General features: G+C 34.4%; 109 protein-coding genes, 3 tRNA genes and 1 pseudogene (1 of these 113 cut by a window edge). 53 read left to right on the top strand and 60 right to left on the bottom strand.

Annotated elements, in window-relative coordinates; all coding sequences use genetic code 11:
* Positions 1 to 222 precede the first annotated feature (222 nt).
* The gene (ftnA, locus tag CCY98_RS04765) at positions 223 to 714 is read right to left on the bottom strand and encodes a non-heme ferritin (protein ID WP_112057444.1); all 492 of its coding nucleotides are present in this window, start codon (positions 712 to 714) and stop codon (positions 223 to 225) included.
* Between the two features lie 236 nt (positions 715 to 950).
* Here ftnA and CCY98_RS04760 point away from each other — a divergent pair, with 236 nt between their 5' ends.
* From CCY98_RS04760 to CCY98_RS04750, 3 genes are all read left to right on the top strand, one after another.
* Positions 951 to 1,400, top strand: a complete 450-nt coding sequence (locus tag CCY98_RS04760) for a hypothetical protein (protein ID WP_112057443.1) — start codon at positions 951 to 953, stop codon at positions 1,398 to 1,400.
* Between the two features lie 69 nt (positions 1,401 to 1,469).
* A complete protein-coding gene (locus CCY98_RS04755) occupies positions 1,470 to 2,237 on the top strand; it encodes an agmatine deiminase family protein (protein ID WP_112057442.1) in 768 nt (255 codons plus the stop codon).
* Between the two features lie 15 nt (positions 2,238 to 2,252).
* Positions 2,253 to 2,720 carry a hypothetical protein gene (locus tag CCY98_RS04750; protein ID WP_112057441.1) on the top strand — a complete coding sequence of 156 codons (468 nt, stop codon included), beginning with the start codon at positions 2,253 to 2,255 and terminating at the stop codon, positions 2,718 to 2,720.
* A 303-nt stretch (positions 2,721 to 3,023) separates the two neighbouring features.
* On the opposite strand, the gene CCY98_RS04740 is transcribed toward CCY98_RS04750, so the two are convergent.
* The gene (locus CCY98_RS04740) at positions 3,024 to 3,248 is read right to left on the bottom strand and encodes a WYL domain-containing protein (RefSeq protein WP_112057439.1); all 225 of its coding nucleotides are present in this window, start codon (positions 3,246 to 3,248) and stop codon (positions 3,024 to 3,026) included.
* 798 nt (positions 3,249 to 4,046) lie between these two features.
* Here CCY98_RS04740 and CCY98_RS04735 point away from each other — a divergent pair.
* Positions 4,047 to 4,685 carry a Crp/Fnr family transcriptional regulator gene (locus CCY98_RS04735; protein WP_181566545.1) on the top strand — a complete coding sequence of 213 codons (639 nt, stop codon included), beginning with the start codon at positions 4,047 to 4,049 and terminating at the stop codon, positions 4,683 to 4,685.
* 2 nt (positions 4,686 to 4,687) lie between these two features.
* Here the strand turns inward: CCY98_RS04735 and CCY98_RS04730 are convergent, their stop codons facing one another.
* The 3 genes from CCY98_RS04730 to CCY98_RS04720 are packed head-to-tail and all read right to left on the bottom strand — an operon-like array spanning position 4,688 to position 6,859.
* Positions 4,688 to 5,992 (bottom strand): UDP-N-acetylmuramoyl-L-alanyl-D-glutamate--2,6-diaminopimelate ligase, encoded by a 1,305-nt coding sequence (locus tag CCY98_RS04730; protein WP_112057438.1) that lies wholly within the window; start codon positions 5,990 to 5,992, stop codon positions 4,688 to 4,690.
* A complete protein-coding gene (locus CCY98_RS04725; RefSeq protein ID WP_112057437.1) occupies positions 5,989 to 6,612 on the bottom strand; it encodes a hypothetical protein in 624 nt (207 codons plus the stop codon). Before CCY98_RS04725 ends, CCY98_RS04730 begins: the two co-directional genes overlap by 4 nt.
* Position 6,613: 1 nt before the next feature.
* Positions 6,614 to 6,859 carry a NifU family protein gene (locus CCY98_RS04720; protein ID WP_112057436.1) on the bottom strand — a complete coding sequence of 82 codons (246 nt, stop codon included), beginning with the start codon at positions 6,857 to 6,859 and terminating at the stop codon, positions 6,614 to 6,616.
* Positions 6,860 to 7,101: 242 nt separating this feature from the next.
* Between CCY98_RS04720 and CCY98_RS04715 the strand changes: the two genes are divergently transcribed.
* From CCY98_RS04715 to hemW, 5 genes are all read left to right on the top strand, one after another.
* Entirely contained in the window at positions 7,102 to 7,830 is a 729-nt protein-coding gene (locus tag CCY98_RS04715; RefSeq protein ID WP_112057435.1) for a fumarate reductase cytochrome b subunit, read from the top strand.
* Positions 7,831 to 7,840: 10 nt separating this feature from the next.
* Positions 7,841 to 9,814, top strand: a complete 1,974-nt coding sequence (locus tag CCY98_RS04710) for a fumarate reductase flavoprotein subunit (RefSeq protein WP_112057434.1) — start codon at positions 7,841 to 7,843, stop codon at positions 9,812 to 9,814.
* Positions 9,811 to 10,557: a fumarate reductase iron-sulfur subunit gene (locus tag CCY98_RS04705; protein WP_112057433.1), complete on the top strand. Its 747-nt coding sequence runs from the start codon at positions 9,811 to 9,813 to the stop codon at positions 10,555 to 10,557. Before CCY98_RS04710 ends, CCY98_RS04705 begins: the two co-directional genes overlap by 4 nt.
* A gap of 70 nt (positions 10,558 to 10,627) precedes the next feature.
* Positions 10,628 to 10,715: transfer RNA gene (locus CCY98_RS04700), tRNA-Ser, on the top strand.
* Positions 10,716 to 10,833: 118 nt separating this feature from the next.
* Complete coding sequence (hemW, locus tag CCY98_RS04695; protein WP_258438840.1) at positions 10,834 to 11,901, top strand: radical SAM family heme chaperone HemW; 1,068 nt, start codon at positions 10,834 to 10,836, stop codon at positions 11,899 to 11,901.
* On the opposite strand, the gene ribD is transcribed toward hemW, so the two are convergent.
* The 17 genes from ribD to CCY98_RS04610 all read right to left on the bottom strand — a co-directional run bounded on the left by ribD (position 11,881) and on the right by CCY98_RS04610 (position 27,897).
* Positions 11,881 to 12,921, bottom strand: coding sequence for a bifunctional diaminohydroxyphosphoribosylaminopyrimidine deaminase/5-amino-6-(5-phosphoribosylamino)uracil reductase RibD (gene ribD, locus CCY98_RS04690; RefSeq protein ID WP_112057431.1), 1,041 nt, complete (start codon positions 12,919 to 12,921; stop codon positions 11,881 to 11,883). The two genes, hemW and ribD, sit on opposite strands and share 21 nt — an antisense overlap.
* Positions 12,915 to 13,346, bottom strand: coding sequence for a ribosome maturation factor RimP (gene rimP, locus CCY98_RS04685; protein ID WP_112057430.1), 432 nt, complete (start codon positions 13,344 to 13,346; stop codon positions 12,915 to 12,917). The genes ribD and rimP overlap by 7 nt, the downstream gene beginning before the upstream one ends.
* On the bottom strand, positions 13,336 to 13,707 hold the full coding sequence (gene rbfA / locus CCY98_RS04680) for a 30S ribosome-binding factor RbfA (protein ID WP_112057429.1): 372 nt from the start codon (positions 13,705 to 13,707) through the stop codon (positions 13,336 to 13,338). Before rbfA ends, rimP begins: the two co-directional genes overlap by 11 nt.
* A 3-nt stretch (positions 13,708 to 13,710) precedes the next feature.
* Positions 13,711 to 16,368, bottom strand: a complete 2,658-nt coding sequence (gene infB, locus CCY98_RS04675) for a translation initiation factor IF-2 (RefSeq protein WP_112057428.1) — start codon at positions 16,366 to 16,368, stop codon at positions 13,711 to 13,713.
* Positions 16,368 to 16,607 (bottom strand): DUF448 domain-containing protein, encoded by a 240-nt coding sequence (locus tag CCY98_RS04670; RefSeq protein WP_112057427.1) that lies wholly within the window; start codon positions 16,605 to 16,607, stop codon positions 16,368 to 16,370. Before CCY98_RS04670 ends, infB begins: the two co-directional genes overlap by 1 nt.
* Positions 16,608 to 16,628: 21 nt before the next feature.
* Positions 16,629 to 17,522 carry a homoserine kinase gene (gene thrB, locus CCY98_RS04665; RefSeq protein ID WP_112057426.1) on the bottom strand — a complete coding sequence of 298 codons (894 nt, stop codon included), beginning with the start codon at positions 17,520 to 17,522 and terminating at the stop codon, positions 16,629 to 16,631.
* An 11-nt stretch (positions 17,523 to 17,533) separates the two neighbouring features.
* A complete protein-coding gene (locus CCY98_RS04660) occupies positions 17,534 to 18,076 on the bottom strand; it encodes a hypothetical protein (protein ID WP_112057425.1) in 543 nt (180 codons plus the stop codon).
* Positions 18,069 to 18,605, bottom strand: coding sequence for a hypothetical protein (locus CCY98_RS04655; RefSeq protein WP_112057424.1), 537 nt, complete (start codon positions 18,603 to 18,605; stop codon positions 18,069 to 18,071). Before CCY98_RS04655 ends, CCY98_RS04660 begins: the two co-directional genes overlap by 8 nt.
* A gap of 1 nt (position 18,606) precedes the next feature.
* Entirely contained in the window at positions 18,607 to 19,461 is an 855-nt protein-coding gene (gene mqnP / locus CCY98_RS04650) for a menaquinone biosynthesis prenyltransferase MqnP (protein WP_112057423.1), read from the bottom strand.
* On the bottom strand, positions 19,461 to 20,003 hold the full coding sequence (locus CCY98_RS04645) for a DUF502 domain-containing protein (protein WP_112057422.1): 543 nt from the start codon (positions 20,001 to 20,003) through the stop codon (positions 19,461 to 19,463). The genes mqnP and CCY98_RS04645 overlap by 1 nt, the downstream gene beginning before the upstream one ends.
* Before the next feature lie 238 nt (positions 20,004 to 20,241).
* The gene (locus tag CCY98_RS04640; protein WP_112057421.1) at positions 20,242 to 20,820 is read right to left on the bottom strand and encodes a tetratricopeptide repeat protein; all 579 of its coding nucleotides are present in this window, start codon (positions 20,818 to 20,820) and stop codon (positions 20,242 to 20,244) included.
* Positions 20,821 to 20,998: 178 nt separating this feature from the next.
* Positions 20,999 to 22,282: a ComEC/Rec2 family competence protein gene (locus CCY98_RS04635; protein WP_112057420.1), complete on the bottom strand. Its 1,284-nt coding sequence runs from the start codon at positions 22,280 to 22,282 to the stop codon at positions 20,999 to 21,001.
* Between the two features lie 13 nt (positions 22,283 to 22,295).
* Positions 22,296 to 23,120 (bottom strand): universal stress protein, encoded by an 825-nt coding sequence (locus CCY98_RS04630; RefSeq protein WP_112057419.1) that lies wholly within the window; start codon positions 23,118 to 23,120, stop codon positions 22,296 to 22,298.
* Positions 23,121 to 23,277: 157 nt separating this feature from the next.
* Complete coding sequence (gene mnmA / locus CCY98_RS04625) at positions 23,278 to 24,327, bottom strand: tRNA 2-thiouridine(34) synthase MnmA (protein ID WP_112057418.1); 1,050 nt, start codon at positions 24,325 to 24,327, stop codon at positions 23,278 to 23,280.
* A gap of 84 nt (positions 24,328 to 24,411) precedes the next feature.
* Entirely contained in the window at positions 24,412 to 24,633 is a 222-nt protein-coding gene (locus CCY98_RS04620; RefSeq protein WP_112057417.1) for a hypothetical protein, read from the bottom strand.
* Positions 24,633 to 25,865, bottom strand: a complete 1,233-nt coding sequence (locus CCY98_RS04615) for a malic enzyme-like NAD(P)-binding protein (protein WP_112057416.1) — start codon at positions 25,863 to 25,865, stop codon at positions 24,633 to 24,635. The genes CCY98_RS04620 and CCY98_RS04615 overlap by 1 nt, the downstream gene beginning before the upstream one ends.
* A gap of 91 nt (positions 25,866 to 25,956) precedes the next feature.
* Complete coding sequence (locus CCY98_RS04610; protein ID WP_112057415.1) at positions 25,957 to 27,897, bottom strand: hypothetical protein; 1,941 nt, start codon at positions 27,895 to 27,897, stop codon at positions 25,957 to 25,959.
* 123 nt (positions 27,898 to 28,020) lie between these two features.
* On the opposite strand from CCY98_RS04610, the gene ileS reads away from it, so the two are divergent.
* The 9 genes from ileS to CCY98_RS04570 all read left to right on the top strand — a co-directional run bounded on the left by ileS (position 28,021) and on the right by CCY98_RS04570 (position 36,616).
* Positions 28,021 to 30,804: an isoleucine--tRNA ligase gene (ileS, locus tag CCY98_RS04605; protein ID WP_112057414.1), complete on the top strand. Its 2,784-nt coding sequence runs from the start codon at positions 28,021 to 28,023 to the stop codon at positions 30,802 to 30,804.
* Entirely contained in the window at positions 30,804 to 30,929 is a 126-nt protein-coding gene (locus CCY98_RS08600) for a hypothetical protein (protein WP_258438814.1), read from the top strand. Before ileS ends, CCY98_RS08600 begins: the two co-directional genes overlap by 1 nt.
* 141 nt (positions 30,930 to 31,070) lie before the next feature.
* Positions 31,071 to 31,146: transfer RNA gene (locus CCY98_RS04600), tRNA-Phe, on the top strand.
* Between the two features lie 180 nt (positions 31,147 to 31,326).
* A complete protein-coding gene (locus CCY98_RS04595) occupies positions 31,327 to 31,641 on the top strand; it encodes a c-type cytochrome (RefSeq protein ID WP_112057413.1) in 315 nt (104 codons plus the stop codon).
* Positions 31,642 to 31,670: 29 nt separating this feature from the next.
* Positions 31,671 to 32,747 (top strand): alanine racemase, encoded by a 1,077-nt coding sequence (locus CCY98_RS04590; protein WP_112057412.1) that lies wholly within the window; start codon positions 31,671 to 31,673, stop codon positions 32,745 to 32,747.
* A gap of 66 nt (positions 32,748 to 32,813) precedes the next feature.
* Positions 32,814 to 33,851, top strand: a complete 1,038-nt coding sequence (locus CCY98_RS04585) for a D-alanine--D-alanine ligase (RefSeq protein WP_112057411.1) — start codon at positions 32,814 to 32,816, stop codon at positions 33,849 to 33,851.
* Positions 33,851 to 34,585, top strand: a complete 735-nt coding sequence (locus CCY98_RS04580; RefSeq protein WP_112057410.1) for an alpha/beta hydrolase — start codon at positions 33,851 to 33,853, stop codon at positions 34,583 to 34,585. Before CCY98_RS04585 ends, CCY98_RS04580 begins: the two co-directional genes overlap by 1 nt.
* Before the next feature lie 58 nt (positions 34,586 to 34,643).
* Positions 34,644 to 36,101, top strand: a complete 1,458-nt coding sequence (gene murF / locus CCY98_RS04575; RefSeq protein ID WP_181566544.1) for a UDP-N-acetylmuramoyl-tripeptide--D-alanyl-D-alanine ligase — start codon at positions 34,644 to 34,646, stop codon at positions 36,099 to 36,101.
* An 8-nt stretch (positions 36,102 to 36,109) separates the two neighbouring features.
* On the top strand, positions 36,110 to 36,616 hold the full coding sequence (locus tag CCY98_RS04570) for an HIT domain-containing protein (RefSeq protein WP_112057409.1): 507 nt from the start codon (positions 36,110 to 36,112) through the stop codon (positions 36,614 to 36,616).
* 3 nt (positions 36,617 to 36,619) lie between these two features.
* On the opposite strand, the gene CCY98_RS04565 is transcribed toward CCY98_RS04570, so the two are convergent.
* The 3 genes from CCY98_RS04565 to CCY98_RS04555 all read right to left on the bottom strand — a co-directional run bounded on the left by CCY98_RS04565 (position 36,620) and on the right by CCY98_RS04555 (position 39,156).
* Positions 36,620 to 37,003, bottom strand: coding sequence for a cyclophilin-like fold protein (locus CCY98_RS04565; RefSeq protein ID WP_258438790.1), 384 nt, complete (start codon positions 37,001 to 37,003; stop codon positions 36,620 to 36,622).
* Between the two features lie 83 nt (positions 37,004 to 37,086).
* Positions 37,087 to 38,139 (bottom strand): alpha/beta hydrolase, encoded by a 1,053-nt coding sequence (locus CCY98_RS04560; RefSeq protein WP_112057407.1) that lies wholly within the window; start codon positions 38,137 to 38,139, stop codon positions 37,087 to 37,089.
* A gap of 183 nt (positions 38,140 to 38,322) precedes the next feature.
* The gene (locus tag CCY98_RS04555) at positions 38,323 to 39,156 is read right to left on the bottom strand and encodes an aldo/keto reductase (protein WP_112057406.1); all 834 of its coding nucleotides are present in this window, start codon (positions 39,154 to 39,156) and stop codon (positions 38,323 to 38,325) included.
* A gap of 251 nt (positions 39,157 to 39,407) precedes the next feature.
* Here CCY98_RS04555 and CCY98_RS04550 point away from each other — a divergent pair, with 251 nt between their 5' ends.
* The gene (locus tag CCY98_RS04550; RefSeq protein ID WP_112057405.1) at positions 39,408 to 39,815 is read left to right on the top strand and encodes a DoxX family protein; all 408 of its coding nucleotides are present in this window, start codon (positions 39,408 to 39,410) and stop codon (positions 39,813 to 39,815) included.
* Between the two features lie 16 nt (positions 39,816 to 39,831).
* On the opposite strand, the gene CCY98_RS04545 is transcribed toward CCY98_RS04550, so the two are convergent.
* From CCY98_RS04545 to purB, 4 genes are read right to left on the bottom strand one after another with little or no spacing between them, the layout of a single operon-like run.
* Entirely contained in the window at positions 39,832 to 40,482 is a 651-nt protein-coding gene (locus tag CCY98_RS04545) for a DNA methyltransferase (RefSeq protein ID WP_112057404.1), read from the bottom strand.
* A gap of 10 nt (positions 40,483 to 40,492) precedes the next feature.
* Positions 40,493 to 41,335 carry a DNA methyltransferase gene (locus tag CCY98_RS04540; protein WP_112057403.1) on the bottom strand — a complete coding sequence of 281 codons (843 nt, stop codon included), beginning with the start codon at positions 41,333 to 41,335 and terminating at the stop codon, positions 40,493 to 40,495.
* 9 nt (positions 41,336 to 41,344) lie between these two features.
* Entirely contained in the window at positions 41,345 to 41,875 is a 531-nt protein-coding gene (locus CCY98_RS04535) for a PD-(D/E)XK nuclease superfamily protein (protein WP_112057402.1), read from the bottom strand.
* 19 nt (positions 41,876 to 41,894) lie between these two features.
* Complete coding sequence (purB, locus tag CCY98_RS04530) at positions 41,895 to 43,241, bottom strand: adenylosuccinate lyase (protein ID WP_112057401.1); 1,347 nt, start codon at positions 43,239 to 43,241, stop codon at positions 41,895 to 41,897.
* Positions 43,242 to 43,301: 60 nt separating this feature from the next.
* Here purB and CCY98_RS04525 point away from each other — a divergent pair, with 60 nt between their 5' ends.
* Entirely contained in the window at positions 43,302 to 44,261 is a 960-nt protein-coding gene (locus CCY98_RS04525; RefSeq protein WP_112057400.1) for an RluA family pseudouridine synthase, read from the top strand.
* Positions 44,262 to 44,344: 83 nt separating this feature from the next.
* Here the strand turns inward: CCY98_RS04525 and hemB are convergent, their stop codons facing one another.
* The 8 genes from hemB to CCY98_RS04480 form a co-directional block, all read right to left on the bottom strand.
* On the bottom strand, positions 44,345 to 45,310 hold the full coding sequence (hemB, locus tag CCY98_RS04520; protein WP_112057399.1) for a porphobilinogen synthase: 966 nt from the start codon (positions 45,308 to 45,310) through the stop codon (positions 44,345 to 44,347).
* 2 nt (positions 45,311 to 45,312) lie between these two features.
* Positions 45,313 to 46,554 (bottom strand): ArsS family sensor histidine kinase, encoded by a 1,242-nt coding sequence (locus tag CCY98_RS04515; RefSeq protein WP_112057398.1) that lies wholly within the window; start codon positions 46,552 to 46,554, stop codon positions 45,313 to 45,315.
* Positions 46,547 to 47,233 (bottom strand): response regulator transcription factor, encoded by a 687-nt coding sequence (locus tag CCY98_RS04510; protein ID WP_112057397.1) that lies wholly within the window; start codon positions 47,231 to 47,233, stop codon positions 46,547 to 46,549. The genes CCY98_RS04515 and CCY98_RS04510 overlap by 8 nt, the downstream gene beginning before the upstream one ends.
* 235 nt (positions 47,234 to 47,468) lie before the next feature.
* Positions 47,469 to 47,861 (bottom strand): hypothetical protein, encoded by a 393-nt coding sequence (locus CCY98_RS04500; RefSeq protein WP_112057395.1) that lies wholly within the window; start codon positions 47,859 to 47,861, stop codon positions 47,469 to 47,471.
* Positions 47,852 to 48,100 (bottom strand): hypothetical protein, encoded by a 249-nt coding sequence (locus tag CCY98_RS04495; RefSeq protein WP_181566543.1) that lies wholly within the window; start codon positions 48,098 to 48,100, stop codon positions 47,852 to 47,854. The genes CCY98_RS04500 and CCY98_RS04495 overlap by 10 nt, the downstream gene beginning before the upstream one ends.
* An 88-nt stretch (positions 48,101 to 48,188) precedes the next feature.
* Positions 48,189 to 49,676: a bifunctional indole-3-glycerol phosphate synthase/phosphoribosylanthranilate isomerase gene (locus tag CCY98_RS04490; protein ID WP_112057393.1), complete on the bottom strand. Its 1,488-nt coding sequence runs from the start codon at positions 49,674 to 49,676 to the stop codon at positions 48,189 to 48,191.
* 2 nt (positions 49,677 to 49,678) lie between these two features.
* Entirely contained in the window at positions 49,679 to 51,298 is a 1,620-nt protein-coding gene (locus CCY98_RS04485; RefSeq protein ID WP_112057392.1) for a bifunctional anthranilate synthase component II/anthranilate phosphoribosyltransferase, read from the bottom strand.
* A 48-nt stretch (positions 51,299 to 51,346) separates the two neighbouring features.
* Positions 51,347 to 52,819 carry a chorismate-binding protein gene (locus CCY98_RS04480; RefSeq protein ID WP_112057391.1) on the bottom strand — a complete coding sequence of 491 codons (1,473 nt, stop codon included), beginning with the start codon at positions 52,817 to 52,819 and terminating at the stop codon, positions 51,347 to 51,349.
* A 117-nt stretch (positions 52,820 to 52,936) separates the two neighbouring features.
* Here CCY98_RS04480 and trpB point away from each other — a divergent pair, with 117 nt between their 5' ends.
* Positions 52,937 to 54,205, top strand: a complete 1,269-nt coding sequence (gene trpB / locus CCY98_RS04475) for a tryptophan synthase subunit beta (RefSeq protein WP_112057390.1) — start codon at positions 52,937 to 52,939, stop codon at positions 54,203 to 54,205.
* 1 nt (position 54,206) lies between these two features.
* Positions 54,207 to 54,986 (top strand): tryptophan synthase subunit alpha, encoded by a 780-nt coding sequence (gene trpA / locus CCY98_RS04470; RefSeq protein ID WP_112057389.1) that lies wholly within the window; start codon positions 54,207 to 54,209, stop codon positions 54,984 to 54,986.
* 131 nt (positions 54,987 to 55,117) lie between these two features.
* Here the strand turns inward: trpA and CCY98_RS04465 are convergent, their stop codons facing one another.
* Complete coding sequence (locus CCY98_RS04465; RefSeq protein ID WP_112057388.1) at positions 55,118 to 56,614, bottom strand: flagellin B; 1,497 nt, start codon at positions 56,612 to 56,614, stop codon at positions 55,118 to 55,120.
* Between the two features lie 350 nt (positions 56,615 to 56,964).
* Between CCY98_RS04465 and CCY98_RS04460 the strand changes: the two genes are divergently transcribed.
* Both CCY98_RS04460 and CCY98_RS04455 read left to right on the top strand, forming a co-directional pair.
* Positions 56,965 to 58,374, top strand: a complete 1,410-nt coding sequence (locus CCY98_RS04460) for a DegQ family serine endoprotease (RefSeq protein WP_112057387.1) — start codon at positions 56,965 to 56,967, stop codon at positions 58,372 to 58,374.
* 122 nt (positions 58,375 to 58,496) lie between these two features.
* On the top strand, positions 58,497 to 59,405 hold the full coding sequence (locus CCY98_RS04455) for an AEC family transporter (RefSeq protein WP_112057386.1): 909 nt from the start codon (positions 58,497 to 58,499) through the stop codon (positions 59,403 to 59,405).
* Positions 59,406 to 59,465: 60 nt separating this feature from the next.
* Here the strand turns inward: CCY98_RS04455 and rplS are convergent, their stop codons facing one another.
* The 6 genes from rplS to ffh all read right to left on the bottom strand — a co-directional run bounded on the left by rplS (position 59,466) and on the right by ffh (position 62,972).
* The gene (gene rplS, locus CCY98_RS04450; RefSeq protein WP_006656494.1) at positions 59,466 to 59,822 is read right to left on the bottom strand and encodes a 50S ribosomal protein L19; all 357 of its coding nucleotides are present in this window, start codon (positions 59,820 to 59,822) and stop codon (positions 59,466 to 59,468) included.
* Positions 59,812 to 60,516, bottom strand: a complete 705-nt coding sequence (gene trmD / locus CCY98_RS04445; RefSeq protein WP_112057385.1) for a tRNA (guanosine(37)-N1)-methyltransferase TrmD — start codon at positions 60,514 to 60,516, stop codon at positions 59,812 to 59,814. The genes rplS and trmD overlap by 11 nt, the downstream gene beginning before the upstream one ends.
* Positions 60,516 to 61,067, bottom strand: a complete 552-nt coding sequence (gene rimM / locus CCY98_RS04440) for a ribosome maturation factor RimM (RefSeq protein ID WP_112057384.1) — start codon at positions 61,065 to 61,067, stop codon at positions 60,516 to 60,518. The genes trmD and rimM overlap by 1 nt, the downstream gene beginning before the upstream one ends.
* A complete protein-coding gene (locus tag CCY98_RS04435) occupies positions 61,067 to 61,306 on the bottom strand; it encodes a KH domain-containing protein (protein WP_112057383.1) in 240 nt (79 codons plus the stop codon). The genes rimM and CCY98_RS04435 overlap by 1 nt, the downstream gene beginning before the upstream one ends.
* Entirely contained in the window at positions 61,306 to 61,533 is a 228-nt protein-coding gene (gene rpsP / locus CCY98_RS04430; protein ID WP_006656972.1) for a 30S ribosomal protein S16, read from the bottom strand. Before rpsP ends, CCY98_RS04435 begins: the two co-directional genes overlap by 1 nt.
* Before the next feature lie 98 nt (positions 61,534 to 61,631).
* The gene (ffh, locus tag CCY98_RS04425; protein ID WP_112057382.1) at positions 61,632 to 62,972 is read right to left on the bottom strand and encodes a signal recognition particle protein; all 1,341 of its coding nucleotides are present in this window, start codon (positions 62,970 to 62,972) and stop codon (positions 61,632 to 61,634) included.
* A gap of 241 nt (positions 62,973 to 63,213) precedes the next feature.
* Between ffh and CCY98_RS04420 the strand changes: the two genes are divergently transcribed.
* The gene (locus tag CCY98_RS04420) at positions 63,214 to 63,621 is read left to right on the top strand and encodes a Fur family transcriptional regulator (protein WP_112057381.1); all 408 of its coding nucleotides are present in this window, start codon (positions 63,214 to 63,216) and stop codon (positions 63,619 to 63,621) included.
* Positions 63,622 to 63,697: 76 nt separating this feature from the next.
* Here CCY98_RS04420 and kcuS read toward each other — a convergent pair whose 3' ends face one another.
* The 6 genes from kcuS to msrA form a co-directional block, all read right to left on the bottom strand.
* Positions 63,698 to 63,898, bottom strand: coding sequence for a KCU-star family selenoprotein (gene kcuS, locus CCY98_RS04415; RefSeq protein WP_112057380.1), 201 nt, complete (start codon positions 63,896 to 63,898; stop codon positions 63,698 to 63,700).
* 73 nt (positions 63,899 to 63,971) lie between these two features.
* Positions 63,972 to 64,904 (bottom strand): phosphatase, encoded by a 933-nt coding sequence (locus CCY98_RS04410; protein WP_112057379.1) that lies wholly within the window; start codon positions 64,902 to 64,904, stop codon positions 63,972 to 63,974.
* On the bottom strand, positions 64,904 to 66,142 hold the full coding sequence (locus tag CCY98_RS04405; protein WP_112057378.1) for an ATP-binding protein: 1,239 nt from the start codon (positions 66,140 to 66,142) through the stop codon (positions 64,904 to 64,906). Before CCY98_RS04405 ends, CCY98_RS04410 begins: the two co-directional genes overlap by 1 nt.
* Positions 66,135 to 66,803: a response regulator transcription factor gene (locus CCY98_RS04400; RefSeq protein WP_112057377.1), complete on the bottom strand. Its 669-nt coding sequence runs from the start codon at positions 66,801 to 66,803 to the stop codon at positions 66,135 to 66,137. The genes CCY98_RS04405 and CCY98_RS04400 overlap by 8 nt, the downstream gene beginning before the upstream one ends.
* Positions 66,804 to 66,805: 2 nt before the next feature.
* Positions 66,806 to 67,165, bottom strand: a complete 360-nt coding sequence (locus CCY98_RS04395) for a hypothetical protein (protein WP_112057376.1) — start codon at positions 67,163 to 67,165, stop codon at positions 66,806 to 66,808.
* Positions 67,166 to 67,276: 111 nt separating this feature from the next.
* On the bottom strand, positions 67,277 to 67,780 hold the full coding sequence (gene msrA / locus CCY98_RS04390) for a peptide-methionine (S)-S-oxide reductase MsrA (RefSeq protein WP_112057375.1): 504 nt from the start codon (positions 67,778 to 67,780) through the stop codon (positions 67,277 to 67,279).
* A gap of 173 nt (positions 67,781 to 67,953) precedes the next feature.
* On the opposite strand from msrA, the gene CCY98_RS04385 reads away from it, so the two are divergent.
* From CCY98_RS04385 to CCY98_RS04330, 13 genes and pseudogenes are all read left to right on the top strand, one after another.
* Positions 67,954 to 70,527, top strand: coding sequence for an AAA family ATPase (locus tag CCY98_RS04385; RefSeq protein WP_112057374.1), 2,574 nt, complete (start codon positions 67,954 to 67,956; stop codon positions 70,525 to 70,527).
* 160 nt (positions 70,528 to 70,687) lie between these two features.
* A complete protein-coding gene (locus tag CCY98_RS04380) occupies positions 70,688 to 71,077 on the top strand; it encodes a cache domain-containing protein (protein WP_258438706.1) in 390 nt (129 codons plus the stop codon).
* Positions 71,055 to 71,246 carry a hypothetical protein gene (locus CCY98_RS08595; RefSeq protein ID WP_258438704.1) on the top strand — a complete coding sequence of 64 codons (192 nt, stop codon included), beginning with the start codon at positions 71,055 to 71,057 and terminating at the stop codon, positions 71,244 to 71,246. The genes CCY98_RS04380 and CCY98_RS08595 overlap by 23 nt, the downstream gene beginning before the upstream one ends.
* 24 nt (positions 71,247 to 71,270) lie before the next feature.
* Positions 71,271 to 72,293, top strand: a pseudogene (locus CCY98_RS04375) (methyl-accepting chemotaxis protein); the annotation flags it as partial.
* A 187-nt stretch (positions 72,294 to 72,480) separates the two neighbouring features.
* Positions 72,481 to 73,536, top strand: coding sequence for a quinone-dependent dihydroorotate dehydrogenase (locus CCY98_RS04370; protein ID WP_112057372.1), 1,056 nt, complete (start codon positions 72,481 to 72,483; stop codon positions 73,534 to 73,536).
* A gap of 47 nt (positions 73,537 to 73,583) precedes the next feature.
* On the top strand, positions 73,584 to 74,843 hold the full coding sequence (locus tag CCY98_RS04365) for a pitrilysin family protein (RefSeq protein ID WP_112057371.1): 1,260 nt from the start codon (positions 73,584 to 73,586) through the stop codon (positions 74,841 to 74,843).
* A gap of 7 nt (positions 74,844 to 74,850) precedes the next feature.
* Positions 74,851 to 75,765, top strand: coding sequence for a 4-hydroxy-tetrahydrodipicolinate synthase (dapA, locus tag CCY98_RS04360; RefSeq protein WP_112057370.1), 915 nt, complete (start codon positions 74,851 to 74,853; stop codon positions 75,763 to 75,765).
* The gene (locus tag CCY98_RS04355; RefSeq protein ID WP_112057369.1) at positions 75,762 to 76,544 is read left to right on the top strand and encodes an enoyl-ACP reductase; all 783 of its coding nucleotides are present in this window, start codon (positions 75,762 to 75,764) and stop codon (positions 76,542 to 76,544) included. Before dapA ends, CCY98_RS04355 begins: the two co-directional genes overlap by 4 nt.
* Positions 76,544 to 77,086: a CDP-diacylglycerol--glycerol-3-phosphate 3-phosphatidyltransferase gene (gene pgsA / locus CCY98_RS04350; protein ID WP_112057368.1), complete on the top strand. Its 543-nt coding sequence runs from the start codon at positions 76,544 to 76,546 to the stop codon at positions 77,084 to 77,086. The genes CCY98_RS04355 and pgsA overlap by 1 nt, the downstream gene beginning before the upstream one ends.
* Positions 77,087 to 77,089: 3 nt before the next feature.
* Complete coding sequence (gene rseP / locus CCY98_RS04345) at positions 77,090 to 78,160, top strand: RIP metalloprotease RseP (RefSeq protein ID WP_112057367.1); 1,071 nt, start codon at positions 77,090 to 77,092, stop codon at positions 78,158 to 78,160.
* A 9-nt stretch (positions 78,161 to 78,169) separates the two neighbouring features.
* Positions 78,170 to 78,841 carry a YggS family pyridoxal phosphate-dependent enzyme gene (locus CCY98_RS04340; RefSeq protein WP_112057366.1) on the top strand — a complete coding sequence of 224 codons (672 nt, stop codon included), beginning with the start codon at positions 78,170 to 78,172 and terminating at the stop codon, positions 78,839 to 78,841.
* 290 nt (positions 78,842 to 79,131) lie between these two features.
* Positions 79,132 to 81,228, top strand: coding sequence for an RNA degradosome polyphosphate kinase (locus CCY98_RS04335; RefSeq protein WP_112057365.1), 2,097 nt, complete (start codon positions 79,132 to 79,134; stop codon positions 81,226 to 81,228).
* Between the two features lie 9 nt (positions 81,229 to 81,237).
* Positions 81,238 to 82,488: a glutamate-5-semialdehyde dehydrogenase gene (locus CCY98_RS04330; RefSeq protein WP_112057364.1), complete on the top strand. Its 1,251-nt coding sequence runs from the start codon at positions 81,238 to 81,240 to the stop codon at positions 82,486 to 82,488.
* A gap of 4 nt (positions 82,489 to 82,492) precedes the next feature.
* Here CCY98_RS04330 and ispG read toward each other — a convergent pair whose 3' ends face one another.
* Both ispG and CCY98_RS04320 read right to left on the bottom strand, forming a co-directional pair.
* On the bottom strand, positions 82,493 to 83,572 hold the full coding sequence (ispG, locus tag CCY98_RS04325; protein ID WP_112057363.1) for a flavodoxin-dependent (E)-4-hydroxy-3-methylbut-2-enyl-diphosphate synthase: 1,080 nt from the start codon (positions 83,570 to 83,572) through the stop codon (positions 82,493 to 82,495).
* Between the two features lie 18 nt (positions 83,573 to 83,590).
* Positions 83,591 to 85,735, bottom strand: coding sequence for a WD40 repeat domain-containing protein (locus CCY98_RS04320; protein ID WP_112057362.1), 2,145 nt, complete (start codon positions 85,733 to 85,735; stop codon positions 83,591 to 83,593).
* A gap of 125 nt (positions 85,736 to 85,860) precedes the next feature.
* On the opposite strand from CCY98_RS04320, the gene CCY98_RS04315 reads away from it, so the two are divergent.
* Positions 85,861 to 85,936: transfer RNA gene (locus CCY98_RS04315), tRNA-Glu, on the top strand.
* A 1-nt stretch (position 85,937) separates the two neighbouring features.
* Here the strand turns inward: CCY98_RS04315 and pglC are convergent.
* Positions 85,938 to 86,543, bottom strand: coding sequence for an undecaprenyl phosphate N,N'-diacetylbacillosamine 1-phosphate transferase (gene pglC, locus CCY98_RS04310; RefSeq protein ID WP_112057361.1), 606 nt, complete (start codon positions 86,541 to 86,543; stop codon positions 85,938 to 85,940).
* Positions 86,524 to 87,675 (bottom strand): glycosyltransferase family 4 protein, encoded by a 1,152-nt coding sequence (locus CCY98_RS04305; RefSeq protein ID WP_112057360.1) that lies wholly within the window; start codon positions 87,673 to 87,675, stop codon positions 86,524 to 86,526. Before CCY98_RS04305 ends, pglC begins: the two co-directional genes overlap by 20 nt.
* Positions 87,676 to 87,784: 109 nt before the next feature.
* Here CCY98_RS04305 and CCY98_RS04300 point away from each other — a divergent pair, with 109 nt between their 5' ends.
* Together CCY98_RS04300 and CCY98_RS04295 are read left to right on the top strand one after the other, a co-directional pair.
* Entirely contained in the window at positions 87,785 to 88,261 is a 477-nt protein-coding gene (locus tag CCY98_RS04300; protein WP_112057359.1) for a hypothetical protein, read from the top strand.
* The gene (locus CCY98_RS04295) at positions 88,262 to 89,041 is read left to right on the top strand and encodes a histidinol-phosphatase (RefSeq protein ID WP_112057358.1); all 780 of its coding nucleotides are present in this window, start codon (positions 88,262 to 88,264) and stop codon (positions 89,039 to 89,041) included.
* A 37-nt stretch (positions 89,042 to 89,078) separates the two neighbouring features.
* Here CCY98_RS04295 and CCY98_RS04290 read toward each other — a convergent pair whose 3' ends face one another.
* Together CCY98_RS04290 and ribE are read right to left on the bottom strand one after the other, a co-directional pair.
* The gene (locus tag CCY98_RS04290) at positions 89,079 to 89,360 is read right to left on the bottom strand and encodes an EscU/YscU/HrcU family type III secretion system export apparatus switch protein (RefSeq protein ID WP_112057357.1); all 282 of its coding nucleotides are present in this window, start codon (positions 89,358 to 89,360) and stop codon (positions 89,079 to 89,081) included.
* Position 89,361: 1 nt separating this feature from the next.
* The gene (ribE, locus tag CCY98_RS04285) at positions 89,362 to 89,976 is read right to left on the bottom strand and encodes a riboflavin synthase (RefSeq protein WP_112057356.1); all 615 of its coding nucleotides are present in this window, start codon (positions 89,974 to 89,976) and stop codon (positions 89,362 to 89,364) included.
* Positions 89,977 to 90,046: 70 nt separating this feature from the next.
* Here ribE and CCY98_RS04280 point away from each other — a divergent pair, with 70 nt between their 5' ends.
* The gene (locus tag CCY98_RS04280) at positions 90,047 to 90,838 is read left to right on the top strand and encodes a TatD family hydrolase (RefSeq protein ID WP_112057355.1); all 792 of its coding nucleotides are present in this window, start codon (positions 90,047 to 90,049) and stop codon (positions 90,836 to 90,838) included.
* 37 nt (positions 90,839 to 90,875) lie between these two features.
* Here CCY98_RS04280 and CCY98_RS04275 read toward each other — a convergent pair whose 3' ends face one another.
* The gene (locus CCY98_RS04275; protein ID WP_112057354.1) at positions 90,876 to 91,409 is read right to left on the bottom strand and encodes a phospholipase D-like domain-containing protein; all 534 of its coding nucleotides are present in this window, start codon (positions 91,407 to 91,409) and stop codon (positions 90,876 to 90,878) included.
* Between the two features lie 102 nt (positions 91,410 to 91,511).
* Here CCY98_RS04275 and CCY98_RS04270 point away from each other — a divergent pair, with 102 nt between their 5' ends.
* The 5 genes from CCY98_RS04270 (at position 91,512) to CCY98_RS04250 (ending at position 97,867) form a co-directional block, all read left to right on the top strand.
* Complete coding sequence (locus CCY98_RS04270) at positions 91,512 to 92,954, top strand: hypothetical protein (protein ID WP_112057353.1); 1,443 nt, start codon at positions 91,512 to 91,514, stop codon at positions 92,952 to 92,954.
* Positions 92,955 to 93,578 carry a guanylate kinase gene (gmk, locus tag CCY98_RS04265; protein WP_112057352.1) on the top strand — a complete coding sequence of 208 codons (624 nt, stop codon included), beginning with the start codon at positions 92,955 to 92,957 and terminating at the stop codon, positions 93,576 to 93,578. It abuts the gene before it with no gap.
* Positions 93,579 to 93,652: 74 nt separating this feature from the next.
* Entirely contained in the window at positions 93,653 to 96,931 is a 3,279-nt protein-coding gene (gene carB, locus CCY98_RS04260) for a carbamoyl-phosphate synthase large subunit (RefSeq protein ID WP_112057351.1), read from the top strand.
* Between the two features lie 2 nt (positions 96,932 to 96,933).
* Positions 96,934 to 97,395, top strand: a complete 462-nt coding sequence (locus tag CCY98_RS04255) for a Sua5/YciO/YrdC/YwlC family protein (protein ID WP_112057350.1) — start codon at positions 96,934 to 96,936, stop codon at positions 97,393 to 97,395.
* Between the two features lies 1 nt (position 97,396).
* A complete protein-coding gene (locus CCY98_RS04250) occupies positions 97,397 to 97,867 on the top strand; it encodes a hypothetical protein (protein ID WP_112057349.1) in 471 nt (156 codons plus the stop codon).
* Here CCY98_RS04250 and metA read toward each other — a convergent pair.
* The gene (metA, locus tag CCY98_RS04245; protein ID WP_112057348.1) at positions 97,864 to 98,754 is read right to left on the bottom strand and encodes a homoserine O-succinyltransferase; all 891 of its coding nucleotides are present in this window, start codon (positions 98,752 to 98,754) and stop codon (positions 97,864 to 97,866) included. The two genes, CCY98_RS04250 and metA, sit on opposite strands and share 4 nt — an antisense overlap.
* 9 nt (positions 98,755 to 98,763) lie before the next feature.
* Positions 98,764 to 100,056 (bottom strand): aminotransferase class I/II-fold pyridoxal phosphate-dependent enzyme, encoded by a 1,293-nt coding sequence (locus tag CCY98_RS04240; RefSeq protein WP_112057347.1) that lies wholly within the window; start codon positions 100,054 to 100,056, stop codon positions 98,764 to 98,766.
* A 214-nt stretch (positions 100,057 to 100,270) separates the two neighbouring features.
* Between CCY98_RS04240 and CCY98_RS04235 the strand changes: the two genes are divergently transcribed.
* Positions 100,271 to 101,278: an asparaginase gene (locus CCY98_RS04235; protein ID WP_258438667.1), complete on the top strand. Its 1,008-nt coding sequence runs from the start codon at positions 100,271 to 100,273 to the stop codon at positions 101,276 to 101,278.
* On the opposite strand, the gene CCY98_RS04230 is transcribed toward CCY98_RS04235, so the two are convergent.
* Positions 101,275 to 102,165 carry an NAD(P)H-dependent glycerol-3-phosphate dehydrogenase gene (locus CCY98_RS04230; protein WP_112057346.1) on the bottom strand — a complete coding sequence of 297 codons (891 nt, stop codon included), beginning with the start codon at positions 102,163 to 102,165 and terminating at the stop codon, positions 101,275 to 101,277. The two genes, CCY98_RS04235 and CCY98_RS04230, sit on opposite strands and share 4 nt — an antisense overlap.
* Before the next feature lie 92 nt (positions 102,166 to 102,257).
* Here CCY98_RS04230 and fliI point away from each other — a divergent pair, with 92 nt between their 5' ends.
* The 5 genes from fliI to dapB all read left to right on the top strand — a co-directional run.
* Positions 102,258 to 103,556: a flagellar protein export ATPase FliI gene (gene fliI, locus CCY98_RS04225; protein WP_112057345.1), complete on the top strand. Its 1,299-nt coding sequence runs from the start codon at positions 102,258 to 102,260 to the stop codon at positions 103,554 to 103,556.
* A gap of 112 nt (positions 103,557 to 103,668) precedes the next feature.
* Positions 103,669 to 103,986 carry a thioredoxin gene (trxA, locus tag CCY98_RS04220; RefSeq protein ID WP_112057344.1) on the top strand — a complete coding sequence of 106 codons (318 nt, stop codon included), beginning with the start codon at positions 103,669 to 103,671 and terminating at the stop codon, positions 103,984 to 103,986.
* Positions 103,987 to 104,014: 28 nt separating this feature from the next.
* A complete protein-coding gene (locus tag CCY98_RS04215) occupies positions 104,015 to 104,497 on the top strand; it encodes a hypothetical protein (protein ID WP_112057343.1) in 483 nt (160 codons plus the stop codon).
* Positions 104,498 to 104,499: 2 nt separating this feature from the next.
* The gene (gene trxB, locus CCY98_RS04210; protein ID WP_112057342.1) at positions 104,500 to 105,438 is read left to right on the top strand and encodes a thioredoxin-disulfide reductase; all 939 of its coding nucleotides are present in this window, start codon (positions 104,500 to 104,502) and stop codon (positions 105,436 to 105,438) included.
* 11 nt (positions 105,439 to 105,449) lie between these two features.
* Positions 105,450 to 105,664, top strand: partial view of a 4-hydroxy-tetrahydrodipicolinate reductase gene (dapB, locus tag CCY98_RS04205; RefSeq protein ID WP_112057341.1) — the start only. 553 nt of this gene lie beyond the right edge of the window; 215 of the gene's 768 nt are visible here — the first part of the coding sequence; the start codon lies at positions 105,450 to 105,452; its stop codon lies off the right edge, out of view.

Raw genomic sequence — 105,664 nt, 5'->3', positions numbered from 1 at the left:
AAAGGGACTAAAATAAGTGGTTTTCGGTAAGCCACGCAGGATTAAAATTCCTTTTAAAACCGAATCTTTATTTTATGCTTTCTTTAGAATATTTATAATAAGGTAGCACCAAAGGGCTGTGATTGATAAATTTTTAGCTTTAAACAAAAGTATAAAAAGCCTAGAGTGGAAGTGTGTAGCTTGAGATTCTCAAGCAGAGACTGCAGAGAATCTAGCTTTGATTTATTTTGTGAGGTCTTTGATAAATCTATCAGCAAGATAGAGACCATCACCATTTGATCCAATAAGTTTGATTTTATCAACAATTCCACGGAACAAAGCCTCTTCCTCGTGTTGTTCGCTTACATACCATTGCAAGAAATTAAAAGTTGGGTAGTCTTTGCTTTGCAAGGTGCAATCTACAAGGTTATTGATAGATTGTGTGATTTTTTGCTCGTGCGCATATGTTTTTTCAAACACATCAAGCAATCCATTAAAGTTGGATTCTGGAGTGGCGACTTCTGTAATGATCACCTTAGAATCTGTTTCATTAAGGTATGTAATAAGACGCTTAGCATGTCCACTTTCTTCATCGGCATGTTGAAACAAAAACAAACCCGCACCATCAAAGCTATTTTCATAGCACCAAGAACTCATACTCAAATACAAATTAGCCGCAAACATTTCTTTTGCAATTTGCTCATTGAGTAGTTTTACAATGTCTTGTGTAATCATTTTATATCCTTAATGAAAATTTAGAGTTTGAATTCTAAGTTATATTGCCTAATATTTCTCTTAAGATTCTGTATTAGTATCAATAAGCAAAGATGCTAGATTCTTAAGGATTCTTGTTGTGCGGGTTGTTGATATAAATTTATTGACTTGCAAAAATCATATTTTAAAAATAGGGAATGTTAATGTCTGCTTTTTGTGGTTAATATTATATGAATCAAAAAAACAAAGGATTTAGAATGTTTGATACTATAAAGCACACTTTAACTCATGTGGATAAAAGTTTTCTTGCAGAGAAATTTACCCAAACAAAGTCTTTGTTTTTGGAGTGTTCAAGTATGAAGGAGTGGTTTTTAAAGGGGCATTATGATATGGTGAATTCCTCTTTGGAGTTTATACGAAAGCTTGATTTTGTTTTGGATAAAGACATTTTGGATTTGTTTTTGCAAGAGAGCATTTGGCTAAAAGACAAATACACAAAGCTACAAGAAGCTAGAATTGACATAAAAACAAATTTCAAACGCACAAGTGAGCCTATACACGCGCTTGCTGGTTTGTCTCATTTGCGAACATTGAAGTTTCCTATCACAGAGGATTTGCTTTATCTTAACAAAATGCAAATTATGCAAAAACTTCAAGGGTTTGCTATGAAACATTATAAAGTTTCTAAGGGTAAGTTAGAATTTTAGGGAGAGATTTTATAATATAAAATCTCTTATGATGGAGAATCATTGACTTTAAAGATTTAAGGGTGGTTTGTGATAGCTATTTCTAATCTTTTAAAAAAACAGCATCAAAGTATTTATCAAGATCTCATTAAGCATTTTGAGCGATTTAATATTGCTTATAGGGAGGTTGAGAGCAAAGATATATGGGTAAGGGATTTTATGCCCTTGGTGTATGAAAATACCGCGACAAGTTATATTTATAATCCAAATTATCTCAAAAAAAGACCTGAAATAAGGACTTTCATAGAGCCTTTGGATAATCACTTAAATTTAGTTCTTGATGGTGGTAATTTTGTAAGAATGCAAGATATTGCCTTTATGTGCGAGAAAATCTTTAGTGAAAATCCGCTGCTAAAAGAAGAAGAAATTATAAAAACTCTCAAGCAAACTCTCAAATTAAATCGCATAATATTTTTGCCAAAACAAGCCTATGATAGCTATGGGCATAGCGATAGTATGGCAAGATTTGTAACCAAAAATCACATATTGATTAATGATTTCTCGCTAGAAAATGATAAATTTTTTAAAAAGCTAAATGTAGCTTTAGAGGGTTTTCAAGTTACTAAGATGAGCTATTCTAAAGAATTTATGGAAAAGTATAAATGGGGCGGATATTTAAATTTCATAGAATTTGATCAAGTGATTTTTGTGCCAACCTATGGTATAAGTGAAGATGAAAAGGTTTTAAACTTCTTGCAAAATATCTACAAGGACAAACAAATGGTGGGTATTTATTTAAAACCTATCATCAAAAAGGGAGGGGCGTTGCACTGTATTAGTGCTAATGTTTTAGAATAATTAAAAGGAGAAAAAATGGCAGATAGAGTTGATTTTATCGAGAATCTAGGAGATGATGTAAAGAAAAGTTTCTTAAGATTATATCTTAAAGGTGCTATTGGAAGTAGAGATATCGCAGAGAAGTTGCTTGATAAAGCATCGAGCAAATTTACTATTTTTGAAATGATAAGGAATCAGCTAAATTTAAAAGATACTAGCGAAGTGGAATGCTTAAAAGAGCACTATGAAATAATAATGCGAAAATATGAAATCGTGAATAAAGAGGAAGATAAAAAATTTGAAGAAGTAGATAAATTAGTTGATGAAAAATTTGAAGAAATGAAAAAATTTGCCCTATGGTATGAGAAAGCGCGTATAAATCCCAAAGAAAGAAAATGTCATTATTGCGGAATCACAGAAGAAAACTTAAAAAAATATTTGACAATAAGGTTATACAATCTAAAAAACCATCTTTTAATAGCACATTGCAGATTGAAAGACTAAAACCAAACAAAGGCTATGTTGAAGATAACTGCGTTTTGGCTTGTTGTATTTGCAATAATGCAAAGAGTGATATGATAAATGCTGAAAATTTTAAAGAATATTTTGCAAAAAGGATTGAATGCTTTTATAATAGTTTGTTGAGTGGAGAAATTTCAAATAGCTTTTCATAACTAGACAATCAAAATCTAGTGATTCTAACATAAAAAGCTTGTGTTTCTTGGCATTTTGCCTTGAAATGTTAGTGGTTTATGATTCTAGGATTTGTATGAAAGATTGCAACTCTTGTTTTATATCTTTTGCTAGCTAAAGTGGTTCTAAAAGTCTAATATGGGGGATGTGTTCATAGATTATGGGTTTTATCTGCATTTTGTCATTAATATAAATCTCAATAATCAATGATGCATCTTCTAGCGTTTCTATGATTCGTTGTGTTTTAAGTGGTTTTTTGATGAAATATTTAGCCACTTCTGCGCTAATTAGCATTCTTGCAATAAAATATGGCTTGTTGTTAAACCACAGAATTTGCATTTTTTAAGATTCTGCTTATATCTAGTGAAGCTTCAAAATTTTCTTTTAGCAGTTTTATGTCTTTGATGCTTTTTAAATAAAGCGTTTTTAGAATCTCATTTTCTAGGCACACCAAATACTAAAAACTAGAAAAAAGAGCAACTTTTAAAGGTTTAATAGTCCTATTTTGATTCTTATAATTGAATTAAATCTGAATCTTTTTGATGATTGAAGAGTAAAATATAATCAATGTGTTGGCTCTCTAGCTTTTTGCTGCCAATATCAACAAAAAGGGAAAGGTCTGCTAAATGCATATGCTAATTCCATAATGCACATATTTACACGCCTTTTGGTAGAAATCCTCTCCAAGATAAAAGGAGAGTTTATCTAGCATATTTGATACAAAGGCGCTTTTGCTATCTTCTTTTATGCTCCATTTTTGACTTATTTTTTGTAATTGATTAGAAATAAGTGGATTTTTGATGTCGCGCTCTATAGTTTTTGTGCTTACATTTAAGATACGCGCAAGTTCTGTGATGTTTTTGGGATTTTGTCATAAATCTTGGCAATTTGCTCATCTTGATTTGTCATTTTTGCCCCCATAAGTATCAATTCACAACAAAATAAAAAGCGTAGATTGATTTTGGATTAATTCTAGCCAAAGCATCCTTAGAATCCGCATTAAAACTAATAGCCTAAGCTCTTTTGTCTGGTTAGTTTGTATGCAAAATTTATTCATTTGTCTTTAATGGGCTGTTTAGTGAATTGTAAGGCAAATTTTGACAAAATACAAAATTTTAGAGTCTCTAAAGGGAAAATTTGCAACAAACAATATTAGAATTAATGGAAAAATGGGAAGTCTCTAAGGAAGATAGGGAGATTTATTGCAAGAGAGTTTATTCTAAGAGCTTTGCAAAAGGACAGAGAATTGCTAGTGGAGAAGATGAGTGTCGCGGGTTAGTTTTGATTGAATATGGCGCACTTAGGGCTTATATCATTTCTTCTTATGCAAAAGAAATTAATCTTTTTGTGCTCCATAAAGATGATTATTGTATTCTTTCGGCTTCTTGTATGTTTAAAAATATCACTTTTGAAGTGAATTTGGAGTTTATAGAGACTTCTAGCGTGTGGATTCTGCCTAGTAAAGTATTTGATCAGTTAAGTTTAAAATACCCTAAGGCAAAGCAATTTCACTTAGATTTGGTGTCGCAGAGATTAAGCAAGGTAGTTGATTCGCTTAGTTCTTTGGCTTTTGAATCTTTAAACCAAAGAGTCTGTAACTTTTTGCTTGAAGCGCTTAAAGCTAATGGGAATGATAAAAAAAGGCTCTATATCACACATGGAGAAATTGCCAATGCACTAGGGAGCGCTAGAGAGGCTGTTTCTAGAGTTTTGAAAGATTTAGAAAAGCAAAATAAAATTATTTTAAAGCGCGGAATTATAGAGTTTTTGGATTAGTCTTATTTGGCTTTAAGCGCCTTTTTTATCTCTTCTGAATCATCAAAGTGTAAGGTGCGATCACCAATAATTTGATAAGTTTCATCGCCTTTTCCAAGCACAAGCAGCACTTCATCTTCTTTGAGTTGGGCAATGGCTTTTTGAATAGCCAAAGCGCGATTGACTTCTAAGGTAACTCTTGAGAGTTTATTGTGTGGGATTCCACTTAGAATCTCTTGCATAATAATTTTAGGGTCTTCATTGCGTGGATTGTCGCTTGTGAGATAAATTTTTTGTGCGTATTTGCTTGCACAAAATCCCATTTTTGGTCGTTTTGTCTTGTCTCTATCGCCACCTGCGCCAAAAAGCACTGCGATTTTTTGATGTAGAAAAGATTGAAAAATTTGCTCCATTCCATCTTCAGTGTGTGCAAAATCAACGATAATAAGAGGCTTTTGGTTGATAATTTGCATACGCCCCATAACTCCCCCAAAATTTTCTAATTGATTAGCAATTTCTTGCAGGGGTTTTTGGGTTAGCATTTGCACTGCACCAATGGCGGCTAGTGCATTATAGAGATTATGTTTGCCAAGGAGCAAAGAATCCAAAGTAGCTACTTGGCTACCATAGGTTATTTGCGCGGTGATTCCACCTTTTAGGCTATAAGCTTTGATACTAAAAGTGGAGGCTGATTCAATTCCATAAGTTAGGGTGTTTTGCAGTGAGTATTGAGCGTTTTTTTCATCTTTGTTGATAAGCTTTTTGTCATTTGGATTAGCAAAAAAAGAGTTTTTAGTTGCAATATAATTTTCTAGGGTTTTGTGATAGTCTAAATGATCACTTGTGATGTTAGTTAGGATTTTTAGCGCGAACTCTAAGCCCTCGATTCTATTTTGAATAATAGCGTGTGAGCTTACTTCCATAACAAAAAATTCACAACCTTCTTGTTTGGCTTCATTGATAGCAGTGTAAATTTCTAGTGTGGAGGGAGTTGTAAGCCCTTTTGGGCGTTTTTGGATTCCATTAATAAAAAATCCTCGCGTTCCAAGCAAACCAACTTTATAGCCCATATCCAAAAGGATAGAATAAATCATTGCAGCAGTCGTAGTTTTTCCGTTTGTCCCTGTAATACCAATGCATTGTAAATCTAATTTTAAATAGCTTGATAATTCTTTGGGGGTAACAAAAAACTCACAGCCTTTTTTTTGAACTTCTTTAAGATATTTTTGGGAGCTTTGCGTAACAAAAAAGGCACAATCTTTGGAGACTTCTCTTGAATCATCACTTAAAAATTTAAAATCCCTAGAAATGTCTAGTGCAATTTTCATTTATAATCTCCTGCTTTAAGAATCTGCTTATAGATTCTTAGAAAATCTTTATCCAAAAAAAGAATATTGCCAACATTTTCAAAATAATTCATCGCAACATCTTTGAATCCATAATCAACGAGATTTTGCATAAAAAATAAAAAATCTCCCTTGTGTGTGAATATGATTTTGGTGCTAAACATTAAATCCTCAAAAGCTTCCTTAAAGCCAATATCATCGGCTATTTTTTGAAAATCTTTGTATAAGATTCCATCGCTTCTATCAATGTCGGCTTCTTGAATACTTTGAAGTGCAAGATTAAGTGCAAAAAGATTTTTATCAAAATTTTCTATCATCGCGATAATTTCTTGTTGCGCATCAGAAGTCTTAGAATCTTTAATGATTTGATAATAATCAAACAAACTTGTTGCCTCATCCTTGTGATCTAGCGCCATATCAGCCAACATTGTTAGCATTTGCAAAAAAGGTTTATTTTTGGCGACGAAATTAGGATTATCTTGAATTTCAGAGAGAATTCCACTTGCTAAAGAACAAAATTCAAGGCATTCTGAATATTCGCCCTTTTTAAAAGATTCTTGAGCCTTTTTTAAATACTTTGAGCTTTGCTGGATTAAGCGCATATTAACCTACATTTACAAGTTCAATATCAGGGTGAATTTCATTTTTTAGCGCACTTTCAATCCCAAATTTAAGTGTTTTTGAGCTACTTGGACAGCCTTTACAGGCACCTTCTAAGCGCACATAAACTTTGCCATTTTCAATTTTAAGCAAGGTTACATTTCCACCATCATTAATAAGCATTGGACGCACTTTGTCAATCACAATCTCCACTGGCTTTAATAATTCTTGATCGCTAAAGGGAAGCATTTTTTCTCCTAAATAATTTTAATCTCTTTATATTCTATAAAAACTTAATCTTTTATTAGTTTTAAGCAAGAGCGATACTTTTTACCTAATTTAATATTAAAGCATTTTTTATTAATCAAAGAAAGTTGAAATATTTATGGAATTTTTTCATTTTTTATTTTATAATTAGCCAGGTTTATGAAAATAAAGGGCGGTTGTGCTACATTAGCACTTGGCATACTTACTACTTTTAGGAGGATTTTATGCAAAATGATGAAGTCGTTATTCAAAGTTATCTTAAAATAACTTCAGAAAGAAAAAAAAGAAAGAATCCAGCGCGTTGGGATAAATGGCAAAGTATCACAGGTCTAGTTTTGGCTGTGTTTATTTTGTTGCATATGTGTTTTACTTCGTCGATTCTTTTTGGAGTTGAAGCATTTAATGCGGTAGTTGCTTTTAGCGAAGGATCTTTAATTTTTGGAAAAGGCATTCCTATAATCACTACTTTGGTTGTAATTGTAATTAGTGCATTTTTTGTAACACATGCTTTTTTGGCAATGAGAAAATTCCCAGCAAATTTTCAACAACTTATGGTTTTTAAAACACATAAAAGCTTAATGAAGCATTGCGACACAACACTTTGGTGGATTCAATTCCTCACAGGCTTTATTTTGTTTTTCTTGGGTGGTGCTCATTTAGTAACTATTTTATTTAACTCTACAGAAATTAATGCGATTACTTCAGCAGCAAGATTTGTTCAAGGTAATTTAGCGGAGTTTTATCTTGTTTTACTTGTAGTGATGGTTTTGCATGCAAGTATTGGACTATATCGTGTGATTATTAAATGGGTTCCTCTTGAAGCGCCAACAACGGCACAAAGCAATATTAAAAGACGCAATATCAAAATTGCTATATTCTCAATTTTTATCATTCTTGGAGTTATTGCTTTTATAGCGGATTTCACTTGGATTGCGCTTGGAAAAAGTTTATAGGAGTTTTTAGATGAAAATAATATATTGTGATTCATTGGTAATTGGTGGAGGATTAGCAGGGCTTAGATCCGCAGTAGCCTGTCAAGAGAGGGGTTTAAGCACTATTGTTTTAAGTCTTGTTCCTGTTAAGCGAAGCCATTCTGCAGCAGCACAAGGGGGTATGCAAGCTAGTCTTGGTAATTCAAAAATGAGTGATGGTGATAATGAAGACTTGCACTTTGCAGATACGGTAAAGGGAAGCGATTGGGGTTGCGATCAAAAGGTAGCAAGAATGTTTGTAACCACTGCACCAAAAGCCATTAGACAATTAGCTGCTTGGGGGGTACCTTGGACAAGAATCAAAAAAGGCGATAGAACAGCAGTTATTAACGCACAAAAAACAACTATTACAGAAGAAGAATTCCGCCATGGATTAATCCATTCAAGAGATTTTGGTGGAACTAAGAAATGGAGAACTTGTTATACAGCTGATGCCACAGGACATTCAATGCTTTTTGCTGTGGCTAATGAAGCTTTGAAGTATAATGTTGATATTCACGATAGAAAAGAGGCAATTGCAATTATCCATAAAGATGGTAGATGCTATGGGGCAGTTGTTAGGGATCTTATCACAGGAGAACTCATCGCCTATGTTTCAAGAGGAACACTGATTGCAACAGGTGGATATGGTAGAATCTATAAAGACACAACTAACGCAGTAATTTGCGAAGGAACAGGAAGTGCCATAGCACTTGAAACTGGGATTGCAAAACTTGGCAACATGGAAGCGGTGCAATTCCACCCAACAGGACTTTTCCCAAGTGGAATTTTATTGACAGAAGGTTGTCGTGGAGATGGTGGGGTATTGCGTGATGTTGATGGATACCGCTTTATGCCAGATTATGAGCCCGAGAAAAAAGAACTTGCAAGTCGTGATGTGGTTGCTCGGAGAATGCTCCAAAGAATACGCGAAGGCAAGGGAGTGAAATCTCCTTATGGCGAACATCTGTGGTTAGATATTTCTATTTTAGGTAGAAAGCATATCGAAACTAACTTAAGAGATGTCCAAGAAATTTGTGAATGTTTTGCGGGCATTGATCCAGCTGAAAAGTGGGCTCCAGTTAAACCAATGCAACATTATTGTATGGGTGGAATCCGCACTAATCATAAGGGAGAGAGTGCCCTAAAAGGACTTTTTTCAGCAGGTGAAGCAGCTTGTTGGGATTTACACGGATTTAACCGATTGGGTGGGAACTCAGTGAGTGAAGCTGTGGTAAGTGGTATGATTATTGGAGATTATTTTGCAGAGAGTTGTCAGCAAACTTATGTGGATATTCAAACAGAATTTGTTGAAGAATTTTTAAAAAAACAGCAAGCCTATCTTGAATCAATTTTGGCAAGAGAAAATGGAGAAAATGTTTTTGAAATCAAAGACAAAATGAAACAAATTATGGGTGATAAAGTTGGTATTTTCCGAGATGGATCGCATTTGCAAGAAGCTGTTAATGAATTAGAAAAACTTTATATTCGCTCTAAAAACATTAGCATTAAAACTAAGAGAATGCACGCTAATCCAGAATTAGAAGAAGCTTATCGTGTGCCAAAAATGTTAAAAATCGCACTTTGTGTTGCAAAAGGTGCTTTAGATAGGACAGAATCTAGGGGAGCACATAGCCGAGAAGATTTTCCAAAACGCGATGATTTAAATTGGCTTAAGAGAACTTTGACTTCTTGGGAAGATCCTAATCAAACCTTGCCAACTGTTACTTATGAACCATTGGATATTGCCACAATGGAAATTGCTCCAGGATTCCGTGGATATGGAGCTAAGGGAATGATTATTGAAAATCCAGAGAGCTTGAGACGACAAGAAGAGATTGACAATATTCGCACAAAAATGGAAGCAGAGGGCAAAGATCGCTATGAGATTCAAGAGGCATTAATGCCATTTGAATTGCAACCATATTACAAAGCACGCAATCAAAGAATAGGAGATAAACAATGAGTGGAGCAGTAGAAAGTAGTAACAGAACTTTAACTATTCGGGTTTTAAAATTTAATCCAAATAGCGCAATTTCAAAGCCGCATTTTGCAGAATACAAATTGCAAGAAGCACATTCGATGACGATTTTTATTGTTTTAAATATGATTAGAGAGCAATATGATCCTGATTTGAGTTTTGATTTTGTTTGTCGTGCAGGTATTTGTGGAAGTTGTGGAATGATGATAAATGGTCGCCCTAGACTTGCTTGTAGAACTTTAACAAAAGATTTTCCAGATGGTGTAATCACACTTATGCCACTTCCTGCCTTCAAACTTATCAAAGATTTGTCTGTGGATACAGGAAATTGGTTTAATGGTATGAGCAAACGCGTTGAGAGTTGGATTCACGCACAAGAAAAAAGTGAAGAGCATATGAGTCAAATTGAAGATCGTGTTGAGCCAGAAGTAGCACAAGAGGTTTTCGAGCTTGATCGATGCATTGAGTGTGGTTGTTGTATTGCTGCGTGTGGAACAAAACTAATGCGTGAAGATTTTGTGGGAGCAGCAGGATTAAATCGAGTGGTGCGCTTTATGCTTGATCCACACGATCAACGCACCGATGAGGATTACTATGAGCTAGTGGGAGATGATAATGGTGTGTTTGGTTGTATGAGTTTGCTTGCATGCCACGATGTTTGCCCTAAAAATCTACCCTTACAAAGTAAGATTGCTTATTTGCGTAGAAAAATGGCGACAACTAAATAACTTTTAGAATCCCTTTGTGGGATTCAATGCTTTCTTATTTTTTATAGTGTAAAATTTTGCTTTCATTTTTAGAGAGGTGTCCGAGTGGTTGAAGGAGCACGCCTGGAACGCGTGTAAGGTGCAAGCCTTCGAGGGTTCGAATCCCTTCCTCTCTGCCATTACTGCAACCCTATCATTTTTAATACACTTTTATTTTTAGCATTTTGTTTTAAGAAATAATCAAGTAATATGTGGGCAAATCTGTAATGATAAATTTTTTACAATAATATTTTAGGAATGCATTTGGAAGTTGCAGTTTATTTGCACATTCCCTTTTGTGATAGTAAATGTGGATATTGTGCGTTTAATTCAAAAACAAATAAGAATCATCTCAAAGAAGAATATATGCAAGCACTCTCTAAGGATTTGCAAAATAAATTGCTTGATTTTAGTATTTCTAAAGTTACTTCTCTTTATATTGGTGGTGGCACTCCAAGTGTGGTAAAATCGCAACAATATCATAATATTTTTAATATTTTAGAACCTTATTTTATCCAAGATATAGAGATTAACATTGAAGCTAATCCTAATTCACTAAGTTTGGAGTGGATTGGGGATTTAAAGCAAATGGGAGTTAATCGCCTAAGTCTAGGGGTGCAGAGTTTTTTTACTGATAAATTGCGATTTTTAGAGCGAAATCATAGGGTGGATTCTGTATTTGAATCTATTGATAATGCAACTAAAGTGGGCTTGGAGAATCTTAGTATTGATTTGATTTATGGGACGCCTTTTTGCAATCAAAATCTTTTGAATCAAGAGATACAAATAGCTTCTAAGCTACCCATTAATCACATTTCTGCCTATCAATTAAGCATTGATGAGGGAAGTCGATTTTCTATCCAAAAAAAGCAAGAATTTAGCGGTGAGTTTGCAGGATTTGCAAGTATGGGACATTTTGTAAGAGAAGAGTTAAGACAAGCAGGATTCTTGCAATATGAAGTAAGCAATTATTCGCGTGGTTATCAATCTAGGCATAACTTGGCTTATTGGGAGCAAAAGGATTATTTGGGCGTTGGAGCAGGGGGTGTGGGCTGTATAGCTGGTGTGAGAAGCTATGGGGTTTGTGAAATTGAGGAGTATTTAAAAGAAACAGAATATACACAAGAAATTTTAAGCCAAAGGGATTTAGATTTGGAGCATTTGTTTCTTGGGTTTAGATCTTGTGTTGGGGTGCTAGAAGATAAAATTACTAAAAAAAAGGAATTGGAGATTTTATTAAAGGAAAAAAAGGTCGAAAAAAAGGCGGAGAGAATCTACGCTAAGGATTATTTTTTGGGAGATGAATTAGCTCTCTTCCTTTGGTAAGAGCCATAGGGCTAGATCATTTCCGATTGGCTGACTATGAAGGAGTTTAAAACTTGCATTGAAATGAGGCGCTAGATCATAAGTGGATAGAGTAGGGCTTAAAAAGATGAGCAACATATCAATTTGAGGTAGGAGATTTTGAAGTAGGTTTGTCCCTCCCTCACACATTATAAAGCCTGAAAAATCTGAGAGAGAATGCAGGATTCTAACTTGGCGGTTTGGAATAGAAAAAAGGGGTGCAGTTTGGGGAAAGTCTTTTTGGTGCGTGAGAATGGCTATATTTGGGTTTTTTTGGCTTTGCAGAGAATTAGATCGCGAATCAAGTATTGGGTTATCAATTAACACGCTTTTGCCTGAAATAACGAGTTCATCAAGTTTGCAACGCAGATTATGCATAAAAATTTGTGTTTCTTTGGAGCTAATTTGCCCTCCATCGATACTGCCATTTAATCTACAAGCGTATTTAAAAAGCACAAAATTTCCCTTTTTTTGCAAGAAGTTAAAGGGCAATAATAAATCATTGGCTTTTATCGAGCTTTTTTGAAGTTCTTTATTCTCCCAAGCTTTGATAATTTTACATCCCCTTTGTTGTAAATATTCAGCACCACCTTGGGCTTTGGGATTTGGATCTTTTGCGCCAATAATAAGCTTTTTTATCCCTAGTGATTCTATAAGCGCTGCACACGATGGTGTTTTGCCTTTATGCATACAAGGCTCTAAAGTAACATAAAGGGTGGTATTAAGAAATAGAGTATGAGCTTTTTGCTTTAAGTATTCGTGTATTTGAGTGGATTGTTCTAGGGAGAGTATAGTGGAATCTTGCGTGAGATTAAAGTAAGCCTCTTTTAGTGCTAGGACTTCAGCGTGGGGTTTTCCTGCTTCTTGGTGTGCTTGTAGAGCTAGAATCTTGCCATTATAATCTAAGATTAAAGCGCCAACAGCAGGATTGGGTAGAGTTTGGCATTGGGTTTTCCAAGCTTCCTTGATAGCGAGTTCTAAATAAAAATTATCATCTACCATATAAAATAAGTTTGCGCTTTTTTAATCGTATCAAGGGGAATGGTGATTTCATTTTCAAGTTCAAGATTGTCGCCATTAACAGCTAAAAGCTTACCTTTAAATTCTTCTTTGGCAAAAGTTTTTATCTTTAAGAGTTCTCCAATAGCATCGCAGAAGTGCTCTTTGGTTTTTAATGTGCGTTCAATGCCTGGAGAACTTACTTCTAAAAAATAGCTTTTTGATTCAGGGATTTCAACATCCAAAAGCGGTGAAAGTGCAAGGCTGATTTCTTGGCAATCATCAAGGCTAATTGAGGGCTTTTTGGTTACAAAAATTCGTAAAATTTGATTATCATTTTCTTTGAGTGTTGCAATATCATAGAGTTTGCAATCAAAACTTTCAATAAGTTTTTGAATTTTTATTTGTAAATCTTGGTTAATTAACATTATTGTTCCTTTTTTCTTTTTCTAGGGCAATGGTGTGAAAGATTTTATCAAGGCGATTTTCTCTCTCCAAAGAATCATCAAAAAAGAATTGAAAATCAGGACATCTAAACCAGCCTGTCTCTTCTAAACAATATTCTTTGATAAGATTTCTGGCTTTTTTGAGTTGATTGAGTATTTCTGCTTGTTCGTGTGTGGTCAAAAAAGAGGATTCTAAGAAAACTTGCGCAGAATATTTACCCTTAGAACATTTTACTTCAACCACATTAAGTGAATTAAGCCGTGTGTCATTAAGATTGGCTAGTGCCATTGGAATCAATTCTTTTAAAAGTGATTGTGTGCGCTCTAGTTTAATATTTTTCATAGATTAAAAAGTCCTTTGCTTTGCGACCTCTTTATAAGTTTCAAACACATCACCCACTTGAATATCATTATAATTTTCCAACATAATTCCGCATTCAAACCCTTTTTGCACTTCTCTTGCATCATCTTTGAATCTTTTAAGCGAGGCAATATTGCCTGTGTGGATTACTACGCCATTGCGGATTAAGCGGACTTTGATACCTCTTTGTATTACCCCATCGCTAACAAAACAACCCGCAATAGTTCCAACTTTTGCAATATTAAATGTTTCCCTTACTTCAGCTTGTCCGGTATTTTCTTCTTCAAAGACTGGAGAGAGTAAGCCACCAAGTAAGGCTTTAATGTCATCAATAAGCGCATAAATAATCGAGTAAGTTTTAATCTCAATTCCAAGCTCCTTGGCTTTATTTTTTACGCTACCTGTAGGGCGCACATTGAAGCCTAAAATCACACAATTGCTACTTGCAGCAGCTAGTGTAATATCACTTTCGGTGATTCCACCCACACCTTTGTGGATAATATTGACTTTTACTTCTTCGTTTTGGAGTTTTTCTAGGCTACCTTTAATGGCTTCTAAACTTCCTTGTGTGTCTGTTTTGATGATAACAGGTAGATTTTTTAGTTGTCCTTGTGCTACCATAGAGCTAAGCTCATCAAAAGAAACTTTTGTTGAATGTGAAAGTTCTTTTTGTCGCAAGTGTGTAGCTCGTTTTTGTGCATAATCGCGCGCGATATTATCATTTTCTACTGCTAAGAGAACAGAACCAGCAGGTGGAACTTCATTTAATCCAGTGATTACACCCACTCCAGAAGGAGCAATGGTGGTGATATTTTTGCCTAAATCATCGCTGATTGCTCTAACTCTTCCATAGGCTGTATCAGCAATAATGCTATCGCCTATTTTGAGTGTTCCATTTTGCACGATGAGAGTAGCAACAGGTCCTTTACCTTTTTCTAAGCTACTTTCAATGACAACAGCGCGAGCAGGTTTGTTTGGATTGGCTTTTAGTTCTAAGATTTCAGCTTGGAGTAAAATAGTCTCTAATAAATCATCAATCCCTTCACCTGTTCTGGCAGAAATATGTACAAATTCATATTCACCTCCCCACTCTAGCGGAGTAAATCCAAGCTCGGCTGCTTCAGCTTTGACCTTATCAGTGTTAGCTTCAGGTTTATCAATTTTATTTACTGCAATGATAATAGGCGCATTTGCTGCTTTTGCGTGGTTTAGTGCTTCAATAGTTTGAGGCTTGATTCCATCATCAGCTGCAATAACAATAATGGCAATATCGGTTACTGAAGCACCCCTTGCACGCATTTCACTAAAAGCTTCGTGTCCTGGAGTGTCAATAAAAGTAATTTGCTTATTATTTTTAGTAATTGTGTAAGCTCCGATGTGTTGCGTGATTCCACCTGCTTCTCCTGAAGCAATTTTGGTATTTCTAATGTAATCAAGCAATGAAGTTTTACCATGGTCGACATGCCCCATAATAGTAACTACTGGAGCGCGCTCTATAAGGTCTTTAGAATCATCTTCATCTTCATGAAGTTGTGTGTAGTCAAGCTCTTGAGCTGTATTTTGTAGCTCAATTTGGATTCCAAATTCTTCAGCCAGAATCTCAATAGCATCTTTTTCTAAAAAGTCATTTTTTGTTACCATCATTCCAAGACTAAAGAGAACTTTAATCACATCGCCTGTGCTACGACCAATTTTTTCTGCAAACTCATAAGCTCTAATTTCTTCTGGAATAGTAACAACGCCTTGCACAACTTCTTGTGTTTTTTGTGGTTTTGGTGCTTTTTTACGACTTGATCGGCGTGTGCTACCTTGCTCCATAAAAGGATTGTGGCGTTGAATCTTGATTCGCTCTGTGGTGGCTTTTTTCTCATTTTCTTCTTCATCCATATCCACTTCATCTTGAACACTTAGATCAAATAAAATAATCCCTTCTTCTTCATCTTCATCAGAATTTTGGAATTCACGATTATCTAATAAATCCATTTTATGCTGATTTTGCTTTTTAGAAACAAGTGAAGCCTTTTCTTTTTTCTTTCTTTTTTCCCTTTTTTCAGAATGTTCATTATCTAGATTACCTAATAAATCTTGTAAAGTTTTGGCAGGTTCTTTCTTGTCTTCTTGGGATTTAACTAGTTCTTCTTGGGTTTCGTTTTTTGGATTATTTTTTTTGACAATACGCAAACCCGTGCGCTTGATTGTTGAGTTATCTTGTGTGTTTATTGTTGTGGATTGAGCTTCATTTGTAGGTGTAGTTTCTTTTGGAGATTCTAGAGTTTTTGTGATTTCTATATTTTCTTTTGGAGTAACTTCTTTGGTTTTTTTCTCTTTTGAGGTTGAGGTTTCTTTGGCGGTTTTGGTAGTGGTTTTAGCTGTTGCTTTAGTAGTGGTTTTTTTGGTGCTTGATTCTCTGGTGGTTTTTTTAGTCTTTGTTTCTTCTTTTGTTGTTTTAGCTTCGGTTTTTACTGCTTTGGTTTCTATACTTTTGCCCGATAAAACATAATTGTATAATTCTTCTGCTTGTTCGGTTGTTACGGCACTAGAAGCGGTTTTTGCTTCAAATCCTAACTCTTGTGCTTTTTGTAGAATCTCTTTGCTGGGTTTCCCAATTTCTTTAGCGATTTGACTAATGCGGATTTTCTCCATTATATAAAAATCTCCTTTAATGATTCTTGTAAAATTTCTTTGTGTTTTTTGTCGATTTTGCAAACTCTAGCGATAGAATTGAAAAGTTTTGGGTTATTTTGGCAATTTTTGCAAATATAAAAACTTCTCCCTTGCCCATTAAAAAGACTAAGCTTTAAATCTCTATACTGCAAACGGATAAGTTGCTTTTGCTCAAATCTTTCCCTGCAAACCACACACATTCTAATTGGATTAGACATAAAAACTCTTATTATAACAAACTAGAACTTAAATTCATCATCAAAAACTACCCCAAAGTTATCAAATTTTAAGGACAAAACCTTTAACCTTGAGAATTTATCACTAAGAACTTTTTTGAGAGTTTGCGTGTCTTCTTTAAAGCAGAGATTAAAAAATGTTGAACCACTTCCTGATAGGGTGCTCATTAAAGCTCCATTATTTAGTGCGGTTTTTTGCACTTCAAAAAGAATGGGAATCTGCTTCATTCTAAAAAATTGATGGAATCTATCCATACTTGCCTCCCTTAATAAGTCCCATTTTTCTTCAAAAAATGCACTAGCTAAAAGTGTGGAGTGCGAAAGATTAAAAATAGCATCTTTTTGGGAGTATTTTTGGGGGAGAGTTTTGCGCGATAAATGCGTGGATATGGATTGATTGGGTATTACAATAACTGCTTCAATGCTACTTGGTAGATTTTTTTTGATAAAACGCACTTGATTGCGAGAAAGCATACAAGCATTAAACCCTCCCATGCAAGCAGGAGTGATATTGTCTGGATGGGATTCATAACGCAGTGCAATATCAAGAATCTTTTGCTTATCTAGTGGAATTTGTGCAACTTTAAAAGCAGCACTAATAGCACCAATAATAACAGCTGAACTACTTCCTAAACCCCTTGAAATAGGGATTGAATTTTCAAAAGTGAATTTAAAAGGAATGGTCTGTCCAATAAGTTTTTTAAGTTGCTCATTAAAAATCTTAACAAAAACATTATCAATTCGTAATTTTGGATTTTTAGAACCTTCTCCATGGATTTGGATAGAAGCAAACTTGGAGGGCTTTAAGCTAAAATAGTTATAAAGCTCTAAAGCAAGTCCTAAGCTATCAAATCCTGGTCCTAAATTAGCACTTGTGGCAGGAACGCGTAATAGCATTAAAATCCTTTTTAATCTAAATTAGCAAATTTTAAAGTGAATTCCACTTCACCCTTGCCAACTCGTAATTCTTTAGCAATTGAATCAACACTCCAACCATCTTTATACATTGAAATAATCCTTCCCTCATCAATGTTGGTTGGATTGCTTGGAGTGTAGGCAAACTCTTTAATTCTTTCTTCTAAAATAATTGTTTTATTGTCTATTTTTTCTTGGTAATCCCTCCATTCTTCTTGAAGTGTTTGTAAGGTGGATTTGAGTGGAGAGATTTGTGCAAAAAGATTGGAATCAAGGACATTTTTCATCTCTAAGCGCGTTTCTTGATAGATTTGCTGTTTGAGCGATTGTTGAAATTTTTCTAAGTGATTCTCATAATCTTTTAACTTTTTTTGTAGGCGATAGACTTCTTTGTTTAGTTCTTCAATAGAATGTCCATAGCGATTAAAACGCTTAGTATTTTCTCTTTCTTTAAAGTAAAGATAAAGCGCAAAAAGGATAAAAACTGCTGCAATTCCAATCACAATCCAAAGCATAATATTTTCATCATTAAGCATTATTAACCCCTTTGCTGGATCTAATAGAGCGAATAAGTGCCCTTTCTTTTGAAGCAACATAACTATCCCATTCATTTTCATCGCGTGCGTGAATTTTTTCTACCAATGCTAAATTTGTGTTAAAAATAAAATAAATAGGAATAATGCGAGTGGGGAAAGTGGGTAATTCTACTCTACCATAATAAAGTGTATTTTCTTGTAAAGTAGAATCCTTTATTCTAAAGCAACTATGTCCAATGGTGGTAATTAGCCCTTCATTACTTAAAGGAACATAAGTTTTAGTCTCGCCTTGAATCTTGTGTTCTAATAATTCAATCTTGCGATAAATTTCAACCAAAAGCTCTAAAACAATCGTGTTTTCATTGTCAAAGTTTCCCTTTTTGGCGCGCATTAAACGCAACCATTCTCCTATTGGATCTTCATCACTTTGAGTGAGTTTATTAAATTCAATGGCAAACTCTTCTGCATTGCTGTGTGCAGTGTCATAATGAATTTTAAGAGCGGTATTAATTAAGCGACTTTTTTCCATTTTAATTCCTAAAAATCAAATCTAAAATACAAAAACCAAAAAATACGATTCCTAAATAACCATTGACAACAAAAAAAGCCTTGGGGATATTTTGAAAATTCCTTGAAACTAGGAATTGTTCATAACCAAGTGCTATTGTTGAAACCAAAAGTCCAATCCACATAAAAACACCAGAATCTGAACTAATAATATATAATGCCCAAAAAAATAGTGTTAAAAGATGAAAAAACCTCGAAATCCAAAGTGTATTTTGCACCCCAAAAGCACTTGGGATAGAATATAAGCCTTCTTTTTTATCGTGTTCAATATCTTGCAGGGCATAAAGCAAATCAAATCCTGCCACCCAAAATAAAACACCACAGCAAAGCCAAACACTCCATAGTGGAATCTCTCCACTAACAGCAGCTACCCCAGCAATAGGTGCTAATCCAAGTGAAAGTCCTAAAACCAAATGTGCTGCTGAGGTTAATCGCTTCATCAAAGAATAGCTTGCTAAAATAAGCAGAATCGGAAAAGAAAGATAAAAACACAAAGGATTAATAAGCCAACCCATAAAAATAAAAATTAACGCGTTCATTAAAATAAAAATAAGCATCGCAAAAGGCGAGATTCTGCCATCTACACTTGGGCGGTTCTTGGTGCGTGGATTTGTGCTATCAAACTTTCTATCTGCATAGCGATTAAATGCCATTGCAAAATTCCTTGCACTAATGCTTGCAATTACACCAAATGCAAGCAGTTTCCAGCCAAACCAGCCCTGTGCAGCAGTTAGCATTGCAATGAAAATAAAGGGCATAGAAAAAATGCTATGCTGAAACATGACAAGTTCGCTAAAGTCTTTTATTTTTTGCAACACTACTTAACTCCCAAAGAAATAATCTTTTTAAAACCATCGCTGACTGATAAATCTGACATTCTTATATTATTTTTGTGGATTCTTAGGATAAAGCCTGAAGTGGGATTGGGAGTAGTGGGGATAAAAACCCAGTAATGCTCCCCATCTTCTTTGGTGATAAATCCCATAAGCTCCATATTTCCTACATCAACATAGGCTACACCCAAATAACCCTCTTTATTTTTTCCAGAAAAAATATTTAAAACTTCTTTGATTCCAGAATAAATGCTTTTGACCACAGGAATTTTGCCAATGATGATTTCTGTTATCCTAATGAGTAAAAATTCCTTATTTTTATCCACCAAATGCCCAATATAATAGAGCAAAGCAAGACTAATTGCGAAGATAAAAAGCGTAACGGCTAAATTTGCATTAGTGATTCCAAAAATAGAATAAAAAATCGCAGCGCAAAAGTCATAAACAAAAGAAAAAATCCAAAATAGCAATAAAAAGGGCAAAATAGCAAAAATCCCTTTGCTAATTTTTGAAATTAATTCATTCACAATCTTCCTTTGTATGGTTAAAATAATCTAGGAATTTTAACCGATTTTAGAAAAAAAACCAAATAGAATTTTTTAATGTGTAAAAATTGAATTTTATAATATTTTAAAATACAAAATAATGCCATATAAATAATAAATAAAATTAAGCAAAAAAAGTGCAAAAAAGGCATAGCGGTAGAAAATAGCTAGAATCGTTAGGAAATTGCAAAATAAACAAAAGAGAGTTTATACTCTCTTTTTATATTCCTCCCTCATTTAATTCCCTATATGCATCACAACCAAGTTGCAATCCAGAGTCGCAAGAAAGACCAAAATATTCTTTTGCCTTTTTTAAATCTTGTCTTACGCCATGTCCTTCGATATACATAAGCCCCAAATAAGCCTGAGCCTCAGCATCTCCCTGATTAGCTGCCTTACTATACCATTCAACTGCCTTTTTATAATCCTGTCTTGCACCTTGTCCTTCTGCATACATAACACCTAGATAAAATTGAGCTTTAGCATTTCCCTGCTTGGCTGCCTTACTATACCATTCAAATGCTTTTTTATAATCTTGTCTTACACCTTGTCCGTCTACATACATAAGACCTAGATAAAATTGCGCCTCAGCAAGTCCCTGCTCAGCTGCCTTGCTAAACCATTCAGCTGCCTTTTTATAATCTTGTTTTACGCCTTGTCCTTGGTAATACATAATACCTAGAAGAAATTGAGCCTCAGCATCTCCCTGTTTGGCTTTTGCTAGCACTTCATCAAATGAGCTATCAGAAGCGAAAGCTAAACTAACTAACATATAAAATAAAACAAATACCTTTTTCATTTTTACCCCCTGTGTTTGCAAAACATGATTAATTTAAAAAACTCAATGCTTTTACATCTGTGAATTTTAAATAAAAACACTAAAGTATTGTGTGCTATGCTATCAAAAATTCACTTGCTTGAAGCTTTATTGATTTTTGTTTTGGTAGTCAATATTTTTTGTCTCCAAAAATTGAATCTTATAATATTTGAAAATACGAAATAATGCCATATAAATAATAAATAAAATTAAGCAAAAAAAGCGCGAAAAAAGCATAGCGGTAGAAAATAGCTAGAATCGTTAGGAAATTGCAAAATATAAAAAGATAAAAGTTAGGTTGTAAAATAATCGTGTGTGTTTTTAGGCTAACCCACCACAAAAGCACAGAATCAAGCAATCCTCCAAAACCAATAAAATGTGCAATAAAAACAAAAGGATAATACAAGCTAAAAAGTGGAGTAAGCAGGATTGAGCTAAGGGAGAGTGGAGAAAAAGGCGGAAAGAAATAATAAACTACAATGCCCATAAGAAAAAAAGTGGAAATGTTAATGCTAAGACCATAAAGAAATTTTTGCAAAAAAGAATGCGGGATTTTAAAGTATTTAAAAAATAAAAAAATATATAAAACTCCAAGACAGGAAAAATAAAATCCGATTGAAAAAATCAAAGAAGGAAAAAAGGCAAGAAGGATTGCAATGCTCCAAAAAAATGATTCTAATCGCAAAATATCCAAGCCCCTAAAAAGCAAAAAAAATGCAATGCAAGACATAGCTAAAGCCCTAAGATAAGAGGGAGATTGTGTGAGCAGAAAATAATACCCAATTAGCAAAGACAAAACAATAACGCCTAAATCAAAATAGCGATTCCGATAGGGGAAATAGCGTTTGTGCAAGGGAGTGTAAATCCAGCCTAAGATTAAAAATCCCAAAGCACTTAGGATTCCAGTATGATAGCCAGAAATGGCAAAAATATGTGCGATTCCATAGCTTTGAGCTAGTTCTCTCCAAGGTAGCGGCAAGGGATCAGATAAAAAAAGCGAGAGATAGTATTCTCCCATTAAAAGCGTTTGGTGCTGTTGTAAAATAAAATCTCTAAGAGGCTTTCTAAAGTCTTCTTCTTGCAGCAAGGCAAGTTGAAAACTTGGTGCATAAAAGCCTTTGATAAAATCCCAAAAATTAACTTTTTCTAAGATAATCTTTAAAGAGACTTTTTTATTTTTTAGGTTTTTTAAATCCTCCCAAGAAGTTGTGTAAAATGTCCCAAAGTCGCTTTTTAACTTCAAAACAAAGTAGCGTTTTTGTCCTTTTGTTTTTTGGTATTGCAAAATAACACTAGCTTGAATTTGGGGAAATTTTTGGGATTTTAGGGTGTGGAATTGATAATATTTATAGCCTAATGTGCAAATTAACACACCAAGTAAAAAAAGAAAAAAAGCAAGGCGTTCTTTGTGATTAAGAAAGAGTGGAGGGCAGAGATTTTTCATCTACCCATAAAACTTAAAGTTTCCAAATAAAAACATCAATCTTGGAGTTTTCCAAAACATCTAATGCGAAAAAACTTACTTTTCCGCTAGTAGGAAGAGCAATGAGTGAAGCATTTTTGTTTTCAGCGACACTTAGAAGTCTAGTATAAGAAAGAATACCGCTATCAAGCACGACTTCATTTTTGTGTTCAGAGAAATTTTTGAGAAATTTCTTGGCTAATTCTTTGGTTTTATTTTCTGTATTTTGGTTGAAGTTTGAGATCTGCTCATCATTTGCGCCATAATGCCCAAGGCGGATTTCAAAAGGGCGACTAATCATGTGGTAGAAAATGAGATGTGCTGTAGGGAAGAATTTTTTAGCAACTTTGGCAAGCTTGCTAGAAGATTCGCTAAAGTCTGTGGGCGAAAAAATATTGGTGTAATCAGGTAGTGTTTCATTTTTGGCTACCAAAACCGGAATGGGTGATTTTTTGATAATTTGCTTTGTAACAGAACCTAGTAAAATATCGGTTAAATGTTGGGTTTCTCCTGTTGCACCTACGCATAATAAACGACATTCTCGATCTTTAATATGCCGATTGATTTCTTTGTAGATTGTGCCTACATAACAGAATTGTTGCATTTCAACTTCTGGATTTGGGAAATGGCTTGTAAGAAATTTTGCTAAGGCTTCTTTTCCTGCCTTTTTGTCTTTTTTGGGATTGTGAAATATAGAATACTCGACGACATGTATAATATCTAAAGTGTATTGAAGTTTTTTGGCTAAATAGATAGCTTTGGTGAGTGCCATTAGGCTTTTTTGTGAGAAGTCTGTTGCAACTGCGATTCTGTTTTTCATTTTGTTCCTTCTTATATTGATATCTGCAAATTATACCCCTATAACTTTAAAACAAAGAAAAAGATTGTAATTATAATTCTATTTCTTAGATAATTTGGCTATTTTTAGATAAGATAGTGTGAAAAGTTGAAACAAATATACAAAAGGATTTATTGGGTTAAAATTCCTCAATAAATCCACCACCTAAAACTTCATTGCCATCATATAAAACCAAGGCTTGACCATTGGCTATGCCATAGGCAGATTCTTTGAGATTGGCTGTGATAATATCTTGATTGCCATTATTTGTTAGTATAATTTGAGCAGGAATCTTATGGCTTTTGTAGCGGATTTTTACTTCGCAATCAAAAACCTTATTGTCTTGAAACCATTCTTTGGGCAGTGAGAGATTAAGAGCTTGGACCTTGTTGGTTGCTAGTTCTTCTTTACTGCCTGCGATAATGGTATTGTCTTGTGGATTAATTTTTAGCACATAATGAGGAGTGAGCGCGCCCTTAATGGTGAAGCCTTTGCGTTTGCCAATGGTGTATTGCATATAGCCTTTGTGAGTGCCAATTTTATTGCCTTTAGAATCAAGGACATCCCCTTTTTGCTCGGTTTTGTGATGTTTTTTTAAAATATCAATGTAAGAATTTTCAACAAAGCAAATTTCTTGAGAATCTTTGTAAGTCTCTAAGGTCCCAAGCCAAGGTAGTTCTTTTAAAGCAATAGGCTTGATTTCCTCTTTCTTTTTATCGCCCAGGGGAAAGATGATTTTTGAAATCCATTCTGGTTTTAAGCCAAAGAGAAAATAACTTTGATCTTTGTGAGTATCGACAGCTTGAGCGATTCTGCCGTTTTTAATTTGGGCATAATGTCCTGTTGCTACAAAATCACAACCCAAATCTTCTGCAAGCTTAAAAGCGATATTAAACTTTACATTTGGGTTGCACATTGCGCAAGGATTGGGAGTTAAGCCCTTTTTATAAGAATCAACAAAATAATCATAAACGCTTTTTTTGAAAAGTTCTCTTTCATCAATGATTTGATAAGGAATATTGAGGGATTGTGTGCATTTTTCAATATTTTTAGTATAGTAATCGTGCTTTTCTTCTTTGTTGTGGAGTTTAAGATAAATTCCATAAACGCTATAACCTTGTTTTTGTAATAAATAGGCACAATAGCTTGAATCAATTCCTCCACTCATTAATAATAAAACTTTTTTCATAATTTTTTCCTTAGTAATATTTATTTAAAAAGACTCTTTATTTGGAGGGATGGAATTATAGCCAAAAAGGCTTAAAAATAAGTTTTAAGCTAGATTTTTTGGAGTTTTTAAGATGATGAAACGATTATTTTCTAAAATGATAGGAAATTGCTCTTTAGTCTTTAGATTGATTAAAAAACATTCTTCGCCATTTTCAAGTTCATAGCGCTCTTTGGGGTAGAGAGAAAGTCGCCTTTGGACTTCCTCTAAATCTTCACATAAAGCGCTAAATCCAAACATTACAAGTTTGTATTCAAATTCTTCCATTACAAAGCCTTGATTCTTGCAACGCCACTATCAATAGCAGCTTGTGCTACAGCATTAGAGACAAATTCTTTGAGTCTCCAATCAAAAGGGGAGGGGATAATGTATTCTTTGCCAAATTCAAATTTTCTTTGGTGAATCTTTTCAAGTTCTATTTTTAGAGCTGGTGGTATCTCTTCTTGTGCAAGTTGTGCTAGGGCATTAGCAGCAGCAAGTTTCATTGATTCATTAATGCTTTTTGCGTGTGCTTTGAGCGCACCTTTAAAAATATAGGGGAAACCTAAAACATTGTTGATTTGATTGGGATAATCGCTTCTTCCTGTGGCAATAATCGCATCAGGGCGCACCTCTTTTATAAGTTTGGGTTCGATTTCTGGGGTTGGATTGCTCATAACAAAGATCATCGGATCTTTGTTCATTCCCTCTATGTCTTTTGCGCTTAAAATATCACCTCTTGATAAGCCAAGCACAACATCAGCGCCATCTAAAGCTTCTTTGTAAGTATCGATTTTTTTATCAACGATAAAATCTTTTTTGAAGCCATTAAGAGAATCTTTGCGGTGAGTGGTGATAGCACCTTTGCTATCAAACATAATAATTTCTTTTACACCAAGCTTTTGTGCGATTTTTGCACAAGCAATCGCCGCACCTCCTGCTCCTAAAACAACCACTTTTAAATCTGCAATATTCTTGTTGGCAATTTTTGCGCCATTGATAATCCCTGCTGCTGAAATAATTGCAGTTCCGTGTTGATCATCGTGCATAATAGGAATATCAAGAATCTCTTTGAGGCGATTTTCAATATAAAAACATTCAGGCGCTTTAATGTCTTCTAAATTAATTCCACCAAAAGTAGGGGCAATGGCTCTAACAATTTCAATGAATCTATCAGGATTAGTTTCATCAATTTCTATATCAAAGGCATTAATGTCGGCAAATTTTTTGAACAAAACCGCTTTTCCTTCCATAACTGGCTTTCCTGCGATAGCGCCAATATTACCTAATCCCAAAACAGCAGTGCCATTTGAAATAACAGCAACAAGATTACCTTTTGAAGTATAGTCATAAGCTAAATGAGGATCTTTTTGTATCTCTTTGCAAGGCACTGCCACGCCTGGGGAATAAGCAAGAGATAAATCGTGCTCATTTTCCACTTTAGTTCTTGGAATAACTTCGAGTTTTCCGCCTTGGTGATAGGGGAGCGAATCAGGATAGGTTTGTTTTAGATCTTCCATAGTATTTGCCTTAGTAGGTAAAATAAATACGGAATTTAAACAAAAAAGAGATAAAAGTGAATTTAAATGAAAGTAATTTTAAGCGTTTTGTTTAATTTATTGATTTAATTTTTGGATGAGAAGTTTTGCCATAGATTGTGTATTTTGATTCTTTGGTTTTGGTTTGAATGGTGAAATCTCCTTGGATTTCTTTTGTGTTAAGATTAGTGGTGATTTTTTGAGATTGGATTTTAAAATGCTTAGACTGCAAAGAGGTTCGGCTTTGGAGAATCTCATCTTGCAAAATAGTGTTATAAATATAACCATTAAAATTTTCTTTTGCGAAGTTTTGTTTGCTTTTTCTTTGGAGTTCTTGGAGTAGCGGCGTTGTTTGGAATGAAAGGCTGTGAATATCAAAATTAATATTATTAATTTGATCAACAAGATTGTTATTAAGGCTAAAATTACCTATTCCACTAAAATAGCGTGGAGCTTGATCAAAAAGAGTATAAATTTGACTAGAGGGGATTTGCTGGATTCTAAGTGTAAAGTTTTGTGGAGTTAGCATAAGTGAAAAAGGATTTTGGTTTTGATTATAATGAAGGGTGCCTTGGAGTTCAAAAGAATCTTTTGTGTGAATGCCTTGAGTGATTAAAGAGCCTTGAAGGGCAGTTTTATTGCGATATGAAAGATTTTGAAGTTTGGCAACTTCTAGTGTGGTTGGGAATTCAAATTTTAAAGGCTTTAAAGTTAAATTACCTTTTTGTGCTTGAAGTTTTAAGAAATTAGATTCTAAGAGATAATTAACAATGCCACTTCCATTAGCAAGTTCAATTTGTGAATGAAAAGTAAATTTAGTTGATGGGAATCCAATTTGTGTTTTTTCTTCTAAAAGAGGGCTATTGATAAAGAGATTTTGGCTGTTAAGTGAAATAATGCCTGAAATTCCTTGTGAGAAATCTCGCAAATCCACTTCCAAATCAACATTGCCCTCAAAATAGGGATTTTTGTTAAAAAGTAACAAAAGAGATTGAGCTTTTAGATTCTTTGAAGAGATTTTGAGAGTTTTTGGCTTAAGATCTCTTAGGTTGAGATTATAATTAAGAGGAGAGCTAGAAAGCTGTATTTCTCCATCTAAAAGCATATTTTTAAAATCTCCCTTAGCAATTCCCTTGGCATCAAAAGATCCATTGAGTGGAATTTTAAAAAAAGGTGAAAGGGGGGAGAGACTAGTGAGATTAATATTAAAATTTGTGTTAGTTGCAAGAGAGTGGATATTAGTAGCTCCCTTAATAAAGGCATCGCCGATAGTAGAATAGATTTTTAAATAATGTGTTAGAGTATTTTGTTGTAGAGTTGATTCAAGTTTTCCCATAAAGCTTGTGTTTGGAATTTCTAGGTTAAATTCAGATAAAAAAAGATTCTTATCTAATTTACCCCCTTCAATTTCCAAATCCAAAGTGCCATCAAAGGATTTTTGCAGATGAGTAAAATTAGCATTTAAAGAAATGATTCCATCACCATAGGGCTTTTCATTTAAAATTTCTAAAAGGGAAGCTAATGATCCATTGGTAAGATTAAGACTAATAGTTTGTGGTGATAAATAGTGAAGTGTGGCTGTTAAATTGCTGTGAGAAAGAAAGAGATTGCTTGAGGCATAAAGTGTGTAGTGGTTAAAATTTCCTTCAAAATTTCCTTCAATCCATTGATTATCTCCAAAAGATAGGGTTTTGTTATTAAAAAGGGTTTGAAAGCCTTTAGAGTTAATATAAAAATCCCCTTTTAGTGTTCGCAAAAAAAGTGAATAATCGCCTTTTACAAAAAGTTCGAGTTTGTCATCTTGGGAGCTAAATTCTAGCGCGATAGTGCTTGGTGTGAGTTTGAAGCTACGGCTTTTCCACTGCATTTGAGTGTGTGTTTCAAGCTTTGCTAAAATGGCATTTTTGATAAAATAATTCCCTATGGGAGAGAATATCAAGATTGCCAATATTAAAGCAACAAGAATCAAAGCAAAAAAGCTAAGAGAGATTTTTGAAGATAGGACTTTTTTCATAACCTGAAGTTTAGTAAAAAAATGGTTAAAAAGACTTTAACAAGGTAATTAGTTTATAGAATAATCCTTGTTTAATGCAATTTGGAGTAAAATCCCAAGAATTTTTATTTTTAAGGGAATGCAATGGATTATAAGGATACTTTAGAGCTACCTAACACGACTTTTCCAATGAGAGGAAATCTGCCTCAAAATGAGCCTAAAATTTATCAAGAATGGGGCAAGAGTGAGTATTATGAGAGAATTTTGAAAAATAGAGAAAATGCTAAAGAAAGCTTTAATCTACACGATGGACCACCTTATGCTAATGGACATTTGCATATTGGACACGCATTAAATAAAATCTTAAAAGATATTATCAATAAGTATCATTATTTTCAGGGTAAAAAGATTTTTTATACACCAGGTTGGGATTGCCATGGGTTGCCTATTGAGCAACAAGTAGAAAAGAAGCTAGGTAAAGAAAAAAAAGATTCTCTATCTAAAGGCAAGATTAGAGAGCTTTGTCGCAAACATGCACAAGAGTTTGTGGAGATACAAAAAAAAGAGTTTTTAGAACTTGGAACCTTGGGTGATTTTGAAAATCCTTATAAGACAATGGATTTTGCTTTTGAATCAGAGATTTATAAAGCTCTTTGCGAAGTGGCTAAAAAGGGATTATTAAAGGAGCGCAGTAAGCCTGTTTATTGGAGCTGGGCTTGTCAGACGGCTTTAGCGGAAGCAGAAGTGGAGTATGAAGAAAAAGAAAGTGATTCGGTTTTTGTTGCCTTTGCATTAAAGGAAGATGCATTAACTGCAATTGGTGCAAAAGAGATTGGATTAGATCAAGCTTATTGTGTGATTTGGACTACAACTCCTTGGACGCTTCCTGCTAATAGTGGTATTGCATTAAATCCAAATGAAACCTATGCTTTAACTAGTGATGGAAAAATTGTGTTGCATTCAGAAGTTGAGAAGCTATCAGCACTTAATGTGGTAGAAAACAAAGTTTTAAAAACTTTTGAAGCGCATATTTTAGAAAATACTCACGCTATCAATCCTTTAAATGGTAGAGATTCTAAAATTGTTTTAGGAGAACATGTCGCAAGTGGTGAGGGAAGTGGTTGTGTCCATACTGCCCCTGGACACGGAGAAGATGACTATTTTATTGGATTAAAATATGATTTGCCTATGTTAATGCCTGTTGATGATAAAGGCTGCTATGATGAAACCTTAATTAGAGAAAAATTATTTTTCAATCCTGATGAATTTGTGGGAAAATTTGTCTTTGATACACACCCAAGAATCTTTGAACTATTGGGAAAAAATTTGCTAAGACATACTAAGATTAGACATTCTTATCCCCATTGTTGGCGTTCTCATCAGCCTATTATTTTTAGGGCAACTCAGCAGTGGTTTATTGTGATGGATGAGCCTTTTAGTAAGGAAGGAAAAACTTTGCGAGAAGTAGCATTGGCTGAAATTGATAAAACAAAATTTTTCCCCGATCATGGTAGAAACAGAATTAGAACAATGATTGAGAATCGTCCTGATTGGTGCATTTCAAGGCAAAGAGATTGGGGTGTGCCTATTGCCTTTTTTAAAGATAAGCGTAGCGGAGAGGTGCTATTAGAGAGTGAAGTTTTAGATTTTGTTGCAGAAATTTTTGAAAAAGAGGGCTGTGATGCGTGGTGGAATAAGGAAGTTAAGGATTTATTGCCACAAAAATATCAAAAAGATTCTGAGTATTTTGAAAAAATCTATCATATTTTAGATGTTTGGTTTGATAGTGGAAGCACTTGGAAAGCAGTCTTACAAAGTAATCTATATAAAAGTGGCGGCTATCCTGCAAGTTTGTATTTGGAAGGAAGTGATCAGCATAGGGGTTGGTTCCATAGTTCCTTATTGGTTAGTTGTGCGGTTAATGAAAGAGCGCCTTATAAAGCGATTGTAACCCATGGTTTTACAATGGATGAGAAGGGCGAGAAAATGAGTAAATCTAAGGGTAATGTCATTGTTCCCAAAGAAGTTTTAAAAGAGTTTGGCAGTGAGATTTTGCGACTTTGGGTTGCAATGAGTGATTATCAAAATGATCAAAGAATCTCTAACAATATCTTAAAACAAGTGGGAGAGAATTACAGAAAGATTCGCAATACTATCCGATTTTTACTGGCTAATACTAATGGCTTAGAGAGTTTGGAAGTTACAAGTTTTAACCCCATTGATTTGTGGATTTTAAAAAGTGCTAGAGAGTGTTTTGAGAGAGTAAATATACTTTTTGGCGAGTATGAATTTTCAAAAGCGATTCAAGAATTAACTTATTTCCTTAACACTGAGCTTAGTGGAATTTATTTGGATATTTGTAAGGATAATTTATATTGTAATGCCCTTTCCTCCAAAGAACGCAGAGCTTCTCAAAGTGTAATGGCATTGATTTGTGGTAGGCTCTTTGGGCTTTTAGCGCCAATTTTTACCTATACAATTAATGAAGCTCTAAGCCACACACAAAGTAAGGCAGTTTTAGAATCTTGTGGAATTACAAAGGGTGGAGATGTTTTTGAGATTCTTTATACACCATTGCCAAGTTTTGAGGGTTTGCATTTAAATTTTGATGAATTGCTTGAATTGCGTGGAGTGTTTTTAGAGCAGATTGATATACTTAAAAAAGATGCGAAAATCAAATCTACTTTGGAAGTGGATTTGTCTGTTCCACAAAAAAAGATTGAATTTGCAGAGTTAAATCTATGGCTTATGGTAAGCAATGTGAGGAATGAAATAAAGGGTGAGGTGTTAGCAGAATTTACCTTTGGAGGAGAAAATTATAAGATTCTAAGAGCGCAAGGACATAAATGCCCTAGATGTTGGCAGTTTATCTCACAAAAAGCTAATGAGCCTTGTGGGCGATGCCAAAAGGTTTTGGAAGGACGATAATGTTTGAAGGCTTTTTTGACTTTAGTAAGCCTGTTGGGCTAGATGAAACTTGGGTTAGCATCTTTGTTGTTGTTTTTTTGATGTGGCTTGGATACAGGATTTTAAAACAAAAATCAAAGCGCTAAAGAAACGCAAAAATTTTTTACCATGAATACATTAAGCACTAATGCTTAATGTATTTTATAATGTTTTGGATTTTTTAAAGACATTAGGCTTGTTTTTAAGAAAAAATTAAATAAAAAATTATATAATTCCCTTTCTTAAAAGGCTTGATAGCTCAGTCGGTAGAGCAGGAGACTGAAAATCTCCGTGTCGGTGGTTCGATTCCGCCTCAAGCCACCACTTCATTTTTTATATTACTATAATTTTTTATTCTGACTTTTATCTCGTATATGGATTTCAAATTTTATTTAAACAATTCAGCATTATCGTAAAAAAGAAATAATTAATTTGCAAATTTTATGTTCATTTTATAAAAAAAAGATATGATTGCAAAGTAATTTTTGATAGAGGAGTAAATTTATGAAAAAGATTTTACTAAGTCTTGTATTAGCAACAGGTTATTTGATGGCAGCTGATGGTGCAACACTTTATAAAAAATGTATTGCCTGTCATGGTGTGAATGGGGAAAGAGTAGCGCCTGGCAGCAAAGGTGATGTTAAAATTGGTGGCATGGATAAGGCTGAACTTATTACACAATTAAAAGGCTATGCTGCTGGGACTGCTGATAATGGTGGTGCTAAGCAAATTATGTATGCAAATATGAAAAACTTTAAATTTACAGATGCGGATATCGAAGCGGTATCAGATTACATTTCAAAACTTCCAAAACCATAGTTTTATCCCCTTGCTTTTGGGGATAAGATATGGCATATCTACAGATTGATTCTCAACGTTTTTTTTCTAATTATCATCAAATCGCTCAGTTTATAGGGCAAGAAAATATCCATAAAATCGCAATTGTTCTAAAAGACAATGCCTATGGACATGGGCTAAAGGAAATAGCAAAACTTGCAAAAGAAGCTGAAATCACTACTTGTTTTGTAAAAAATGCTAAAGAAGCCTTAAAGATTGCTACAATGTTTTGGCATATCACAATACTTTATCCACAAAGTTTAGAGGATAAAGAAGCTTTGCAGGAATGTTTAAAAAGGGATAATATCTATTTTTGTGTGGCGAGTTTAGAAGCTTTGGAGCATTATCCTAAGCATACCAAGATTGAATTAGAGATTAATTCAGGAATGAATCGCAATGGCATTTGTCCGCAACAGCTAAACAAAGCATTTGAAATTATTATACAAAAAGATTTGGAGCTAATAGGTGTTTTTAGCCACAATGGCTTTGGAGATGACTTTGGTAGTGAATTTTATACACAAAATGATGAATTTTTGATGGTTAAAAAAAAGATTTTGGAATTATGCAATCAATATTCACTTAAAAAGCCGCGTTTTCATTTTTTTTCCTCTTCTGGGGCTTTGAGGGCGGTTAGATATAATGAAAGTCTGCCTTTAGAATTGCAAGATGACTTGTTTCGAATTGGAATTGCCTTTTATGGTTATTTGTGTCAAGATGCTAGATTTTGTGGATTAAATGTAAAACCCATTGCCTCTTTATGGGCTAAAAAAATCAGCACTTATTTTTTAAAAAAAGGGAGTAGAATCGGCTATGGTGGTGCCTCAGAAACAAAAGAAGATACTTTTGTCTCTAGTTATGATGTGGGTTATGGAGATGGTCTTTTTAGGTTAAAGGAAGGAATGGAATTAAAAACAAAAGAGGGATTTAAAATTTATCCAAGGTCTTCTATGGATTGCTTGAGTATTCAGGGGGATAGTGATGAATTGTGTATTTTTGAAGATGTAAGTCCTTGGGCGGAGGCTTTTGGGACGATTCCTTATGAGATTTTGGTGCATTTACAACCAACAATTCCTAAAAAGATAGTGTGAGATTAGTAGGAGTATTAAAATTTTGGTATGATTTTATAAAAATTTAGCGGTATAGAGGATAGGATTTTGAATTTTTGTTTTTTATTTGGTGGAAGCTCTTATGAGCACGAAATTAGTATTGTAAGCGCCATTGCTTTAAAAAAGCTTTTAGGCAATGTGGAACATTTTATTTTTTTAGATGATACGCATACTTTTTATTTGATACCAAAAGATAAGATGCAATCTAAATTTTTTAGTTCCAAAGAGTATTTAAAAGCGCCAAGAATCTACCCCAAAAACGGAGGATTTTACCAAAAAACATTATGGGGCGAAAAAAAGCTCCCTTTGCCTGTTGTGGTGAATTTGATTCATGGTGGTGATGGTGAAGATGGTGGAGTGGCTTCTTTGCTTGATTTTTATAGAATCAATTACATTGGTCCTAGAAATCCAGCGTGTGTTTTAAGTTTTGATAAAGAGCTTACTAAAATGTTGGCTGAAGAATGCGGAGTTTTAAGTCTGGATTATCAAATTACACATAAAGATTCTATTCCTAAAATCACCTTGCCTTTTCCGCTTATTATCAAGCCTGCAAGACTTGGAAGCTCCATAGGCATTTCTGTTGTTTATGAAGAAAAAGAATTGGAATATGCAATACAAGAGGCTTTTGAATATGATGATAAGGTTATCATAGAGCCTTTTATTGGTGGCATTAAAGAATATAATATTGCCGGCTATAAAAGCAAAGAGGGAATGCACTTTTCTTTTGTCGAAGAGCCACAAAAAAAAGAATTTTTAGATTTTGAGAAAAAATATTTGGATTTTTCACGCACAGAGAGTGCCAAAGAAGCAGAGATACCAGAATCATTAAAACAAACCTTGCAAGAAAATTTTACCAAGATTTATGGAAATTTGTTTGATGGCGCATTAATACGATGTGATTTCTTTGTTAAAGATAATCAATGCTTCCTCAATGAGATTAATCCGATACCTGGAAGTTTGGCTAATTATCTTTTTGTAGATTTTAGAAGTGCCCTAGAAGAGTTAAGTAGAAATTTACCCAAACCAAGAGAAATTAAAGTGGGCTATGAATTTTTACATAAAATTCAATTTGCAAAGGGCAAATAGTGGCGCAAAAAAGTATTCTTTACAAGAATCAAAACTTTGATATTTCTTTTGAGATTGCGAATTTTCATCTGCCAAAAACTTTGATTTTTTTGCATGGTTGGGGATCTAATAAGGCTTTGATGAAGCAAGTTTTTTTTGAGAGTTTTAAGGAATTTCGGCATTTATATATTGATATGCCTGGATTTGGGAAATCAAAAAATCCTCCATTTAGTTTGGATACAAAAGATTATGCGGCAATTTTAAGCATTTTATTAAATGAAATGAAAATAGATGAATTTAGTATAGTTGGACATAGTTTTGGGGGAAAAGTTGGGGTTTTATTAAATCCAAAAGAATTGATTTTGTTAAGTAGCGCGGGAATCTTAAAGAAAAAAAGCCTAAAAGTGCGAATGAAAATTGCACTAAGTAAAAAGCTAAACCGGATTTCTCCAGCTTTGGGTCAAATATTTAGCCAGATTCTGCGGTCGCGTGATGTATCTGGAATGAGCCAAGTAATGTATGAGACTTTTAAAAAGGTCGTGGATGAGGACTTTAGTGGAATTTTTGAAAATTTCAAGAATCAAGCCTTTATTTTTTGGGGTAAAGAAGATAATATTACTCCTTTGGATTGTGGAGAGAAGATTCACAGCTTAATAAAAAAATCATATTTTTTTTCTTTAGCAGGAGATCACTATTTTTTCTTAAAACAAGCCCAAAAAATTGAAGAACTCTATCTTAAAGCAAAATCAATTTGAGATCATATTTATTTTTATTTTGTTAAAATTGTGTAATTTTATAAAGTAAGGATTGTTTTTGCAGAATATTGATGTTTTTATGATGATGAGTCGATGGGTTTTTCTCATTGCGCTTGGATATTATGTGATTATTAACCTTCAATGGTATCATTATAGGCTTTCACGCGTTTTGTTTAAGCATCATAAGCAGCGATGGCACTTTTTTTATTTTTTAGTGCCGGTGCTTTATTTTGTTTTTATCCCAGAAAATGTTTATTTTTATTTTGGTTTTTATTTATATATTTTTGTATTGATTATTTGGGCATTACGCCTAAGTAAAGGATTGGTGCTAACTGGGAGAGTTTTGCGATTTTTTGGACTTTATTTGATTTTTGTTCTTTTTAATGAGCTTTTGCTTTTTGGAAGCGAATCTTCTCCTTTGATGCGTGTTGTGTATCTTTTGCCTTTGATTATTTCTGTATTTTTGTCTTCTTTGGTAGAGGGGATTTTACTTAGTCGTTATAAAAAGATTGCCATAGAAACTTTAAAAAGTATGCCAAATCTTACTATTATCGCTGTTACAGGAAGTTATGGCAAAACAAGCTTAAAGAATTTTTTGGTGCAGGTTTTGCAAGATGAGTTTAAAGTCTATGCCACTCCAAGAAGTGTCAATACTTTAACGGGAATTATAGCAGACATTAATCAAAACCTTTCCTCTTTAACAGATATTTATATTGTAGAGGCAGGAGCAAGGAGAATTGGAGATATTAAGGAAATTGTGGATTTAATCAATCCACAAATTGCAGTGATAGGCAAAATTGGTCCAGCTCATATTGAGTATTTTAAAAGTTTGGATAATATTTATAAAGCAAAATATGAAATTCTTCAAAGCCCAAATTTACAAAAAGTTTATAATTATAAAGACAATACACCGCCACAAAATTTTTATGGTGATATAACTTGGTATCCTCAAAATATTTCCAATGTTGATGCAACTTTGGAGGGGACTAGTTTTTCTTTGGCTTATAATGGTGAAAAAATGGATTTTGAAACTAAGATTCTAGGTGCTTTTAATGTTGCAAATATTAGCGCGGCGATTCAAGTTGCAAGGGATTTTGGAATCTCAAGTGAAAAAATCATTAGACAAGTTTGTCGAATGGAAGGGGTTAGCCATCGCCTAAGTAAAGTTATGGTTAATGATAAAGTGATTTTAGATGATAGCTATAACGGAAATTTAGATGGAATGTTAGAAGCCATTAGACTTTCTTCTTTGTATGATGGTAGAAGGGTTATTGTTACTCCTGGGTTAGTGGAGAGTTCTAAGGAGAACAATATTGCTTTGGCAGAGGCTATTGATAGAGTGTTTGATATAGTAATTATTACAGGAGAACTTAATTCTAAGGTATTAAAAGAGCATATTCATAGACCACAAAAAATTATTTTAAAAGATAAGATAAATATGGAAAATATTTTAAAATCCGCAACAATGGCTGGAGATTTAATTCTTTTTGCCAATGATGCACCAAGTTATATTTAGGGGAAATAATGGAGCATTTATACGCGCCTTGGAGGAGTGGATATTTTAGGGAAAAGCAAAAGGAAGGTTGCATCTTTTGTAACATTTCTCAAACTCCTCATTTGGATTTGCAGAATCGTGTTTTTTATCGCGATGAGAGTTTGTTTTGCGTGATGAATAAATTCCCCTATACTCCAGGACATTTTTTGATCGTTCCACATTTTCATACGCATTCTCCAGAATTTTTAGAAGAATATTTGTGGTTAAATTTGCAAAAATGTGCAAGAAAAGGGATTGGTCTGCTTAAAGAATTTGGTGCTCAAGGGATTAATTTGGGTATGAATTTAGAGCAAGCAGGTGGAGCAGGGATTCCAGAGCATATTCATTTACATTTGTTACCGCGTTATGTTGGGGATACAAACTTTTTTACAACTATTGGTGATTGTAGGGCTTATGGTGTGGATTTTGACGAAATTTTTCAAAAAATTAGAGAGTTATCATTGAAGCATTTTAAGAATCAACAAGGCAATCAATGAGCATTATTTTGCTTTGATGATTGCTTTGAAATCTTGCTTTATTTCTCTTAAAGTTTCTATTTCATTTTCTCCCAAGTTAGATTGTAAAATCTTGCCAAGATAGACTAAACCATTAAAGGGTGGTTGTTTGCCATAAAAAATCCCGATGTTTCCCCATGGAGAAAAGTAGAAAAAATCTCCAATTTGTGGATTATAATTTGGCGTATTTTTAACACTTAGGTTGCATGGTAAATGAGCTACCTTTTCTTTGTTTGCGTAATCACTAAATTCTAACTCCAAAGGAAGTTGTTTAATGAGTTCCTTTGAAGCGATATTTTCTTCTAATTCAATGTATAAAGTTTTCTCTTTTTGTTTAGTCTCATTGATAATTTCCATTGTAATGATCATTTTGTTTCCTTGAATATAGGTAGAATCAGCATAGACAAAACAAAGACATAATATTCCAAAAAGATACCCAAATCTCACTAATCTCACCGCAAATTCTCTTTAAAAAATTCTGTGATTTTAGCAAAAGGGATTTTGTCTAGATTGTCATATAAATCAACATGATTGGCATCTTTAATAATCATTAGTTCCTTATTGTCTCCTTTGAGTTTTTTGAATGCATCTTCAGTGAAATATCTGCTATGTGCTCTATCGCCGTGAATCATTAATACAGGGGTATTAATCTCATCGCTATATGCTAAAATGGGCATATTAATAAGGGAAAGTGAGGAAGTGAGATTCCAATTGCCATTTGAATTAATGGAACGAGGGTGGAAACCTCTCTCTTTATTTTTATAATAGTTATAATAATCTTGAATGAATTGCGGTTCATCTCCATTTAATTTTTCAGGCAAACCTATTGCTTTTGCATAAGTGTTGTTTTTGAAATCTTTTGTGCGTTGTTCATTAAGCGTTCTTTTGAGTTCTAGTCTTGCTTTTGAATCTATTGAGTCATTATAGCCTTTTGCATTGATTCTTGTCATATCATACATTGTAGAAGTTACTGTTGCTTTGATTCGTGTATCTATAGCTGCGGCATTAAGGGCAAATCCACCAAAGCCACAGATTCCTAAAATACCTATTTTGTTAGAATCCACTTTTAAATAGTTAGATAGAAAATCCACAGCAGCACTAAAATCTTCTGTATTAATATCAGGTGAAGCGACATTTTGAGGTAAGTTTTTGTTTTCTAGAGCACTTTCACCTGTAAAAGATGGATCAAATGCCAAAGTAATAAAGCCTTGTTCGCTTAAGGTTTGTGCATATAATCCAGAAGCTTGTTCTTTGACTGCTCCAAATGGACCACTAATTGCAATGGCAGGAAGTTTTGCATCTTTTGATATATTTTTGGGTATATAGAGATCTCCAACTAAAGTAATACCATAGCGATTTTTGAAAGTAACCTTTTGTATTTCTACATTATTGCTTTTGGGAAAGGTTTTATCCCATTGTGTTTGTGTGTTTGCTTGTGCCATAGCTGCATCTCCTAAGATTGAAAGTATTCCTAAAAGAAATATTTTAAAGAATAGGTGATTCATATAAACCTCCAAAATAAACTTGCAAAATAAAATGACAGAATCTATACAACAAAGTTTGTGCTAAAAAATGCATTTTCAATATTTTTTGATTCTAAAAAAGTATTATAAAAGATGAGAGTTACTCTAAGTCAAGAGAAAAGCACTAAAATTTTAAAAATATTATAAAATTACTTTTTGGCTTTATTAATATCCCCAGCTAAATTGTGTCGCGTTTTTATTGAATGTTTTGATAGTTTTTATTTCCTCTTTAGTTAAATTAAAATTGAAAATATCTATATTTTCTTGCATATGTTCCTTTTTGGATGCCTTTGGAATAGTCACAATGCCTTGTTGTGTAAAAAAACGCAAGACAATTTGTGCTATGCTCTTGTTGTATTTGTGGGCGATTTTTTCTAAGGCAGAATCATTAAAAAAAACATTTTTATTTTTTGAGACTTTACCTGCTATAAAAGGACTCCAAGATTCTAAAATTGTTCCATAGGGTTTCATTGTTTGAAGCAATGCTGCTTGTTGATAATAGATATGTGTCTCACATTGATTGATTGCAGGAGGTATCTCGCAGGTTTTGATAAACTCTTTAAAAGCGTGGAGTGTAAAGTTGGAGATTCCAATAGCTTTGAGTTTTCCTTCTTTATAATAAGTTTCCATGGCTTTATACATTTCTTTGGCTTTTGGATAGGGCTCATGGATTAAGATTAAATCAATATAGCTAGAATTTAGAGATTTAAGGCTAGTCTCTATCCCCTTTTTTGCTTCTTGAAAATTCATATTGTTAGATAGCTTAGTTGTAATAAAGAAATCTTCTCGTTTGATTCCCATTTTATCAATAGCTTCTCTTATTGCTGTGCCGACTTTGTGCTCATTTCCATACATTTGTGCCGTATCAAAGAGGCGATATCCATAGCTAATGGCTTCCAAAATTGTATGGCTGTCATTGATAGAGTATGTGCCAAATCCTAAAATTGGCATTTTTATTCCGTTGTTTAGGGTTACATATTGCATTATTGTTGATTGCATAGTTATTTTCCTTGTCTATTAATTAATGTGAATCAATTTAAATCTCAAAGAGATTATTGCTTTGGTTGAATTAGCTTTTTGTCGTGTTAATTGATTTTGATAATTGTATTATAAAAGATGAGAGTTACTCTAAGTCAAGATACTTGGTTCTATTAATATTAGAATAATTATAATTTGCAAGATAGGGTAGTTTTTGTAGGGATAAATGCTATAATTTTAAGTTTAATGAATATTATCGTAAGGAGAATTTTATGATGTTGAATCCTGATTTAGCAAAATTGCTTTTAAGACTTTGTGTGGGTGGGCTTATGCTGTTTCATGGTGTGTTTAAAATATTTAGTGGTGCAGATATTTATGTGGGTATGCTGGAATCAAAAGGATTACCTGGGATTATGGCATATGGAGTTTATGTTGGAGAAGTTTTGGCGCCCCTTTTGATACTTGTAGGCTACCAAGTGCGAATTGCAGCTTTGCTTGTTGCTTTTACGATGGTTATGGCTATTTATTTGGTCTATGGATTTGAGATTTTTGCGCTTGATTCTTATGGTGGTTGGGTTATTGAACATCAACTCTTGTATATTTTGCCTTGCCTTGCCTTGTTTTTTATGGGTGGAGGAAAATATGCGTTTTTTAAAAAAGAAGAAAAAATTAAGGCTTAAATTTTAATATTTAAGCTTATTTTGTAGTGAGATTTGTCCCTATAAAATTTCTCCCTAATTCCTTGCAGCACTCTAACACACTAAAGCTTCCTGCTGCTGGATCGCACACTAAATCCCCTATATTGGTGCAAGATTCTATAAGGGTTTTTTGCAAGGTTTTTGGTTTGCTATGAGGGTGTGTTTTTAGCTCGTTTTGTGGAATTTTTTCACTACACACATCGCGGATATTATGGAGTTTCCAAGTCCCCCTTGCTTTAATAGGCTTTTTTTGCACGATAAGTAGATATTCGCTTTGTTTTCTTGTGCGGTAGCCCATACCCATTTTCATTTTATCCCAAGTGATAAGATCCACAATCTCTAAAGATGTAGAATCTAGCCAAGGTCTCACGCCCTCACACAGATGAAATTTATCAATCCATAGCATAAGATAGCGACTAGGCTTTAAAACTCGGCTAATTTCTTGGATAAAATGTATAATCGTTGATTCAGACATTTGCACCAAGACACTACGCCCCTTTTGTCGCTCACCCTCATTGCCATAGCACATTTTATCTAGCACACCACGATATTGTGGATCAAAAAAACATAAATCAATACTACAATCCTCCAAACTTTGGAGTAATTCTAAGCCATCAATGGTGAGTTTGGTGTTTATCAGATCCAACATTATCAAATACTTAAAGCAAAGTTTTTTTGTAGAATGCCAAATCCTTGATTTTAGATTCTATGCTTTCTGTATAATGTTCTAGTTCTTTTTTTCTTTTAACAGAAATTTCTATAAACTCGCTTTCTTGTTCTATGCCAACAAATTTTCTATTTAAAAGATTTGCTGCAATTCCTGTAGTGCTAGATCCTGAAAAAGGATCGCAAATAAGAGAATTTTCATTGCTTGACATAAGCAGTAATCGAACCAACAACGCTAAGGGTTTTTGAGTAGGATGTTTTCCACAACTTTTTTCCCAAGGAGCAATGGCTGGAAAGCTCCATACATCACGCATTTGCTTACCACCATTTAAGTCTTTTAAAAACTCATAATTAAAGGTATGCTTATGTTTATGGCTTTTTCTTGCCCATATAATTTGCTCAGTAGAATGCGTTAGATAACGACAGCTAAAGTTTGGTGGAGGATTAGTTTTTTGCCAAGTGATAATATTTAAAATCTTGAAATCAAGCTTTTGTAGTGCTCTCCCAAGTGAAAAAATATTATGATAGGTTCCACTTATCATAATACTGCCCGTAGATTTTAAGGCAGTTTTTGCATTAGCAATCCATTTCATATTAAAATTATCAATGTCTTCAATTTCATTACCTCTATCCCATTCCCCCTTATTCACGCTTGCAATTTTACCATTTTGGATACTCAAACCATCATTTGACAAGAAGTATGGAGGATCGGCAAAGATTAAATCAAATTTTTCTCTCATCTGGGGTAAAAGCTCGTTGCAATCACCTTGATAAAGACTAAAGCTAGAATCTATGCTTGCAAAAATTGGTTTTGATGTGCGAAATTCAGCGGTCATTTTATGCCCTTAAGAATCCATAGGAATTGGCAAGCCAAAAACTTGTAAGGGAATATATTCAAAGTAATACCTACAATTCACACTAATAATATAATCCAACACATCTCTATATTCTGGTTTTTGGAACCAATTACTTAATAAATATATATATTCCACTTCCATATTAAGGCTAGATAAAAGTTTTTGATACTGCTTTTTCTTAAAATCGCAAGTTTGTAATTTTTCATCAACAGAACCTGCGACCTGCTGAAATTTACATTCAATAACAAAAAATGTGTTATTGATAATAACATAGATGCTATCATCTGGCAAAAGCCTTTTAGAAATAATCTTTTTCCAATCTACTTGACGTTTTTCTAAAAACTTATAAAATTCATTTTTTTTAAAAATTTGTGCTACTAATTCATCGCAATAATATACTTGTCTATCAGAATCAATCCTGTATCCATTCTGCCTGGATAAAAAGGTAGCCAAATCTACCTTTCCTTCAAAAATTAATCCCGTTTTTGTATTTGAACCACCAATGCCATTTGCTATCATAAAATCCTCCTGCGATGATTTACCCAAACACCCTTTTAAAGATAGAATCCACATTTTTTGTATAGTAGGCAAACTCAAAGCAATCGCGGATAATCTGCTCTCCATTGCCACCATTCTTGCTAAGAAGTCCCACAAGTTCAGAATCTGCCAAAAGATATTGCAAATAAAGCGATTCGCCCTTTGCATTAAGCGCAGGTTGTCCCTCTTGCAAACTCTGCCATACTTTCATCGCATTTCTTTGCACAATCTTATAAGCATCTTCGCGACTTACACCGCATTTTGGAAGCTCTAGCAAGATTCTTTGAGAAAAAACCAAGCCACCTGTAAGATTAAGATTTTTTAGCATATTTTTAGGATACACGACAAGCTTATCAATCAAGCTTGTAAGGCGTGCAAGCATAAAATCCGTCGTAATAAAACCATCAGGTAAAATAAATCGCTCCACACTTGAGTGGCTAATATCTCGCTCGTGCCACAATGCGACATTTTCCATAGCCGGTAGTGCAAAACTGCGTATCACGCGACAAAGCCCTGTGATATTTTCAGACAAAACAGGATTGCGTTTGTGTGGCATTGCACTACTTCCTTTTTGTCCTTGGCTAAAATACTCCTCTGCCTCATACACTTCGGTGCGTTGCAAATGTCTAATTTCAACAGCAATTTTTTCACAACTACTTGCTAAAAGCGCCAAATCAGTCATAAGCCGTGCGTATCGATCTCTTTGGATAACTTGATTACTTGCTGGAGCAGCCTTTAGTCCTAGATTGGCACATACAAGCTCTTCGAGCTCTATAGGAGTGTGGGCGAGATTCCCCATTGCACCGCTTATCTTGCCTACGCTAATCACCTCCAAGGTAGATTCTAAACTCTGCAAGTGTCGCCCTATCTCATCATACCATATCGCACACACTAAGCCAAAAGTGATAGGTTCGCCGTGAATTCCGTGACTTCGCCCCACCATAAGCGTATCTTTGTGTTCATAAGCGCGTTTTTTTATCACTTCACGCAATGCCTTCACATCTTCAATGATGATCTTTAGCGAATCGCGCATTTGCAAAGCCACAGCGGTATCAATCGTATCACTAGAGGTGATTCCATAATGAAACCATCGCGATTCTTCGCCTAGAGATTCTGCAACGCTTGTAGTAAAAGCAATAAGATCGTGCTTAGTAACCGCTTCTATCTCATCAATTCTTGCAATATCAAACTTCGCATTCTCACAAATTTTTTTACAATCGCAATCAGGAATAAGTCCTAATGTATTCCACCCCTTAACCAATGCCTTTTCTACCTCTAGCCACGCGGAATACTTCGCATTCATATCCCAAAGCTTTTTCATCTCTTCTCTTGCGTATCGCTCTACCATTATAAATCCTTTAAAAATGTGCTACAATATCCTAACATAAGACCACTTAAAAGTTGCAAAATGCCCTTTATAAAGCAAAAATTTTATTTTCAAACTCCCATTAAAGCTTATTTGTTTTTAATGCAACAATTTAATTTAAATATGGCACAAGCTCAAAGCTATATTAATAAGGGCAGAGTTGTTTATGAAGGCAAGATTCTGGGTAATAATGAGAAAAATAAAATCTTAGAAAGGGAAGTAGAAGTTTGGATTTTTAAGCCTAATTCTATTGGGCTTAAACCTATTTATGAAAATGAAGATTTTGCTCTTTTTAACAAACCTGCTCAAATGTTAATTCACCCAAAAGGAAGGTTTTTTCATCATAGCTTGATTGATGAGGTGCGTGAATATTTTGGGGTTGAAGCTTCTTTGATACACCGAATCGACAAAGAAACAAGTGGTTTAGTTTTGGTAGGAAAGCATAAAAAGAGTATTGTTGAGCTAGGGGAATTGTTTGCCAATAATCGCATAAAAAAGAAATATCTAGCGCTTATTAAAGGGAAAATGCGTAAAACTAGCAAGATTTTTGGAGATTTTTGCCTTTTGATGCCACTTAGTTTGCAAGAAAAGGGCGGAGATTTAAGTGTGCGCTCTGTGTTTTTAGGGCAGAATCTAAGAAAAGATTCTAGGCTTTTGGGGTTTAGAGATGCAAAAAGTGAGTTTGAAATTTTGGGGGAGTTTGGGGAGAATACTTTGCTAAAAGTTTATCCTATAACAGGCAGAACGCATCAGATTAGAGTTCATCTTTTTTCTATTGGTTTTCCGATTTTGGGCGATCCGCTTTATGGTTGTGAGGATTGGCAGAGTAGAGAATATTTGGATAGTGAATTTATAGAAGAAAATCAAGATTTTGGACTTTGTGCACAGAAAAGAAAAGAATATTTTGGGGCAGAGCGATTGATGTTGCATGCTTATAGTTTGGAATTTTCTTATAAGGGGAGGGAATATTATTTTAGGAGTTGTGAGAGATTTTATTTGTAGAATCTAAATTGTATAAAAGAGATTTCTTTTTAGGGTTGAATAGGGGATTGCAAGGGTAAAGGGCGCTAAAGCCCTAGTTTTGTTTAGATTAGATTAGCAATTTCTTTGGCGTGATAGGTGATGATAATATCTGCTCCAGCGCGTTTAAAGCCAATCATTGTTTCTAGTAAAACGCGCTCATAATCTATAATTCCTGCTTTCTGTGCAAACTTTAACATAGCGTATTCGCCACTTACATTATAAACAGCTAGTGGTAACAAGGTTTGCTCTCGGATATCTCTTACAATATCCAAATAGGCTAGGGCAGGTTTAACCATTAAAATATCTGCGCCTTGCGCCTCATCTTCTAGGCTTTCTAGAATCGCTTCGCGACGATTTGCAGGGTTTTGTTGATAGCTTTTTCGATCGCCAAAACTTGGAGTGCTTTGTGCCACATCTCTAAAAGGTCCATAATAGCCACTTGCAAATTTCGTAGAATAACTCATTAAAGGAATGTGATTAAAACCATTAGTATCAAGTATAGTTCGCAAACTTACTATCATTCCATCCATCATAGCACTAGGCGCGATTAGATCAGCACCACTTTGGGCTAGAATCAAGGCTTGTTGATTAAGGATTTCTAGGGTTAAATCATTATCAACAGAATTAAGTTTTGGGTTTAAGATTCCACAATGTCCGTGATCGGTGTATTCACAAAAACATAAATCAACACAAATTAGCATATTGGGAAATTTTTCTTTAATGGCTCTTGTGGCTTGTGCGATAATTCCTTCTGGGCTTAGGGCTTCGCTACCGATGCTATCTTTGATTTTTGGAATCCCAAAAAGAATGATTGAAAAAATCCCAAGATTTTGTAGAGCCTCACACTCTTTTAGGGCTTCATCAATGCTAAGCTGAAAAACATCTGGCATAGATTCTATTGGATTTCTGATATTTTTACCATGCGTGATAAAAAGCGGATAGATAAAATCTTTTTTATGCAAGGTTGTTTGTGTTAGCATTTCTCGAATGTTTGGGTTTAGTCGCATACGTCTTAATCGCTTGAACATAATTATCCTTTTAAAGTTTTATGGGATATTACCCCTTTTACTATAAAATTATTCTGATTTTCTTTGTAAAAATATTCTAATTCTAATCCTTGTGATTCTAGGGTGCTTTTGATGATATAAATCCCAAGCCCTAAGCCACTTGTATTGGATTTAGAATCTTTAAAAAAAGGCTTAGAGTGATCTTGCAAACTATAAGGTAGTGGCATTCCATAGTTTTTGATTCCTAAATTTTTGTCTTGAATATAGATTTCAATTTGTCCTTGTGTTTTATATTTAATAGCATTATCAATGAGATTTTTAATTACTAGGGCAATCATTTCAAAATCGGCATATAAAAAACATTCTTCTTTAGGGAAGATAAAAAGTGTGGAAATTTGTTCTTTGTCTAAAAGTAGCATTTCAAAAACTTTATCCAAAACTTCCTTAAGTGAGATATTGCATTTATTGAGGCAGTAATTGCGAGAGCTTAATTCTTCAATTTTTGCAAACTCATTAATTAGCGAATTAAGTCGCTCAAACACTGAACACAAACGCTCTTTATAAAGTGTGTTATCAATCATTTCAGCAGTAATTCTTCCTTTGGTGATAGGGGTTTTTAGCTCGTGCATAATGGAGCGCAAAAAGAGATGTCTAGATTGGTTTAGGGCATTGATTTTTTTAACGGCATTATCAAATTCTTGCGCTAATTCTCCAATTTCATCATTTTGATTGATTTTGCAATGAATGTCTGTTTGTCCATTGGCAAATTTTCTTATTTCCTTTTGGAGTGTTTTGAGAGGTAAGAGACTGCGAATAACAAGCACAAAAAGAAAAACAACGATAATAAAAGCAATAAAAGTAATGATATAGTAGTTAAAAAGCCTATTAAAATGAATATCTCCATAAACTCGCCAACCATTTGGGGTTTGTAAAAACAAATAAATCCCTTTTTTTTCTTTGATAATTTTTACAATCACTCCTTGGTTAAAATTTGGTGAAATATGATTCTCAAAGCGCTTGAGAAATTCTGTGTTGTCAATTTGGACTAAAGCCAATTCATCAAGGTATTTTTCAATCAAGGCAATGTTGCCCCCAAAGCGCACAAGCTGATTGATGGTAGCTAGGAATTGAGTGTATTTGAGTTGATTTTCATAGGTTTTTTTGTCGATTTCTTCACGAATAAAATAATAAGAAAAAGCACTTAAGCCAATAATGGCAATTAAAAAAAGAATAGTAATCTTTACGATAATTGAGTTTTTATTCATTGTCTTTAGTTTGGAATTTGTAACCGATTCCGCGAATAGAAAAAATATACTTTTTGCCTTCCTTTTCAATCTTAGCGCGTAATCTGCCCATAATCACATCAATGCTTTTGTTGGTGCTATCTGGACTAATTGAATCAGAATGTGCTGCAATAGAATCGCGCGTTAATGCTTGATTTTTGTTTTCTATCATAAAGCTTAAAATCTCGTATTCTGCTTTGGTTAAATCTAGTGGAGTATTGTTAAGAAAAATTTCTCGACTACTTTTGTTAAGCAAGAAAGGAGGGCAAATGATTTCGGTAGAATTAGGTTCTTTAGTTGTTTTATATCGGCGTAAAACACTATGGATTCGCGCTACAAGTTCTTTTGGATCATAGGGTTTTGGTATGTAGTCATCCGCACCATATTCTAATCCTAAGACTCGATCATCTATATCGTGTCTAGCAGAAGAGATGATAATGGGGATGTGCTTTTCTTTAGCAACTTTCTTACAAACCTCAAGCCCATCTAGGTTAGGGAGTGTTAAATCTAAAAGAAGGAGGTCAAAATGTCGAGTGTTAATTGCACTCATACCCGTATAGGGTTCATCATAGTTTGTTACATTAATATCATGGGCTTTGAGGTATTCGCTAAGAATAGTTGCTAATTCCAAGTCATCCTCAATCATTAAAATTTCTAGCATGGTGTTTTCCTTACAAAAAGGAGGATTGGGTATTTTAGGGGGTTGAATAAAAATTCAGGAAAACACCCACTAGAATAAATATCTCTAATTAAAAATAAATTCTCTTCACAAAGGAGAAACGGATGAAAAACTCTAACTAATGTTGTGCGGAACATTTGTATCTCAAGCCATCCTGCTTGAGACAATGAAATTATAAAATAATAGAGTAAATCAAAAGTAAATGAAAAAATTTTTTTCATTTTTGATTCTTTTTTTCATCGATGATGGCTAAAGTAAATTCTAAAAAGTTAAGAATCATATCAACTTTTTCTTCAATATTTCGATTATTGGGTGATTGCAACCCTTCAAATAAGACAAGAATCCTATCTTGTAGATTATTTAAAAATTTTTCTTCTTCAGAATAATACTTAATAAGAAGTTCCTTAAGTTCTTTGTGGTTTTTTAAATCAAGCTTTTGGATTTTTCTTTCATAAGAAGCAGGAGTTGTGGGTGATTCTTTTTTTGCTTCTTCGGCTGCTATAATATCTAAAAGAGCATCTCTTTCTGGCTTTTCTTCAAGTGAAATTGTAGATTCTGCATCTAAGTCAATCTCTGCTAGAGTTTTTAAAATTGCCTCTTTTAATTCCATAATTGCAATAACCACCTTTCAAATTCATTAAATTCAATTTTAGAATCCATTTGGATAAAAAGATTAAGCATATTCTCATCAGCTTTGCCATAGCTTTTGCGATTACTTGTTAGGCGCTTTAGCGCCACTTTTGCTTCAGTGTTATTGGGGTTTTCTTGCAAGATAGTTTTATAAATTTGAGCGGCTTCATAACGATGACCTTGGGTTTCATAGATGCTTGCAAGCGTGAGTGTTTTCATTATATAGCCTCAAAAATTGAATTCCAAACTATCATTTTAACATAAATTTTATAAGTTTAAAATCTTAAAATAAAATCAAGATTGTTTTTTATAGCACAAAGGCTTTTAAGAATTCAGAGATTTTTTGCTGATCCTTTTTACCTGTAGTTGATTCTAGACTAGAATTAACATCAAACATTTTAACTCCGATTTTTCTTAAATCTTGAATATTTGAGATTCCCACTCCACCAGCTACACAGAGATAGCAACTAGTTTTTTCTTGGAGTGATTTTAATGTGTTAAGCGCAATATTTTTGCCACTTCCACCCCCTAGAGTGCTTTTGGAATCTAGCAATACAAAAGGGCTTATAAAATCGCCCAAATCCTCTGCTTTCTCCACATTCCAAGCTTCATAAAATGCAAAATTTGCTTCTTTTAAATTTATGCTACCAAAGCTTTTTTGGCTTACTCCATGGAGTTGCAAAGCATCAATAATGCCCTCTTTGTAGAGATTAATAGCTATTTGCATCATTTCTTGGTCATCTTTAACCACAGCAATTTTAAGAATTTTTGGATGAGCTTGCAAACTTTTGGCGATTTCTTTGATAGTTTCTGGGTTGGTAAATCGGGGAGAATCTTTAACTAAAATAAATCCTAGTGCTGCAATTTTTTCTAGGGGTGAGTTTAGGTTTGATTCTAAAGCTTTAGCGCACATTAGCGCATCTTTGCTAGAAGTGATTCCACAGATTTTCAAAAAGCCTTGCTTGGAATCAAGGAGTTTAAAAACATTGCGATAAAAACCATTGGGTGATTGTTTTCCGCTAATAATTGCACTCTTTAGGTGTTTTAGGGTCTGTGCGGGTGTAGAATCGCGCACAAGATAACTGCCACACAAGATTCCATCAAAGCCAATATTTCCTACTACAAAGCCATCAAAACTACATTCAATGGAAGATTCAAAGATGATTTTACTTTGTGGATTTGTTTTTTGAATGTAGTTTAAGAGATTGTAAGCTTGGATTTTATTAATGGTAAAAGTGTGTAAATCGCGTGAATTGATGCCAATAAGAGTTGCTTGAAGTGGAGTGATAAAATCAACTTCTTTGGCATTATGAACTTCTATTAATGGGGTTAAGCCAAGCCTTAAAGATTCTTCATAAAGTTGCTTAAGTCTTGCAAAACCCCCATTTTCATTATTGTTGCCGATAAAAATAGCGGCAATTAAAAGCACCATATCCGCACCAAAATCATAAGATTCTTGAATTTGCTCAAGCTTAGTAATGAAGTCTTTGCGCAGTATGGTAGCATTTTCGTGGCTTAGTTTTGTCTCTTTTAAATCCTCTAAATCGCCTTTAAAGAAATCTTTTTCGCATAAGACAGAAATCGCACCAGCCCCACCATCAAGATAGCTTTGAGCTAGATCTTTTGGGCTGTTTATCGCTCCAATATCCCCTGCTGAAGGACTAGCTCTTTTAATCTCGGCAATCAAAAAAGGAAAGTTAAACTTTGGGGAAGTGAGTTTAGCTGCTCTTGTAGTTTTTAAAATGGGATATTTGGCTTTTGTTTGGAGAATTTTTTTAAGAATGGTTGGAACCATCATTAATCCTTTGTGGGGCATTGATTGCTTAGGGTTTTAAAAGATTCTAAAAGAGAGAAAACTTCCTTGCTTTGAATGATTTCTTTGGCTTTAAAAAAACCTTCTTTGATATTTTGGGCTTGATTGCAAAGGTATAATGCAGCGCCCATATTTAAAGCAACTAAATCAAGCTTGGGAGAGGGTTTGGCATTAAAAATATCCAGTGTGATTTGTAAATTTTCTTGACTATCTCCGCCTTGCAAGAGTGAATGATTGACAAAGTCTAATCCCACTTCAATGGGATTAAAAATATAGGTTTTAATGCTTCCGTTTTGTAACTCTGTAATTTGTGTTGGCGCACAAAGTGAGATTTCATCATAACCATCAAGTCCGCTCACAACCATTGCTCGTTTTACACCTAAAATTGCTAAGGCTTTTGCCATAATTTCAGTGTAAGATTTATCAAAAACTCCGATAAGTTGGTGGGTTATTGGACTTGGATTGCTTAGGGGACCTATGAGATTAAAAGCGGTTTTAAATCCAAGTGAGGAGCGAGCATTGGCTGCAAAACGCATTGCAGAATGGAATTTTTGGGCAAATAAAAAGGTAATGTGGAGATTTTCATAAATGGTTTTAACATTGCTAAAATCCATATTGACATTAATGCCAAGTGCATTTAATAAATCAGCCGAACCACTTTTAGAAGTAACCGCTCTATTGCCGTGTTTAATGATTCCAAAGTTTGATTTTTGGGCTTGTGTGGCAAGAAGCAAAGCAGCTGTTGTGGAGACATTAAAAGTTTTTGCCTCACTTCCCCCTGTGCCGACCATATCAAAACGAATGTCAAAATTATCTTTTAAGTTGAGTTTAACAGCTTTCTTTTTAAGCACAGATGCAAAACCTGCTAATTCATACTCATCAATGCCTTTAATTTCTAGGCTAGTTAAAATACTTCCAATTTGCGCATCACTTAAGTTGCCTTCAGTGAGTTCATCCATTAGATTATAGCTTTCTTGAAAATTGAGAGATTTTTGGTGAAGGACTTTTTTGAGATAGTCTTTTGTGGGGATTGGCTCTCTTGTGTAATGCAAAAAGTTAAGTAGCATTTTAATGCCTTCTTTTGTGCCAATGGATTCAGGGTGGAATTGCAATCCTACAAGATGATATTGTTTATGCTCAACTGCCATAACTTCGCCATCTTCACTCATTCCGCTAATCAAAAAACAATCTGGAATCTCTTCTTTTTTGCCCACAAGAGAATGATAACGCGCAATGGGAGTTTTTTGACTAATATGGCGGAAGATCCCTTTGGCATTGTGAATGAGTGGTTCAACTTTCCCATGCACAATATTTTTGGCATTTTTGATTTCAACTCCAAAAGCGCTTAAGATAGCTTGGTGCCCAAGGCAGATTCCTAAAATTGGATAGATTCCTTTAAAGTGTTGCACAATTTGGATACTAATTCCCGCATCTTTGGGGGATTTTGGACCAGGTCCTATAATGATGTAGCTTGGGTTAAGTGATTGGATTTCTTCTAGGCTAGTTTGATCATTTCTTAAAACTTTAATGGGATAGTTAAAGCGACTAAAAGCTTGATAAATATTATAAGTAAAAGAATCATAATTATCAATGAGTAAAATCATAGCACTTCCTCTGTGTCTTTAGGGGCAAGTAAGTCTTTTTGTGTTGGATTAGTTTGCATTATTTTCTTCCATAATGGCTTCCACTAAAGATAGCATTTTATTTTTGGTTTCTAAATATTCTTCTTTGGGGATAGAATCATAAACAATCCCTGCACCAGCTTGGAGATAATAAATGCCTTTTTGATAGACTGCAGTTCGGATAGCGATTGCAAAATTCATATCGCCATCTTGTGTAAAATATCCAATGGCTCCAGAATAAATGGCTCTTTTGTGTTCTTCTAAAGATTCGATGGTTTTAATAGCTTGAATCTTGGGCGCCCCACTCACAGTTCCAGCAGGAAATGTTGCTAAAATAGCATCATTTTTATTATGGATTTGTAAATCCATTATGCCCTCTACTTCAGAGACAAGGTGCATCACCCTAGCGTATTTTTCGATCACTTTTTCTTGAGTAACTTCTATGCTACCACCTATTGCAACCTTTCCAATATCATTACGCCCTAAGTCTAAGAGCATCAAATGTTCAGCATTTTCTTTTGGATTATTTTTTAATTCTTCTTCTAATTGCAAATCTTGAATCTGATTGTTTCCTCTTTTGCGAGTTCCAGCTATAGGGCGAAGAGTGATTTTGGCTTTTTTATCATCAATTTTTTCAACTTTAACTAACACTTCAGGGGAGCTACCAATAATTTGAAAATGCCCAAAATTGTAATAATACATATAAGGGCTTGGATTATTAGTGCGTAGATTCTGATAAGCTTTTAGTGGTGGTAAGTTGCTTTCTATTTGCATACTTTGGCTTGGGACACATTGCAAGAGATTGCCTTTGTAGATTTCATCTTTAAGGAAGGTAACCATATGAGTGTAATAGGATTGCTTATCGCTAGAAATAACTTTTGAATGATAATTTTGCGGAGATTCTTGTTTTTGTTGAATATTTTCTAGCTTGCAGATAAGTTTATCAAGACGATTTTTTAGGTTATGGGATTGTGTCTCTTGATCATAGGCGACACTAATGAGATAAAGCGATTCATAAAAGTGATCAAAAATAGCAAAATCACGCCCAAAAATAAAGGCATTGTCATAGCAATCATAAAGGGGGGGATTATTAAAGCTAAGGGATTCAATCTCGCTAAAAAATTCATATCCCAAATATCCTACTCCTCCAAGCGGTAAAGGTAAATCGCTAGGTAGTGCAGAATCAAAGCTAGAATCTTTGGGGTTTGGAGCAAGGTTTCTTAGGGATTCTAAGGTTTTCAAAAAAGGTTGCTTGGGGAGAATGTGCTTAGAATCCAAAAAAAGCAAGGAGGTTTCTTGATTATCTTTTGTAACTCTAAAGGCTTCTTCTAAAATAAGAATAGAGAAGCGTCCTTTTCCACTTTTTAAAAATGCCGATTCAAGCAATACAGGAGCACTGAAAGTTTCACAAAGCATTAAAGGTGTAAGCTTGGAAGCCGGAATCTTGCAGAATTCCAAAGCCGAATCATAGCCTTTTTGATTGAGATTTAAAAACTTAAACATAACATTTCTTTAAAAATTAGTTTTAAAAATTAAATTTTTAATTATACTATTATTTTTTTAAAAAGAAATTTGAGTTTGGATTAGATATAATGGCACAAAAAATTATAAAGAAAACAAATGGCAGAAAAAATATTTTTAAAATCAAAAAAAGGTTTTTTTGGAGAGGATAAGGGTGATTTCCACGCTTTTGGTGGGCAGTATGTGCCAGAAATTTTGTATCCAGCGCTAAAGGAGCTAGAAAAGGCTTACAAAAAGATTCTGTTCTCTAAGGAATTTCAAAGGGAATTTAAGGAACTTTTAGCAGAATTTGTAGGTCGTCCAACACCCCTAATTTATGCAAAAAATGCTAGTAAGATTCTGCAAAATCAGATTTATTTAAAGTTTGAAGGTTTGGCAAATACAGGTGCGCATAAGATTAATAACGCCATAGGGCAAGTGCTTTTGGCTAAAAAAATGGGTAAAACAAGAATCATCGCAGAAACAGGTGCAGGTCAGCACGGACTTGCAGTGAGTGCAGCGTGTGCAAAGCTTGGCTTAGAATGTGTAGTTTTTATGGGAAGTAGGGATGTGAAACGACAATTTCCTAATGTGTTTAATATGCAACTTTTGGGCGCTAAAGTGATTGGTGTAGAGAGTGGATCACAAACACTTAAAGATGCTGTTAATGAAGCATTAAGAGAATGGAGTAAAGATAGTAAAAATACCTTTTATGTGCTTGGAAGTGCATTAGGACCTTATCCTTATCCAGATATTGTTAGAGAGTTTCAAAGCGTGATTAGCAAGGAGCTAAAAACTCAAACGAAGCAGTTTTTTAAAGGTAATCCCGATATTATGGTGGCTTGTGTCGGAGGTGGAAGTAATGCAATGGGATTTTTTAGGCATTATTTAGAGGATCGAGAAGTTACTTTGGTAGGAATTGAAGCAGGGGGAATGAGTAAGGAAAAAGGGAAAAACGCCATAAGAATGGGGAATGCAAATGCGCATCTTGGAATCATTCAAGGCTATAAAAGCTATTTTTTAAGTGATAATTATGGTAATCTTTTAGAGACTTATTCAATTTCAGCAGGGCTTGATTACGCAGGAATTGGTCCTCAACTTGCACATTTAAAAGAAATAGGGCGTGTTAAATTTAGTTCTAGTAGTGATAAGGAAGCTTTAGAAGCCTTGGAGTTTTTTGCTAGAAATGAAGGGATTATAGCGGCTTTAGAATCAAGTCACGCTTTAGCAGGAGCTTTGAGCATTGCTAAAAAAGTTAAGAATAAAAAGATTTTAGTAAATGTTTCAGGGAGAGGGGATAAGGATATTTTTATTACCGCAAAAGCCTTGCAAAAAGATCGTTGGAGTGAGTTTTTGGCAAATGAGATTGCAGAGATGAGAGGGCAATAATATGAAAGAAGAAAACATTAAACTAATGGGGCATATTGTTGCTTCATTCCCTAGTTTTGGTGAGAGTTTAGAAGCAGCACTTGGAATCGCACGAGGTGGAGCGGAGTATTTAGAAGTGCAGTTTCCCTTTTCTGATCCTAATGCTGATGGTGTTGTGATTGCGAGTGCTTGTGAAGAATCGTTAAAAAATGGATTTAATACAGATTTGGGATTTGAGTTTTTGCAAAGGCTTAATGAAGCCTTTAAGCAAAGGGATATTAAAACAAAAATTTTGATTATGACTTATGGCAATATTTTGTTTGCCTATGGTATTGAAAAATTTCTTAAAAAAGCCAAAGAATGCGGAGTTTTTGGGCTTATTGTGCCGGATTTATCTTTACAAAATGATGAGAGACTTTTTGAATTAAGCAAAAAACACGGGTTAGAGAATATTGCACTTATTGCGCCTTATACCGATACAAAGCGAATGGAGAAGCTCGATAGGGCAACAGGGAGTTTAATTTATGTTGTTGCGAGAAATGGTATTACAGGTGATGGGACATCAATTGATTCTACTCTTTTAGAATATATAAAGAGAGTGAAAAAACATACAACAAAGCCTATTGCATTGGGATTTGGAATTCATAGTAGAGAGCAAATTGATGCTTTGCATGGGATTGTGCCAATCGTGGTTGTGGGGAGTGCGTTTGTGAGAATGATTGCTCAAAGTGCTGAACAAAAAGTGAATTTACAAGATAGACTTTATCAATTTACAAGGGAATTGCTAGGAATTACATTTTAGAGTGTGATTTTATAGTTTGAACTATTATCTAAGTAGTTTGAAAATTAATGTTAAATATTACGAAGTTTTAATTAAAAAAGAGAGTAATAAAATTTCTTAAACCCAAAAAGGGTTTGAGATTGATTAAGAGACTATTGAAGTAGTCTTAAGATATTTTGTTGTGTAGCATTAGCTTGGCTCATTGCATAGCTTCCAGCTTGTGCAAGGATATTTAGGTTAGAGTAGTTTGCAGATTCGCTAGCGAAATCAACTTCTCTAATTCCTGATTCAGCAGATTTAACATTCACTTGTGTGATAGTGATGTTATTAACTGTAGATTGCATTTGTTGTTGCACAGAACCAAGGTCAGATCGGATAGAGTCAAGTTGTTTGATTGCTGATTCTGCAATATCCATTACTAGCATCGCACCTTTAAGGGTGATAACTCCTGCTTCTAATCCTTGTCCAGTTGCACCACTCCAAACTCCCGCGTTTCCACCGATAGCAGATCTAACATCCGCACTTAAGTTTCCTTTGATTTCTCTAAGGGTGGTTGTAGTTTGAGCTGCTCCGCTTGTCTTTGCAACATTTGTTAATCCTGTACCGCTAATTTTAATGTCATTGGCACCCACTCTTGTGAGGCTTAAAGAACCAACAAAGGTGCTAGTTGCATTAGCAGCAGTTATAATGGCTGCACCACCTGCACTCATACCGCCACCTGCAACTTGGATTGCACGACCATCATTGGAAGTGAGCACTAGTCTTCCTGCTTCATCGGTTGAAGCTTGAACACCGGTTTGCTCTTTGTAAGCATTGATAGCTTGGACAAGCCTTCCATCAGAATCATTAGCTTTAATATTTTCAATACCACCAATTTTTACTCCATTGATAGTTAAGCTTGTAACATTACCTGCTGCGACACTTTGAGAACCTGTTTTAATAACCGTTGCTTCTGCGCGAACTCCCCCTAGTGCATTAGAGTTTTTGTTGATTACTTCTGCTAAAGCACCCAAACCTGTCCCTGCTGAAGTTGAGATTACAACACTCTCTAGTTGAACATCATTGTTTCCTTGTGCTTGAACGAATTTCATCGATGTGGTGCCTAATGCACTAAATTTTAAAGTCTCGCTTCTAACATGCCCGATTTTATCGGAGCTTGTCGCACCAATGCTAGTTCTAATAGTTTGGTTAGAGAATGCTCCTACTTGGAATTCTTTGTTAGTAAAGCTACCAGAAAGTAATGACAAACCATTATAAGAAGTAGTTTGTGCAATATTATCAAGCGATTCGATAAGGCGATTAATGTCAGCTTGAATAGCGGTTCTTGTTGTTGTGGTTTGACCATCTTGCGCTGCTTGAGTTGCTTTTGTTTTGATAGTGTCAAGGATTTTTACTTGCTCATCCATCGCCTTATCAGCAATTTGGATAATTCCCATACCATCATTTGCGTTACGGATTGCTTGACCTAAAGTGTTTGCTTGAGAGCGCAAACTATCTGCAATTGCCATACCTGAAGCATCATCTTTAGCAGAGTTGATTCTTAAACCTGAACTTAACTTTTGCAAAGAACTAGAAAGACTATTTTGTGTAAAAGTGCTTTGTGCAGTTGCATTTAATGCATTAACATTTGTATTGACTTGAAATGCCATTTGAAACTCCTTTTATGTCTTGCTTTGCCTTCCTTGGCTTAGCATTGATTTAATTTTAACCCTTAAACAAAAAAGCAATTTAAAAGCAAAGAGCTAATTTAGCTTTTTGCGAGCGCTTTCTTGTTTGGTTATGTGATTATATCGGATTTTTTTTTAAAAGCTTTAGTGTTTTTGTGAAAAATTACAAATTTTTAAGGCAATAAAGTTATTGCTTTTTTAAAATGCTTGTTTTGTGGAATTTATCTAGTTGTTTTTTGGAGAGTGCTTGGGAATATTTTTTTGATTATTTGTTGATTTACAATTTTTTGTAATAATTTCTTTATACATTTTATTTTAACAAAGGAGAACAAATGAAAATTAAAACACTTCTTTTTGGGGCATTGTTAGCTGGAAATGTTTTTGCTTTTGAAGTTAGCACGCTGCCTAATATTGCTTCTAGAGAAACTCCTGATATTTCAGAAAACAAAGTTTATTCTTTTTATGATTCAATTAAAGAAGCAAAAAAAGGTGTTGTTAATATCTCTACGCAAAAAAAGGTCAAAGCAACCAATATTCAAGGACATCCACTTTTAAACGATCCATTCTTTCGGCAGTTTTTTGGCGATGCTTTTGGGGCGATTGTGCCTAAAGATAGAATTGAACGAAGTCTTGGAAGTGGTGTGATTATCTCAAGTGATGGTTATATTGTTACTAATAATCATGTGGTTGAGGGTGCTGATAAAATTATCGTTTCTTTGCCAGATTCTAATAAAGAATATGAAGCAAAGATCATTGGTAGAGATGAAAAAAGTGATTTGGCAATTGTAAAGATTAATGCAAAAAATCTTCCTTTTTTAAAATTTGCTTCAAGTGATGATTTGCAAGTGGGTGATGTTGTTTTTGCTATTGGGAATCCTTTTGGCGTGGGTGAGAGTGTAACGCAAGGGATTATCTCTGCACTAAATAAAAGTGGTATTGGAATTAATGATTATGAGAATTTTATCCAAACAGATGCTTCTATTAATCCGGGAAATAGTGGTGGAGCATTGGTTGATAGCCGTGGTGGATTGATTGGAATTAACACTGCTATTCTTTCGCGCACAGGTGGAAATCATGGTATTGGATTTGCGATTCCATCAGAAATGGTAAAGAAAATTTCTAAAGCTTTAATAGAAGATGGCGTGATTGAGCGTGGTTATCTTGGTGTGAGTATTCAAGATATTAGTGGAGATTTAAAAGAAGTTTATAAGAATCAAAATGGCGCGGTTGTAATTTCTATTGAAAATGATTCTCCAGCACAAAAGAGTGGTTTAAAAGTTTGGGATTTGATTACTAAAGTAAATGGAAAACCTATTAGATCTGCTGCTGAGCTTAAAAATTATATTGGCACTTTTAGTCCTAAAGACAAAATTAATCTTACTATTATAAGAGATAAAAAGGAGCAAAATTTAACACTCACTTTAGCTAAACTTTCTACTGCGCAATCTGTTGCTAAAGAAGTAGGTAGCATACAAGGGCTTGAGGTTTCAGAACTAACGCCAACAATAAAAGAAAATTATGGAATCCCAAGCAATATTCAAGGGATTTTTATTTCTCAAGTGGCACCAAATAGCAAGGCAGAAGAGCTAGGATTTAGAGAGGGGGATATTATTGTTCAAATTGAAAGCTTTAGTATTTCAGATCTAAAATCCTTTAACGATGCACTTAAACGCTATAAAGGGCAACCAAAGAGAATGCTAATCAATCGAGGTGGCAGAATCTTTAGCATTGTTGCTAAATAAAGGATAGGGGAAGCCTATCCTTGCCTTTATAATCATCTAAGTATTTAGTTTTTCTTTCTTGTTTTCTTAGCTTCTTTTAATTTTTTGGAATTATAATTGCACATTTTTTTTGGGATATTGCAATGTTTGTTTTCACTCCGTTATTTACGATTTTTGTGTTATTGCTTGGTGGATATTTAGCAAAAAGAGTTGGGGTATTGAAACAAAAACAATCGCGTATGTTTTTGGATTTTGCGATTCTTTTTGCCTTGCCTTGCTTGATTTTTGATAAGACTTATCATCTTAATTTTGATTTAAATCTTGTTGTTTTAATTCTTGGTGGATTGTTCTCTTGTATGCTTGCAGCGATTTTTTCGGTGATTCTTGGAATAGTATTTAAATTTTCAAAAAGCACTTTGGTGAGTATGTTTTTGTTAGCTTGTTTTGGCAATACGCTTTTTGTTGGCATTCCTATTGTTTCTGGAGTGTATGGGGAAGTATTTTTAAGTGAAGTTATTTTTTATGATGCTTTGGCAACAGCAATTCCCATTTCAATTATTGGTCCCATTGTGCTTTCCTATGCGAGCAATCAAAAGATTAATGTGATGGAGAATATTAGAAGGATTTTATTTTTTCCTCCTTTTATTGCTTTGATGTTGGGCTTTGTTTGCAAGATTTTTGTGTTGCCAGAATTTATTTTTAAACCCATTGTGGTTTTTGGGAATTCTGCAACAGCAGTTGCACTTTTTGCTATCGGTCTTGGTCTTGGATTTAGTGCTATTAAAACAGCTTATAAACCTACCATTATTGTTGTTTTGTGTAAGACATTACTAGCGCCTTTAATTTTTATTTTGCTTTTGAAGTTTTTGGCAGTAGAGTTAGAGCCTAGAGTTGTTGTGGCTATTTTAGAATCCGCGATGCCTACTATGACGCTAGCAGGTGCAATGATTATGAAAGCAAAACTGGATAGTAATTTGGCAGTAAGTTCTATTGCATTTGGAATTTTGTTTTCTTTTGTTTCTATTCCGCTTTTGAGTTATTTTTTGAGCTAAGCAAAAACAGCGTAATGTCTAAAAAATAAAGAGATTTTAAAAGAGTGGGGGATAAAGAGATTATTTTCTAATCTCTTTAATTCTTGCAGATTTTCCACTTCTTGTGCGGAGATAGTAAAGTTTTGCTCTTCTAACGCGACCGATTTTAAGCACTTTAATGCTATCAATACTTTCTGAGTAAAGGGGAAAAATTCTCTCAACTCCAACCCCATTAGCTCCAATTTTACGAATTGTAAAAGTTTTTCCTGTGCCAACTCCACGCAATGAAATACAGATTCCTTCAAAGTTTTGAATCCTTGTCTTATCACCTTCTGAAATACGAATTCCTACTCTTAAGGTATCACCCGCTTTAAATTGTGGAATCTCTTTTCCTGCTATTTGCGCATCTTCGAAATGCTGAATGTATTTATTTCTCATTTTTCAACCTTTGTTTGTATTGCCAATAGAGGTCAATTCTATGGAATCTTGTCTTTGCCTCTGATGCCTTTAATTTTAAATCGTGAATTTTAGCATGATTTCCCTTTGAATACTCTGAAGGGACACTTAAATTTTTAAAAATATATGGTTTTACAAAATTGGGTGCTTCTAATAAAAACTCTTCATAGCTCTCACCTTGGAGTGATTGGCTATTTCCAAGCACTCCATCAATTTGTCTTGAAATGCTATCACAAAGACATAAAGCGGCTAATTCTCCGCCAGTTAGAATAAAATCCCCAACGCTTAAAACTTCATCGGCATAAAGCTCAATTAGTCTTTCATCAAATCCCTCATAGCGTCCGCAAACTAAAACAACATGTTCTTTTTTTGCAAGTCGTTTAGAATCTCTTTGGTTGAAAGTTTTACCACAAGGTGTAAGAAAGATAATGTGAGCTTTAGAATCACACTTTTTTAGCTTTTCTAAAGCTTCGCTTATCGCAAAAGGCTCTAACACTAATCCCGCTCCACCTCCTATTTGATAATCATCAACTTTCAAAAAACGATTTTTACTAAAATCCCTGGGGTTAATAAAATCTATAGAAATTTTTTTGGTTTCTATGGCGCGATGTAGAATAGAATCGCTAAAATAGGATTTTATAAGATGAGGGAATAGGGTAACAAAAGAAAAATACATTAGCTATTTTCTAAAATGACTTTGCAAAGTTGAGTGTGAATGATTTTGGGATTAAGATTTGTTTCTACTTCTAAGATATAGCGCGATTCATAGGGTATTAGAAAGCTTTTTGGCAAACCATTTTTACAGAGTTCTTCTGCGGTTTTTATGATTAAAAAATCTTTTTCTCCTAAGCGCTCTATCTCGCTTACTTCGCCTAGAATCTCATTATCTTCTATGATTTTACTCCCTATAATATCAAACCAAAAAAACTCATCTTTTTTTAAAGTGCAATGTTCTTTTGTGGAATCTTGCGTTGTGTAAAGAATTAAATTTGTAATTTGTTTGGCTTTTTGAGGTGAATCAATCTGTGAGAACTTCACGCGAGAGTTTTCTTTATTGTAGTTTTGAATAGTTAAAGCACCATTTTGTGTAAAATAAGTGTTCCCGCTTTTTAATGATTCAGGAAAGTCCGTTAATAAGTGTAAAAGGACTTCACCTTTTACACCGACAGCTCGACCTATTTTTGCGACACTTACCCAATCTTTTTGTATTTTATTTTTTTGAAGCATTATTCTGTTTTTACAATCACGCGATAAGAATTGCCATCTTTTGCTTTTGAGCCAGAAATGATAGTTTTAATAGCACCAATCATTTTACCATCTTTACCAATTAATCTTCCAATGTCTTGCTCTGAAGATATAATTTCTATTTCATAAAAATTAGTATCCAATTCTTTTTTGGTGACTTGGATTTTTTCAGGTTTGCTAACAACCTTTTTGACATAAAGTGCTATAAAATCTTCAATCATTATTTTGTGATTGCCTGCACTCTCTCGCTCATTTTAGCTCCAACGCTAACCCAGTATTTTAAGCGTTCTGCATCAAATTTAACCGTGGAAGGTTCTGTTAGCGGATTATAATATCCAATTGATTCAATCCAACCCCCATCTCTTTTTTTTCTACTATCTGTTACTACAATTCGATAGAATGGTTTTTTCTTGCGTCCCATTTTAGTTAGGCGAATAACTGTTGCCATAAGCAAACTCCTTAAATAAAATAAATCTTATTTTACAGATATAAATCTGTCTAAAAGGGAGAAACTCCCTTTTAGACAGATTTATTAGACAAGCTTAGTCATCGTCTAAGATTGCCCATCCTTGCATCTTTCATCAATGCCATAAGGTCATTCATTCCACCTTTTCCGGAGAATTTCTTTGCCATTTTGGCTGCATTTTCAAACTGCTTTAAAAATCGATTGAGATCGCTTACATCCACTCCAGCTCCTAATGCAATTCGTTTTTTTCTGCTACCATTGAGCAAATCAGGATTTTCTCTTTCTTTGGGTGTCATAGAATTAACCATTGCCCTTATTTGCTTGATTTCTTTGGAATTATCTAAATCAATGTCCTTAAGTGAGCTTGCCATATTTGAAAGTCCAGGAATCATTGAAAGTATGGACTGCATAGAGCCGATTTTTTTGATGTTGTCCATTTGAGCTAAAAAGTCATTAAAGGTAAATTTCCCCTTTTTGATTTTTTTGGAAATATCTTTTGCTTCTTTTTCGCTAATGATAGCTGCGGTTTTTTCTGCAAGAGAGTGAATATCCCCAGCTCCCATAAGTCTGCTAACAATGCGTTCAGGGATAAAGACTTCTAAATCAGGTATTTTCTCGCCCACACCAATAAAGCGAAGCGGGATTCCAAGCTGTTGGGCTATTGAGAGCGCAATTCCTCCTTTGCTATCCCCATCAAATTTGCTTAAAATTACACCGCTTAAACCCATTTTTTCGTGGAATGTTGCAGCGCTTTTTACCCCATCTTGCCCACTTAAGCTATCAACTACATAGAAAATTTCATTAGGATTAATCGTTTCTTTAATAGCTTGTAATTCTTGCATTAAAGCTTCATCAATAGCTAGTCTTCCCGCGCTATCAACCAATAAAACATCATAAAGACCCGCTATGGCTCTTTCTTTGGCAGCTTTAGCGATTTCAATGGGAGTTTTATTTTCTTCATAGAAAAAATCAACTTCCACTTGATTGCTTAATTGTCTTAATTGCTCCACCGCAGCTAGTCTTTGTAAATCGCAAGCGGCTAATAAAACCTTTTTTTGCTTGGTTTTGAGATAATTAGCTAATTTTGCTGTTGTTGTTGTTTTACCACTTCCTTGTAATCCTGCCATCAAAACAATGGTAGGTGGCTTTGAAGCAAAGATAAAACCATAGTTTCCTGGCGCAGTTAGGATATGATTGAGTGATTCTTTGAGTGCATTCAGAAAGCTTTCTTTTCCGATTCCTGCTAATTTTGTTTTTTGCTCAACTTCTTCTAGTAAGTGTTTTAAGACTTTGTAATGGACATCGGATTTTAAAAGTGTTTTTTTCAATTCATCAATTGCTCGTTTTAAGGCTTTTTCATCATCTTGAAAACGAATTTTATTGATTGCATTTTGAAAACTTTCTGTAATAGCACCAAACAATTTTTGTCCTTATCGTATCCTAAATTTTTAGAAAAAATTGCCGTTATCCTATAAAAAATTAACTTTAAAGCAAATAAAACCATTTAAGATTTTAGGAATTTCAAATTTAAATGGGCAAAAAAGTTAAAAATTTATGATATAAAATTGAAAAATTAAGAATAATTATTGTAAGATAAAGTTTTATAAATGATAATAATTCTATTCAACAATGATTTTGTTAGATTAAAGAGAGGCTTTAGTGATGTTAGAACAACTTTTAAAACAAAATAATCTTAAAATTACCCCTCAAAGAATCACGATTCTTAAAGAGATAGAAAAAAGAGGGCATATTAGCATTGAAGAAATTTATGAAAATATTCGGGAGATTCACCCTTCTATTTCTCTTGCCACTATTTACAAGAATCTCACTTCTATGCAGGAGGCAAAAATTATTGATGAGGTTAAATTGCCTAATCAAAAGCAACGCTATGAGTTGATTAAAAAACCTCATATTCATTTGGTATGTGAGAAGTGTGGGGATATTACGGATATACATTTTGATAGCTCCATACAGCAACTTAAAAAAGATTGTGAAACCCAAATGCATTATAAAATCAAAGATACTTCTATCGTATTGCTTGGGATTTGTGAGCACTGCCAAAACAGCTAAGTGAGTTGTTTTGGAGTTTGTTTTAGGTTAGCCTAAACCCTAAAATTGTATCTATAAACTTATAGCTTTGGGGTTATCAGCACTTATTGCGCCCTGCGCCATATTTGGCTTCCATGGCTTCTTTAAAAAACTCTCTTTGGGTTTTAGGTATTTTATCAGGATGATTTTTTTGCATATGCTCTAAGTATTTGGTGTAGCTTGGCATTCCCACCAATAAATGAAAAAACTTATCTGATTTTTGATAAAACTTTTTAAAATAAAAATAAATCTTTCCCATTTCACTAATTATCCTAAATTGTAAGTATATTCAAAAATTCTAACTTATTTTTTACCAAAAATCAATCTATGATTTATTGAAATTTTTGGCGTAAGTCAATTTTGTCTATTCCTAAAATAGCAGCTCCCTCACGCACCCCTTCATCGATGATTAAGCATTCTTCAAAGCCTAGAATCTCCATAAAAAATAAAAAGAGCATAATGCCAAAAGGTACTACATCAGCCTTTAAGATGCCTACCAAATTTTCTTTTTCTTCATTGCTTAGAGTTTCAAACTTTCGCAATTCTTCTTTGAAATCTTCTACCTTAAGCACTTTTCCAAAAACCTTTTTAGAATCATAGGATTTTAAACCCATTTTGAGAGCGCAAACCATCGTGGGTGTTCCGCTATTAGCTACTAAAAATTTGGGTTTATTGTGCTGCTTATTAATAAACTCTATAATAGGCGCTGTGATTTTGTCTTTATGGGAGATAAAATTTTCTAAAGTTTTATATTTGTCTTTAGATTGCACAATTCCTATTTCAAAGCTTTTTGCTGTGATTCCATTTTGCGCACAAAAAATAAACTCGCTACTTGCCCCACCCATATCCACAATAACAAAGCAGTCTTTTTGATATTTTGGATTCATTTGTGCGAGTTTTTTGATTGATCTTTGTGGCGCTAGAGAAGTAATATAGGCTTCTTCTTCTCCTTTGATGATTTGAAAGGTGATTTGTGTTTTTTGCGCGATAATTTCTAGGACTTCTTGGGAGTTTGTTGCTTGGCGCATAGCCTGTGTTGTGAGAGCAATGATTTTATCTTGTGGTTTAATTTTTAAAGCTTTTTTGAGATTTTGCAATCCAAGAATAATTCGCTCTAATGCCGCATTGCAAATTTTTCCACTCTCACTTAAACCCTCTGCACTTCTTACGACTGCCTCATATTCGCCAAGCACTTCATAATGAGTATTCATTCTAATTCCACGCAAAGAATTGCTTCCTAAGTCAATTCCGATAAATTCTTGCATTATATTCCTTTAAATAAAATCATAAAATAATGACGATTGTTTTTGTATTGATATTTTAATTCCAGATGATGCAATTCTAAAATTCCTTTAATGATTCCAAGTCCCAAACCATGTCCTTGGATAAGTTCGTGTTTTTTATCACGATAAAAAGGTTCAAAATATTCCCAAATTTCTCTTTGCAATTTCTCTCCCTCATTACTTACTCCAAGACAGAAGCAATTATCTTGCTTTTGGGTAAAAATCTCTATTTTTCCACCACTTTTGTATTTTTTGGCATTTTCGATAAGATTTTTTAGGGCAATGGAGAGAAAATTTAAGTCTCCATGAATTTTAAAATTTTCGCTGATTTTGACTGCCACTTCATCTTCGCTTATAAACATATGGCTTAGCGTCTCTAAGACTAGCGATTCAACAAAAAATTCTTTAAACTCCAACAAATCCCTGCCTTCTTGCACTTTTTCAAAAGTTAGAATTTGGCTTGTTAGAGTATCTAGATTTTGGATTGCTTTGTTTAAAATTTCTTTATTAGGGCTTGGCGGGATAAATTCTAGCGCTAGTTTTGCTTTAGAGATTGGTGTTTTTAGCTCGTGCCCGATATTGCGTAAGATAAATTCTCTTATCTCCATGAGTTTAGAAATTTTTGTTGCCATTTCATTGAAACTGCGTGCAAGCAGTGCTTGTTCGGGTTCTTTTGGTATTTTAATACGGACTTTGTAATTACCTTTGGTGAATTCCTCTAAAGAATTTCTCAAAACTTTCATAGGGTGCAAAATAGCTAAGATAATTGCAAAAGTAAGAAGCAGGACTAGAAAATCTAAAAGAATCCAAAGAATGGGATTATTATTAATAGAAAGCTGTTCTTTGAAATCTTTTTGTGCTATGTAAGATTCTCCTAGATATTCTAATCCAAAGCCGTAATTTTGATGAAATTTAAAAACTTGCATTTTAGCTAGAGTGTCGCTACTTTTGTAGATAATAGTTGATTCTTGGGGGATTTTGTCTATGCGCACAAAATCATAGCTTTTAATAAGAGTATGGATTCTGCGAATATTTCCATTAATGAGTTCTAACATAGATTGTTGCGCTAAAAAGGTTGTTTGGGAGATGATTTTTTCTTCATTTTGGCGTAAATTAGCAATGTTTAGAGAATAAGTGATAATAACACTAATAACAATAGAAATAAAAAAAAGCAGATAAATTTGGACAAATAAGGATGGATAAAGCCATTTTTTAATCACAGAATTTATATCCTATTCCCCAAACAGATTGTATGTATTTGGGTTCTTTTGCATCATCTCCGAGTTTTGCGCGTAGATTTCTAATGTGTGTGTCAATGCTTCTTAGTGAGGAATCAGGGGCGATACTTGAGATGGCTTGAGAGAGTGATTCTCGTGAATAAGGTTTGCCTTTGTTGGAAATTAGGAGATTTAAAATTTCAAATTCTGCTGGAGTAAGATCAATAGAATATCCATCTAAAGTAACTTTGTGCTTATTATTATCAATCTCTAGGTCTTCATAATGTATCACTTGATTAGCAGAGTATCGTTTTAATAAGGCATTGATTCTTGCGACTAGTTCTATGGGCTCATAAGATTTTGCAAGATAATCATCAGCACCTCTCTCAAAGCCTAAAATTTTGCTGCCAATATCTCCTCTTGCAGAAGACATAATAATAGGCAAATCGCTAATTTCTCTTATCTTCTTGCAGAGCTCCAATCCATCCATTTCAGGCAACATAATATCAAGCACTGCTAAATCAAAATTCCTTTTTGATTTTAGCATTTCTAGAGCTTCATTTGGGCTATGCGTTGCCACTGCTTCCATACCGCTTTTTTTTAGGTAATCAACTAGTAATTTTTGCATATCCAAATCATCTTCAACGATTAAAATTTGATACATCGCTATTCCCTTATAAATTCCATTAAGGAAGTGATTTCTTCTTTGCCTAGAATCTGTCCAATAGTTCTATAAAAATTAATTTTTGCTTCTGCGTAATTTTGGTTATTTTTTTCTAGCATTTGTTTATATTCTATAAAATTAACTTCGCCATAGCCCTTATTTGCGATTTCTTTTAGAATTTTATATTCTAAAATCACATCATTGCTGTGGTAATTTTGCCTTTGTTTATAGAGCTCTCGTATAGCTTCTTTTAAAATTTGTCTTTTAGAGTTTGGAATCTCTAAATATTTTAAGCCTTCTTCTATATTTTTTCCTAAAAGATTCACGCCAAAAAAACAAATAAAAACCAATAAAAAACGCATTTTAAATTCCCTTTTTATGTTTGCGAGAAGATTCTACACTAAAAATGTTAAGCTATTCTTGAGAATTTTGTTGAATTATAATGTTCTTGATAAAGCGATTTTCTTTGAAATTCAAGGGATATAATTATCTTGTAATGCCTTGCTTAAATCAATATGGCAATAGCCATTAGGATTTTTTGCAAGATATTTTTGATGGTATGATTCAGCAGGATAGAAATTTTTTAATTCCATAACTTCTGTTACAATCTCTTGTGAAAAGTTTTTTTGTAGATTTTGGATAAATGATCGCACTTTTTCTAATATTTTAGAATCTTTAGCATAGATTCCACTGCGGTATTGTGTTCCAAAATCATTGCCTTGATAATTTAGGGCAAAAGGATTGATAATGTCAAAAAATCTCTGCAAAATCTCATTAAGTGATAAAACTTCATCTTCATAAGTTATTTTCACTACTTCTACTGCGCCTGTGATTCCACTGCATACAAGCTCATAGCTAGGATTTTCTATCTTGGAGTTTGCATAGCCTACTTGAGAGCTAACCACACCTTTTAGTAAATCAAAATATCCTTGAATCCCCCAAAAACAGCCTCCTGCTAGATAAATAACAATGCGCATAAAAAACCTTTGAAAATGAATTTTTTAAGGAATTATAGCGGATAAAATTTAAGGATTGCGCAATCAATACTTTCTTTGTAATATTTTAACTTTTAGTATTTTATTATTATAAAACTTGACAATAATTGACTAAAGTTATATAATGCCAACAAAATAAATTTTAGGAGATTTCAATGAATATTTTAGAGAAACTCACCAATACTATGCAAGAAACATTAGAGCAAGGTGCTTCTTTGGCTTTGCATAATCAAAACCAAGAAATTGAGCCCATTCATCTTTTTTGGGCGATGCTAACTAATACTAATTCGCTTTTAAATCAAGCTTTAAACCGATTAAACATCGATAAAGCAGCCATTGAGTTAGAGGCAAAAAGTTTAGCAAATAATCTTCCTAAAAGCTCATCAGTAAATAAGGAGAATCTAAAAATCTCACGAAATTTAAGTGATGCGCTTAATCAAGCTGATGGCTTGGCGGCAAAAAATGGGGATTCTTATATTGCTATTGATACTTTTATTTTGGCAAATCTCAATACAGAGATAGCTAAAAATTTGTTTGCTAAATATTTAGATTTGAATGAATTAAAAAAAACCTTTGAAGTAATAAGAGGCGGGACAAAAATTAATTCACAAAGTGGCGATGAGAATCTTGAAGCGTTAGAAAAATTCGGAATAGATTTAACTCAAAAAGCAATAGAAGGAAAATTAGATCCTGTAATTGGTAGAGATGAAGAAATCAATCATATGATGCAAATTTTGATTAGAAAAACAAAAAATAATCCCATTTTACTAGGTGAGCCAGGAGTTGGAAAAACTGCAGTTGTGGAGGGTTTAGCACAAAGAATTATTAAAAAAGAAGTGCCTATTTCTTTGCAAAATAAAAAAGTAATTGCACTTGATATGAGTGCGCTCATTGCGGGTGCAAAGTATCGCGGAGAGTTTGAGGATAGGCTAAAAAAAGTTATTGATGAAGTTACTAAGGCAAAAAATATCATTCTTTTTATTGATGAGATTCATACCATTGTTGGTGCGGGTGCAAGTGAGGGGAGTATGGATGCAGCTAATATCCTAAAACCCGCTCTTGCAAGAGGTGAATTGCATACCATTGGCGCAACAACACTTAAGGAATATCGTAAATATTTTGAAAAAGATGCGGCATTACAGAGAAGATTCCAGCCTGTTCCAGTTAATGAGCCTAGTGTGAATGAAGCATTGCAAATTTTACGCGGTATTAAAGAAAGGCTTGAAGCACATCACAATGTAACCATTACTGATAGTGCTTTAGTAGCTGCCGCTAAGCTTTCTAATCGTTATATTACAGATAGATTCTTGCCAGATAAGGCGATTGATTTAATTGATGAAGCTGCAGCAGAGCTTAAAATGCAAATAGAATCTGAACCTAGCGAGCTTGCAAAAATTAAGCGAGAAATTGAATCATTGCAAGTGGAGAAAGAAGCGCTTTTAATGGAAAAGAGTGAGAAAAATAATGCAAGGATTCAAGAAATTGAAAAAGAATTAAGCGATAAAAATGAAAAGAAAAAAGCCCTAGAAGTGCAATTTGAAAACGAAAAACAAGTGTTTAATAAAATTGCAAATATTAAGGTGCAAATTGATTCTTTGCGAACTGAAAGTGCTTTGGCAAAGCGTAATAGCGATTTTAATAAAGCTGCTGAGATTGATTATGGTAAGATTCCTGAACTTCAAAGGGCATTAGAAGAACAAAATCAAAAATGGGAAAAGATGCAAGAAGCAGGAACACTACTTAGAAATGCTGTTTTGCCTGAATCAATTGCAGCTGTTGTTAGCCGATGGACACAAATCCCTATTAAGAAAATGTTGCAAGATGAGAAAGATAAGATTTTAGGAATCGAAGAAGAACTTAAAAAAGATGTGGTAGGACAAGATAAAGCACTTCACGCTATTGCAAGAGCTATTAAACGCAATAAAGCAGGGCTTAGTGAGCTTAATCGTCCTATTGGAAGCTTTTTATTCCTTGGTCCAACAGGGGTTGGAAAGACTGAAGCGGCTAAGACTTTAGCGAGATTCCTTTTTGATAGTGAGAAGAATCTTATTCGCATTGATATGAGTGAATATATGGAAAAACACGCGGCAAGTCGCTTAGTAGGTGCGCCTCCAGGATATGTTGGCTATGAAGAAGGCGGACAACTCACAGAAGCGGTGCGTAGGAAGCCTTATAGTGTTGTGCTTTTTGATGAGATTGAAAAAGCTCATCCTGATGTGTTTAATATGCTTTTGCAGGTGCTTGATGATGGTCGTTTGACAGATAATAAGGGTGTAACTATTGATTTTAGAAATACCATTATTATTCTCACAAGCAATATTGCAAGTAACCAAATTATGGAATTAAAAGATGAAGATTCTAAAGAAAAAGCAGTTAAAGAAGCACTTAAGGCTTATTTTAAGCCAGAGTTTCTCAATAGACTTGATGATATTGTGATTTTTAATCCTTTGGGAATTGAGCAAATTACACATATTGTAGATATTCTCTTTAAAAATATTCAAAAGAAAGTAGCTGAGAGAGACATTAAAATAGAATTAGAACAAAGCGCTAAGGAATTTATTGCTAAAGTTGGCTTTGATCCAACCTTTGGTGCAAGACCGCTTAAGAGAGCTTTGTATGAGGAAGTAGAAGATAGATTAGCAGATTTGATTTTACAAGGGGAGATTAAAGAAGGCAGTAAAGTAACTTTTTATGCAGAAAATGAAGAGATTAGGACAAAAGTTTATTGATTTAATGTTTTAAATTTATAACTAAATAATATTTTTAAGTATTTATACTATAGGATGCCGAATGTTTTTTAGCTTTTTAAAGGATGGTTATATTTAATAAATTTTCTTTAAAGTTTAAATTATCTATTTTGGCATTCGGTTTTTTATTAGCTTTGGAGTGTTGATTGGTATTATTTTTTTCAATCAAAATAAGATGACTAATGAAGCTTCTATGAGTTTAAATTCTGTCATTGAGCAAGAAGTTGCTCAAAAGATAAAGTTAGCTACAGATAGTGTGGCATATTTTCTTGGTGAGCTTGTGGGGGGATTGGATGAAAAATCGCAAATAGCTATTATCGCAAAAGCCATTGAAAAATTTAGATTTGAAAATGATAAATCAGGGTATTTCTTTGTTTATAAAGATCATGTTCCAGTAGCGCATCCGACAAGAAAAGATTTGATTGGAAAGTCGCTTTATGATGCAAAGGATCCAAATGGCGTTTATTATGTAAGAGAATTATTTGAGAGTACAAAAAAACAAGATGAGAATGGGGGGGGGGGAATTCATTAGTTTTGAATTTTCAAAGCCATTGCCTAATGGAGAGTTGATTCAAGCTCAAAAGATTGGGTATGCACAGATGATACCTAATACTAACAATATGTGGATTTCAACAGGTGTGTATATCGATACTTATTGTAGCAATACTAATATTCTTGCCATTATGATTGATGTTTTATAAGAATCTAATAAATAGTGTTAATACTCTTCAAAGGAGTATTTTATTGTTTTTTCCTATATTAATCACGAAAAGACTGATATACAATTAGTTCAGGTTAATTCAAATGATGAGTTTGGCTCAATGGCTAAAGTCATTAACACTAATATAGAAAAAACTAAAGCGGGATTGATACAAGATGAAAAAGCAATTGCTCAAAGTGCGCAAACCGCTAAAGCAATAGAGAGTGGCGATCGAACAGCAAGAATTATTGAAAATCCTGCTAATCCCCAATTAATTGAATTAAAAAATGTTTTAAATAAAATGCTTGATGTTTTGCAAGGCAAAATTGGTTCTAATATGAATGAAATCACACGAGTGTTTGATAGCTATAAAAATTTAGATTTTACTACTGAAGTTAAAAACACTCAAGGCGATGTTGAAGTTGTTACAAATATATTAGGCGAAGAAATCAAAGCAATACTTAAGGCATCAGCTAATTTTGCATCAGATTTGGCTAAACAATCTCAAGAGTTAAGAGAATCGATGCAAAAACTAACAGATAGCTCTCAATCGCAGGCTAATTCTTTGCAACAATCTGTGGTTGCTATAGAAGAAATAAGCTCATCTATGCAAAATGTTTCAGATAAAACTTTGGAAGTTACAAGACAGGCAGAAGATATTAAAAATATCGTAGGAGTAATCAAAGATATAGTTGATCAAACTAACCTTTTAGCACTAAATGCAGCCATTGAAGCAGCAAGAGCAGGAGAGCATGGAAGAGGATTTGCAGTTGTTGCTGATGAAGTAAGAAAGTTAGCCGAGAGGACAAGTAAATCGCTCAATGAAATAGAAGCTAATGTGAATGTTCTAGTTCAAGGTGTGAATGATATGGGCGAATCTATTCGTGAGCAAACTACAGGTGTAGGACAGATTAACGAAGCTGTGGCTCAACTAGAGACAATAACCCATAATAATGTTGTGGTTGCTAATGATACTAATGTAATTACTCAAGATGTTAATAAAATAGCCAATGATATTTTAGAAGATGTTAATAAGAAGAAGTTCTAACTTCTTCTTAGAATCTTAGAAATAGAGGTAATGTTTTAGTATTTTTAAATCTTTTAAGTTTTTTGTTGAGAATTTAAAAGATTTAATTTATGGGATTTGCTTGAAATAAGCTGCCAAAAAAGTTTAAAAAATTATTTAAATAAAAATGCTACAATTCTAAAATTATTTTATTTTACAAGAGATAATAATGTTTAGTTACCATTCTATTCGCCCCTATATTTTTAAAAGCGATCCAGAAAAGGCGCATTCTTTTGTGGAAAAAATGGCTAAATTAGCACCTAAAATTCCGGGAGTTTTACCTTTATTTTCCCAAAAAACTTGCCTTCAAAATCCTATTTTGGCACAAAAAATTGATGGCATTTCCTTTTATAATCCTGTGGGCTTGGCTGCAGGTTTTGATAAAAATGCTACTATGATTCCAGCACTCTGTGCGCTTGGATTTTCTCACTTGGAGCTTGGCGCAGTTACTCCAAATCCTCAAGAGGGTAATGAAAAGCCTCGCCTTTGGCGACATATTCAAGAAGAATCGATTCAAAATGCAATGGGCTTTAATAATGAAGGAGCAGAGATGGTTGCTACTCGTTTGGACAAACTCTATCCCTTTGCAATTCCGCTTGGAATGAATATTGGCAAAAACAAAATTACTCCACAAGAAAAAGCACTGGATGATTATCTTTTGTTGGCTAAGAGATTTGTAAATTGCACAGATTATTTAAGTGTGAATATTAGTTCGCCCAATACGCCAAATTTGCGAGATTTGCAAAATGAAACTTTTATTAAAGAGCTTTTTTTGAAGCTTTGTGAAATCTACTCTAAGCCTATTTACCTAAAAATTGCGCCTGATTTAGAGATTGATTCTATTTTGAAGCTAACAGAAGTGGCTATCCAAAATGGTGCTAAAGGAATCATTGCAACCAATACAACTTTGGATTATTCATTGGTTTCAAATCCCAAAGAAAAAGGTGGTTTAAGCGGTAGAGTTCTTACTCAAAAAAGCAAAGAGATTCTAAAGCAAATTGCTAAAGTTTATGCTAAAAAAATAACGCTTATTAGTGTAGGGGGGATTTCAAGTGCGCAAGAAGCTTTTGAACGGATTGCTTTTGGGGCAAACCTTGTGCAAATTTATTCTGCCTTGATTTTTGAGGGACCTATGCTTGTTAAAAAAATCAATGAAGAATTGACACAAATCCTTGAATCAAAAGGCTTTTTAAATATTCAAGATGCAGTAGGTATTAATCTATGAAAATATTTAGAGTTTTAATTTTATTTGTTTGTTTTATAGGAGTTTTAATGGCGCAAAATTCAGTTCTTCCAAAATATCATAAATCAGTGCTTGAAAATGGTTTAGAAGTGTATATTATCCCACTTAATAATCAAAGCAATGTTATTACAACTGATATTTTTTATAAAGTAGGTAGTCGCAATGAAACAATGGGAAAAAGTGGAATTGCTCATATGTTAGAGCATTTGAATTTTAAATCAACTAAGAATCTAAAAGCAGGTGAATTTGATAAAATCATTAAAAGCTTTGGTGGTAGTACAAATGCTTCTACAGGCTTTGATTATACGCATTACTATATTAAATCGAGCACTCAAAATTTAGATAAAAGCTTAGAGCTTTTTGCAGAATTGATGCAGAATCTCAATTTAAGCGATGAGGAATTTCAGCCAGAGCGTAATGTGGTAGCTGAAGAGAGATTGTGGCGCACAGATAATAATCCTATGGGTTATTTGTATTTTAGGCTTTTTAATACTGCTTATGTTTATCACCCTTATCATTGGACTCCAATTGGCTTTATGGATGATATTAGAAATTGGAGTATTGAAGACATTAGGGCATTTCACAAGACTTATTATCAGCCCAAAAATGCAAGCATTGTAATTGCAGGGGATATTGAGGTAAATGAGGCTCTAAAAGCAGTAAAAAAACATTTTGAAAAAATTCCAAACACAGGATTTGAAATACCCAAAGTCCATACCATAGAACCAAAACAAGATGGTTTGCGTCAAGCTAGCGTGCATAAGCAAACTGAGGTTGAAATTCTTTCTATTGCTTATAAGATTCCGCCTTTTAATCACAAAGATCAAATCGCCCTTAGTGCTTTAAGTGAGATTTTAAGTGGTGGTAAAAGCAGTGTTTTGTCGAGTGTTATTGTAGATAAAAAGAGACTTGCAGCTGAAATTTATACTTATAATATGGATTTGGTAGATGAAGGAGTTTTTATTATAATGGCTTTAGCAAACTCTGAAGTAAGTTTGGATAAAATCCAAAAGGAAGTCTTGGCTCAAATTGAACTTATTAAGCAGGGCAAACTTAAGCAAAGTGAGCTAGATAAAGTTAAAATCAATATGCGTGCAAATTTTCTTTATGAGTTAGAATCAAGTAGTGGTGTTGCTAATCTCTTTGGTTCTTACATAGCTAGGGGGGATTTGCAGACTTTGCTTGATTTTGAGAAAAACTTTGAAGCTTTGAGTTTGGAAGATATTATTAGGGTGGTAAATGAATATTTTATCCTCAATAACGCCACCATTATGACTTTACAAAAGTGAGAGAAATATGCAAGTAGAAGAAACAATCATAGGTGCGATGACCGCGCTTGTTACACCTTTTAAAAATGGAAAGCTTGATTTAGAGACTTATGAGAATCTTATTCAAAGGCAAATTAATTATGGTATTGATGTGATTGTGCCTGTTGGAACAACAGGAGAATCAGCAACATTAAGCCATCAAGAACACAGAGAGTGTATTGAGGTTGCACTTAGTGTTGCCAAAAAAAATCGATTAAATGGCAAAAATATTAAGGTATTAGCAGGAGCAGGGAGTAATTCTACACAAGAGGCTATTGAATTGGCAAAATTTGCACAAGCTAGTGGTGCTGATGGAATCTTATGTGTTACACCTTATTACAATAAACCAACTCAAGAAGGGCTTTATCAGCACTATAAGAGTGTAGCTGGAGCAATTTCTATCCCATTAATGCTTTATAATGTTCCAAGTCGCACGGGTGTAAGTCTTGAAAACACTACAATATTGCAACTTTTTAAGGATGTTAAAAATATTTATGGTGTCAAAGAAGCCGGTGGGAATCTTGAAAAAGTGATAGATTTAAATGTGAATCAAAAAGATTTGATTGTGGTTAGTGGTGATGATGTGATTAATTATCCTATTCTTTGTTGTGGAGCTAAAGGAGTTATTTCGGTAACTTCTAATCTCTTACCTGATAAAATTGCTACCCTAACACATAGCATCTTAAGTGATTTAGATTATCAAAAAGCCTATGTTTTAAGCAATGAGCTTTATAGGATTAATAAAGCACTTTTTGTGGAGAGCAATCCTATTCCTATTAAAGCTGCAATGTATTTAAGCGGATTGTTAAAAACCTTAGAATATCGTTTGCCTCTTGTCTCTCCAAGTGCAGAAAATCTTAAGTATTTAGAGCAAATTTTAATGCAATATGAGGTGGTAAAATGAGTGAAAATATGAAAAATAAGACTTTAGTGATTAGTGGAGCAACGCGTGGCATTGGCAAAGCGATTTTATATCGTTTTGCGCAAAATGGTGTCAATATTGCCTTTACTTATAATAAAAATGAAGAAGAAGCACAGAGAATTATTGCTGATGTGGAATCTAAATATCAAGTTAAAATCAAGGCTTATCCATTGAATGTTTTAGAGCCAGAGACTTATAAGGATTTGTTTGTAAGGATTGATGAAGATTTTGAGAGAGTGGATTTTTTTATCAGTAATGCAATTATTTATGGTAAAAGTGTGGTGGGTGGTTTTGCTCCTTTTATGCGTCTTAAACCAAAGGGACTAAATAATATTTATACTGCAACGGTTCTTGCTTTTGTTGTAGGTGCGCAAGAAGCTGCAAAGCGAATGCAAAAAGTGGGTGGTGGAAGCATTATTTCTCTTAGTTCCACAGGAAATCTTGTGTATATGCCAAATTATGCAGGGCATGGAAATTCTAAAAATGCCGTGGAGACTATGGTGAAATATGCAGCAATGGAGCTTGGTGAATATAATATTCGCGTAAATGCAGTAAGTGGTGGTCCTATTGATACAGATGCCCTCAAAGCCTTTCCAGATTATGCAGAAATTAAGGCAGCTGTAGAATCGCAAAGTCCGCTTGGGCGTATGGGAAAACCTGAAGATATTGCAGGGGCTTGTTTGTTTTTATGTGATGATTCTTCTAGTGCTTGGCTCACAGGACAAACAATTGTAATTGATGGGGGAACAAGTTTTAAATAATGAATCTTAAAAGTCTTCCAAATCTTTTAACAGCCCTTAGAATTTGTTTTGCTGTTTTGCTTTTAGCTGTTTTGCTCTATGGTTGGGAGTTGCTACCGCCTTCAATTCATCCTACTTGGGTGAATTATCTTGCTTGTTTGCTTTTTTGTGTCGCAAGTATTACAGATTTTTTTGATGGTTTTATTGCTAGAAACTTTGAAGTTACAAGTCTTTTTGGGGAGATTTTTGATCCCCTAGCTGATAAGCTTTTAATGCTTGCAGCTTTTATTGGGCTTTTGGTGATTGATAGGGTTAATGTTTGGGCTGTTTTTTTGATTTTAGGGAGAGAATTTTTTATCACAGGGCTTAGAGTTGTTGCTGCTGCAAAGGGTTTGAAAGTGGCTGCATCTAATCTTGGAAAATATAAAACAGGGCTACAGATTACTGCGATTGCTTTTTTGCTGATGGATTATTCTTTTGCAAACGCTACTTTATGGCTTGCTGTGATTATCACGCTTTATTCGGGTTATGACTACGCTAGATCTTATACAAAAACAAGGTAAAATATGGGTTTTATTGGTTCGATTCTTGTCCTAGCTTTTTTGGTGTTTTTTCATGAATTAGGACATTTTTTAGCTGCAAAGCTTTTTGGAGTAAAGGTTGAGGCTTTTAGTATTGGTTTTGGAAGTCAAAAACTATGGAAAAAGCAAATTGGGGAAACTGAATACTCTTTGCGACCTATTCCGCTTGGTGGCTTTGTTCAGCTCAAAGGGCAAAGCGACATTGATCCCAAGAATCGTAATTATGACAAAGATAGTCTTTATGGGATTGCTGCGTATAAGAGATTAATTATTTTGGCAGCAGGATCGTTTTTTAATCTTTTTTTGGCTTTTTTGCTTTATATAACTATTGCGTTAATAGGGCAAAATGAGTTAGCTCCTATTATCGGAAAAGTGCAAGAAGACATGCCTGCAAGTAAGGCTGGTTTGCAAGCAGGTGATGAGATTATTGCCATTAATGGAGAAAGTATTAAGACTTGGGATAAGCTAAATAGGGTGGTAGAATCTTCTGCGGGTGTATTGGAGATTACTTTTGTGCGTGATTTACAAACACAAAATACAACTTTAATTCCTAAGCTTGGGCAGAGTAAAAATATTTTTGGCGAGGAAATTTCACGCCCCCTAATTGGCATCATTGCAGCTAATGAAATACGCAAAATTTCATATTCTCCACTTGAGAGTATTTCTTATGCCTTCTCTCAAACTCTCCAAGCTAGCACCCTTATTTTGCAAGGTTTAGAGAAAATTATTTTTGGAGTTGTGCCTTTTAGTGAAGTAGGAGGGGTTGTTTCAATTGTCTCTATTACTAAAAAGGCAACGGAGTTAGGAATTGTTACCCTTTTAACTTTCACAGCTTTAATATCTGTGAATTTGGGAATCTTAAATCTTTTGCCTATTCCGGCATTAGATGGGGGGCATATTGTTTTTACTCTTTATGAGATGATAACCAAAAAGATTCCAAGTCTTAATGCTATCTATCGTTTAACACTAGCAGGTTGGGTTATTTTATTTGGGCTTATGGGGCTTGGATTATACAATGATGTTGTTCGTATTATAAATGGAACCATGCCTTTTTAAAGGAAAGTGATGCAAGATTTTAAAGAAAATTTAATTAACGCTATTGAAAAAATAGAAAAAGCTAGAATTGCAGTTGATAGACATAGGATTGTGAGGCTTGTTGCGGTGAGCAAATATTCTACCACTCAGGAAATACAAGCTTTGTATGAATGTGGACAAAGGGCTTTTGGGGAAAATAAAGTGCAAGATTTAACTCAAAAATCTAGCACTTTAGAATTACTACCGCTAGAGTGGCATTTTATTGGCAATCTCCAAAGCAATAAAATTAATGCACTTTTAAAGTTAAAACCTTTTATGTTCCATAGTTTGCATTCTTTGGATTTAGCCAAACAACTTCAAAAGAAATTAGAGCAAGAAGATATCCATTTAAAGACACTCTTGCAAATCAATAGCGCTAAAGAATCTACCAAAAGTGGTGTTATGCCCGAAGAAGCAATAGAAATTTATCATCAAATTTTAGAAGAATGTCCTAATATTAAACTTTGTGGGCTAATGAGTATTGGAGCGCATTCAGAAGACCATCGGTTAATCCAAAAAAGCTTTGAGATAACACAGGCTTTATTTGAAAAACTTCAAAGTTTTGGTGCTAATACTTTAAGTATGGGAATGAGTGGAGATTTTGAATTAGCAATTCAATGTGGAAGCAATTGCGTGAGACTTGGAAGCACTCTTTTTAAATAAAGAGTAAGAAAATATATTTAAACGCCCCAGAAAGTCTCTTTTAAATTATCGTAGTTAAAATTTATAATAACACTCCATTATTTTTTGTTGCGATTCTACAATTGTTTTTTGCCAATTTATTTTGTGATTTGCAAGATATTGGTTGATTTTGCAAAAAGATTCCAAAATTTTGATATTTAATTGGGTAGATTTATGGGAAAATTCTAATCAAGGGTATTATTTATTGGGAAATTGATAAAATTTTTTAAGTGGCTAGGGTATAATTATAATAAAGAATAAAGGGGCTTATAATGTCTATTCAATTAAAAGAATCAAGCAATTTTATTAATCGTGAATTATCTTGGTTGCGGTTTAATACACGTGTTTTGAGTGAAGCGCAAAACCCAAATAATCCGCTTTTGGAGCGTTTAAAATTTATCGCAATTTATGGGACAAATTTAGATGAATTTTATATGGTGAGAGTGGCTGGATTAAAGCGACTTTATGCTGCTAGAATCACAGAAAGTGGGGCAGATAGGCTTACGCCAAAAGAGCAATTAGAGGAGATTCGAGGCTATCTCAAAAAAGAAAAAAAACTTTTAGAAACATGTTATTTTGAAATCAAAGAATCCTTAAATAAGCTTGGGCTTTGCATTAAAACTTATAAAGAAACAAACAAAGAGCAACAAAAACAATTGCAAGATTATTTTATGAATCATCTTTATCCTATTGTTGTTCCTATCGCGGTTGATGCAACACACCCTTTTCCACATTTGAATAATCTTAGTTATGTGTTAGCACTCAAACTCCAAAGCCTTGATAATCCCAATGAAATTAAATTTGGAATGACGCGCATTTCAAGAATGCTTCCTGGATTTATTAAGCTAGGAGACACTTATGTGCTAACAGATAGTGTTGTGGCTGAATTTACTAGTGAGTTATTTCCTGGATTTTCGGTGCTTAGTTGGACAGCTTTTAGAGTTACAAGAAATGCTGATATGGAAATTGAGGAAGAAGAGGGTGATGACTTCATGGCGCTAATGACAGAGGGATTGAAATCAAGGCGTAAAGGAGAAATTATTCGATTAGAAATTGCTAAAACCAAAGATGAAGAATTAAAGCGTTTTATTACTAATTATATTCCTGTTTCTAGTGAAGATATTTATGAATGTGAGTTACCGATGAATTCTAATATTCTGTGGGAAATTGTAGGAAACAAGAATTTTGCACAACTCACCTTTCCAAATTATACACCAAAGATTCTGCCTCCACTTGATCCTAATGCCAATATTTTTTCGATTTTAGATACTCAAGATGTGTTATCTTTTCAGCCTTATGAGAGTTTTGATCCTGTGGTGAATTTTATCCAAAGTGCCGCAAAAGATCCTGATGTATTTTCGATTCGCATGACACTTTATCGTGTGGGCAAAAATTCACCCATAGTTAAAGCGCTAATTGAAGCGGCTGAAAATGGCAAACAAGTAACAGCATTAGTGGAGCTAAAGGCGCGTTTTGATGAGGAAAATAATTTGCATTGGGCTAAGGCATTAGAAGGGGCAGGTGCGCATGTGATTTATGGAGTCCCTGGGCTAAAAGTGCATGCTAAGATTGCTTTAGTGATAAAAAGCATAGGTAAAGAATTGCGTGAATATGTGCATTTAAGCACAGGAAATTACAATACAAGCAGTGCAAAAATTTACACAGATATTAGTTATATGACTTCTAAAAAAGAATTTACGCAAGATGCGACGAAATTTTTTCATAATCTTTCTGGTTTTTCTCATAAATCAAGGCTTAATACGCTACTTGCAGCACCTTTGCAAATTAAGCCCAAAATTATAGAACTCATTGAAAATGAAGCCAAAAAAGGAAGTGAAGGGAGAATTATCTTAAAAGCAAACTCTATTGTGGATACCGATGTGATTGTGGCGCTTTATAAGGCTTCTAATGCAGGTGTAAAGATTGATTTGATTGTGAGAGGGATTTGTTGTTTGAAGCCAAAGGTAAAAGGAGTGAGTGAAAATATCCGTGTTATCTCTATTGTGGGCAAATATTTAGAACACGCTAGAATCTATTATTTCAAACACGCAAAACCGCAAATTTATTTTGCAAGTGCAGACTTAATGCCAAGGAATTTGGAGCGGAGAGTAGAGCTGATGACGCCTGTTTTTGAAGAAGCTTTGGCAGAGAAACTCTTTGGAATCATTCGCTTACAAAGCGAAGATAACACAAATGCTCACGAATTACAAGAAGATGGAGAATATAAAAAACTAGTTTCTAATGGCAAAAACATTAATAGTCAAAAGATTTTAGAGGATTATACAAACACCACCTATACTTCCTTAAAGCGCGAAGAAGAAGAGATTAAGGCAAAGCGACTAGCAAGGCGTATGTTTAGGGAAAGCTAAGGGGGTCTTATGGAGTTTTTTGAGACTTTAAGAAAAGCAAGAGAAGCAAAAATTTATATGGGGCAGATTCCTCACTCCATAAGGCAGGAATTTTTAAGGGAGTGTGCTAAGGAGCTAGAATCACAATGCAAAATGATTTTGGAGGCTAACCAAAAGGATTTGTCTAAGGCAAAAGAGTTTGGGCTTTCTGCATCTATGTTGGAGCGATTGACGCTAAACCAAGATCGGATTTTAGCAATGGCAAAATCTCTCAAAGAAATTGCAGATTTCCCTGATCCACTTAATAAGATTCTAGGTGGTTTTAGCAATTCAAAGGGTTTGGAGATAGAAAAAGTGAGCGTTCCAATTGGTGTGATTGGGATTATTTATGAATCGCGACCAAATGTTACAAGTGATACAGCAGCGCTTTGTTTTAAAAGTGGAAATGTATGTGTGCTAAGGGGGGGGAAGGAAGCGCAAAATTCAAACAAAGCTATTGTTGAGATTTTTCATAGGGTTTTGGAGAAATTTAAGATTCCTAAAGAAGTGATTATTTTTCTTTCTTGTGAGAGGGAGGAATTAAAAGAGTTATTAGGTGCTAGGGAATATATAGATTTGGTGATTCCGCGTGGTGGGGAAGGATTGATAAAATTTGTAAGTGAGCATTCTAAGATTCCTGTGATTAAGCAAGATAAAGGAGTTTGTCATATTTTTGCTCATTTAAGTTGCAGGGTAGAGCAATCTATTGCTGTGATAGTTAATGCTAAAACTTCGCGCCCTAGTGTGTGCAATGCGTGTGAGACTTTACTTGTGGATTCTGGTTTTGCTAAAAAGTTTTTGCCAAAAGTAGCTAAGGCTTTGAAGCAAGAGGAGACAATCCTTAAGGGTTGCAAAGAATCTTGTGAAATCTTAGCTGAAAATGGAATAGAGTGCGAAGAGATTCCCCTAGAATCTTACCATATTGAATACAATGAAAATATTTTAAACTTAAGAATAGTGCAGGGCTTACAAGGTGCGCTGGAGCATATTAGAGAATTTAGCAGTGGGCATAGCGAGGCAATTTTGTGTGAGGATTATAGTGTAGCAGAGGATTTTTTAAATCAAGTGGATAGTGCTTGTGTGTATGTGAATGCTTCAACAAGATTTAGTGATGGAGGTGAGTTTGGCTACGGGGCGGAGGTAGGGATTTCTACTTCTAAACTCCATGCTAGAGGTCCTATGGGTGTAGAATGTCTTACAAGCTACAAATACAAAATTAGGGGCAATGGGCAAATAAGATAAAGGATTACAAGCCTTGATTTTGTATTATCTCTTGCTCGGTTTGTAAGACTTCTTTAATGAAAACATCAATAAGCTCTGATTCTTTATATTTTCCTACAATTTGACCTTTTTTGATGATTAATCCATCTCCATTGCCAAAAGCAATGGCGACATCTGCGTGTTTGGCTTCTCCTAGCGCATTGACAGCGCAACCCATAACTGAGAGTTGCATAGGAGTTTTGATTTTTGGCATTCTTATTTTAAGTTCTTTTAAGATAGGCACTAAATCAGCTTGTAATCTGCCACAAGTAGGACAAGAAATATAAGTGATTCCCTCTTTTTGTCTTCCGCTATAGCGTAAAATAGAGCGCGCAACTTCTATTTCTTTTTCTAGCTCACCAGTGATAGATACGCGCATTGTATCCCCAATGCCCTCCATTAAAAGTCCTCCTAATGCCATTGAGCTTTTTATCATTGATGACTCTAGATCTCCTGCTTCTGTTACGCCAAGATGAAAGGGATAAGAAACTAAAGGACGCAACATTCGATAGGCTGCCATTGTGCGTTCAACATCACTTGCCTTAAGTGAAACCTTGAGATTGCTAAAGCCAAAATCCTCCAAAAGTTTAATATTATAGAGTGCTGATTCCACCATTCCTTTTGGGGTAGCTCCATATTTATCTTCAAATTGTTTCTCTAAGCTACCAGCATTCACACCAATTCTAATAGGAATATTCCTATCTTTACAAGCCTCAACGACTGCTTTGATTTTTTCTTTTGAACCGATATTTCCAGGGTTTATGCGGATGCAATCCACAGATTGAGCAGCAATGAGTGCAAGTTTATAGCGAAAGTGGATATCGGCAACTAGGGGCAAAGAAATCATGCTTTTAAGCATTTTGAGTGCTTTTGCGTCTTCTTCATCGCTTACAGCTACGCGCACAATATCACAACCAGCAAGTTGCAATTGATCGATTTGATTTTTGGTGGCTTGTAAGTCTGCTGTTTTTGAGAAAGTCATACTTTGCACAGAGATGGGTGCGTCACCACCTATTTTAACTTCTCCAATTTGAATTTGTTTAGTAGGATAGCGTTGTATTTGCATTTTTAGCCTTTATTGTTTTTAGTTTAAGGATTGTTCGTTGATGCAAAGGAGAGATTCTGCTAGGCTTACACTGAGATAGCCTTGTGGATTGCCTTCTTGTGGAATGCTCTTTAGAATATTTTCTAAGCCCATTTCAGTAGCTATTTTTTTAAGCTCTTCATCTTTTCCATAGCACTCAATATAGTATTCAAAACTTTCTTTCCAATTGATATTTTGGGAGCCTTGATAGGCGTTTTGAATAAATTCGTTGAGATAGGCAATTTTTAAAATAGAAGCAATTTTATCTTGCCAACATTTAATATTAAGGTATTCTTTTAAGGTGTCTATTACGCCTTTACCATCTCCATTGGATGCAAAACCAAAGGCAATTTTGCTTTTGGCTTTAAAATCATCATAGAGTATTTTGTATTCCAACATAGAGTGTAACTCAAAATGTTCCTCTGCCATTTCAAAGGCTTTTGAAAGTTGTTTGGAAGTGCAATATTGAGAAAATTCTTGTTTGAGCTGGATGAGTTTGGATTTTTCATTAGCAATATTCCTAAATGGAAACATTGCATTAAGTAGTTTGCAAACTTCAAGTGCTTTATGAAGTTCATTTTGATTTTCTAAAGCACTAATTCGTTGCATGATTTGATTGCCTACAAGTAAGGCGCTTTTGTAGCTTCTGGTCGCTTGTAAAAATGGGAATTTTTCACAAATTTTGAAATATTCTATAAAATTTTTAGCTTTAAACTCCTTATCGGCTTGAAGGAATTTATCAACATTTTTTAAAAGAGTGGAAATAACTTCTTTTTTAGCCTGAACATTAGCAAAAGGCTTGAGTAATTCTTTGACTTTCTGAATATTGAGTTGTGCATCTTGTGCTAATAGTTTTTTGGCTAGTTCAAAGCTTTTTTCCCATAACTTTTCAAGCTGAGCATAAGCCATTGTGTCTTTCAAGTGTGGATATTGTTTGGCGAGATGATAAGCTTCAGTATAGTTTTTTTCTTCAATTAAATCCATAAATTGTGCAACACTAGCCTTTTGGCGTAAATAATAATCAAATTCTTCTTTTTTGCTGTTATCATGCATAAAGGGCTCTATTAGACTTTGTGCTTCTTGTAATCTATCTTTAGCGAGTAGATCGATAGCTTCAAGTAATTTATCTTGCCAGAGTGAATCAAGCTTTTCTTTGTATTGGGGCAAAGTTTGGAGAAAAATATTTTTTTCTTTGATGAGTTTAAGGCAGGAACGCAAATCATCATTGGCAAGATATTCCAACATTTCTTCTTTTGCAAGATCAATTTGAGCAATCTCAATTGTGCCATTAGAGTAACCTATATATAACAGATTTTTATCTAAAAAAAGCGAGGTTGCACCAGTGTATTCCGATGGGATAGTGTCAATGATTGCGTTATCGCTAATACGAGCCAATCTTAATGGATTATATTTTCCTCCAATAACAGCAAACTCTTCCCCAGGTAGTTTTTGGCAGGTTGTAAGCCAAGAATCTTGTAAAATATTTTGGCAAAGATATTCTTGCTTGTAGATATCATAAGTAAAAATTCCACCCCTAGTGACGCAAAATAATTTAGTATTGTCATCATAAAAAAAGGCATCTTCCACAACAAAATCGGTTTTAAAATCTATAATTTTTGTGTTTTTTAAGATGTTAAAAACCATAGCGGTTTTGCCAAAACAAGTACTAAAAATAAGTGTTTCACATTCACTAAATGCAATAGATGAAATATAATCGGGGAAGGGTGGCAAACTGAGAAGTAAATGATAATTTTCTCCTGTATAAATAAGCACTCTACCATCTTCGCCACCGGTGGCAAGATAGTTATCATCATAGGAAAAGGTAATTTTAGAAATTTCAAGCTTTTGCCAAGTAAGTGCTGTAATAGGTGTAATTTTTGGCTTAGTCTTTAAAACAATGCCTTTGGAGGTTGAAGTAAAACCAGTTACAACTCTTCCGTTTTTGTGGGAAATAGCAACGGATTTACTAAAAGGATGTAAAGGTTCCCTATCTTTTGAGAGTTGCAGGGTTTGGTTAATGACTTTATCTTGAATAGAAAAAGTAACGATATTATAGAAGTTATCTGCACAAATAATACAATCCTCATCAGTAGCGATTCCTAAAACACTACCAATAAGTCTTAATTTACTTTGTAATGGAAACATAAAGCCTCCTTTAAGAATCCAAATAATCTTTGGAAATTTGAATTATTATACTTTTTTATCCCTAAATGATAGCTTTTAGAGTCTAGATTTATTTTTCTATAACTAAAATATGTTAAAATTCCGCCGACCCTTTCATCTAGTGGCCAAGGATAATGCCCTTTCACGGCAGTAACGGAAGTTCAAATCTTCCAAGGGTCGCCAATTACTCATTCCCCTTGAATTTTTCCATTGTTATATTGGTGCTTGAATTAATATCTTTTCGTTTTAATACCTTAAAAAAGGTAAGATAAAGAATCTTTAAATCCAATCCAAAGCTAATGTTTTTAACATAATACACATCAAGTCTAAATTTTTCTTCCCAGGAGATAGCATTGCGACCATTGACTTGAGCCCAACCTGTGATACCGGGTTTGACTTCGTGGCGTCTAGCTTGTTCTTTGTTATAAAGCTTTAAGTATTCAACAAGGAGTGGGCGTGGTCCTACAAAACTCATTTCTCCCTTTAAAACATTAAAAAGTTGTGGGAGTTCATCAAGGCTGCTTTTGCGAATAAATTTACCAAATCCTTTTAATCTTAATTCATCACTAAGCAATTGTCCCTTGGAATCTCTTTGATTGCTCATTGTGCGAAACTTATAGATTTTAAAGATTTTTCCATTTAGCCCTGGTCGCTCTTGTATGAAAAAAATAGGCGAACCAAGTTTTAATCTAATTAATAGGGCAACTATTAAAATAATTGGCGAAAAAAGAATAATCAAAAATAAAGCTAATAAAAAATCCAAGATTGGCTTAATGAAATGTGGATACATTTTTTACCTCTTTATACAGCTGAAGATAGGATTTTACAATAGATTCCACGCCAAATTCCTCGCAAATTTTTTTGCGGCTATTTTTTCCAAATTCTTTTCTTAAAGATTCATTTTGTGAGAGTTGGATAAGTTTTTCAAAGAGAATTTGACTATCTCCAATAGGAACTAAAAATCCATTGTATCCATTACTAACAACTTCCTTGCAACCAACGGCATTAGTGGTGATGATAGGCTTTGCCATACTGCCTGCTTCTAAAAGTGTGCGCGGAATCCCTTCTCTATAGCTTGGAAGCACGAAAATATCGCAAATTCCAATAAGCTCTTTAATATCTTGTCTTTCACCCAAATAATGCACTTGTTTTTGATTTTCTAAAAATTCTTGATCTATAGGCGAGATATTTCCTGTGTCAATCCCGCCCACATATAAAAAGTGTAACTTTAAGTTTGCTTCTTTTGCTAAGTTTGCTGCTGCATAATATTCTTTTATGCCTTTGTGTAAAATTGCCCTTGCTATCATCAAGACTACAAGTGAATCTTGAGGGATTTTTAGGCTTTGGAGCAACACTTGATTTTTGGGTAGTGGAGAGAAAAATTCTGTGTCAATTCCAGAGCCTTTTATGAGAATGGTTTTTTTGCGTGGCACTAAGCCTTTTTTGACATAAAGTTCCAAATCATCTTGATTTTGAAAAAGCACCTTTTTAGCAATTTTAAAAGCAAAGAAATTTAGCCTTTCAATTAAGATTTTAAGCAAAAAAGTTTTTGGGGTTTTTTGGATATAAAAACTCCCTAATCCCGTGAGTGAATTAATCACATAAGGAATCTTGGCAATTTTTGCAGCAAAAGATCCATAAATATTTGGCTTTAGCATAAAAGTGTGGAGAATATCTGGTTTTTCTTTTTTGAGAATTTCTGCAATATTTTGAATAGTCTTTAGAGCTTTAAAGGGATTAAGACTGCTGCGCTCTATAGAATAATTAATAGCAGTAATTTGGTGCTTGGCAAATTGTGAGAAATATTCTCCTTTGGGAGTAAGGGCTAAGACTTCATGCCCTGCTTTCACCAAGGCAATCATTACAGGAAGCCTAAAGCGATAGAGATTTGAATCGGTGTGCGAGAGAAAGAGAATTTTCAAGGAATTCCTTATTGAAATAATGAAATATGGCTGAAATTATACCATTTTTATTTTTTATGTTTTTTGTTGTGTTATAATTTTGGTTTAAGTTTTGGATAAGGTGTTATAAGTGGAAGATGAATTTATAAATGAGGATGAAGACTTTTTGAATAAAGCCAATCAAGAATCGGTTGTTCAAAAAGTTTGCCAGAATATTGATTCAAACAATGGTGCAATTAAAGAGCTAAAAAATAGACAAGCAAGTGTTATGTTAGAGACAACTAGCAAAATGATTTTAGATAAAAGTGGGCTGGTGCATACAGGCAATCTTTATTCTAGCGCTGCTTATAGCGCCTTATTGGCAGTGAATAATCCCAATGCTATCATTATTGGAGTGGAGATGAAGTTTTTAGCTCCCATTGAGCTTGGAAATGAAGTGCTCTTTAAAGCACAATGTTTGCAAGAAGACACTAAAAAGCGAGAAGTGAAAGTTGAAGGATTTGTGCTTGATATTAAAATTTTTGATGCAATGTTTTCTGTTGCGGTGTTTGATAAGCATATTTTAAGTCTTCATATTACCAAAGAAATGGAAAAAAGGATGGAATAAATGCGAGTGGATTTGCATAATCATACTAGTCTTTGTAAGCATGCTAGTGGCACTATGGAAGAGTATATTCAAAAAGCCATAAAAGAAAAAATAGATATTTTTGGTTTTTCTTGTCATAATCCTATGGAGTTTGATAAGCAATATCGTATGGATTTTGCAGAATTACCTTTTTATCTGCAACAAATAGAAGAATTAAGAGCAAAATATGCTCCGCAAATTTCTATTAAAATGGCTTTGGAGATTGACTTTTTGCCTCATCTTTTAGATGAGAGAATCTTGAGTTTGCCTTTAGATTATCGTATTGGAGCGGTGCATTTTTTAGGGAATTGGGGATTTGATAATCCTGAGTTTATTCGCGAATATGCAAAGCGCGATATTAATGCTTGTTGGGAGCAATATTTTGAGACTACTAAGCAGATGGCGATGAGTGGTAAATTTGATATTGTTGCACATATGGATTTATTAAAGATTTTTAATTATCGCCCCACAAAAGACTTGCGCAAAACTATAGAATCAACCCTTAAAGCTATTAAAAAAGCCAATATGGCAGTGGAAATTAATGCTGCAGGACTGCGTAAAGAAGTCAAGGAGCAATACCCTTCTAGGGAAATTTTGGAGATGTGTTATGGGCTTGATATTCCTATTGTTTTTAGCAGTGATGCGCATGCCATAGAGCAAGTTGGGTTTGCAAGAGAAGCTCTGGAAACTTTAGCAAGAGAAGTAGGCTATACAAAATGTGCGATTTACACAGCACGCGATAGGGAGTTGGTGGAGTTTTAAGAAGAATTATTAATTTTTTTTAATGGCTTTAGTAGGTTTATGAATGACTCATTTGGGTTTTTTGTTCAGTTTTGTAAAGCCAAATAAATACTTCCACGACAGCTTTGTAAAGTTCAGGTGGAATTTCCTCATCAATTTCTAAATGAATAAGCGAATCTACTAAAGCCTTGCTTTGAAAAAGTGGAATATCGTATTCTTTAGCCTTTTCAATAATTTTTTGGGCGATTAGTCCTTCACCTTTAGCTAAGACTTTTGGAGCGCGGTGTTTGTTTTGTTCGTAAGCTAGAGCAACGGCTTTTTGAGAAAGTGGTAAAGGCATTTTAATAGCTCCCTAGGATTCTATCAACTTTTTCCCAAGTAAGATTAGAATCTTTTTTGTTGGATAAGAAATGCTGCACCATTCTTGCAAACATATCTGTTTCAATATTCACTTTTGTTCCGACACTATATTGCCCAAAGAGGGTGTTTTGGATTGTATGTGGAATGAGCGTAAGGCGTAGTGAATCATCTAAAACTTCATTAATAGTAAGACTAATTCCATTAATTGCAATACTACCTTTAGGGACACAAAGCGCTAAAATATCACGATTGGTGGTGATAAAAAAATCAATACCAATGGCATGTGGAATGATTTTAATAATTTTTCCTATCCCATCTATATGCCCTTGCACCAAATGCCCATCAAGTCTATCTTGTAATCTTAAAGCAGGTTCAATATGCACTAAGCCTTGATAGGATTCTAAAGCAATATGTGATTGTGTCTCTTCACTTAATTCTACACTAAAGCCATTGTTAAAAATTTCTATAGCCGTTAAACAAGCGCCATTAACTGCTATGCTATCTCCGATTTTTGGGCGGTGTTTTGCTTTGAGTGTGAGAATATTTTGTTGGAATCCAAGCACTTCCCCAAACTCTCTAACTAAGCCTGTAAACATTTATATTCCTTAATTTAAGCCAAGTTCTATTAAAATTTTCAGAATTGTAACAAAAAATAAGGAATATTTTATGCAACTTTGCGATACACATTGTCATTTGGATGATAAAAGATTTAAAGAGGATTTTGAAGCTATTTTAGATCGTGCTAGAAATGCTGGAATCACTCGCTTTATTATTCCAGCAGCGCATCCAGAGGATTTGAGTAGAGCGTGTGAGTTAGCCCATAAATATGAAGAAGTTTATTTTGCAAGTGGGTTGCATCCAAATTATGCCTATTTGTATGATGAGAATTTTTTGAAGCAGTTTTTGGAAGATGAGAAATGTATTGCAGTGGGTGAGTGTGGGCTTGATTATTATTGCTTAGAAGAAGCACTAGCGCAATCAAGGCTAGGGAGTATTGAGGAGTTAAAACAAATTCAAAAGAAGGTTTTTATTGCACAAATTCAATTGGCTATTGTTTATAAAAAGCCTTTAATTGTTCATATTAGAGATGCTTCAGCAGATAGTTTAGAGATTTTGCGAACCTATTGTAATGAATTAGTAGGCGGAGTTTTGCATTGCTTTAATGCAGATTTTCAGCTCCTTAGCCTTGCTCAAAAAGGCTTTTATTATGGAATTGGAGGGGTTTTGACTTTTAAAAATGCTAGAAAGTTAGTGGAAATTTTGCCTAAAATCCCAGTAGAATCGTTACTTTTGGAAACAGATGCGCCTTATCTTACGCCTCATCCACATAGGGGCAAGAGAAATGAACCTTCTTATATTCCTCTTGTATTAGAAAAAATGAGTGAGATTTTAAATCTCTCCAAAGAGAGTTTGGCGGGGATAATCAATCAAAACACTAAAACACTTTTTGGGATTTAAGTTTTAATCCACCTTTTAGTAGGGTGATTTTAGAGAGTTAATATTTTTCGCACTCTTTAAACATTGCCTCAAATTCCTTTTGTGCTTTTTGAATAAATTCTTTGTTTTTTAGAATTGCTAATGTTTCATAATTAGTTTCAAAGGCGCTCTTAGACCAATTTGCCGATCCTAGAATTAAATGTTTATCATCTATAATAGCCATTTTGCTATGCATTAGTCCATTATATTTTCCATTTTGTGAGCGTTTGCCCTCCAAAAAGCAAGTTTGTATATTTTTAAGTTTAGCAAGGTAGCCAATGGTGGAGTGATTATTTTTTTGATTGGACTTTTTATCATAAATAATTCGCACTTGCACACCCTTTTTGGCAGTATCTCGGATAGCTTTGCTAATTTCGCGATTTGTGAAGCTATAAATGGCAATATCAAGGGTATTTTGAGCGCTTTTTATTGTGTTAATTAGTTGTTTGATTGCTTGATTTTGCTCCTGTGGCATAAAATAAAGCGATTGTGCAAAAGCAGGGAGTGAAAGCATAAAGCAAAAGTAAAAAATACAGAAAAGTTTGTTAAACATTAAAATTTCCTTGTGAATCTTAAGATAAAAGTTGTTAAAATTTTGAAATTTTAGCAAATTCTTTCATTGCAAAAAATTAAAAAGAATGGAGCGCTTTTTCAAATGAAAATATACCTAGTAAATAAAAATCCAATGATTACTAAGCTCGCCTCGCTTAGTATTTCAAAAATTGGTTTAGAGATGGTTGAGACACAAGAGATTGATGTGACTATGCAAGTAGATGTGCTTTTATTGGATGATGAGTGCTACCAACAAGATGAATTTGAGCAATATAAACAAGCCAATTCGGAGACTAAAGCGATCTTGCTTTATGCTAAATCAACACAAAGAGTAGAAGGGTTTGATGCGTATATTCAAAAACCTTTTTTGCCTACAGAGCTTGTGAAGACTTTGTCGGAAGTTTGTGGAATAGAGACGCTTGATGAAGCAAAAATAGAAGAAAACACAAAAGAAGAAATTAAAGAGGTAAAGCAAGATGAAGAATTGTTAGATTTGGGAGATTTGGACTTGGAGGCTGATTTGGAGACTAATTCATCAGATGAGCTGAATGCAAATGTATTAGATGAAAGAGATATTGAAGAAGTTAAGCAATTGTTTGCTGATGCAGATAGTAAAAATGAAGATTTTGAAGAAATAATTGACTTAAATCAAAAGGAAGAAGTTTTAAATAAAGATATTGGGCAAGAGCTGGAAATAGTAGAGAATCAGCAAGAACAAGATGGGATAGAGCTACCACAAGATGACTTAGGAAAAAGCTTTGAGGATTTGGAGCTTGATAGAGCTCAAAATGAAGATTTAGAAGAACTAGAGAAAAGCGATAAGATAGAAAATACAGAGACTTTTGAGACTGCAGAATTACCACAAGAAGCAGATTTTGATGCTTTATTGGAAAATTTACAAAAAAGTGATGATGAGAGTAAGGAAATTGCAGATAACGCAGTGAATAATCAGGTAAATTGGGAAGTAGAAGGGGAGCTAGAAACGCAACCTTTAGAAAACAATGAAATACCACAGGTGGATATTGGATTAGAATCTCAAGAATCTCAAGAATCTCAAGAATCTCAAGAATCTCAAGAATCTCAAGAATCTCAAGAAACTCAAGAAACTCAAGAAACTCAAGAAACTCAAGAAACTCAAGAAACTCAAGAAACTCAAGAAACTCAAGAAACTCAAGAATCAGCAGAATCAGCAGAATCAGCAGAATCAGCAGAATCAGCAGAATCAGCAGAATCAGCCCCCGCGGATATTTCAGAATATCTTGAAGTAGAAGATTTGAAAGAAACAGAAGACTTAGGGGAATTTGATTCTCTAAGCTTAGAAGCAATGAGTGAGGCTTTAGGTGAGCCTATTGCAAAAGAACCTAATATAGCATCTATTGTGCCAAAAGAAGAAGCCAAAGAAGTAGCTTTGCCAAGTAATGTGCAAATTAATTCGTTAGATTCATTGATAGGTGCTTTGCAGACTTTGCAAACACAGAGTTTAAAAGAGCTTTTAAGTGGCGCTACCATTAATATTAGCATTCAATTTCCTAAAAAAGAAGATTAAATGGAAGAAATTAAACTAAAAGGAGCCATTTTAATTTTATCAGGACCAAGTGGAGCTGGTAAGAGTTCGCTTTATAAGGCTTTAGCAAAAGAATTTCCAAGGCATTATTTTTCAATTTCATCTACAACAAGAGAAAAGCGAAAAGGCGAAGAAGAGGGTGTCCATTATCATTTTATTTCTAAAGAGGAGTTTCAAAAAAACATTCAAGAGAATAATTTTTTAGAATGGGCTTTGGTGCATGGGAATTATTATGGCACTTCTAAAATGCCTATTTTAGAAGCCTTAGAGCAGGGCAAGTTGGTCATTTTTGATGTAGATGTGCAGGGGCAAGAAAATATCAAAAAAGCTTTTCCTAATCATACAACAAGTGTTTTTGTAACTACCAATAGCAAAAAGATTTTAGAAGAGCGTTTGGGAGTTAGAGGGAGTGATGAGAATGAAATCATTAAAAGGCGTTTAGAAAATGCAGCAGGAGAGGTCAAAAAGCTTGATAAATTTGATTATTTAGTAATAAATGAAAATTTAGAAGAATCAGCTAAAACTTTGGTTTGCATTGCTAAAGTGGCTTTTTGTAGGGCAAGTTTGTATCCCATTGATTTGGTAATGCAAAAATGGGAACAATGAAGTTTTTAGAATCTTTAAGTAAGCATAAGTGGTAATTTGTCACATTAATTTTCAAAAAGTAGGAAGGATTTTTTATGCCAAAACGAAATGATATTAAAACTATTTTACTCATCGGTTCAGGACCCATTGTCATTGGACAAGCGTGTGAGTTCGATTATTCTGGCACACAAGCAGCCAAAACACTCAAAAAGCTTGGCTATCGCGTGGTGCTTATAAACTCTAATCCTGCAACCATTATGACTGATCCAAATCTTGCTGATCGCACCTATATCGAACCTATTACCGAAGAAGTGATTGCCAATATTATCAAACAAGAAAAAGTTGATGCTATTTTGCCTACTATGGGTGGGCAAACCGCACTAAATGTCGCGATGAGTATGTATGAAAAAGGTATGCTAGAGGGCGTAAAGTTTTTGGGTGCAAATCCTAGTGCGATTAAAAAGGGTGAAGATAGACAGGCTTTCAAAGAAGCAATGCTAAAAATCGGTATGGATTTACCAAAATCTCGCTATGCCTACACCATAGAAGAAGCACTTGAAGCAGCCAGAGAAATAGGATTCCCACTTATTATTCGTGCAAGTTTTACCCTTGCTGGTGGCGGTAGTGGCGTGGCATATAATATTGATGAATTTAAAACGCTTGCACAAAATGGCTTAGATACAAGCCCAATTAGTGAAATTTTGATTGAAGAATCGCTACTTGGTTGGAAAGAGTTTGAAATGGAAGTAATACGCGATAAAAGCGATAACTGCATTATCGTGTGTAGCATAGAAAATTTAGATCCTATGGGTGTGCATACAGGAGATTCTATCACGATCGCCCCTGCTCTTACACTTACAGACAAAGAATACCAACGAATGCGTGATGCAAGTTTTAAAATCTTGCGAGAAATTGGGGTAGATACAGGCGGAAGCAATGTGCAATTTGCTATCAATCCAAAAACCGGTAGAATGACGGTTATTGAGATGAATCCACGCGTTTCTAGAAGCTCTGCTCTAGCCTCCAAAGCCACAGGCTATCCAATTGCCAAAGTTGCGACATTGCTTGCGGTAGGCTATACACTTGATGAAATTAAAAACGACATCACAGGCACACCTGCGAGTTTTGAACCTAGCATTGATTATATTGTAACAAAAATCCCACGCTTTACCTTTGAAAAATTCCCACAAGCAGATTCAACACTCACCACCTCTATGAAATCCATTGGGGAAGTTATGGCAATTGGCGTGAGCTTCAAAGAATCCTTGCAAAAAGCCCTCTGTAGCTTAGAGACAGGAATCTTTGGATTTAATCCAATCAGCAACGATCTAAGCGAGATTCAAAGGGAAGTGCGTCGCCCAAATGCTCATAGGCTTTTGTATATTGCAGAGGCATTACGTAATGATATAAGCGTGGAAGAAATTCATGAATGGTGCAAAATCGATCCATATTTCTTACACCAAATTGCAGAAATTATTGCATTAGAGAAGCAAATCTCTTTTGAATCCTTGCAAGATTCAGAGTTTTTAGCACTCACCAAGCAATATGGCTTTAGCGATAAAATGTTGGCATTCCTCATCAATAAAAATGAGGGCTTAGAATTACGAGAAGAAGACATATATGCATTGCGACAAAGATTGCAAGTGCAGTTACATTATAATGAAGTAGATACCTGTGCGGCAGAATTTAGCACACAAACAGCGTATTTGTATGGCACAATGCCTTTTAACGCACAATCCTTTGTAGATTCTAACCCACAAGACAATCTAGACCAAAATGCACAAAAAAAAGTTTTAATTATCGGTGGCGGACCAAATCGAATCGGTCAAGGCATTGAGTTTGATTATTGTTGCGTGCATGCAAGTTTTGCCCTCAAAGATATGGGCATACAAAGCATTATGTATAACTGCAATCCAGAGACGGTAAGCACAGACTATGATACAAGTGATGTCTTGTATTTTGAACCCATTACCTTTGAATGTGTGCGTAGCGTGATTGAAAAAGAAAAGCCTGATGGCGTGATTGTGCATTTTGGCGGACAAACACCACTCAAACTCGCCAAAAAGCTAACAACCATTGGGGCAAAAATCATTGGAACGAGTGCAAAAACAATTGATATCGCAGAAGATAGAGAGAAATTTGCAAAATTTGTAGAAGAAAATGGACTTTTACAGCCTAAAAACGGTACAGCTTTTACCAAAGAAGAAGCAATAGAAATCGCACAAAATATTGGATTCCCTGTGCTTGTTCGTCCAAGCTATGTGCTTGGAGGTCGTGCTATGCGAATTGTTTATAATGTAGTAGAATTAAAAAACTATATGAGTGAGGCAGTGAGTGTAAGTGAAGATTCTCCAGTGCTAATTGACAAGTTTTTAAATAATGCTTTAGAGCTTGATGTAGATACGATTTGTGATGGCAAGGATGTTTATATTGCAGGTATTATGCAACATATTGAAGAAGCAGGGATACATAGTGGTGATTCGGCGTGTTCGATTCCAACTATTAGCATTTCTAAAGAAAAAATAAAAGAGATTGAAGAAACGACAGCTAAAATTGCTAAGAATCTTGGCGTGGTTGGGCTTATGAATACCCAATATGCAATTTTTGAAGGAACACTTTATTTGATTGAAGTTAATCCTAGAGCCTCACGCACCGTGCCTTTTGTATCCAAAGCCACAGGGATTCCATTAGCTAAAGTCGCAACTCATGTGATGATTAATAAAGACTTAAAAGCCGCTTTAAAGTTTTATGATGAGCATAAAAAAGTAGAGTTTAAAGATGGATTATATAAGCCCAAAAAGCCAAAGCACATTGCAGTCAAAGAATCGGTGTTTCCTTTTAGTAAGTTAAGTGGAGCAGTTATGGTTTTGGGTCCAGAGATGCGATCTACAGGGGAAGTTATGGGAATTAGTGAGAGTTTTGGAGTAAGCTTTGCTAAAAGCCAAATGGCAAGTAAGAATCCTATTCCTACTGGGGGTAAGGTGTTTATTTCTCTAAGAAGTCTTGATAAGTCTCAAGCAGGTGATCTAGCAAGAGAGCTTGAAGGGCTTGGATTTGAAATTTGTGCAACAAAAGGGACTTCTCAAGAGATTCGCAAACAAGGTATTGCTTGTGAGGAGGCGCTAAAAATTAGTGAAGGGCGCCCTAATATCGGAGATATGCTTGCAAATGGCGAGATTGCTTTGGCAATTAATACTAGCGATGAAGCTTCTAGCAAAGATGATACTGATAAGATTCGCACTCAAGTTTTGCGCAATAATGTCCCTTATTTTACAACTATTGAAGCAGCAAGGGTGGCTATTAGCGCTATTAGTGAGATTAAAAAGATTAATCCAAATCTTACAAAGCCACTCCAAGACTATTTAAGTGAGTAGGTGTGTTTAGCGATTGTGTATTTTTAGCACAAAGCGACACAACCGCTGGTTTGTTGTGTTTGGATTTTAAAAGGTTAAATGCCAAAAAAGGAAGGCAATCTAGTCAAAAAGTTATTTTAACGCTAGGGAGTTTTCAAAAGCTTAAAGAGTTGGTGCGGATTCCACAAAAATATAAAAAAATAATTCGCAATAGTCCTAAAACTACCTTTATTTATAGGGGTAAAAATAGACTAGTTGATCATTCTTTGGGGATTAGGGTGGTAAGAGATTCTTTGCATAGTGAATTTTTGTGTTTTTTTCCTTATTTGTATTCCACTTCTGCAAATCCCCATAAGCAAAATTTTGATTTAGAGTTTGCTTTGAAGAGTGCTGATGTTTGGGTGATTGATAAACGAGGTTTTACATCCTCTAAGGCTTCAAGAATATTTAGAGTAGGGAATGATAATCTAAGGATTGTGAGGTAAAATGAAAATTTCTAGCCTAATTGCTTCTTTGTTGGTGAGTGTTTGTTTGGTGTTTTTGTTATTTTGTATTTTTTGGGCAGCAATTTTTGCAAATTATATTAATTATTATGGAATTAGAGAATTCTTTAATCCTTTCTTTGGCAATGTTTTTAATCCCTTTGTTTTTGTTTTAATGGTTTTGGGGTTTGGGATTGCATTTATTATTCCTTTGCTTGGGAGTATTGCGCGGATTTTTTATGTGGTGTTATTATTTTTGTGTTTGATTTTATTTGTGCCTATTTTGGGAAATAAAACAGGGGAAATCATATTATCTAGCAATAAAGTGATACAGATTAATGGAGCGGAGAGTAGAGTGTATAGTCTTTATGAAAATAGATTCTATATTTTTTATTTAAAAGATCCATTAAATGGAAAAGAGACTTTAGAAGAGAGAAAGAAAAAAATAGCTTATTATGAAAAGCCAGAATCTTAGCTTTCCAAAATAAAAGGTGTGTCTTGATAAACCGAAAAGTTCAACCAATTTGAAAACATGACACTTGCGCTAGATCGCCAAGAGAGTATGGGATTTTCTTGAGAATCAAAGTAGTTGAAAGGTTTGTGAATGGATAATCCCTTTTTTAAATCCCTCTGATATTCAGATTCTAAAGTGTTTTTAGAGTATTCTGGGTGTCCTAAGATAAAGAAATCTTTGTTGTCTTTAAGGGCAGTGATTCCACTTTCTTTTCCTTGTAATAAAACCTTTAGATTAGGATTTGTCGCAACTTGAGATTCGTTGATGCCTGAATGCCTAGAATGAGGAATTTTTACTATTTCATCTAAACCATTGAGTAACAAATCTTTTTCTACCCAAAAATGCTCAAAGACACCAAAAAGTTTTTCTTTAAGAGGTATTTTTTGTATTTTATGAAAGTGATAAAGCCCTGCCATCGCTCCCCAACACAAATACAAAGTGCTAGTGCAATTATGCTTTAAATAATCCATAATCGCTACTAATTCTCTCCAATATTTTACTTGCTCAAATTCTAAATGTTCAATTGGAGCACCTGTAACGATAGCTCCATCAAAGTTTTTATGTTTAATTGAATCAAAATTAACATAGAATTTATCCAAATGTGATTTTGGAGTATTTTTGCCTATATAGGTGGCAGTGGAAAGCAGAGTGATATTGACTTGCAAGGGGGAGTTTGCAAGGAGGGCTAGAATCTGATTTTCAGTTTCTATTTTAACGGGCATAAGATTAATGATTAAAACTTCCAAAGGGCGAATATCTTGTGATTTTGCCCTTTTTTGACCCATAATAAAAGCGTGTTCTTTGAGAGCTTTGAAGGCAGGAATATCTTCTGGAATAATGAGTGGCATATTTATCCTTTATTTTTCTAAAGCTTGTTTTAAATCAGCGATTAAATCAAGCGGTGATTCTAATCCGATGCTTAAGCGGATTGTAGCAGGTGTGATTCCTGCTAAATCAAGCTCTTTTTGGCTTAATTGTGAATGTGTGGTTGAAGCAGGATGGATAATGAGAGATTTAGAATCTCCGATATTAGCAACAATAGCAAAAAGTTCTAGAGCATTGCAGATTTTTTGTGCTTCTTCAAAACTTTCTGATTCAAAGCTAATAAGTCCGCTGCATTGGTTGTTGGTAAAATATTTATTCACAAGGTGATGATAGGGATTGTTGCTTAATGCAGGATAATTAACGCTTTTGACTTTTGGGTGAGATTCTAGGAATTTTGCCACTTCTAGTGCATTGGCGCTATGTTTTTGGATTCTTAATTCAAGAGTTTCTAATCCTTGTAATATAATCCATGCATTTTGTGGAGAGAGTGTTGCTCCGATATTTCTTAGCCATTCTGTAATAAGGCGAATAGAGAAAATAGGTAAAGGAAGTGAGGCATACACAAGCCCGTGATAACTTTCATCTGGAGTATTGAAAGGTAGATAGCGAGGATTGTCTTTAATGAGTTCATTAAGTCCATTACGCTCAATAACCGCTCCACCTAATGCACTGCCTTGCCCATTCACATATTTGCTAAGGCTATAAACAGCAATATCAACACCATAATCAAAGGGTTTGTGTAAAAATGCAGTGGCAACAGTGTTATCGCAAACGCTTACAATCCCGTGAGCTTTGGCAATTTTTGTGATTTTTTCTGCATCAGCAATAGCTATTTGTGGATTGGAAAGACTTTCAAAAAAGATAGCTTTTGTTTTTGAATCAATAACTTTTTCTAAAGTGTTGTCAATATCATCAATATCAAAAACTCTTGCTTCAATCCCAAATCTTTTGAGTGTATGCACTAATAAGGTTTGTGTGCCTCCATAGATTTTGTTTGAAAATGCGATATTATCGCCATTTTGCGCTAGATTAACAAGCGCATAAAAAATAGCCGCACTTCCACTTGAAGTCGGGACGCCAAAGGCTCCTCCCTCAATCGCAGCTAATCTAGCGCCTAAAATATCTGTGGTTGGGTTAGTAAGGCGTGAATAGATATTACCAAGCTCTTGAAGCCCAAATCGTGCGGCTGCTTGTTGCAAACTCTCAAAACTATAAGCGGTATTTTGGTAAATAGGAATACTAAGCGTCCTTTGAGAATCATAAGTGTATCCAGCATGAAGCGCAAGAGTTTCTTGTGAAAAATTATTATGTGTTAAATTTGGCATTTTTTATCCTTTTAAAGTTTTATTGTTTTGGTGAAATATTAGCATAAAATATTTAAATACATATTGTATATAAAATAAAATTGCAAAAATATATTTTTTTGTTACTAAATTACTCAAGATTAATAAATTTTTGCTCAATTTAATCATAAAAAGTGTTAGAATTACAAGCAAAAATCATTAAATAAAAGTATAAGGGCTTCAAAAAAGGATTTTGGTGAGTTTAAAAACATATAAACCAAATATTATGATATTAGCAACAGGTGGGACAATCGCTGGAGAAGCAAAAAACAAGCTTAGAACAACGGATTATAAATCAGGCAGTTTAAGCGTGGAGTTATTGATTGAAGCAATTCCGCAATTGCAGTGTATAGTTAATATTCAAACTAAACAGATTGCAAACATTGATAGTGCTGATATGACTGATTTGATTTGGCTTAAACTTGCTAAAACTATTAATGTGCTTTTAAAAGATTCTGAGATTGATGGCATTGTTATAACGCACGGAACAGACACAATGGAAGAGACGGCATATTTTTTAAGTCTTGTAATTAAGAGTGATAAGCCGGTGGTTTTAACTGGTGCTATGCGTCCTGCAACTGCAATGAGTGCAGATGGTCCTAGGAATCTTTATAATGCCATTAGTCTTGCAGGAAATAAAAACGCTGAAGCAAAGGGCGTGATGATAGTAATGAATGATAGAATCCATTCTGCAAGGGAAGCTACTAAAATGCATACTTTAAATGTAGAATCTTTTCAATCCCCAAATGGTGGAGAGATGGGTTATATTGTAGATGGCAAGGTCTTTTTTAAGACTATTAATCTTAAATTGCATACCCTGCAAACTCCATTTAACATTGAAAGGCTAGATTCTTTGCCTAAGGTAGATATTGTTTATAGCTATGCTAATGATGGCTCTAGAGTAGCTATTGAAGCATTTTTGAAGGCAGGTGCTAAGGGATTAGTGATTGCAGGAAGTGGTGCTGGGAGTATCCACAAGAATCAAAAAGAATATTTAATAGAGTTATTAAAAGAAAATAAACTACAAGTGGTAAAAAGCTCAAGAGTAGGCTGTGGAATGGTATTGTTAAGCGAAGAAGAAAACACTCAAGGGTTTGTTTCGGCTAATGATCTTAATCCACAAAAAGCAAGGATTCTTTTGATGCTCTCCTTAACACAAACTAATAATCCTAGAAAAATTGCAGAATATTTTGAAAAATTTTAATTCATTCGCTTCATTAGATCCATTAGGCTTACTTTTGGATTCTTCCCTTCCATAATAAGGGCAACTTCCTTAGCAATAGGTGTGTAAATTTCATTTTTTTGGGCTAGTGCATAAATTTCTTTAGAAGTTTGCACCCCTTCAGCAACTTCGCCTAGATTATCCAAAATCTCCTGCAAGTGCTTATTTTGAGCTAATCCAAGACCAACTCTAAAATTCCTTGAAAGTGTGGAGTTGGCTGTTAAAAACAAATCACCTGCTCCTGACAATCCCAAAAAAGTTTCTTCTCTTGCGCCAAAAAATTTTCCAAATCGAGTCATTTCAACAAGCCCTCTAGCTACTAAAGAAGCCCTTGCATTATTACCAAGCCCCATTCCCTCGCAAATTCCACTTGCAATGGCAATCACATTTTTATACGCTCCCCCAATCTCTCCACCTATAATGTCATCATTAGCATAAGGCTTGATAAAATTGGGAAATAAATCTAGCCATTCTTGGGCGCTTTGGAGACTATTAGAATGCACATTAAGCGCACAAGGGAGAGATTGGGAGACTTCTTTGGCAAAGCTAGGTCCAGCAAGGAAGCTTAGCTGCGCTTTGGGATAAAATTTAGAGAAAATATCGCTTACAAACAGCCCATTTGCTATACCTTTGGAAGCTACTAGAATCTTAGATTCTTGAGGGAGGGGAGAATCTTTTAGCCACGATTCTAGAGCTGAGCTACAAATTGCTACGACAAAAAAATCGCTATTTTGTGCTTGTGCTTGAGAGATTTGGTTGGGGGAATTAAGACTTTTTCTTGAAATAATATAAGAATCATTTTTTTCTCCAAAAGCAAAATGTAATGCCTTGCCCCAAGCACCACCGCCAAATACGCTGATTTTAGCCATTTTTTTCCTTCAAGCTTTGAGTTTTAAAAGTATTATTTTAATAAAATTATACTAAAATCCAAAATTTATTATTTTGCAATACAGAGAGTTTTATGTCTTTAGCAAATCTTAGAGAGCGCCTTAATAGCTTGAATCTTTCCCCAACTTTTGGGTTAATTACCAAAGTAGAACAGGGATTCTTATCGGCTAATGGACTTTCTCCTAGTCTTGGCGATATTGTTCGCGTTGTCAGTGAAAACTCAAATACCATAGGAATGGTTACAACTTTAGAGAGTGGTAGTTTTAAAATCACGCCCTTTTCTTTTGTGGAGGGAACAAAGGTTGGTGATAAAGTTTATTTAAATACAAAAGGTTTGCAGATTCCTGTGGGTTTGGAGCTTTTGGGTAGAGTAATTAATCCGCTAGGAGAGCCTATTGATGGCAAGGGAGAGCTTAGAGTTGAAGGGTTAATGCCTATTATTAGACAGCCTATTGCTGCAATGAAGCGTGGAATGATTGATGAGATTTTTAGTGTTGGTGTGAAAAGCATTGATGGACTTTTAACTTGTGGTAAGGGACAAAAGCTAGGAATCTTTGCAGGAAGTGGAGTGGGAAAATCTACGCTAATGGGAATGATTGTGAGAGGCGCACAGGCAAAAATAAAAGTCATTGCCCTAATTGGCGAGAGAGGCAGGGAAGTGCCAGAGTTTGTGGAGAAAAATCTTGGTGGAGATTTGACTAATACTGTTTTGATTGTTGCAACAAGCGATGATTCACCGCTTATGCGAAAATATGGTGCATTTGCTGCAATGAGTGTGGCAGAATACTTCAAAGCCAAAGGCGAAGATGTGCTTTTTATGATGGATTCTGTAACGCGTTTTGCAATGGCGCAAAGAGAAATTGGACTAGCATTAGGCGAACCACCTACAACCAAAGGCTATCCCCCTTCTGTTTTAACGCTTTTGCCACAATTAATGGAGCGCGCTGGAAAAGAAGAAGGCAAGGGTTCTATTACTGCATATTTTACCGTTTTGGTTGAAGGTGATGATATGAGTGATCCTATTGCAGATCAAAGCCGAAGTATTTTAGATGGACATATTGTATTAGATAGAAGCTTGACTGATTTTGGGATTTACCCACCTATTAATATTTTAAATTCTGCTTCAAGGCTTATGAATGATATTGCACAAAAAGAGCATATTTTAGCCGCAAGAAAATTTCGCAGACTATATTCAATTCTAAAAGAAAATGAAGTTTTAATTAGAATTGGCGCTTATCAGGCAGGGAGCGATAAGGAAATGGATGAAGCTATTGCTAAAAAAGTGGATATGGAGGATTATTTGCGACAGAGTTATGATGAGGTTTGGGATTATCAAGAAAGCACAAGACGGCTTATTGAGCTTATGCAATAAAAAAGTTACATTAGTAAAATAAATTTTAAAGATTCTTATATAAGATTTTATTTTTTTTAAGGTATTTATCGTATAATGCCAAGGATAAAAATTATTATTTAAGGAGAAAAATATGGCTGGTTATATTGAATTAACAGAGCAAAATTTTGATGAGACAATCAAAGATGGTGTAGTAATGGTGGATTTTTGGGCACCTTGGTGTGGTCCTTGCAGAATGATTGCCCCAGTAATTGATAAACTTGCAGCAGAATATCAAGGAAAAGCAAAAATATGCAAAGTTAATACAGATGAGCAACAAGAATTAGCAGCAAAATTTGGAATTCGTTCTATTCCTACAATCTTTTTCTATAAAAATGGTGAAAAAGTTGATGAAATGATTGGAGCTGCTACTGAAGCTGGTTTCAAAGACAAGCTTGATAGTTTGCTCTAAATTAAATTTTGGGAGAATCTAAGGGATAATGAAAAAGTGTTGCCCTGGATTCCCCATTGCATTTATTGTAGTTTTTGTAGTTGGTGCATTTTTATACTATTATTATTCTTTTAGTGCGGTTGCTGAGGTTGATTTTAAAAACGATTCCTTTTATGCAACAAACAATCAAAAAATGTTTTTGTTTGAACCAAAAGATAAGGAGTATAGAATATGCTTTTTTAGCTCTTATGTTCCAAAATGGCAAGAAGCCTTGGAGTTAGAGAGCAAAAAAACAAAGCTTACTGTGTTGGCTGTGGATTTGTATCAACAAGGCGAGAGCTATGCTAGTAATGTGATTAATTTAAAGGTTTCAAGCGAAGTAATGTTGAGCCTTGTGCATAAATTTGAACTCAAGGCGATTCCTAGGTGCTTTATTATAAAGCAAGATAAAGAAAACTTAATACTTTATAGACATTTAAAAAGCAGTGGAATCTATAAAATATTAAATTTTAAACAAACTCAAGGAGAATAATTATGTTAGATTTAGCAATTATTGGTGGAGGACCTGCAGGACTTAGCGCTGGATTGTATGCCACTAGAGGTGGATTAAAAAATGTTGTTATGTTTGAAAAGGGAATGCCTGGAGGACAGATTACTTCAAGCAGTGAAATGGAAAATTATCCCGGTGTTTCTGAAGTTAAAAGTGGATTTGATTTTATGATGCCGTGGCAGGAGCAATGCTTTCGTTTTGGCTTGAAACACGAAATGAAGGAAGTTTTGCGTGTTAAAAAAGTGGGAGATCATTTTAGCATTATTTTTAGTGATGGTAGCGAAGAACAAGCAAAAGCGGTTATTGTTGCTACAGGTGGAAGCCCTAAACGATCTGGTGTTAAAGGAGAGGATGTTTTTTGGGGCAAGGGTGTAAGCTCATGTGCTACTTGTGATGGATTTTTTTATAAAGGTAAGGAAGTAGCGGTTTTAGGTGGTGGTGATACTGCCGTAGAAGAGTCAATTTATTTGGCTAAGATTTGCTCTAAAGTTACGCTTATCCACAGACGCGATGCTTTTAGAGCTTCTCCTACAACACTAGAAAGAGCCAAGAACGAACCAAAAATTGAATTTTTAACGCCTTATGGGATTGATGAAATTTGCGGTGATGATTCTGGGGTTACAGGTTTAAAACTCAAAAATCTCCAAGATGGAAGTGAAAAAGAGATTAATATTTCTGGAATCTTTGTATTAATTGGTTATAATGTTAATAATTCTGTGCTTATGCAAGAAGATGGCTCATCATTATGTGAAGTAAATGAATATGGACAAGCTGTTGTTAATCTTAAAATGGAGACAAATATTCCAGGATTGTTTGCTGCAGGAGATTTAAGAGAAGATGCGCCAAAGCAAGTTGTTTGTGCAGCAGCTGATGGTGCTACGGCTGCGCTTGGAGCCATAGAGTATATTGAGCATCATAAATAAAAGGAGCATTTATGCTAAAAATTGGAGTTTTTGGAGCAGGCGGACGCATTGGAAAACTAATAGTAGAACTTGCTAAACAAAGCGAAGTGATTAAGTTAGAAAGCGTGTATGCGCGAAAAGAATTAGATTTTTCCATTGAGCCAGGAACACTCATCACAAGTGATTTGAAAGTTTTTTTGGAGAGTTGTGAAGTGGTGATTGACTTTACAACTCCACAAGGAACAGA

Source organism: Helicobacter sp. 11-8110, from assembly GCF_003288905.1.
In the GTDB taxonomy this organism is placed as follows: Bacteria; Campylobacterota; Campylobacteria; order Campylobacterales; family Helicobacteraceae; genus Helicobacter_D; species Helicobacter_D colisuis.
Note: the sequence above shows the minus strand (reverse complement) of the source record. Positions and strands in the feature narration are given on the sequence as shown.

What these genes read in the sequence shown, in the direction of transcription:
- ftnA (WP_112057444.1), bottom strand. Translation starts at nt 714, where the DNA reads ATGATTACACAAGACATTGTAAAACTACTCAATGAGCAAATTGCAAAA.
- CCY98_RS04760 (WP_112057443.1), top strand. Translation starts at nt 951, where the DNA reads ATGTTTGATACTATAAAGCACACTTTAACTCATGTGGATAAAAGTTTT.
- CCY98_RS04750 (WP_112057441.1), top strand. Translation starts at nt 2,253, where the DNA reads ATGGCAGATAGAGTTGATTTTATCGAGAATCTAGGAGATGATGTAAAG.
- CCY98_RS04740 (WP_112057439.1), bottom strand. Translation starts at nt 3,248, where the DNA reads ATGCAAATTCTGTGGTTTAACAACAAGCCATATTTTATTGCAAGAATG.
- CCY98_RS04730 (WP_112057438.1), bottom strand. Translation starts at nt 5,992, where the DNA reads ATGAAAATTGCACTAGACATTTCTAGGGATTTTAAATTTTTAAGTGAT.
- CCY98_RS04725 (WP_112057437.1), bottom strand. Translation starts at nt 6,612, where the DNA reads ATGCGCTTAATCCAGCAAAGCTCAAAGTATTTAAAAAAGGCTCAAGAA.
- CCY98_RS04720 (WP_112057436.1), bottom strand. Translation starts at nt 6,859, where the DNA reads ATGCTTCCCTTTAGCGATCAAGAATTATTAAAGCCAGTGGAGATTGTG.
- CCY98_RS04715 (WP_112057435.1), top strand. Translation starts at nt 7,102, where the DNA reads ATGCAAAATGATGAAGTCGTTATTCAAAGTTATCTTAAAATAACTTCA.
- CCY98_RS04710 (WP_112057434.1), top strand. Translation starts at nt 7,841, where the DNA reads ATGAAAATAATATATTGTGATTCATTGGTAATTGGTGGAGGATTAGCA.
- CCY98_RS04705 (WP_112057433.1), top strand. Translation starts at nt 9,811, where the DNA reads ATGAGTGGAGCAGTAGAAAGTAGTAACAGAACTTTAACTATTCGGGTT.
- hemW (WP_258438840.1), top strand. Translation starts at nt 10,834, where the DNA reads ATGCATTTGGAAGTTGCAGTTTATTTGCACATTCCCTTTTGTGATAGT.
- ribD (WP_112057431.1), bottom strand. Translation starts at nt 12,921, where the DNA reads ATGGTAGATGATAATTTTTATTTAGAACTCGCTATCAAGGAAGCTTGG.
- rimP (WP_112057430.1), bottom strand. Translation starts at nt 13,346, where the DNA reads ATGTTAATTAACCAAGATTTACAAATAAAAATTCAAAAACTTATTGAA.
- rbfA (WP_112057429.1), bottom strand. Translation starts at nt 13,707, where the DNA reads ATGAAAAATATTAAACTAGAGCGCACACAATCACTTTTAAAAGAATTG.
- infB (WP_112057428.1), bottom strand. Translation starts at nt 16,368, where the DNA reads ATGGAGAAAATCCGCATTAGTCAAATCGCTAAAGAAATTGGGAAACCC.
- CCY98_RS04670 (WP_112057427.1), bottom strand. Translation starts at nt 16,607, where the DNA reads ATGTCTAATCCAATTAGAATGTGTGTGGTTTGCAGGGAAAGATTTGAG.
- thrB (WP_112057426.1), bottom strand. Translation starts at nt 17,522, where the DNA reads ATGCTATTACGCGTTCCTGCCACAAGTGCTAATTTAGGACCAGGATTT.
- CCY98_RS04660 (WP_112057425.1), bottom strand. Translation starts at nt 18,076, where the DNA reads ATGCTTAATGATGAAAATATTATGCTTTGGATTGTGATTGGAATTGCA.
- CCY98_RS04655 (WP_112057424.1), bottom strand. Translation starts at nt 18,605, where the DNA reads ATGGAAAAAAGTCGCTTAATTAATACCGCTCTTAAAATTCATTATGAC.
- CCY98_RS04640 (WP_112057421.1), bottom strand. Translation starts at nt 20,820, where the DNA reads ATGAAAAAGGTATTTGTTTTATTTTATATGTTAGTTAGTTTAGCTTTC.
- CCY98_RS04635 (WP_112057420.1), bottom strand. Translation starts at nt 22,282, where the DNA reads ATGAAAAATCTCTGCCCTCCACTCTTTCTTAATCACAAAGAACGCCTT.
- CCY98_RS04630 (WP_112057419.1), bottom strand. Translation starts at nt 23,120, where the DNA reads ATGAAAAACAGAATCGCAGTTGCAACAGACTTCTCACAAAAAAGCCTA.
- mnmA (WP_112057418.1), bottom strand. Translation starts at nt 24,327, where the DNA reads ATGAAAAAAGTTTTATTATTAATGAGTGGAGGAATTGATTCAAGCTAT.
- CCY98_RS04620 (WP_112057417.1), bottom strand. Translation starts at nt 24,633, where the DNA reads ATGGAAGAATTTGAATACAAACTTGTAATGTTTGGATTTAGCGCTTTA.
- CCY98_RS04615 (WP_112057416.1), bottom strand. Translation starts at nt 25,865, where the DNA reads ATGGAAGATCTAAAACAAACCTATCCTGATTCGCTCCCCTATCACCAA.
- CCY98_RS04610 (WP_112057415.1), bottom strand. Translation starts at nt 27,897, where the DNA reads ATGAAAAAAGTCCTATCTTCAAAAATCTCTCTTAGCTTTTTTGCTTTG.
- ileS (WP_112057414.1), top strand. Translation starts at nt 28,021, where the DNA reads ATGGATTATAAGGATACTTTAGAGCTACCTAACACGACTTTTCCAATG.
- CCY98_RS08600 (WP_258438814.1), top strand. Translation starts at nt 30,804, where the DNA reads ATGTTTGAAGGCTTTTTTGACTTTAGTAAGCCTGTTGGGCTAGATGAA.
- CCY98_RS04595 (WP_112057413.1), top strand. Translation starts at nt 31,327, where the DNA reads ATGAAAAAGATTTTACTAAGTCTTGTATTAGCAACAGGTTATTTGATG.
- CCY98_RS04590 (WP_112057412.1), top strand. Translation starts at nt 31,671, where the DNA reads ATGGCATATCTACAGATTGATTCTCAACGTTTTTTTTCTAATTATCAT.
- CCY98_RS04570 (WP_112057409.1), top strand. Translation starts at nt 36,110, where the DNA reads ATGGAGCATTTATACGCGCCTTGGAGGAGTGGATATTTTAGGGAAAAG.
- CCY98_RS04565 (WP_258438790.1), bottom strand. Translation starts at nt 37,003, where the DNA reads ATGATCATTACAATGGAAATTATCAATGAGACTAAACAAAAAGAGAAA.
- CCY98_RS04560 (WP_112057407.1), bottom strand. Translation starts at nt 38,139, where the DNA reads ATGAATCACCTATTCTTTAAAATATTTCTTTTAGGAATACTTTCAATC.
- CCY98_RS04555 (WP_112057406.1), bottom strand. Translation starts at nt 39,156, where the DNA reads ATGCAATCAACAATAATGCAATATGTAACCCTAAACAACGGAATAAAA.
- CCY98_RS04550 (WP_112057405.1), top strand. Translation starts at nt 39,408, where the DNA reads ATGATGTTGAATCCTGATTTAGCAAAATTGCTTTTAAGACTTTGTGTG.
- CCY98_RS04545 (WP_112057404.1), bottom strand. Translation starts at nt 40,482, where the DNA reads ATGTTGGATCTGATAAACACCAAACTCACCATTGATGGCTTAGAATTA.
- CCY98_RS04540 (WP_112057403.1), bottom strand. Translation starts at nt 41,335, where the DNA reads ATGACCGCTGAATTTCGCACATCAAAACCAATTTTTGCAAGCATAGAT.
- CCY98_RS04535 (WP_112057402.1), bottom strand. Translation starts at nt 41,875, where the DNA reads ATGATAGCAAATGGCATTGGTGGTTCAAATACAAAAACGGGATTAATT.
- purB (WP_112057401.1), bottom strand. Translation starts at nt 43,241, where the DNA reads ATGGTAGAGCGATACGCAAGAGAAGAGATGAAAAAGCTTTGGGATATG.
- CCY98_RS04525 (WP_112057400.1), top strand. Translation starts at nt 43,302, where the DNA reads ATGCCCTTTATAAAGCAAAAATTTTATTTTCAAACTCCCATTAAAGCT.
- hemB (WP_112057399.1), bottom strand. Translation starts at nt 45,310, where the DNA reads ATGTTCAAGCGATTAAGACGTATGCGACTAAACCCAAACATTCGAGAA.
- CCY98_RS04515 (WP_112057398.1), bottom strand. Translation starts at nt 46,554, where the DNA reads ATGAATAAAAACTCAATTATCGTAAAGATTACTATTCTTTTTTTAATT.
- CCY98_RS04510 (WP_112057397.1), bottom strand. Translation starts at nt 47,233, where the DNA reads ATGCTAGAAATTTTAATGATTGAGGATGACTTGGAATTAGCAACTATT.
- CCY98_RS04500 (WP_112057395.1), bottom strand. Translation starts at nt 47,861, where the DNA reads ATGGAATTAAAAGAGGCAATTTTAAAAACTCTAGCAGAGATTGACTTA.
- CCY98_RS04495 (WP_181566543.1), bottom strand. Translation starts at nt 48,100, where the DNA reads ATGAAAACACTCACGCTTGCAAGCATCTATGAAACCCAAGGTCATCGT.
- CCY98_RS04490 (WP_112057393.1), bottom strand. Translation starts at nt 49,676, where the DNA reads ATGGTTCCAACCATTCTTAAAAAAATTCTCCAAACAAAAGCCAAATAT.
- CCY98_RS04485 (WP_112057392.1), bottom strand. Translation starts at nt 51,298, where the DNA reads ATGATTTTACTCATTGATAATTATGATTCTTTTACTTATAATATTTAT.
- CCY98_RS04480 (WP_112057391.1), bottom strand. Translation starts at nt 52,819, where the DNA reads ATGTTTAAGTTTTTAAATCTCAATCAAAAAGGCTATGATTCGGCTTTG.
- trpB (WP_112057390.1), top strand. Translation starts at nt 52,937, where the DNA reads ATGGCAGAAAAAATATTTTTAAAATCAAAAAAAGGTTTTTTTGGAGAG.
- trpA (WP_112057389.1), top strand. Translation starts at nt 54,207, where the DNA reads ATGAAAGAAGAAAACATTAAACTAATGGGGCATATTGTTGCTTCATTC.
- CCY98_RS04465 (WP_112057388.1), bottom strand. Translation starts at nt 56,614, where the DNA reads ATGGCATTTCAAGTCAATACAAATGTTAATGCATTAAATGCAACTGCA.
- CCY98_RS04460 (WP_112057387.1), top strand. Translation starts at nt 56,965, where the DNA reads ATGAAAATTAAAACACTTCTTTTTGGGGCATTGTTAGCTGGAAATGTT.
- CCY98_RS04455 (WP_112057386.1), top strand. Translation starts at nt 58,497, where the DNA reads ATGTTTGTTTTCACTCCGTTATTTACGATTTTTGTGTTATTGCTTGGT.
- rplS (WP_006656494.1), bottom strand. Translation starts at nt 59,822, where the DNA reads ATGAGAAATAAATACATTCAGCATTTCGAAGATGCGCAAATAGCAGGA.
- trmD (WP_112057385.1), bottom strand. Translation starts at nt 60,516, where the DNA reads ATGTATTTTTCTTTTGTTACCCTATTCCCTCATCTTATAAAATCCTAT.
- rimM (WP_112057384.1), bottom strand. Translation starts at nt 61,067, where the DNA reads ATGCTTCAAAAAAATAAAATACAAAAAGATTGGGTAAGTGTCGCAAAA.
- CCY98_RS04435 (WP_112057383.1), bottom strand. Translation starts at nt 61,306, where the DNA reads ATGATTGAAGATTTTATAGCACTTTATGTCAAAAAGGTTGTTAGCAAA.
- rpsP (WP_006656972.1), bottom strand. Translation starts at nt 61,533, where the DNA reads ATGGCAACAGTTATTCGCCTAACTAAAATGGGACGCAAGAAAAAACCA.
- CCY98_RS04420 (WP_112057381.1), top strand. Translation starts at nt 63,214, where the DNA reads ATGTTAGAACAACTTTTAAAACAAAATAATCTTAAAATTACCCCTCAA.
- kcuS (WP_112057380.1), bottom strand. Translation starts at nt 63,898, where the DNA reads ATGGGAAAGATTTATTTTTATTTTAAAAAGTTTTATCAAAAATCAGAT.
- CCY98_RS04410 (WP_112057379.1), bottom strand. Translation starts at nt 64,904, where the DNA reads ATGCAAGAATTTATCGGAATTGACTTAGGAAGCAATTCTTTGCGTGGA.
- CCY98_RS04400 (WP_112057377.1), bottom strand. Translation starts at nt 66,803, where the DNA reads ATGTATCAAATTTTAATCGTTGAAGATGATTTGGATATGCAAAAATTA.
- CCY98_RS04395 (WP_112057376.1), bottom strand. Translation starts at nt 67,165, where the DNA reads ATGCGTTTTTTATTGGTTTTTATTTGTTTTTTTGGCGTGAATCTTTTA.
- msrA (WP_112057375.1), bottom strand. Translation starts at nt 67,780, where the DNA reads ATGCGCATTGTTATTTATCTAGCAGGAGGCTGTTTTTGGGGGATTCAA.
- CCY98_RS04385 (WP_112057374.1), top strand. Translation starts at nt 67,954, where the DNA reads ATGAATATTTTAGAGAAACTCACCAATACTATGCAAGAAACATTAGAG.
- CCY98_RS08595 (WP_258438704.1), top strand. Translation starts at nt 71,055, where the DNA reads ATGGGGGGGGGGGAATTCATTAGTTTTGAATTTTCAAAGCCATTGCCT.
- CCY98_RS04370 (WP_112057372.1), top strand. Translation starts at nt 72,481, where the DNA reads ATGTTTAGTTACCATTCTATTCGCCCCTATATTTTTAAAAGCGATCCA.
- CCY98_RS04365 (WP_112057371.1), top strand. Translation starts at nt 73,584, where the DNA reads ATGGCGCAAAATTCAGTTCTTCCAAAATATCATAAATCAGTGCTTGAA.
- dapA (WP_112057370.1), top strand. Translation starts at nt 74,851, where the DNA reads ATGCAAGTAGAAGAAACAATCATAGGTGCGATGACCGCGCTTGTTACA.
- CCY98_RS04355 (WP_112057369.1), top strand. Translation starts at nt 75,762, where the DNA reads ATGAGTGAAAATATGAAAAATAAGACTTTAGTGATTAGTGGAGCAACG.
- pgsA (WP_112057368.1), top strand. Translation starts at nt 76,544, where the DNA reads ATGAATCTTAAAAGTCTTCCAAATCTTTTAACAGCCCTTAGAATTTGT.
- rseP (WP_112057367.1), top strand. Translation starts at nt 77,090, where the DNA reads ATGGGTTTTATTGGTTCGATTCTTGTCCTAGCTTTTTTGGTGTTTTTT.
- CCY98_RS04340 (WP_112057366.1), top strand. Translation starts at nt 78,170, where the DNA reads ATGCAAGATTTTAAAGAAAATTTAATTAACGCTATTGAAAAAATAGAA.
- CCY98_RS04335 (WP_112057365.1), top strand. Translation starts at nt 79,132, where the DNA reads ATGTCTATTCAATTAAAAGAATCAAGCAATTTTATTAATCGTGAATTA.
- CCY98_RS04330 (WP_112057364.1), top strand. Translation starts at nt 81,238, where the DNA reads ATGGAGTTTTTTGAGACTTTAAGAAAAGCAAGAGAAGCAAAAATTTAT.
- ispG (WP_112057363.1), bottom strand. Translation starts at nt 83,572, where the DNA reads ATGCAAATACAACGCTATCCTACTAAACAAATTCAAATTGGAGAAGTT.
- CCY98_RS04320 (WP_112057362.1), bottom strand. Translation starts at nt 85,735, where the DNA reads ATGTTTCCATTACAAAGTAAATTAAGACTTATTGGTAGTGTTTTAGGA.
- pglC (WP_112057361.1), bottom strand. Translation starts at nt 86,543, where the DNA reads ATGTATCCACATTTCATTAAGCCAATCTTGGATTTTTTATTAGCTTTA.
- CCY98_RS04295 (WP_112057358.1), top strand. Translation starts at nt 88,262, where the DNA reads ATGCGAGTGGATTTGCATAATCATACTAGTCTTTGTAAGCATGCTAGT.
- CCY98_RS04290 (WP_112057357.1), bottom strand. Translation starts at nt 89,360, where the DNA reads ATGCCTTTACCACTTTCTCAAAAAGCCGTTGCTCTAGCTTACGAACAA.
- ribE (WP_112057356.1), bottom strand. Translation starts at nt 89,976, where the DNA reads ATGTTTACAGGCTTAGTTAGAGAGTTTGGGGAAGTGCTTGGATTCCAA.
- CCY98_RS04280 (WP_112057355.1), top strand. Translation starts at nt 90,047, where the DNA reads ATGCAACTTTGCGATACACATTGTCATTTGGATGATAAAAGATTTAAA.
- CCY98_RS04275 (WP_112057354.1), bottom strand. Translation starts at nt 91,409, where the DNA reads ATGTTTAACAAACTTTTCTGTATTTTTTACTTTTGCTTTATGCTTTCA.
- CCY98_RS04270 (WP_112057353.1), top strand. Translation starts at nt 91,512, where the DNA reads ATGAAAATATACCTAGTAAATAAAAATCCAATGATTACTAAGCTCGCC.
- gmk (WP_112057352.1), top strand. Translation starts at nt 92,955, where the DNA reads ATGGAAGAAATTAAACTAAAAGGAGCCATTTTAATTTTATCAGGACCA.
- carB (WP_112057351.1), top strand. Translation starts at nt 93,653, where the DNA reads ATGCCAAAACGAAATGATATTAAAACTATTTTACTCATCGGTTCAGGA.
- CCY98_RS04250 (WP_112057349.1), top strand. Translation starts at nt 97,397, where the DNA reads ATGAAAATTTCTAGCCTAATTGCTTCTTTGTTGGTGAGTGTTTGTTTG.
- metA (WP_112057348.1), bottom strand. Translation starts at nt 98,754, where the DNA reads ATGCCACTCATTATTCCAGAAGATATTCCTGCCTTCAAAGCTCTCAAA.
- CCY98_RS04240 (WP_112057347.1), bottom strand. Translation starts at nt 100,056, where the DNA reads ATGCCAAATTTAACACATAATAATTTTTCACAAGAAACTCTTGCGCTT.
- CCY98_RS04230 (WP_112057346.1), bottom strand. Translation starts at nt 102,165, where the DNA reads ATGGCTAAAATCAGCGTATTTGGCGGTGGTGCTTGGGGCAAGGCATTA.
- fliI (WP_112057345.1), top strand. Translation starts at nt 102,258, where the DNA reads ATGTCTTTAGCAAATCTTAGAGAGCGCCTTAATAGCTTGAATCTTTCC.
- trxA (WP_112057344.1), top strand. Translation starts at nt 103,669, where the DNA reads ATGGCTGGTTATATTGAATTAACAGAGCAAAATTTTGATGAGACAATC.
- CCY98_RS04215 (WP_112057343.1), top strand. Translation starts at nt 104,015, where the DNA reads ATGAAAAAGTGTTGCCCTGGATTCCCCATTGCATTTATTGTAGTTTTT.
- trxB (WP_112057342.1), top strand. Translation starts at nt 104,500, where the DNA reads ATGTTAGATTTAGCAATTATTGGTGGAGGACCTGCAGGACTTAGCGCT.